The sequence below is a fragment of the Pedobacter sp. KBW01 genome (genome assembly GCF_003852395.1).
Lineage (GTDB): Bacteria > Bacteroidota > Bacteroidia > Sphingobacteriales > Sphingobacteriaceae > Pedobacter.
This window is the reverse complement of record NZ_QAJQ01000007.1, coordinates 57,672-173,014: the sequence shown is the minus strand read 5'-3', so window position 1 is coordinate 173,014 and position 115,343 is coordinate 57,672. Positions and strand designations below refer to the sequence as shown.

The window sequence follows — 115,343 nt, the reverse complement described above, 5'->3', positions numbered from 1 at the left end:
CCGAGTTTTTACCGGGATGCACCAGCGAGGGGCTATTGGGTAATACTGCAAGTGTGGCCATTTCGCCCCAGGAAAGGGTTTTGGCGTCGCGACCATAATAACGCCAGCTGGCAGCTTCCAAGCCTACTACGTTACTACCAAAGGGAGCATTGGCCGCATATAAGCCGATAATTTCTTCTTTGTTATATTTAATTTCCAGTCGTATGGCCAAAATTACCTCCAGCAGCTTTTGCCAGAGGGTTCGATCTTGTTTACGCGAAAGGCGAATCACCTGCATGCTGAGCGTACTACCACCACTAACCACACTTTTAGCTTTCAGATTCTGTTTCATGGCCCTGCCCATCGCAAAAAAGTCTACACCAATGTGATGATAAAAGCGTTTATCTTCAAAAGCAATAATGCAATCTTTAAATTTTACAGGAACTGAATCGGCAACCGGAAAACGCCATTGTCCGTCACTGGCTATAGCTGCACTTAGTAAATTGCCGTTGCTGGCTTCGATCACAAAAGAGGTTGGAGATTTAAAAAGCTTGGACGGTAAAGCAAGGAGAAATACCAAAAGCAGCACTACACATACGAAATCGGAAATCAGTAATGCTTTTGGTATTTTGTTCATTGGGGTTAGTTTATCTACTGGTTGGTGTCTTCACCAACCAGTTTAGTCTTGGTGTCGGCCGGTGCAGACACTAACCGATAGTTTAATATTATTATCAAATAAGCTAAGGCTTATGTGTGGTTCAGAGTCACAAAGGGGCCTCATTCGCTTTTAAATTTATTTATCAAGGCTTTTATTTAATATCGTTTCAAAAACTGGTTGGAAATACATTAAAACGCTATCGTTTATTAGTCTGTAATTTTCTTTATCAAGAACCACATCATCGAATTTGTGATTTTTGTAGCTTGGCGACAGGAGTATTTTAAAATCATTGCTTCCTTTTAAATACTTGATCAGTGAAAAATTATAGAACAAAATTGGTCGTTTATCATACATACTCAATGTTGCGATGCCAAAATCGTGATCGAAACCATAAAACATCTGCATAGGATCTGTTAGGGTGTAAGTATTCTTTTTTCTGATGATTATAATTTGATCCAGGTTATTTTTAACGCAGAAATCTTCAGCATAAGCAACCATTTTTTTGTATTTATACCGTTCAGAAAAATATTCAAGCTCTTTAAAATCAAAGCTTTCAAATTCCTTATTCTCAATGTTTTTTTTATTTAAGTAAGTAGTTAAATAAGTTAACAGATTAAAATTTAGGTCGTTTTCGGCAAGTACTTTTGCTTTGAAGGCTCCTTTAAGATAAACGTAACCCATTTGGTAGTTAACGTCTGATACAATTCCGGTTTTTTGTGCAATAGAGCACAAGGGAATAAGAAAAACTAGAATTGTGAATATAATTTTCATTTGGTGTTATCTTTTTATCTACTGGTTGATGTTTTACCCGCCAGTTTTCGTATTATTTTCGGTCGGTGCGGAAACGAACCGATAACATGGCCTTAATCTACTGGTTGGTGTCCTCACCAACCAGCATTTACCATCTTTTTCGGCCGCTGATACACCGGCCGATAGTGTACGCTACTTCACCACCTGAACCCATTTACCCGGCTGTGTTGCCGAAATATCATTGTTGTACATGGCTTCGCACTGTACTGCCGATAGGTAATATTTACCCAGATACGAGGCGTTTAGCAATACTTTATAAACCAAACTTTCACCTTCTCTTACATTAAAATAAGTGAAAACGCGATCATCGCGCATATCCTGATAAGTAAAAGGAGAGGAGGCCAGCATACTTTGGTTATCATTTACGCGGGTATTGATAATTTCCCAACCCGAAGGGAAAATCTGTGTTAAGGCCATTTGCTCGTATAATCCCATTCTACCCGGGTTTTTAACGGTAACTTCTGCATAAAAATCAGTTCCCTGTTTTATCGTGCTTGGGTCTATCACCGTTCCGTTTAAGCGTTTGTAGATTACATTCATATCCAAAACATCAGGGCGGTTAGGCAGGAAGTTATTCTGTCCGGCAATAGGCTGTCCCGCTAAAACTAAACGAACAAACAGCACATTATTGCCATTATTGGCAACTGAGGCGGTGCTGCCTTTAAAGTTTACAGGCGTACTACTCATGTACTGGTTACTGTTAACCGGAGCCGATTTTCCATCCAAAACATATTGATATTGCAACTTGGCCGACGACTGGTTCGTTCCACAGAATTTGGCAATGGCCAATAAGCTGTATGCAGTGGTTTGGGTGCTGTACCAGGTGTTTTCGCCCAGTTTAGCCGCTAAAGGTTGCAATAGGCTTGCTGCTTTAGCTTTCTGTCCAAGTAGGGTAAGGGTTTCTAAAATCATGGCTTCATCGCGGATATCTGAACCATAGGTGCCGCCCAGTTGTTTATAGGCCTGCACGGAAGTATCTAATCCACGGATCATGTTTTGTGCCACCTCGTTTTGCCCGGCCAGTTTATAAGCTGCAGCCAAACGCCATTTGGCTGCTACCGATAAATATTCGAAAGCTTTTAAGCGGTTCATGGCTGCCATTTCAGGTTTTTTAGCCAGGGCAAGCATGTATAAACGATAAGCCTGCGATAAATCGCCACCGTAAAAATTATTGCTGTTAGGTGCCCAGTTTGCTGCTTTTGATTTTTGGTAGCGTAAAAGATCCTCGAGCAGGCCAACCGGAAGCGTGTAACCTGCGTTTTGTGCTTCAATAAGGAAGTGACCAGCATAGTTGCTTCCCCATTCGTCGGCACTACCTTCGCCAGGCCAGTATGAGAGTCCACCTTCGGTAGTCTGAAAACCTTTAAGCCTGTTAATACCTGCTTTAATGTTTTTTTCTGTAGTGGCTTTTTGCTGCTCATTAAGTGCGCTCAATCTGTCGAGGTATAATTGCGGGAAAATGCCTGAAGTAGTTTGCTCAATACAGCCGTGAGGATATTGAATGAGGTAACTTAACCGTTTGCTGAGACTAATGGCAGGGATCGATGACACTTCGAGCGCGCCGGAATTGGTTCCTGTCATGCCGATTGGCAGGTAGTTTACTGCCCATTTGGTGTGCGGCTGAACCGTTGCTGATACCACATTGGTTACATAAGGATTTGGATTTCTGATATCCATTTCCACATCGTAATCAGTACGTTCGCCACCACTTGTTGCAATAACCTTTACTTTAGCAATACCCACAGTATTCGGTGCTTTAACTTCAAAATAAGCCATTTGTTCGCCCGTTTGCTTGTAATACAGCTGCTGTTTATTGGTTCCCTGCACAATTAAGTTGCTGGCCTGCAACTGTACCGAAATATTTTTGAGGTTAGCTTCGGTAGCAAAAACAGTTACCGGAAGTGTAAAAGTTTCACCAGGACCAATTACCCGAGGTAAAGTGGCCAACACCATTAAAGGTTTTTTTACCTGAACAGCTTTCTCAGCAAAACCATAAGCGGCATCCTGTCCAGCTACTACCATCGCCCTTACCGAACCGATATATTGTGGCAATTTAAATTTATGGGCTTTGCTTTCGCCTTTGCCAATGGTAAATGGTCCCATAAACTTAACCACGGCTTTAAAGCGGTTTGCTTTGGCCGGATTGAGGTTTTTATTGATGCTTCCATCGCCGCCAATACTTAAAATCCGTTCTAAATTTCCTCCCCATGCCCCCAGTACATAATCAAATAAATCCCAGGTTTTAACGCCTAAACCTTCGCGGGCATAAAAGGCGCTGTGTGGATCGGGTGTTTTGAAACGGGTAAGATCGAGTAAACCTTCATCTACCAGAGCAATAGTATAAGTCATGGCTTTGCCGTTTTGCTCGCCTACGGTAATGGTATTTTCAGTCTCCGGCTTAATTTTATCGGCCATTTTGATGGTTGGCTTTAAAATGGTTTGCGGATCTTCAACCGAAAGCGGAATGGCCCCATACATGCGAATTGGTAAGTCGTTCACCGTTTGGGCATGCGGCTGCAGGAGTGTAATGTTAGCGAAAACATTTGGTGCCATTTCTTTCTCTGCTTTAAATTTGAACTGGGTTTGTCCGGCTTTGGTATCTACCCAGAAGGTTTTAAGCACGCGGCTACCATTTTCAATAGAAATTAATGCCCTTCCATCTTTTCCTGTAGGGATGGTGAGCGTAATATCTTCGCCCACTGTAAATTTCTCTTTGTTGGCGGTGAAAGAAAGCATAGAAGCTTCGGTTGGATTGCTTCCCTGTTCGCGTTGTGCCCAGCCCGGCCAATCTATATAAACAGATTTACCGGTAACATGGCCACCATTGATATCGCGTACCAAAATAAGGTAGCGGCCCCATTCAGGTTCATTAACGCGTAAATTCCAGCTTCCTTTACCGTTGGTAAGGTTAACCTGATGACTTTCTACCAGCTTATTGTATTGGTTTTGCGTAAAGTTGGCATATGTGTACTGATCATCTTGTTCCCACCACCAGCGCCACTGTGTTTTATACAGTTCTACCTGAACAGTTTTACTGCCGTTTAGCAGCCTGCCATCGGTATTTACATTTACAATTTCTATTTTATGATCCTGCCCGGTAACCAGCATGCCGCTTAAGCGGTCGCCTTTTGGCGGACGAACACCCAGATAGCTGCTATACACATGGTAGGGAATACTGAAATTATCGATACTGAAATTGCCTCCGGGTTCGAAAACCTTAGTGGTAAAGTTAGCCCTGAGTACGCCTGGCGCAGTGTTGTTTTCGTTTAGGTTGGTGTTAACCTGCGCTGAACCATTTTGATTTAAGGTGCCTTCGAATATCGTTTTAACCTGCGATTCGAAATTAACTGTAGGGTTATCGAAGCTAAAGCCCTCAAAGCCTTTAAATTTAGTTTCGGTAGTGTTTAAGTTAACGTCGACTTTGGCCTTCAGGTTTTGGGCAACAGCACCGAAAAGCCACTTGGCCGAGAGGGTAGCAGCGGAGGTACCGGCTGTTAAATAGGGGCGGTTACCTACGTTGAAATCAATTTTAAGCCGGTTAGGCATTACCGTCTCAATTTTGAGCGTTTTGGTAAAGGTAGCGCCACCAGCTTTTATTTTCGCCATCCAGTTACCGGTAGGTGCTGTATTATCGGTCGCCGTATTAAAAGTGTAGAAGCCGTTGAGCGGTTTGCCATTAATCAGCCGTTTATACAATTGACCTTTCGGGTTGTAAAATTCCATGGTTACGGGGTAGTTGGCCGGAAGTTTCTTTAGCTTATCTTCTAAAACAAAGGAAACAAACAGACTATCGCCGGGTCGCCAAACGCCACGTTCGCCATAAATAAAGCCTTTTAACCCACTTTGCACTACATCGCCACCAACATCGAAACGGCTTAGCGGTAGGGAACTACCATCATCAAGTTTTAAATAACCACGTTCTGAACCATTTTTGGCAATCAGTAAAAACGGCTGACGTTTTAAATCAAACTTCGCAAAGCCATCGCCATCAGTTTTTGTGGTGAAAATAATCTGTTTCTGGTAATCCATCAATTCCAGATTTACGCCGCTTAATGGTTTTGCCGTTAATAAATCGGTAGCCACCACTAACATCGAATTGTCGTTGCCACGTTTGGCCACCAAACCAATATTTGAAGCAATTAAGTTTCTGCTTGCCCAGCGTTGGTTGGTATAAAACGATGGGGTACATGGATTGTCCTTATCGTTCCATCTGTAGTTTGATGGATAATAGTTGTTGTAGCGTTGCCAGAAATCGTCGTCTTCATCAATTTTTTCGCCATAGCCTTCATAATCCCCATATTCGGCTCCGTCTTCACCTTCACTGGTTTTCTCTTCGCCAGCTTTGCAGTTGTAGGCATTGTATTCCTGCCTGAAAGCGATGGTAACGCGGTACATGGCCCCAGGCTCAGTGCGGATCATTTTATCCAGATCGAGTATAAAACGGTTCTTTTTGTGCAGATTGAGCGCTTTATCCTCATCTAAACGTACTGTTTTTTGTAAAATAGGCTTGGCCACCCTGCGCAGTTCGTTGCCATCTTTATAGCTGTTCGTCTGGAAGAATTGTGGGATATTATTTTCGTAAATCTTAATTACGGTTACGTCTACAGCTTTCAGGTTAATGGCTTCGAAAGGTAAAACCAGTTTACCCGAATTAGGTAAAATAGATCCGCCACCTGCAATGGTTACCGCAGGTAGCTTATCTTCGAAAACCAGGTTGGCCATTTTACCGGTTGCCAGTTTTTTGCCATTGATGTTTTCGATACCGGCGTTGGCATTCAACGCATAATTGCCTTTCAGTTCTTCAGCAGCGTAAACTTTAACCTGGCTGGCATCAATGGTATAGCGTAAATCGCTTAAATTACCCAGCGAGATCATACCGGTTAAATCTTGTCCCACGCCAATGGGCTCAGAAAACTGTACCAGGGCATAATCTTCTTCCCCTTGAATGGCTTTAATGTCAAGAACTTCAAACTTATTCAGCGTCGGAACCCTGATTTCTTCGCTGCCTTTTTGCTCTGCATCAATAGCATCACCATCCCAGTCTATTTTTAAAGTCTGGTCGCTGCCGGTTTTTTTAATGCTGTCGATCGTAAATTTTGAGGTGTTTTTAGCGGGGTCGTGCTGCCATTTCACCTTTAATTTCTGGTCGAAATCCAGTTCTATCGTTTTTTCTATCTTACTGGTTTCTTCTACATCGGCTGTAGCCACTTCACCAGTTAATTTCATGTAATCGAGTGCGGTATTGTTTTGCGAAACCAAGCCGTTTTGCGTGAGCATAATCCCTGGCGTGATTACTTTAAACTCAAAGTCGAAATCTTCGAGGCCCTTTTCCGTTGCCGAAACTTCGGATAGTTTAAAGGTAGCTTCGTAGTTTTTGCCTGGCTTAAGGTTTTCATCAGGCCTGAATTCTATGGTTTGGGGATCAATCCAATAAGCTTTTCCAGAAATGGAAGGCGAGAAATCGAACAGATCGCGCGAATCGGCTTTGCCCAGATCCTGCATACCTGTTGCTGCATTGGCCAGATGCACGCGGATAAAACTTTTTTTAGAGATCGTACCCGAGGTGTAGGCCTCAATGTATTTGGCATAAGCCTGGTTTTCTTCGTTGGTTTTTTTCTTCTTGTTAAAATACACAAAAAGGATAGCGGCAATTGAAACAAGGAGCAAGCCGCCGAAGATAAATTTCTTTTTTGTTGATGATCGGTAACTAGATGGATTTTCCATAGGTGATTTAGGTAATTTGAATGAAAAATAACTAAAATTCACGTTAAATAGCATAATGTGGAAAATTACCCTTGGGTAACTTGTTCCTTTCCATTCAATTGGATAAGTTTACGGCATCAATGAAATAGAACCAGATATGATAAAGAAACTTTTAATTTTTTCGGGCCTGTTATTTTCTGCTAGTTTTTGTTTTGCGCAAAAGGCGACTACAGAAAACGATGTTAATGCAGCCGTAAACAAGCTTATTGGCCTAATGATTAATCCTGATAGCATGGCTTTGGACAAATTGTTACTCAATAATTTGAGTTATGGTCACTCTAGTGGAAAAATACAAACTAAGCAGGAGTTTATGCATTCATTATTATCCGGCGAATCGGATTTTCTCGATGATATTATTCTGGGTGACCCGAAAACAATTATTCAAGGAAATACGGCTTTGGTAAGGCATAAATTAATGGCACAAACCAATGATAAGGGTGTAAGAGGGAGTGTAAATTTGTATATCCTTTTAATATGGAGTAAAGAAAAGGCAGGGTGGAAGTTACTGGGCAGACAAGCGGTTAAGGTACCTTAGTTTAGTTTGGAGCTTGGAGTTGGGAGTTTTCAGTTCTGGATGCAGAAATAGTGATATTGCGAAGGTTCTAAACTCCCTTTAGTTTAGAGTTTTCAGTTTTGGACGCAGCGTTAGCGATATGGCTAAAATTTCAAACTGAGTTTGCAGTTTGGAGTTTTCAGCTTTGGATGCAGAAATAGCGAGCTTGCTAAAGCTACATGCCTGGAAACTCCAAACTCACCACCCCAAACTCCCAACTTATCTGATCATCACCCCAGGCCGGTTTACCAGCGGGATTTTAATCAAATTAGAATCGATAATGCTTTCGGGCAGAAAAATAAATTTCTTGTCGTAAATGGTACCATCGATATAATAGCTAAGCCAGTATTCGTTGGTTAAGCCAAAAACCTCGGGGTCTATTGCTTCAACGCCCGAAAAAGATTGGGCTTCCATATCGCCAATAAAATGTCTTAAAACAGAGGTTTTAACCTGTTTTCCATCTTTTTCACCATAACCTTTCGAGCTGATTAATACATTGGTAATGGGCTCGTTTTTTAAGTTAACAAGGTAAACGGTCCAGTTTTTTACCTCCGGTGTTTCGCTCATCAGCACAACGGCCATGGCAATATCTTCAACTGTATTTTCTGGTAAGTCTGATTTCATAAAAGTACTTTGTCGTAATGCTGAACTTGGTTTAGCACCGCTCATAAAATAGAGACCCTGAAACAAGTTCAAGGTCTCTATGATTTATTTATTTCTTTTTAGCTGCAGCTTTTTTAGCAGGAGCCTTTTTCTTTGCAGGTGCTTTTTTCTTCGTTTCGAAGGCGTTTGGCACTTGCTCTACAATCATCTTTTTAACTACTTCCAGATCAATATCGGCCAGTTCTTCTGGTGTATATTTTTGTTTGGTAGCCTCGTTGTTTCTCAGTTTCAGCATCAGTTTGCCAAAACGGATAAACGGTCCCCAACGGCCATTTTCGATCGAGATTTTCTCAGCATCCCAGGTTTTAATGTACCTGTTAGCCTCTTTTTCTACTTTTTTACCAATTAAGGTTTCAATATCGGCTTGTGTAAGGTTGTCGAAATCGTAACCTTTAGCCGGGATATTGATAAATAAATCGTTCCATTTAATGAATGGACCAAAACGACCCTTTCCTTTGGTTACACCTAAACCTTCGTAATAGGCGATAGGGGCATCGTCATCCATTTTCTGACGGATAATTTCAACAGCCCTTTCGTAAGTAACCGACAGCGGCTCCTCGTTTTTAGGCAATGAAATGAAACTTTCGCCCCACTTTACATAAGGTCCGAAGCGGCCAACGCCAATTACCACTTCCTTACCCTCAAAATCAGGCAGCTGGAACGGTAATTTAAACAACTCTAAAGCATCAGCTAAAGTAATGGTGGCTACCGATTGGTTACGCATTAAGCTGGCATAACGTGGTTTTTCTTCCTCATCAAGCTCGCCAATTTGAACCAGCGGACCAAATTTACCTACTTTGGTATAAACGTTTTTACCAGTAGCCGGATCAAGCCCCAATAAACGTTCGCCAGTAGCGCGTTCAGCCGTTTCCAGTGTTGTTTCTACCTCAGTATGGAAAGGGTTATAGAAAGAATGGAGCATTTTGGTCCACTCTTGTAAGCCCTGTGCAATCTCATCAAATTCTTTTTCAACCTTGGCGGTAAAGTTAAAATCAACAATTCCTTTAAAATGTGCTACCAGGAAATCGTTTACCACCTCACCAATATCGGTAGGGAAAAGTTTAGACTTTTCGGCACCGGTTATTTCTGATTTGGTTTCTTTTTTAACTTCGCCATTGGCTAAAGTAATGGCTGTAAATTTACGTTGTTTACCATCGCGGTCTTCTTTAACTACGTAACCACGGTTTTGTACCGTAGAAATAGTAGGCGCATAAGTAGACGGACGACCAATACCCAGTTCTTCTAATTTTTTAACCAGACTGGCCTCTGTATATCTTGCCGGCGGACGTGAATAACGTTCAGTAGCCTGCATTTCTCTTAAAAATAATTCCTGGCCTTTAGCTAAAGGAGGTAAAATAGCACCGCCTTCTTTTTCTTCGCCCTCTTCATCATCTGTTGATTCGAGATAAACTTTTAAGAAACCGTCAAATTTCAATACTTCACCCTCAGCTACTAAATGCTCTTTACGGGTTGAAGCGGTAATTTGTGCAGTGGTTTTCTCAAACAAGGCCTCGCTCATTTGTGAGGCAATTGAACGTTTCCAGATCAAATCGTACAAACGTTTCTCTGAAATGTCGCCATCAACAGTATGTCTGTCGAAATAAGTTGGACGGATGGCTTCGTGAGCCTCCTGTGCACCAGCCGATTTGGTTTTATAAACCCTTGGCTGGTGGTATTTTTCGCCGTAGGCCGATTTTATTTCGGCTGCTGCAGCATTTATAGCAGTTTCAGATAAGTTTACCGAGTCAGTTCTCATGTAAGTAATCTTACCTGCCTCGTATAATCTTTGGGCAACCTGCATGGTTCTGGCTACCGAAAAACCTAATTTTCGGGAAGCTTCCTGTTGTAGTGTTGAAGTAGTAAAAGGTGCCGCCGGATTACGTTTTGCCGGTTTGGTTTCCAAACTGCTAATGGCGAATGTTGCTTTGGCACAATCCTGAAGGTATTTTTCAGCATCAGCCTCGCTTTCGAAACGTTGTGGCAATTCGGCTTTAACCAGTTCTTTTCCTTTGCCAGTAGTAAACTGGGCGGTTATTTTATAGGCTGCAGTAGCATTAAAGTTTAAAACTTCTCTTTCTCTATCTACAATTAAACGTACGGCAACAGATTGAACACGGCCTGCTGATAAAGATGGTTTTACCTTTTTCCATAAAACTGGTGAAAGCTCAAAACCAACCAGGCGATCTAAAACGCGGCGGGCTTGCTGCGCATTTACCAGGTTATAATCGATACCACGTGGGCTTTCGATGGCTTTTAAAATGGCAGGTTTGGTAATTTCATGAAAAACGATACGTTTGGTTTTTTCTACTTTAAGGCCTAAAGTTTCGAATAAGTGCCACGAAATGGCTTCTCCCTCGCGGTCCTCATCGGATGCTAGCCATACCATTTCGGCATCCTTAGCAAGCTTTTTCAGTTCGGCAACCACATTCTTCTTATCGGCGGGTACCTCGTAGGTTTGGGCAAAATTATTTTTAATATCAATTGCCATATCGCCCTTCACTAAATCACGGATATGGCCATAGCTAGACTTCACCAGGAAATCTTTGCCTAAATAGCCTTCAATAGTTTTAGCTTTTGCGGGTGACTCGACGATTAGTAAATTTTTTGCCATGAAATACGTTTTTGTGCAAATAAAGCTATAATTAAAGCATAAATCAAAACCTGATTAAAATTTAATACAAATTTTTTGCTGTTTTTTTAGTGATCGTGATCATTTTTTTAAAAAAAAACGGCTATAAATGAGTGGATTTAATCCTTTTTTAGATAGCAATGGCTTGGGATATTTAGATTATAGTTAGTCTGCTTATGGAGATAAAACCCCGGGCCTGTGTTCAGGCAAGCAGGCCGATGTTTTTGCATTCTCTCTCGTTTATAAACCCGATTGGACGGATGCTCCCGATTTTTCTATCGGAGCAGGAGGGAAAGCGGGCTGTTGCTGCCGAAATGTTGCTGGCTTTCATTTTGAAAATTTGCAGTTTATAGATGATTGGTAGGCTTTTTTAGCCATCCATCTTACATTTTACAAGAACTTTACCCGTGTCGAAACTATTTGTAACTATATTCGTATATAAAATAAAAAACGATGATAAGCACAATTTTAATTCTACTCAACTTTTTGGTGCCGAATCCACCAAAAAATGTTTACGATTTCAGCTTTAAAACCATTGATGGTAAAGAAATTAAACTATCGAAGTTTAAGGGCAAGAAAATAATGATCGTAAATACGGCTTCTAAATGTGGATATACCCCGCAATATGAAGACCTCGAAAAACTTCAGAAACAATATGGTAAAAAGATTGTATTAATCGGATTTCCGGCAGGTAACTTTGGTGGACAAGAATTTTCTACCAACGCCGAAATTAAAGAATTTTGTACCGGTAAGTACAATGTTTCGTTTTTGTTGGCCGAGAAAAGCAGCGTAAAAGGCGATGATATTAGTCCATTGTTTAAATACCTGACTTCGCAAACCAATACGGAGGAACAAGGCGACATTAAATGGAATTTTGAGAAATTTCTGATTAATGAAAAAGGAGAACTGGTACACCGTTTCCGTTCTAAAACAAAACCTACTGATGAGGTGATTACTAAGAACCTTTAAATGATGTAAGATGGATGATGTGAGATGGAATGATTTAACCTTACATTAAGATCGTAAAAAAAAGTAAAATGAAATTTGGGATTATGCCATCTTTCATTTTACCTTTTTCATTTATATTAGTTTCGTTCCAGAACGGTTTTCCAAACAATGCCGCTCAAAACTGCGCCTGCAATTGGTGCTACAATGAATAACCAAACCTGGCTTAGGGCTTGCCCGCCAACCAATATTGCTGGCCCGATACTACGCGCCGGATTTACCGATACGCCGGTTACTGGTATGCCTACAATGTGTATAAGCACCAGGCTTAAGCCAATAGCTAAGCCGGCAAAGCCACCATTGATGTTTTTGGTAGAGGTAGAACCAAAAATTACCAGCAAGAAGATAAAAGTCAATACCACTTCTGCAATTAAGCCCGCTTGTAAGCTATAGTGCTGGGGCGAAAGGGCATCGAAACCATTTTGGCCAAGGCCATTTGCCGATAGCGAATATTCGGGTTTGCCAGAGGCAATAAGCAAGAGGATAAAAGCACCCGCAATGCCACCCAGAATTTGTGCTACAATGTAATAAGCTGCTTCTGAAGCCTTCATGCGACCAGTTACAACCATACCTATGGATATGGCCGGATTAATGTGGCAGCCGGAAATATGACCAATAGCATAAGCCATAGCCACTACCGAAAGGCCGAAAGCAAACGAAATGCCCAACAAACCAACGCCTGTTGTACCATTGGCACCCGCTATTACAGCACTACCGCAACCCATTAAAACCAATACTAATGTGCCCAGAAACTCGGCACTGAATTTTGAGATTTTGCTTGTCTCCATATAATTATTATTTAAGGTTTACACATTATATTGGGGACGACAATGTATTCGAATATAGAAAAAAATAAACATATATGGAATAAAATTTTGTTGTGCTTTTTTTTCTTAATTGGATTTAAGGCAAAAAATAAGAGGCTTAAATCCTTAAGCCTCCTAATAAACCAAACAAACTATTTATGAAGTATAGATATAACCCCAATTTGGCTTAAATGTTTTATGGTAAAAATGAATTAAATAATATTTTACGCTGGTGTTTTCTGCTTTTATCTGGTATGTGTTTATATTACAGGTATCTATGATTTAACACTCAGAAAACGTCTTGTTATTTGTGACTTTAAGATGTTAAAATAAGTTTAACTGGTCGGGTTGATAAAGTTCGGGGCGAAAAACATATGCTTGTGCTGCATTTTGGTCGGCGCTTACATAATAAACTTCTGTTTCCTCGTATCTCGAAGCCACTTTAACAAAAGTATTGCCCGCTACATTTTTAAAAAGATTTTCTACCAGTTCAGGGTCGTTGTTGTCTTTTGATAAATGGCTCAATAATAAATGGCTCATATAAGCCGGTTTATGGTTTGTAAACAACTCCAGTGCCTGAGCATTGCTTAAGTGACCATGGCCGCCCATGATTCTTTGTTTCAAAAAATAAGGGTACCGACCATTTTGCAGCATTTGGGTGTCGTAGTTAGCTTCCAGGAATGCGGCATGGCAATCTTTAAAATGATGGATAAGACGATCGCAAACAGCGCCAATATCGGTAAAAACCCCAACTTTAACCGTGCTGCATTCAACCGTGAAGCTATAAGGATCAGCTGCATCGTGGAATTTAGAAAAGGCTGCGATTTTTAAGTCACCTATCTGGATGGTTTGCAGGTGGCTTAACGAAAAAGTATTGTTGGCATCAAGTAACAGTCGGCTACTTTTTAATGTTGGCGCACTAATGTATACCGGAAGTTTATGTTTTTTTGCAAAAACGGTTAGGCCTTTGATGTGGTCGCTGTGCTCGTGTGAAATGAAAATGGCTTTTACTTTATCTATAGCCAAACCTAAACGCGCCATTCGTCTTTCAACTTCCTTGCAGGTTAGACCTACATCAACCAAAACGGCTTCGTTATCGTTACCTATATAGTAACAATTACCGTTGCTGCCCGAATTTATGGAGGTGAAATATAGTGCCATTTGAAGGCTGCAAGGTACGGCTTATTTGGCTAAGGAAAAAAGAAAACTATACACGGCTACTGTTATGTTCTACTAAACGAGAAAGCAAGGGGAGGAAGGCTTGTATGAGGTTAATCTCTTCTGAAGAGAAAATTTTCTCCATGGTTTGCACCAGCCATTCTTCTTTTATTTTGCGGGTGGCGATGATGTGCTTTTCGCCCAGCCTGGTTAAACCGATAAATACCTTGCGTTTATCTTCCTCACTCGGAAAACGTTCTACACATTTGGCATCATGCAGCCGGTTAATGATTTGCGAAATGGCCTGCTTAGATACCCTTTCCATATCAGCCAGCTCAGTAGATAGCATTTTGCCGTGCTGCTCCAGTAGCGACATGGTAAGCAGTTCGGCGTTGCTAAACTCAGAGCTTACGTTCTGTTTGCGTAATTGCCGGGTTAAACGGGTAACTGTACTTCTTAAGCGGGCAGCAATATCTTGTGTTTGCGTGGGCATATTAATGGTAAATAAACTTTACAAATATAAGCTTTAAAATTTATAGATGAATGCATTGTTTTTGAAAAGAGCTTTATTTTATGATGTTATCGTGATAAAAAGAAGCAGATTTGATTTTATACTTTAGTCTAAAACTTCTATTTTTGTAAAGTTACTTTACTATTTTAGACATGAGTATTTTTCGTTCACTAAGGCATTATAATTACAGGTTATTTTTTACCGGACAGGCTATTTCGTTAATTGGTACATGGATGCAGCGTGTAGCCATTAGCTGGTTGGTTTATCGCTTAACAGGTTCGGCGTTTCTTTTAGGGTTGATTACTTTTTTAAGTCTGATTCCCTCATTGGTGCTGGCCCCTTATGCCGGTAGCTATGTAGACAGGCATAATAAATATAAAATTCTGATAATCACACAAGTGATTTTAATGCTCCAGGCAGGGGCATTGGCTTTAATGATCTGGTTTAAGGTGTACGATATGTTCTGGATTGCGGCACTCTCGCTGGTGCAGGGTTTGGTAAATGCTTTCGATGTAACGGCACGCCAATCGTTAATGGTAAATTTAATTGATGATAAAGAAGATTTACCAAATGCAATCGCTCTAAATTCTTCGATGTTTAACGCAGCAAGGTTAATTGGGCCAGCTTTGGCGGGGGTAATTTTAAGTACACTCGGTGAAGACATCTGTTTTCTGATCAATTTTGTAAGTTTTATAGCGGTTTTGGGATGTATGGTAATGATGAAACTGAAATTAACTGAGCATAAAAAATCGGCAGAAAATATATGGATCGATTTAAAAAAAGGTTACGATTATTTAAAAGCATCGCCTGATCTGGCTTCGATGGTTTTAATGATGGCCGCCTCGAGCTTGTTGGTTATTCCGTTTACCACCTTGTTACCCGTATTTGCAAAGGATATTTTTAATGGAAACGCCACCACTTTTGGTTGGTTTGAAAGTGCAGCGGGCTTTGGTGCTTTTTTCGGCGCTATCTATATGGCTACCTTAAGGGCAGGGCAAAATCTGCAAAAAATAGTAATGATGTCGGGAATTTTACTCGCCATATCGGTAGTCGCACTGGCTATTTCGCCATCACTCATTCTTGCTTTAATTTGTACCGGTTTAGCTGCTTTGGGTTTAATGGCGCAAACCTCATCTATAAACACTTACTTGCAAACCCATGCTGATGATTTAATGCGTGGCAGGACGCTCAGCTATTACATAATGGCTTATCAGGGCGTATTACCTATCGGGAGTCTGTTAATGGGCTATTTGGCGCACCTCTTCGGAACTCAGGTGGTGGTAGCCTTTGAGGGGATAGCTGGCTTGCTTATTGTCGCCGCTTTTTCTTATAATGAAAAGCACAGAAATCAAATTAATTTTTCACCATTAAAGGCACGTTAAAACATTTAGGCTGTTCTTTCTTAATGGTCTTAATGATGATTTTTTTACCATTAAGGTGTTAAAGACATTAAGTTTTGTATTGGCATGTTAGCGCATTTAAACTTTCATGACCTTTTATGTCTTATATGGTTAAAATTATAAGATTGACCTTAGGAAACGAGTCGCCCTATTCGTGCACAATCAATTTACAATCAACCATAACCTTCTGATAGTTTTCCATATCAATTTCCCTATTGATAAGCTGAAGCAGGAGTTTGATTGCATTTTCACCAACCGACTCAGGATTTTCTTCTACTGATGCAACAGGAGGCGAATCTAAATAGCTTATAAAAGAAGTATTGCCAAAACCGATGCACTCAATCTTATCTAAATTGGGATGGTTTATTGATCTCAGGTATTTAATGGCATCGAACAAAATGGGTTCCTTAAATGCAACCAGGGCAGTAGGTGTATCTTGTGGGTTGGCAAAAAGGTTCTGAATGGCCGAAATTGTATTTTCCTTATCGAAATCGGTATAGGCAACCAAATCAGCCGAAAAAGGAACACCGTTATCTTTCAGTGCATTGATATAGCCATTAAAACGATCGTGGGTGAAATTGATCATTTTTGGCCCACCCAGGTAAGCTATTTTTTTATGGCCACGGTCAATTAAAAATTGGGTAGCCTTATAACAGCCCTGAAAAGTGTTGCCTAAAACTTTATGACAGCTTAAATTAAAGCTCGGGTTGCGGGTGTAATAAACCACCGGTATACCCATGTTTTCGAACTGATCGAGGTGAGCGAAATCCTGTGTATGTTTAGAAATGGCTACGATAAGCCCGTCAACACGGCTGCGCAGTAACATGTTGGCCGATTGAATTTCCTTTTCCAGGTCATCATGCGATTGGCTGATGATTACATTGTATCCGTTCTGGGTAGCAAATTGCTCTACACCATAAATACTGCGGGTAAAAAAGTGGTCTAAAAGATTGGGTAAGATAATACCAATAATACGAGATTTCTTTTCCTTTAAATTGATGGCCGATTTATTGGGCGTAAAATGTAATTCGCGAGCCATCTCCTGAACACGTTTTTTAGTGTATTCATTTATTGTAGGATAGTTATTAAGGGCTTTTGATACTGTTGATACTGACATCTTTAACTTTTCAGCCAGGAACTTCAGGGTAACAGGGGTATTGTTCGTCATCTTTTCCAATCTCAATGCATAGTTAAGAAAAAAAATGCAATTATTTCAAACGTTTGAAATGAGTTTCAATTGATTTTATGGCCTTTTAGGCTATTTTAAAAGACTTTTATCATTTTACCTTTTCTACATTCGTTACCACTAACACAAACTAACCAAGTAAATATGATGAAATCATCCCACATTTATTTTTGTATGGTAAGGGCAGGCACCAAAGCCCCGAATTTAGCGGAACAAGTTCATGCTGATTTATCTCAAAAATGTTACGATTTGAAGATAAGATTGTACCATCCGCAAGACGCATAGTATTTAATAGAACTCAAGTGATTTCCTGACTGCTAACCCGATCTTATTTGGTTGTGTAAAATATTAACTGGTTGTTTCCATGCAGGTTGTAAGCATGAAAATTTAACCGGCAGGGACTTGCTATGCATTAAATTTTAACCAAACAGATTTAATATTTATAATAATTATGGATAGACTTTACAATTTAAAAAGGACTTTTGCCGCAATTGGAATGGAGCGTTTCCAATGGGCTAAAGTGCTATATACATTAACCTTCCTGTTGCTGATGAGTGCATCGTTTACGGCATTTGCACAAAGCACAGTAAATGGTACCGTAAAAGATATAAAGGGAGTTACCTTACCCGGCGTAAGCGTTAGGGTTAAAGGCACTACCCAGGGCGCTGTTACCGATAACGATGGTAAATTTTCGATTAAGGCAGCTGCCAATGCTACCTTAACTTTTACTTATGTGGGTTACACCATTAAGGATGTGGCCATAAACAACAAAACGGTACTAAACGTAGTTTTAGAAGACGATACGCAGGGGCTTGATGAGGTGATTGTTGTAGGTTATGGCGTGCAGAAAAAATCTACTTTAACAGGTGCCGTAGCGCAGATTGGTGCCGAAGAGGTAATGAAATCGCCAACACCAAGCCCAACCAATGCTTTGATTGGCCGTTTGCCGGGTTTACTGGCGGTACAAACCAGCGGTCAGCCCGGGGCCGATGGTGCCCAGTTAAAAGTAAGAGGTGTAGCTACTTATGGCTCAAACAACGCAGCAATTGTTGTGGTGGATGGGGTAGAGCGCCCGAGTTTCTCAGATGTGGATGCCAGCGAAATAGAATCAGTAACGGTTTTAAAAGATGCGGCTTCAACAGCGATTTACGGGATCAGGGGAGCGAATGGTATTATCGTTATTACCACCAAACAGGGGAAAATCGGTAAACCCAAAGTAACTTATACCGGTAATTTCGCTTTGCAAACTTATACTGGTTTAGCTGTTGGTTTACCCGCATTTGAAAATGCTTCCTTGTTAAACCAGTCGTATGTAAACGATGGTAAAGCACCTTTTTTCTCAGATGCAGAGTTGCAAAAGTTTAAAGACGGATCAGACCCGATCGGTTATCCGGATGTGCAGTGGTTCGATTATTTAACCAAAAAATATTACGCACAAACCCAGCATAACATCAATATTAATGGTGGTACTAAAATTGCAAAATATTTTGTTTCTGCAGGTTATGCCTTTCAGGATGGTATTTTTAAGAAATTCGATTCGCCTTATGGCATCAATACTGTACCCAACTACAACCGTTATAACTTCCGTTCGAACGTAGATTTAACGCTGAACAAAGATTTTACGGTAGGAATTAAACTGGGAGGTCGTTTTGCCAACCGTTATCAGCCAGCTGGATTATTATCTTCTTCAGCCTTCTCTTACGATACCATTGAAGGGATGATTTCGCGTATTTTGCAGGTGCCGGCTTATGCTTATCCGGTAACCCTCCCTGATGGCAGGATAACCGCTAACCCAAATATTGGTACCAACATCTGGAATCCTTTTGCGGTATTAACCCGTTTCGGAACCCGTAACGATGATAACAATACCATCGAGAGTACCTTTAACCTCAACTATAAACTGGGTTTTATTACCAAAGGTTTAGGCTTTAAAACAGTATTTGGATACGATTCATATTACAATAATACCGAAAGAAGAAACGCCAACTGGGCGGCTTATGTTTACAATCCCGCAACCGGTCAGGCTACTTTATCAACCGATACGCGTAACCGTGATGAGCCTTTAGGAGCCGTACAAGATGGCGGTGTAACCGGTGGAAGTACCAATATGAACCTGCAAACCGGTTTTGATTATAACCGCGATTTTGGCAAGCACAATGTTGGCGGATTGTTACTGGCTACCCGTCAGCTTATCCGTACTACCGGGGGATCGCCTTTTACCGCGCCGCCAAGAGCATCGCAAGGTATTGTTGGTCGTGTTACCTATAATTATGGCGAAAGGTATTTTGCCGAATTTAATGGTTCGTACAACGGATCGGAAAACTTTGCAGAAGGTTTGCGTTACGGTTTCTTCCCGGCAGTATCCGCTGGCTGGACGCTTACCAACGAGCCTTTCTGGAAAAAGAACAATGTGCTCACTTATTTAAAAATCAGGGGAAGTTACGGACAGGTAGGTAACGACAGGATTTCAGATAACCGTTTCTTGTTCTTAACTACTTATACAGCCAATTCAGGTGCTCCATTTGGGAACCCGCTGGCCTTGGTTAACTATCCAACCCTTTATATTGGCGATACTGCTTTAGGAAATGATAAAGTAACCTGGGAAACCGGCACAAAAAGAAATATTGGTGTGGAAGCACGTTTCCTTAGCGATAACCTGAAATTAACGGTCGATCTTTTTGACGAAACCCGTAAAGATATTTTAACACCTACATTAAGTGGTTCGGCATTATTTGGCCATGCATACCCTAACTTAAATAGAGGTATTGTATACAACAAAGGTTACGAAGTTGAGCTCGACTATCAACGTGTGATTGGAGCTGTAACTGTAGGCCTTAATGCGCAATTGAGTTACAATAAAAACAAAATCCTTGAGAACGACGAACCAGATGGCATGCCTTTTTCTCTGGCCAGAAAAGGAACAAGTGTTGGTCAGTTTTTTGGATATAAAACCGATGGTTTTTTCCAGTCGGCGGCAGACATTGCTGCTTCGCCCAAATTAGCAGGTTACAACCCAATTCCGGGCGACTTGAAATTTAAAGACCTGGATGGCGATGGCGTAATAACCAATTTAGATCAGGATGCGATTGGATACACCAATACACCACAATACATTTACAGTTTTAGCCCACGGGTTAGCTACAAAGGATTTTCACTTTCGGCCCTGTTTCAGGGAGTAGCGAATGTAAGCTCGAATGTGATCTTGAACGAGCAGAACAATGGTCAGCAGATGTATCCGTTCATGCTAGATGCCTGGACACCGGCAACTGCTGCAACGGCAACCTGGCCGGCTTTACACGCCCGCGGTACGGCATCATTAAACTATGCCTTAAACGATTTTACCTTACAAAACTCGGCTTATTTAAAAATCAGGAACATTGAACTGGCCTGGACACTTCCAAAATCGTGGATGAGTACTTTAAAGCTGAGCAATGTGCGGGTTTTCTTACAGGGACAGAATATTTACACCTGGACCAAGTATAAGTTCTACATCGATCCGGAGAATGTAAACACCATTAACACGGCTTTCCCTTTACAGGCGCTTTATCCAACATCGAGGATTTACAATTTTGGTTTAAACGTTCAATTTTAAGCTCATGAAAAACTACAAAATATATACAGCTATTCTTTTATTAACGCTGTTTGCTGTTTCCTGCAAAAAAGACTACCTGGAAAGAACACCTGGTGTGGCTTTGAGCGAGGATGAGATTTTTGCAGATCCGGCACAGGCGGCCAGATTTGCCGATAACGCTTATAATTATGTAATCAACAAATACGTACGCTTTAACGATCACCGCGGCTGTGTGGCCCAGGCATCAGATGAAGCCGTTTCGGGTAACTCGGAAGGTACCGTAACCACTTTAAACCGTGGATTGTACCACGATCACAGTAACGGAGCTTCGTTAAACGATATTTACGATATCTGGAAAAGAATGTATGCTGGTATCGCCATCGAAACCAAAATGCTTTCGCGCCTGGCCGATGTACCACCTGCACCACCTGCAACTGTACCGATTTTTCAACCGGTTAGGGTAGAAGGCGAGATGCGCTTTTTACGTGCCATGTCTTATTTCGAGTTAACCAAAAGATTTGGCGGTGTGCCCATAGTAGATAAAGTTTATACTGTAAACGATGAACTGAACCTGCCACGCAACTCGTTTGATGAGGTAACCAAATACATTTTAGCAGATCTGGCTATTGCCGAAAATAAACTGGGCAATGATGCCGATTATACTACTGCAGATTATGGCCGCCCAACCAAAGGCGCAGTACAGGCTTTAAGAACCCGTGTGCTTTTATATGCTGCAAGTCCGCTTAACAACCCAACAGGCGATAAAAGCAAGTGGGCTGCTGCAGCCGCTGCTGCGCAAAGATTAATGAACGGCGAGTTTGGAGCATATGCTTTACAGGCTAGTTACGGCGATATCTTAAACGTGCCCACCTCATCAGAGTACATCATGATCCGAATTAAAGGCAATACACCTTTGGCAGGAGAGATGATGCAGGATTTTTCAATGTCGCCAGGATCTGGTGGTGCCCAGGGACAAATGAACCCTACCCAAAACCATGTAGATATGTACGAAATGGCCAATGGAAAAGCGATTAGTGATCCAACTTCAGGTTACGATCCGCAGAAACCTTACGCCAACCGCGAGCCTCGTTTTTACGACAACATTATTTACAACGATCGCCCATGGCAGGGAAGGGCCATACAAATGTGGTCTTCGCCAGCAGGTGCACTCGATTACAGCACCACCATTACCTATACTGCTACGCGCTATTATTGCAAAAAATACTGGCCAGAGGTTTACCGTACCGTTGGTGGTAGCACAACCCTGCTAAACTACATCTATTTCCGCTATGCAGAAGTGTTGCTAAACTATGCCGAAGCACAAAATGAGGCGGTAGGCCCGGGCGACATCAACGGTTCGGTTTACGCACAGTTAATTGCCATCCGCAAACGTGGCGGAATACTGGCTGGAGCTGATAATCTTTATGGACTAAAAGCCAACATGACCCAGGATGAAATGCGTACAGTGATCAGACACGAGCGTGCAATAGAACTGGCTTTCGAAGACCACCGCTGGTACGATATTATGCGCTGGAAAATTGGCGCTACCACCATTGGCGTTCCAATGAAAGGCATGGATGTGATTAAACAGGCCAACGGAAGTTTCACTTATACCCCGTTTGTACTGAGCCAGACTTTCCAGAAAACCTGGACTGAGAAACAAAATCTGTATCCGATTCCAAGGGCAGAAATTTATAAAAGCAAAGGTGTATTAACACAAAATCCAGGTTGGGAATAGTGAGTTAATCAATGTAACGCTAAAAGATTATTGAAAATGAAATTATTAAGATCAAAATATAAATATATAGCCTGCCTACTCTTTTTATGGGCCTGCCTGCTAAACGTTTACAGCCAAACGCCTGATGAACAGCTTACGGTTTCGGGGAGGGTAGTAGATCAGGATAAAAAGCCAATGGCCGGAGTGACCATCTCGATCCAGGAAGATAAAACCAATAAATCGGTAACCACAAGTGCCGACGGAAGTTTTACCCTTTCAACCTCTACCAGCGATGTAATTGTTTTTAAATACGTAGGTTACCTGATGGTGCTCAAACCCGCTTCGGAAGTAAGCAAGAGCGATATTGTTTTAACCAAAGCACTTATCGATGCCGGCGATAACGACAATGTGTACATTCCGTTTGGCGTTAGGAAGAAAAGAGAAGTTACGGCCACCATTAGTACCATCACTACTGATAACCTACCTCAGATCCCATCGTCATCTTTAACCAATGTATTTACCGGCAGGCTACCCGGATTAGCCATTTATCCAAGTGGTTCGCAACAGCCTGGTTACGATGTATCGAGTTTTTTAATCCGTGGCCGCTCATCTTATAACAGCAACCAGGAGCCTCTGGTGTTGGTAGATGGTATTGAGCGCGACTTCAGATCGATGGATTTGGCCGAAATTGAAAGTGTAAGCGTATTAAAAGATGCCGCAACACTGGCCTGGTACGGCATGTATTCTGCCAATGGTGTAGTTTATGTAAAAACCAAAAGAGGCAGCGCAACTTCCACCAGCGTTACTTTCGATGCGCAGGCAGGCTTGCAGGCGCCTTTGCAGATTGCTGCACCCTTAGATGCTTACAATTATGCAAGTTTATACAACGAAGCTTCCATTAACAGTGGCGGAGCGGCGGTTTACAGCCCTGCTGCTTTACAGGCCTATCAGGATGGTTCCGATCCCATTAAATATCCGAACAACAACTTTGTACGCGATTTCACCAAGCGTGTAGCGCCAACCCAGCGTTATGTAGCTACTGTTACCGGTGGTAATGCTTTTATTAAGTATTATACTTTATTAAGTGCTTACCAGCAGGGAGGTTTTTACAAAGGTGGTAATAACGATACTTACGATGCCAATACCGATTTTAACCGCTATAATTTAAGAACCAACATCGATTTACACGTAAACAAGAACCTGGATGTAGCTTTAGATATCGGCGGACGGATTACCAACCTTACTTTCCCGAATGCAGGTACACCTACTTTTTTATCAACGGTTTATTCAACGCCAGCCAATGCTTTCCCGGTTATTAACCCTAACGGATCGTATGGCGGAACTTCGATATTTTCCCAAAATAACCCTCAGGCCATGCTCGAGGCTAGGGGAGCCAGTACCGACCTGGTGCGTAATATGATGGCTACTTTAAGTGCCCGCCAAAAAATGGATGGCATATTAAAAGGCTTAACTGGCGAAGTTTTTTATGCTTATGATATCGCCGGATTATACCGCTCGGGTTTTAGCCAGCAGTATGCAACTTCTGAATTAAAAGCCGATGGAACTTATACCACCTATGGCACACCCGCTAAGGTAGATTATCAGGCCAATGCATTTTCGGGTAACATACGCAAAAGCGAATTTTGGGCAGGTTTCGATTATAACAGGACCTTCGGAAAGCACGATATTAAATTCAGTACCCGCGTTTCGAGGGCCAATTATGCCTCATTCGGCAGTTTGGATGTACGCCGCGAAGGATGGTCTAACCGCTTATCATACAATTATATTCAGCGCTATTTTATTGATTTAACCGCTTCTTACGCCGGTTCAGAAAATTTTGCACCAGATTCGCGGTATGGGTTTTTCCCGGCTGCATCGGCAGGATGGATCATTTCTGACGAGGATTTTATGAAAAGCTCAACAAGCTTTCTCGATTTCTTAAAAATCAGGGGATCTTACGGATTGGTGGGTAACGATGCTATCGGATCGGCCAGAAGATTTGCCTATAACGATTTCTTTACCAGAAGTGCTGCAGGTTACACCTTTGGTACAGGTTTCGCCGGAGTAAGTGGTTCGGGGCAGCTGGCTTTGGCCAACCCTTTTTTAACCTGGGAGAAAGCCTATAAAACCAGTGTAGGTTTTGATGCCAAATTGTTTAAACAAGCTTTATCTATCAGTGCCGATTACTTTTACGAAGACCGGAAAGATTTAACCACGGCATCACTATTGCCAAGTTTGCTGGGGCAATCGCTAATTTATGTTAACGAGGGTGAGGCATCATACAAAGGCTTTGAAACCGGTATAAACTACAATAAAAAACTGGGTGGTGTAAACCTGAATGTGTTCGGCAATTTTACCTACAACACGAGTAAAATTCTGGCCATTAACGAAGGAGCAGGTTTGCCCGACTATCAGAAACAATTAGGGCACCCCATTTCGAGCGTAATTTCTCCGGCGGCTACTGCTAACTCTGGTGCAGGTTATGTAAGCATGATGCTTATCTCGGATGGTATTTTCCAAAGCCAGGCGCAGATTGATGCTTCTGCCAAACAGATTTTATCCAAAGATGTGAAACCCGGCGATATTAAATATGTAGATCAGAATGGCGATGGCGTAATTAACGACCTCGACCGTGTGAGAACCGATTTCAATTTTGTACCTAAAGCTTATTTTGGCTTTGGTGCCTCAGTTTCTTACGCCAATTTTGATGCAAACTTCTTGTTTCAGGGCACCAGTGGCCGTTCAATTACCATACAGCAACTGGTAAATGCAGGTAATACCAATAATGGCTTTTTAAACCAGTTCAGTGCAGACCGCTGGACACCCGATAATCCGGGCGCTCCTTATCCGAGGTTACTGCTAACCGATCGTGGCAACAATACTGCTACTTCCGATTTCTGGATCAGATCAGGCGATTACATTAGGTTAAAAAATGTAGAGATCGGCTATTCGCTTTCGCCTTCATTTATCAAAAAGTTAAAAATCAGACAACTGCGTTTTTATGCAAGCGGTTTAAACCTGCTCACTTTCGATAAACTGGGCGATCTGCCAATCGATCCTGAATTGCCTGAATCGGGTTACAATTCATCTTATCCATACATGAAAATATATTCGTTCGGTGTGAATTTGAAATTTTAAACGATAAGACCGTGAAGTTTGCCGGGATGCAAATGCCGTTAAGCTTCACCTTTAAAAACTAAAAGAGATGAAAAAAAATATATTTTATTCAATCCTGACCCTTGCAGTAATCTGCGTGGCGGGGTGTAAAAAAAGCGGGTTTCTTCAGGATGGCGAATTTAGCGGCGGTAACGACATTACACAGGCGCAGTTGTGGGCCAATCCCGATTATGCTCGTAATTTCCTGAACAATGTTTATGCATCACTTTCCGATCGCTACGATCTGGATGATGGAGCGCTACTGGCTTCGGCATCTGATGAGGCCGTTAACTCTAACCTAAACTCATCAGTAAACATTTTGAATAATGGTACCTGGAGTCCGGTTAAAACCTTTGATGATGTGTATTTTGCCATGTATTCGGGTATTCGCAAGGCCAATATGTTTCTCGAAAATATAGATGGCGCAGTAATCGTACCGGCCGACGAAACTTTTCCGTTAAACAATGCAGCAAACCAGGGAATGGTACCACAAATTGCCCGCTTAAAAGGTCAGGCTTATTTTTTACGTGCATTTTTCCAGTTCGAATTACTTAAACGTTATGGCAGTTTTGCTATCGTAACCCGTACACTAACGGTAACCGATGATCTGGACTTACCGCGAAACTCTTTTGACGATTGTGTGAAACAGATTTCTGCCGATTGCGAAGAAGCCATTACGCGGCTGCCGCTATCTCCAACAGAATGGAATACACCTTTGCGTGGCAGGGCTACCCAAACCGCTGCAATGGCACTTAAAGCCAGGTTACTGCTGTATGCGGCAAGTCCCTTGTACAATCCGGGTGGCGATGTAGCCAAATGGCAGGCTGCTGCCGATGCCGCAAAGCGGATTATAGATACCGGTAAACATGGTATTTATACGTCTTACCCCAATATCTGGTTATGGAACAATGGTGCTTTTAATATCGAAACCATTTTTGCAACTGCAACCTTAAACACCAATACCATCGAACAAAATAATGCGCCAGTGAGCTACGATGCAGCTAATGGCCGTACAAACCCGACACAGGAATTGGTAGATGCCTTTGAAATGAAAACCACAGGCCGGATGATTACCGATGCGGCTTCCGGCTATTCGGCAACTGCGCCTTATACCAACCGCGATCCGCGTTTAAATTTTGCCATTATGTACAATGGCTCAACTTTTAAAAGTAAACCAGTAGAAACTTTTGTAGGTGGTAAAGATGGTTTGGGTTTAAATGTAAATGCAACCAAAACCGGTTATTACCTGCGTAAGTACTTAAGTGAGAGTGCATCTTGGGCAGGAAATAGTGCTACCGTACGTCGCCCGTGGATTTTCTTCAGGTACGCAGAAGTGCTTTTAAATTATGCCGAAGCATTAAATGAAGCGCAGGGTACCGGTGCATTAACACAGATTTTAACAAGCTTAAATGCAATCAGAAGCAGAACTGGTGTAGCTATGCCTGCTTTGCAAACTACCAACCCGGCTGCAAACGGTTATGTGGCGCCAACCAAAGAAGAGTTGCGTAAACGCATCCGTAACGAGCGTAGGGTAGAGCTTTGCTTCGAAGAACAACGTTTTTACGATGTACGCAGGTGGAAAGAAGGCGAAACCACATTTAACAAAGCTGTTACAGGAATGCGGATTACACAGGTAGGGCCAAGCACCTTTACCTACACATCATTTACGGTAGAAAACAGGGTTTTTATGGCTAAGAACTACTTATATCCGCTTTCACAGAACGAATTAAACAAAGCACCAAAGCTGGGACAGAACCCCGGTTATTAAAAAAAAACTAGATTTTGCTCAAATTTAGGCGGACGGTGGAAACACCGTCCGTTAATTAATTGTTAGTTTTGGGACAATCAATTAATTAATAAAAACTTAAGTTATGCTAAAAAGAACCTATAGCGTATTTTTAATTTGCTTTTCACTTCTTTCATCAGTCAGTTACGGTCAGGTTACGGCTATACAGAATATTCAGGCACGTAAAATCCAGAGCCTGAATGGTAAATGGAATTATATTGTCGATCCTTACGAAAACGGTTACTATGATTACCGCCACGAACCGTTCGATCAGTCTAAGACCGGAACCGGAGGCTATTTTGATGATAAAGTACAGAAAGATAAGTCAGAACTGATTGAGTATGATTTCGACCATTCGCCACAAATGAATGTTCCCGGCGACTGGAATTCGCAGTCAGAAAAATTAGAGCTTTATGAGGGCAATGTTTGGTTACGCAAAAAGTTTGATGCAAAACCCGAAAAAGGAAAAAGATATTTTGTGTATTTCGGTGCGGTTAACTACGAGGCGCATGTGTACCTGAACGGTAAAAAGCTGGGCGTGCACAAAGGTGGTTTTACCCCTTTTCAGTTCGATGTAACCAGCAATTTAAAAGCGGGCGAAAATTCTATCGTACTTAAAGTAGATAATATCCGCAAGCAAGACGAAATCCCAACCGTAAATACCGACTGGTGGAATTATGGCGGCATTACCCGCGATGTTTTCCTGGCCGAATTTCCGGAGCATTTCATCAGCGATTATAAACTTCAGCTCGTTAAAGGCAATAATAACCTGTTAAATTTTACGGTGAAACTGGCCGATGCGACTTCAGGTCAGGAAATTACATTGTCTATTCCGGAGCTTAAGCTAGAGAAGAAATACAAAACTGATGGAGAAGGAAAAATTGCAGATGAGTTTATCTGGAATAACCTGAACCTTTGGTCGCCCGAAAACCCTAAGCTTTACGCGGTAAATATTAAAACCGATAAAGAAGATATCAACGATAAAATTGGTTTCAGAACCATACAGGCAGATGGCGACAGCATTTTGTTAAATGGCAAATCTGTGTTTTTAAGAGGCATTTCGCTGCATGATGAAAACCCGCTTCTGGCTGGCCGTTTACGCTCGGAAGGCGATATGCGTATGATGTTACAGTGGGCAAAAGATATGAATTGTAACTATGTGCGTTTGGCACATTATCCGCATAACGAAGAAATGATCCATTTGGCTGATGAGATGGGGCTATTGGTTTGGGCCGAGGTTCCGGTTTACTGGACCATCAGTTGGACTAATCCTGCCACTTATGCCAATGCGAAGCAACAATTAACCGATTTAATTGTACGCGATAAAAACCGCGCCAGTGTAATTGTTTGGTCGATAGGGAACGAAACACCGTTGAGTAGCGCCCGTTTGAGCTTTATGAGCAACCTGGCCGAAACTGCCCGCAATTTAGACGATACACGTTTGGTAGCTGCAGCCCTCGAGGTACACCGCGAAGGAAATAACATTATTTTAAACGATCCGCTTGGCGAAAAAATAGACCTGGTGAGTTTTAACGAGTACGCCGGCTGGTACTGGGGAGGCAATCCTTCCGAAATTATCAAATACAATTTCGATATCAAGTACAAAAAACCTGTGGTGATTACCGAGTTTGGCGGCGATGCCTTAGGTGGTTTCCACGCCGATGAAAATACACGCTGGAGTGAAGAATACCAGGAAGCTTTATACAAAAACCAGATTACCCTGTTGAGCAAAATTGGCGCACTGCGTGGCATGACTCCCTGGATTTTAACTGACTTCCGCTCACCAAGAAGACAACACCCGATTTACCAGAATTTCTGGAACCGCAAAGGCTTAATTAGTGAAACCGGTAAGAAGAAGAAAGCCTTTTATGTACTAAAAGATTTTTACGGCCAAATGCAGGTCAAATACAAATAAAAAGATGAACAGATTTACGACAATTGGTTTTGCTACGAAAATGATGCTATCAGCATCTTTGTTAACCATTTCTTGTGCCAAGAGTACCAGTATCGATATTCCGGTAATAAAGGCAGAAGAAAGCTTGCAAAAAAAGATGCCCTTCCCAATAGGCGCAGCTTTAAATGTAAGTTTGTTAAAAAGCAATGCCAGTTATCGTAACCTGGTAATAAAAGAATTTAACAGCGTTACCGCCGAAAACGCAATGAAATTTGCTTCGGTTCATCCTGCTAAAGATACCTACACCTGGAGTGATGCCGATTACCTGGTTGATTTTGCCAGGGCCAATGGCAAGCGCGTGCATGGGCATACCTTAAACTGGTACCAGTCGTTGCCCGATTGGGTAAAGAATTTTCAGGGCAGCACGGCCGATTGGGAAAATTTACTGAAAACCCATATTCAAACCGTTGTGGGGCATTTTAAGGGCAAGATAGTTTCGTGGGATGTGGTGAACGAAGCGGTAAACGAAGATGGCACTTTGCGCAACACAATCTGGCTACAGAAACTGGGCGCCGACTATATCAGCAGGGCATTTCAATATGCACACGAGGCAGATCCCGATGCCCTGCTATTTTACAATGATTACGGGCATGAGTACAGTTCAACTAAACGTACCGCCATATTAAATCTGGTTAACGGGTTAAAAAGCAAAGGCATCCCAATTGATGGAATTGGCCTGCAAATGCATACCAACGTAACCCAAACCGATGCTAATTTAACTGCCGCAATTACAACTGCTGCGGCAACCGGGCTAAAAGTCCATATTTCTGAAATTGATATCTCCCTTAATTCAGGTGATACACCTGGTGCAAGTTATACTGCCGCTTTAGGCGAGCAACAGGCAGCCAAATATAAAACCATTGTTAAAGCTTATAATGCCATACCCAAAAATCAGCAGTTTGGCATTACCCAATGGAATGTTACTGATGGCGATAGCTGGATTCCACTGTTTTATAAACGTGCTGACTGGCCTTTGCCCTTCGATGCACAATACCAGCGGAAAGCAGCTTACCAGGGGATTTTAGACGGCGTTAAATAGCAAATTACATCCATGAGAAAGTATCTTTCACTGGCCTTAATTTTAGGCCTTTCCGTAACCACTACGGGCGCACAGGACAAAAAAATCGAAAAGAAAATCGATTCGGTTTTAAAACTGATGACTTTAAACGAGAAAATCGGGCAGTTGAACCAGTACACAAACCAGTAGTGATGAGTTACTTGGTGTGCCTTGTGCCTTTGTGGTTAAATGAAAATGGTTCGGATGAACACCGACAGTTGATTATTCCGTGGATTCAGTGTCTCTGTGGCAAGAAAAAAGTATGGGCCACGGATGCACGGAGAAATACGGAAGAGGTTGTGTGAATTAGGATAGAACTCAGCTGGTCGGTGGTGACACCAACCAGTAGGAAATGAAAACGGTTCGTGTGGACACGAACCATGGCATTTTGAACAGTAACGGTGGTGTTTTGAATAGCAACGGCGGTATTTTGAACAGTAACGACGGCAGTTTGAACAGCAACGGTGGCATTTTGAACAGCAACGATGGCTTTTGGAACAGTAACGACGGTGTTTGGAACAGTAACGACGGTGTTAGGAACAGTAAGAATGGAGCTTAGTTGGTCGGTGAGGACACCAACCAGTAGGGAAGAGGTTGTTTGAATTATGATAGAACTCAGCTGGTCGGTGGTGACACCAACCAGTAGGGAAGAGGTATACGGGGATCGTCATCTCGACTGGAGCGCAGCGAAATGGAGAGATCTATAAACAGATTTCTCGACTGCGTTGCACTTCGCTCGAAAGGACGGATGCTATTAAAACGATGGCAAGGTTAAGAGCCTATCAATTAAATTATTGAAAATTAAACAAATGTTAAAAGCGAAATCACTTTTATTACTTATTGCCCTTATAACTGGCTTCCAGTGCCTGGCGCAGGATACTGGCCGTAATATTATTAGCCTGAACGATCAATGGGAATTCCATAAAGAAAACGGACCGGCTGAAGCCATTACGCTTCCACATACCTGGAACGATAAAGATGTTTTAGACGATGCTCCCGGTTATTACCGTGGCGTAGGCACTTACAAACGCAAGTTAAAACTCGATGAAAGTGCAAAAAACAAAGCAGTGTATCTTGTTTTTAATGGTGTAGCGCAAGAAGTCGAAGTATTGGTTAACGGACAATCTGCAGCTAAACACATCGGTAGCTATACCCGTTTCATTGTGCCCATAAATAGGTTTTTAAACTATAAAGATGATGTGATTGAAGTTAGGGCGACTAACCGCTTCAACGAAGATATTCCACCATTAACTGCCGATTTTACCTTTTTCGGAGGTTTATACCGCAATGTTAACCTCTTAATTACCAATCCGGTTCATTTTTCACAAAAGGAAAATGGAAGTGCCGGGGTTTTTATTACCACGCCGCAGGTTTCGGCAGCTACAGCGAGTGTGCAGGTTAAAAGCTCTATCGATAACAGCTCAATTGCAGCCAAAAAAGTACAGGTCGAAACGGTTGTTTTTGATGCGAAAGGAAATGCCGTAGCCAATCAAACTACTGAGGTTAACATCAATAATGGTGGTAACATGATGGTCGTACAGCACATCAAGGCCATTCAAAAACCACAACTATGGTCGCCTGAAAACCCTTACCTATACCGCGTAATCACTAAAATTATCGATACCAAAACGAAAGCTGTTATCGATCAGGTATCCAATCCGCTGGGTTTTCGCTGGTTTAAATTCGATGCCGAGAAAGGATTTTTCTTAAACGATAAAGCAGTTAAAATTATTGGGGCCAGCCGCCACCAGGATTACGAAAACAGGGGCAATGCTACGCCAGATGCTTTGCAGATCAGGGATATAGAACTGCTTAAAGCCATGGGCGGTAACTTTTTGCGTGTAGCCCATTATCCGCAAGATCCACAGATTTTAGAAGCCTGCGATAGGTTGGGTATATTGGCCTCGGTTGAAATTCCTGTAGTAAATACCATTACCGAAAGCGAAGCTTTTACCCAGAACTGTTTGAACATGCAGACCGAAATGATTAAACAGAATTTTAATCACCCAAGCATTATCATTTGGGCTTATATGAATGAGATTCTGTTGCGTTTAAAATTCTCAAGTGATAAACCCCGCCAGCAGGTGTATTTCAATCATGTGCGTGTGCTGGCACAAAAACTGGATAGCCTAACCCGTAAACTCGACCCCTCGCGCCATACCATGTTGGTTAACCACGGGGCCTGGGACATTTACAATAAGGTTGGTCTGACCAAAATCCCGATGATAGTTGGCTGGAATCTGTATTCGGGCTGGTACTCTGGCGTTCCCGAAGATTTTGGTAAATTTTTAGATCGTCACCACAAAGAACTACCCAATACACCTTTTATGGTTACAGAATATGGGGCCGATGCCGATCCTCGGATTCGCTCATTTTCGCCCATCCGCTTCGATAAAAGTGTAGAATATGCAGTTAAGTTTAATCAGGTTTACCTCAATGCAATGCTAAGCCGTCCATTTGTAGCAGGTGGAATAGCCTGGAACCTGGCCGATTTCAATTCCGAAACCCGCGAGGAAACCATGCCGCACATCAATAATAAAGGATTGCTCACTATTGGTCGCGAGGCAAAAGATACCTATTTTCTCTACCAGGCCTATTTATCAGCTCAACCTTACCTTAAAATTACTTCCGCGCAATGGAAGGAGCGGACCGGTACAGCCGATTCAGCCAGCTTAACCACCAGTACGCAGTCTGTACAGGTAGCTACAAACCTTAAATCGGCCGAACTTTTTTTAAATGGCAAAAGCTTAGGCTTAAAAGCAGCAGTCGATCACATTATCGATTGGCAGGTGCCTTTTATTAACGGTATCAACCAATTGCGGGTTGTTTCTGCTGACCAGAGCGATGAGTCCGAAATATATTTCCAACTGCAACCTTTTAAATTTAATGCAGCCAATATTCCCTTTAAAAATATCAACGTGCTGCTAGGGGCCAAACGCTTTTACATCGATGAGAAGGAACATCAGCTTTGGATGCCCGATCAGCCTTATCGAGCCGGTGCATGGGGTTATGTAGGGGGCGAACCTTATAAAGGCACCAATAACCGCATTACTTATGGCAGCGACAAAAATATTTTAGGCAGCGATAACGACCCTGTTTACCAAACACAACAGGTAGGTATCAGGCAGTTTAAGTTCGATGTTCCTGACGGCGAATACGAAATAGCACTGCATTTTGCCGAACTGGTGGGCGGAGAAGCCAAAGAAGCCCTGGCCTATAACCTGGATAACAACCACAAAAAAGAAATAGAAGAGCAACGCATTTTCGGGGTTTCCATCAACGGCACACCTTTTATGCCAAAATTAAATCTGGCGCTCGATTTTGGTTACACCACTGCCGTAAAGAAAACCACCAGAATTACCGTACAAAATGGTAAGGGAATCTCGGTTGATTTCAGTGCCATTCAGGGTAAACCGGTTTTAAATGCCATACAGCTTAGAAAAATTTATTAATCGCTACATAAAATGAATCAGCTACCGCTCCGTATTTTATCGATCGACGTTTTAAGGGCCATCACCATGTTGCTGATGATCTTTGTAAACGATGTGGCCGGTGTATCGCATATCCCCGAATGGATAAAACATACTGATGCCAATGTAGATGGTATGGGTTTTTCTGACCTGATTTTTCCTGCCTTTCTGTTTATCGTTGGACTCTCGTTGCCTTTTGCTTTGGCAAACCGAAAGAAAAAGGGCGATAGTATCTGGCAACTGATTGGTTACATCGGATTAAGATCGCTCGCGCTAATTGTGATGGGGTTTTTCCATGTTAACTTAGAGAATTACGATCAGGCATCGGCTTTGTTGCCTTATCCGGTATATTCATTATTGATTACCTTAGCCTTTTTTCTCATCTGGTTAGATTATTCGGCTGATGTTTCAAAACCAAAAAAGTACACCTTTATAGCTTTAGGTATTGTTTTGCTGGCGGCTATGGCCTGGTTTTACAAAGGAGGTAATGCCGAAGAACCACAAGGCTTAAAGCCACATTGGTGGGGTATTTTGGGGATTATTGGCTGGGCCTACCTGGTTTCGGTCCTGGTGTTTTTATGGTGCGGCTCCAGCTTGCTGACTTTACTGTTCGCCTTCACCGTTTTTGCAGGTATTAATTTAACTACGCACTTGGGCCTGATACAGCCGCATATTCCAATCGTGGGCGATGCTTCTTCCATAACCTTAATGCTCGCCGGTGCTTTAGTATCGGCACTGTACAAGAGAACGACCAGCAAGGATAAACCATCCGATTTTTGGTTTTTAGCCGCATTTTATGGCCTGTTAGCCTTCTGTTTCGGCATGTTTATCAGACCTTACGCCGGTGGTATTTCTAAAATTTATGCCACACCGGCCTGGGTATTCGTATGTCTAGGTATCTCTATCCTCGTTTTTGAGCTGTTAATTTTTGTGGTAGATGTGAAAAGGAAGAAGGATTGGTTTAAATGGATTAAGCCCGCCGGAACCAGCACTTTAACCTGTTACCTCATTCCTTATGCCTTGTATGCAATGATGGGAATAATGCATTTCCATTATCCTCATTTCTTAAATGCTGGTGTTGGTGGCCTCATCAGGTCGGTTTTGATCTCCTTTTTGGTAATCGGTATCGTTGCATTTTTAGAAAAGAAAAAGTTGCGTTTAAAAGTTTAATTTTTAAAATAGATGTTAAAACAAATTAAGTATATAAGCCTGTTCATACTCTTGTTATCCAGTAACTTATTGTCTGCACAGCAATCGGTTAGGTTAAACAATAACTGGGAGTTTTTAAAGCAAGATTTAGGTGGTGTTTGGGAAGCTGTGCGCCCGGTGGGTGCGGGTAACCCTGAGTCGGTTCCCTTGTGGCAGAAAGTAAGCCTGCCACATTGTGTAAATGCTGAGGATGGAGTAGACCCAGATGTGAATTATTATCAGGGGCCTGCCTGGTACCGCACCAACCTAAAAATCGAAAACCCTTACCAAAACGGAAGGACCATATTGCATTTCGAAGGTGCCGGACAGAAAACCGAAGTATATGTGTATACCACAAAAGTAGCTGCGCATGTAGGGGGCTACGATGAATGGACGGTTGATATTACCGATGCAGTTGCGGCTTTCCAAAAAACAGCAGTTTACCAAAAGCAGTTTAAAGGTAAGGTGCCGGTTTCGGTACGGACCGATAATTCGAGAGATTTGGAAATGATTCCTTCCAATTTATCTGACTTTAACGTTTACGGCGGCATTTACCGCTACCTTAATCTGGTTTACATGCCCTCCTTATCGGTTGATAAAATGTTTGCCAAAGCCGAGGTTGATGCACAGGGCAAATTGGGTAAACTGAGTGTTAAAGCGAGGTTTTATAATACTGCTCATGCAGGAGGCGCAAGTATAAAATTTAGATTGGTTGCCCCGAATGGAAAAAATGTAACTGAAACCTATAAAAAGCTCGAAATTTCGAATGATCTAAGACTTTGGGATATAGAAATTAAAAAACCTGTTTTATGGAATACCGATAAACCCGCACAATATACCCTGCAATACGAAGTCATTTCAACTACCGGAAATTACAAGGGAGAAGAGAAAATCGGATTCCGCAATATCGAATTTGTAGAAAAAGGCCCCTTTAAGTTAAATGGGCAACGGTTGCTGTTACGCGGTACCCACCGTCACGAAGATCATGCTGGTGTAGCTGCAGCTATGACAGAAGGCATGATCCGTCAGGAAATGCAAATGATGAAAGATATGGGCGTTAATTTTATTCGCCTGGGGCATTACCAGCAGTCGCGCATTGTTTTAAACCTCTGCGATAGTTTGGGCATCATGGTTTGGGAAGAAATTCCCTGGTGCCGTGGTGGCTTGGGCGGCGAAATTTACCAGCAACAAGCCAAAAGAATGCTCACCAATATGGTAGAGCAGCATTACAACCATCCGGCCATAATTATCTGGGGCATGGGTAACGAAAACGATTGGCCCGGCGATTTCCCCGAGTTTGACAAAGAAAAAATCAGGACTTTTATGAAAGAATTGAATGATTTATCGCACAAACTGGATAAATCGCGTTATACCGCCATTCGCCGTTGCGATTTTTGCAGCGACATTGTAGATGTGTATTCGCCTTCTATCTGGGCGGGCTGGTATCGTGGTGCCTATACCGATTATAAAAAAGCTTCGGAAGATGAATTTGCCAAAGTTAAGCGCTTTTTACACGTAGAATGGGGCGGCGATAGCCATGCATTACGCCATTCGGAAAACCCCGATAAAGCTTTAAGTAAAATTAAAACAGGTGGTGCAACCGATGAAAGGGCAGGCGATGCCTCGTTGTACGGTGGTGCAGCCCGTATTTCTAAAGATGGCGACTGGAGCGAATCGTACATCACCAATTTAATTGACTGGCATTTAAAAGAGCAGGAAAATATGCCCTGGTTAAGTGGTACTGCTTACTGGCCTTTTAAAGATTTTTCTACCCCAGTTCGTCCCGATAATCCGGTGCCTTACATGAACCAGAAAGGGGTGGTAGAACGCGATTTTACCAAAAAAGAAGCTTACTATGTTTTTCAATCTTATTGGACAAGTCAACCCATGGCGCACATTTATGGGCATAGCTGGCCGGTACGATGGGGCGATGCAGGCGAAGAAAAAATGGTAAAAGTGTATTCGAACTGCACCGAAGCCGAAATTTTTCTGAATGGCAAAAGCTTTGGAAGCAAAAAACGGAACAGTCAGGATTACCCTGCAGCCGGTCTGCGCTGGAACCTGCCATTTGTAAAAGGCGAGAACACCGTTAAAGTGATTGCTAAAAAAGGAAAGGAAACGGTAACTGACGAAATTAAGTTTAACTACCAAACCGAAAAGTGGACAAAGCCTGCTCTGCTCGAACTGAAAAAAATCGATCAGCAGGGCGATACCGCTACGGTAGAAGTGAAGCTTTTAGATAGCGGGAACATACTTTGTTTAGATGCCATAAACTGGATTAGTTTTGGTTTAACCGGAGATGGTAAATTGATTGACAATCAGGGAACTTCATCGGGCTCGCGTAAGGTGCAGGCCTACAACGGCAGGGCCATCATTAAGGTAAAGTTAAACAAAGGACAAAGCGTTGTTTCTGTTGCAGCTGAAGGTTTAAAAACAGTATTCACTACATTATAATTTACCATGAAAAGAATTATTTCCACTGTATTGCTGGCGGTTTGTTGCCTGGTGGTAACAGCCGCTAATCCGGCTGCTTGGCCAGTCTCACCAAAGGCCGGTAATTTAGAAAAAGAAGCTACGGTTTTACTCAGGAAGCAGATTCTGGCCGAAGCAGCCTGGGCGATGAAACAAGCGCCGGTCACCATTACCGACGCTTCATCGCCGCGAAGTGCGGGTGGTAAGCACGATTTTTTCTCCGAAGCCGATTATTTCTGGCCCGATCCGAAAAACCCGGATGGACCATATGTTAACCGCGATGGAATGACCAATCCCGATAATTTTGTAGCACACCGTAAGGCCATGATTCGCTTTAGCAAGGTAATTGGTGCCCTGGCCTCGGCCTATAAAATTACCGGCGACGAAAAGTACGTACAACAGGCTGTTAAACATTTTCAGGCCTGGTTTATCAATTCAGCCACGCTGATGAATCCAAACCTGCTATTTGCACAAGCGGTAAAAGGCAAATTTACCGGCCGTAACTACGGCATTATCGATACCATTCATTTAATGGAAGTGGCGCAGGGTGCCCTCGTAATGGAAAAGGCCAAAGCATTTGATAAAGAAACCGCAAAGGGAGTGAAAAAATGGTTTAGCGCGTATACGTTGTGGCTAAACACCAGTAAGCCCGGTATTCAGGAGAAAACAGTAAAAAATAACCATGCCACTTGCTGGGCCATGCAGGTAGCCTCATTCGCAAAGCTATGCGGTGATGAAAATATGCTCGATTCGTTGCGCAACAGCTACAAAACCATACTATTGCCAAACCAAATGGGAAACGATGGTAGCTTTCCACTCGAAACCGTCCGTACCAAACCTTATGGTTATTCTATCTTTAACCTCGATGCCATGACCATGCTTTGTCAGATCTTATCAACTCCGAAAGATAATCTCTGGGATTTTGAAACTGCAGATGGTAAATCCATTAAGAAAGGGATCGCTTATTTATATCCGTTTATTGCCGATAAAAGCAAATGGACGCTAACACCTGATGTAATGTATTGGGAGAACTGGCCTGTAGCACAGCCCTTTCTATTATTTGGCGCAGTACAGTACAAACAGGCAAACTGGTATGCAGCCTGGGCAAAATTAGACCACCAACCTCAAGTAGAAGAAGTAATTAGAAATTTACCTATCCGTAACCCTTTAATCTGGTTATAATATGAACATGAAAATAACACTAACGGCATTAAGTATGCTGCTTGTCACCGCAGTAAAGGCACAAAAAACTGATGTGAAAAAAGCATTTGCAGCGGCAGCAAAACAAACCGATGTACTGGTTAAAAACGTAGATTCGGTACGAAAAATAAGGCCCAATCTGGTTTCGCCGCGTACGGTAGAAAATGGTCAGTTTAAAATGGTGATTTCAAAAGACTGGACCAGTGGCTTCTTTCCGGCAGAGTTATGGTATTTTTACCAGTACACCAATGATAAGAAATGGCTCGATCTGGCCCGAAAATATACAGCAGACATTAAAAAAGAACAGTTTAATACAAGTACGCACGATTTGGGTTTCATGGTGTATTGCCCCTTTGGCAATGGCTACCGTTTAACCAACGATACCGCTTACCGTTCAGTAATTATCCAGGCGGCAAAATCGCTTGCTACCCGCTTTAATGTTAAATCAGGGGTGTTAAAGTCATGGGATCATAGCGGCAGTAAATGGAAATTTCCGGTAATTATCGATAACATGATGAACCTGGAACTGCTGTTCGAAACCACCAGGTTAACAGGCGATTCGTCTTTCTATAAAATTGCGGTTTCGCATGCCAATACTACGATCAAAAATCATTTCCGTCCCGATTTTAGCTCTTATCATGTGATCGATTACGATACCTTAACCGGTAATGTACGCCAAAAGGTAACTGCACAAGGCTATGCAAACGAATCGGCATGGGCCCGCGGACAGGCCTGGGCGTTGTACGGCTATACCATGTGCTACCGCGAAACTAAAAATAAGGCATATTTGGCTCAGGCTGATGGTGTTGCAGGATTTATCTTAAACAGTAAAATTACCCCGGCTGATGGTATTCCTTACTGGGATTACAACGATCCTAAAATTCCGGAGGTATCCAGAGATGCTTCTGCTGCTGCCATTACGGCTTCGGCGCTTTACGAACTGGCCAAATACAGTAACAGTGGTAAAAAATACAAAGCTGCTGCCGATAAAATTTTATACTCCTTAAGTACAAAATACACCAGTAAGATTGGCGATAACTATGGCTTTATTTTAGAGCACAGCACAGGCCACCGTCCGGCCAAATCAGAAATAGATGTGCCGATTAATTACGCCGATTATTATTACCTGGAAGCTTTATTAAGAAGTAAAAACTAAAAAGATGAGAACCTTAGAGCTATTCGTTTTTGCAATTGCGGTAACAGGCATATTATTGGCCATGCGTATCGATCGTGCACCTAAAAATAAGGTAGTTATTGGTTACGTGGGTGGTTATAAGGGTCTGGTTAATATCAGTAAAATATCGGCTGAGAAGCTCACGCACATTAATTATGCTTTTGTTGATGTAAAAAATAACCGCGCTTACTTGCACCGCGAAGCAACCGATACCACCAATCTGCAACAACTTAACCTGCTTAAACGTAAAAATCCGGCGCTTAAAATCCTGATTTCGATTGGAGGCTGGGCCTGGAGTGAAAATTTTTCGGATGCTGCCCTTAGCGATACTTCGCGCAAGGCTTTTGCGGCCAGTGCAGTTAAAATTATCGAAAAATATAAACTGGACGGGGTAGATGTTGATTGGGAATATCCGGCTATTGCAGGCGAAGAAGGTAATGTTTTCAGACCGGAAGACAAACAGAATTTTACCTTATTGCTTAAAGAGTTGCGTTTGGAGCTGGATACCTTAGAAAAACAGGAACATACCAAAAAGCTTTTAACCATAGCTGTTGGTGGCTTTACCAATTTCATCAACCATACCGAAATGGATAAAGCACAGCAGTATCTTGATTTTGTGAACCTGATGACCTACGATTTTTACCACGGTCAACTGGCTGGTCACCACACCAATCTCTATAACTCTAAAACCCATCCGGCCGATAATTATGCTGATAAAACCTTTCGCGAATTTGTAGCAGCAGGTGTTCCGCCAGCAAAGCTGGTGATGGGTGTGGCATTTTACAGCCGGGCATTTACGCTTAAAAACAGCGCTACAAAAGGTTTAGGTGATAGTGTGTTAAGTAGCAGATATGGAAAGGGTTATACTTTTATAAAAGATAGCCTTGTTAACCAAAAAGGTTTTACCAAATATTATGATAAAGAGGCCAAAGCGCCTTATATCTATAATGCAGCAACGCAAGAATACATGACTTTTGATGATGAGCAATCGGTTAAAGAGAAGTGTGCCTATGTGTTGAAAAATGGCATGGGTGGTGTAATGTTCTGGGAGTACGATTCAGACCTGAATGGCTATTTGCTAAACCAAATCAATAAAAGTTTAAAATAAAAAGAGGATTTAGAGCTATTTGGTATAACCTAAAATCACTAAATAACGATGAAGATGAAACAAAATTTAAGCATCCTGTTAATTTTGGCCACTGCATTTAATGTTGCAGCCCAAAACAAAAAAACAGTTAAACCGGCTGCCGTTTACAGTGTTGCAAATAAAAAGGTAACGGTTTACACCACTGCCGAAAAATCTGAATACAGGATCAGTAAAACTGAAACTTTAAGTTTTACCACCAATAAGCAACCCTTTGAAACAGAGCCTTGTATTTTTGTCGATCCAACGGTGAAATATCAGTCACTGGTAGGCATTGGTGGTGCCTTAACCGATGCATCAGCCGAAACATTTGCCAAACTTTCAAAAAAGAATCAGCAGGAATTACTCACCGCCTATTATAGCCTGGAGAAAGGGATTGGCTATACTTTGGCGCGTACCAATATTGCCAGCTGCGATTTTTCGAGCGGAAGTTATACCTACGTGCAGGATAATGATAAAGAGCTAAAAACCTTTAGTGTGGCGCACGATCAGGATTATAAAATCCCTTTGATTAAACAGGCTATCGCCGCCTCAGGTGGTAAACTGCCTTTGTTTGTAAGTCCATGGTCGCCACCAGCTTGGATGAAAGACAATAATAGCTTAATTCAGGGCGGGCATTTACTGCCGGCTTACTGCCAAAGCTGGGCCAATCATTATGTAAAGTTTATTAAAACCTACGAGTCAATGGGTATTCCAATTTGGGGTTTAAGCGTACAAAACGAGCCTATGGCCAAACAACGCTGGGAGTCGTGTGTGTTTACTGCCGAAGAAGAACGCGATTTTATCAGGAACTTTTTAGGTCCAACGCTTCAAAAATCGGGTTTGGCCTCAAAAAAACTTATTGCCTGGGATCATAACCGCGATCAGATTTTTCAACGTGCCAGCACCATTTTAAACGATAAAGATGCGGCTAAATATGTGTGGGGTATTGGCTTTCACTGGTACGAAACCTGGACAGGCAGCGGCATGCAGTTTGGCAATGTAAAACAAACCCATGAAGCCTATCCCGATAAAGCCTTGATTTTTACCGAGGGCTGCAAAGAAAAATACGATGTAAACAAATTAGACGACTGGATGTTGGGCGAACGTTACGGTTACTCCATGATTAACGATTTTAATGCCGGAACAGCCGCCTGGACGGATTGGAATATTCTCTTAGACGAAAAGGGAGGGCCAAATCATGTGGGCAACTTCTGTTTTGCTCCTGTACATGCCGATACCAAAAATGATAAATTGATTTACACAAATGCCTACTATTATATGGGACATTTTTCTAAATTTATCCGCCCGGGAGCTAAACGAATTGGATCGGCATCAAGCCGCGATAAACTGCAAACCACTGCTTTCTTAAATACCGATGGAAAGCTGGTTGTAGTGGTTATGAATCAAACGGACGACAAATTAAAATACAGTTTATGGATTAAAGGCGAGGCTGCAACCACAACAAGTCTGCCGCACTCCATAATCACATTGGTAGTAGAATAAACTAAAAAACTAAACAAATGATGAAAGTAGTGGAAAGCCCCTTTTCCCTAAAAAACAAGGTTGTAGTCGTTACAGGTGCCACAGGTGTTTTAGGAGAGGCTTTTGTTAATGGATTGAACAATGCTGGTGCAAGCATTGTGGTGCTGGGCAGAAACGAAGAAATGGCCAAACTCAGGGCCGAAGAAGTAGTTAAGGCTGGCGGAAAGGCAATTTATATCATTGCCGATGTATTGAATGAGCAGGATTTGGCATCAGCCAATACCCGGATTATCGAAACTTATGGCCGTATAGATGGCCTGGTAAATGCAGCTGGTGGCAATGTAGCCGAGGCTGTTATTCAGCCGGGCAGCGATGTTTTCGATCTGAATGTTACCGCTTTAAAACAAGCTTTCGATTTAAATTTGTTTGGCACCATTCTGCCAACCCAGGTTTTTGGTAAAGAAATTGCCAAAAACGGAGGGAGCATTGTTAATATTTCTTCGGTATCGGCCAACCAGGCACTTACCCGTGTTTTGGGCTATTCGCTGGCTAAATCATCAATAGAAAGTTATACCAAATGGATGGCTGTAGAACTGGCCAACCGCTACGAAGATAAAATCAGGATGAATGCCATTGTACCCGGCTTTTTTATCACCCACCAAAACAGGGCTTTATTAACCAATCCCGATGGATCGTTAACAGCAAGAGGGCAGGCCATTATTGCTAAAACACCTTTTAAGCGATTTGGTGCCCCCGAAGAACTCATTGGCGCGCTGGTATATTTGCTTAGCGATGCTTCGAAATTTGTTAACGGCGAAAATATTAAGGTAGACGGTGGTTTCAGTGCGTTTTCAGGTGTATAAAACCAGCGCAATCCCCATCAGTGTAATCCCTCAATCAGTGTAATTATTTAGTGTAATCATATATAATGAAAAAATTAGAACAAACCTGGCGTTGGTACGGACCAAACGATCCGGTTAGCTTACAGGATGTTAAACAGGCAGGTGCAACAGGTATAGTATCTGCGTTACATCACATTGCCCACGGAGAAGTATGGCCGTTGGAAGATATTAAAGCAAGAAAAGCCATTATTGAAGCGGCTGGCCTAACCTGGTCGGTAGTAGAAAGTGTACCCGTACACGAAGCCATTAAAACCCGCAGGGCAGATGCAGCGCAGTACATCGAAAATTATAAAACCTCATTACGCAATTTATCAGCCTGCGGAATTAAAACCGTATGCTATAACTTTATGCCGGTACTCGATTGGACCCGCACACAGTTAGATCTCGAAATGACCGATGGATCTAAAGCCTTGTATTTTAACTGGATCGACCTCGCTATCTTCGACCTTTATATTTTAAAGCGCGAAGGTGCAGAAACCGATTATTCAGCATCGATTTTAAAAAAGGCTGAGGATAGATATGCTACACTAAATGAGCAGGAATTAGTTGATCTGCGCATCAATGTGTTAATGGGCATCCCGAACGAAAAGGAAATCGAACTCGAAACCTTACGCGATAGCATTAACGAATATAAAGCGATTGGAACACAGGGATTAAAAGAAAATTTAAAGTTTTTCTTATCGTCAATTGCTGAGGTATGTACCGAAGAAGGGATTAAAATGACGATCCATCCCGATGATCCGCCGTACCCGATTCTAGGTTTACCACGCATTGCCAGCACTTTAGCCGATTTTAATTACATTATAAAAGAAGTCGATCAGCCTTTTAACGGGGTTTGTTTCTGTACAGGTTCCTTAGGTGCCGGTGTGGAAAATAATGCCCTCGAAATCTTTAATGCAGTTAAAGAACGTGTTTATTTTGCGCATTTACGTAACGTTACCAAAGATGAAGATGGTAGTTTCTACGAAGCCGATCATTTAGGGGGCGATGTAAACATGTACGAAATTATGAAAGCCCTGACGGCAGAAAATGCTACACGCGAGAAGGTTATTCCCTTCCGTCCCGATCATGGGCACCAGATGCTTGATGATTTAGCGAAGGTTACCAATCCCGGTTATTCTGCCATAGGCAGGTTAAGAGGGCTGGCAGAGCTGAGAGGTTTGGAAATAGGAGTAACAGGTAATTATTAATCAGCATAAAATAAAACAAATGCGCACAGAGTTAATGGTGCGCATTTTTTGTTCTAATACAGTTGTTGCTTGTTATCCTGAGCGGAGTTGAAGGACTCTTGCCAAACAGTAGTACTAAAACAAACTCAGCAAGACTGTTTAGTGTTATGGCCTGAAATTTGACTAACTTTGACTATGGAAAATAGCAACCCCCCCTTAAAACCATCTTAAAGCCCTCAGTCATTCACGATGATCTACCAGAGGTTAAAAAGCCTGAGCATTTGCGTAAGGTGCCTTTAGCACACGATAATGGCTTACCCGAAAACCCTGAAAGGAATTACCACCATGATGATGCGGGTAGTTCATCGTATAGCCACGACGAATTGAGACAGGCTGATGACGATATCTGGAACGGGGAAGATGCTTAAAAAGTTTTTTTTGCCGAAATAATTGTATAAAAATACTGTTTAAGGTAGGTGTATGATATTTTTTAAGCGCTGAAGCTAAATTTAATTGCTTCTCTCTTAAATACTTATTTGAAAACTGAAAACCGCCTTCTAAATAGTTTAAAATATATTTTTACTTATTCAATAGAACTTCTATATTTGCAGCTCATTAAAAAATGAGCCTCGGTAGCTCAGTTGGATAGAGCAACGGTTTTCTAAACCGTGGGTCAGGGGTTCGAATCCCTTCCGGGGTACTTAAAGGCAATTTTGCCAAAAAATCTAAGGGTTGTTCAATTTCGAGCAGCCCTTTTTTGTTGATATCCAGTAGGTTATCTTCAAACGCTGGGTTGATATAGGGTGTTCTAAATTTACCGTCAAAGTAATATAGTTCATCTTTGAACACCCCCCTTACAATGGTGTGCTTTTGGAATATGTTGCCTTTGTCATAAATATTGAAAAGATTTTTGAGCTCAGGTAAAATGTTGGTTAAAGTATCATCATTTTTCTGCGAACTTGATTTTGGATTGAGTTTGGCCTCTAGTTCTGATTTTTCCGTTTTAAGTTTTTTAAACCAGGTCTGGTATGTCGATGCTTCAATCTGGTTACTTAAAAAACGCCCCTCCAGGTCTTCAATCTTATTGTTTAACTGTTTTAGTTCAGCAGAAAGCCTTGTTATTTTATCTTTTTTTGTTTGTAACGGCTCGGTTAGCATGGCTTGGATACCTGATTTGAGAACCGCCAGCTGATCTGTATCAAAATTTAGAGATGCTATTAGCTTATTAAACTGATCATGGAGGGGTTCGCCGGGCAAATTCACATTGGTGTGTTCAAGGCATCGATAATAAAGGTAATAGCGTCGTTTTCCCTTTGACCAGCCGGCAGTCATACTTTTGCCGCACCAACATTTCAGTATGCCCCGTAAAGGAAATTCCTCATCGGTGCGTATTTTAGTTTTTCGTTTATTGGCTAGCATCCTCTGTGCCATCCAATATTCACTTTCCGAAATAATCGGATCATGCTTTCCCGTAACAAACTTTTCCGGTAAATCCTTAAATGCGGGAATCCTGATCAGGCCGGCATAGGTGCAATTGTTGAGGATTTTGTGAATCGCACTGTTGCCAGTTAATTTAAATCCCATCGATTTTACGCTTTTGTAAATAATGTATGGGGCTACACCTAGCAAATAGTCCTGGAAAATCCGCTTAATCATCGGCGATTTCTGCGGATCGACCTCTATCAGATTCTTTTTCGATGCGTCTGGGATGTTCCTGTAACCTATCGGAGCTCTGCCCAAATAACGTCCTTGCTCCCTGGCATTTCTTATTCCCTGCCTTGTCCTTCCGCGTATGGTGAAGAGCTCTTTGTTTGCAATCATGTAATCAAACGCACGCTTCATGAATACATCAGGGTCTGAAGTGTCCAGATCGATCCGCTCATTGGTGGATAAAACCTTTACCCCGAAATTTTTCTCGAGTTCAGCTATCTTCATAAGTGCTTCCGGTAGGTTTCTGCTAAACCTATCGTGATCCAGGACGATCAAATAGTCACACTCGCCTTTAAACTTTTTGAGAAATCGCTCCAATGCAAGATAATCTGGTCTGTCGAAAGTGTAGCTGGACTCTCCGTTGTCCTTAAAGAGTTCAACCAGATCTAGTCTGTTTCTTTCGCAATAATAACGAATGGTAGATTCCTGATATTCCAAAGATTTGGACTGGTCTTTAGAACTTAATCTCATATAGCCAATGGCCTTCATAGTTCCTCCCTTATGGTGATTTCAACAATAATCTGTACTAATAAAGATAGCAAAATTTGCTCATTTTTGCTAAAATTTCTCGGTGCTTTTTCGAATATTTTCTTCATTTCAGCGGGTATGACTGATGTTTGTTGATGATCTGTGTCACAGCATGCATTTAGTGATTTTGATCTGGTCTTGCTCTTTTTTTTGTTTTGCATAACGACCTTTTTTATAAAAATCTTCTATTGGGCAATAAGTGCCAGGTAATAGTAGGGTAGTAACCCATTTTTTTCTTAGGATAATTACGGGTCATTGCAAAAGTAGCCTGCGCTGACGACCTCAAATAAGAGTGGCCATCCCTTGTTTTATTTTTATTTAGAGATTTGGCCTGGGGAAATCTGACTTCATAAGCGGCATCGACCATACATTAATTTGGGGTAATTACCCGAGGTTACCTATCCTTTAATTCTGGTTATGTCATCTTTACTACTGTGTAGTTTAAATAGGTCTAAATACGTAAAAAGAGTGAAAGTATTATGGGACAAGGAAAAATGACAATAACGGAGGCTCATCAATGTTACCAGCCTAAAGGTAAGCAAAAGTGGAATAAGAATGCGATGCGGCTTAGGATCCGAAAGCTATTGAATTCCTTCACGAAGCTTGTAAAAAGACAATAACAAACATATAACACTGATTTCAATGGATGGATTCTGCCCACGTGTGTGCGCAGCAAGATGTACGTTTGTAGACAAACGAATCTTGCCATCCTTACGGCTGGGGAACCGCGGCGGGACTTGCGGTTCCAAAATCATTCATATTTAAAGATGGCGGGTAAGAAAAGAGAAGACAGGACCAAGCTGCTGAGTCACGTGTTACGCATTAGGATAGATCAGCAGACCTACGAAAAACTCCACAGACTGGTGGATATCAGCGATTGTCGGAGCCCCTGTGCTGCTGCGAGAAAAATCATCACTGGTGGCAGGATCAATGTGTTTCATCATGACAATTCAATGGGGCCATTTATGGAGGAACTATCCAGGATCAGGAAAGAAATCCGTGCGATCGGAATCAATATCAATCAACAGACCCACTATTTTCATCAGGTGCAAAGCAGTAGTGAAAAATGGTTCTATGTGAACCGTACACTTGAGGAACATAAAAAAACGGATCAAAAAATTGAGCTGTTATTACAGATTGTGGGTGAACTCGCTAAAAAATGGTTGTCAAAATCAGAACCGGAAAAAAGATAGCAGGCGTGGTGTATTACAACGAGGATAAGGTGCTGGAAGGAAAGACCGTATTGCTTGCAGCCAACTGTTTTGCCGCGGATCCGCAGGAGCTGACCGTTCAAATGAAGATCAACCGTTTTCAGCACCTCACTAAGCTTAATGAAAGGGCAAAGACCAATGCGCTGCACATTAGCCTCAATTTTCATAAAAAGGACTGTTTGAACGAAGAAAAGATGATTCAGATCGCTCATCAATACATGGAGGGTATTGGGTTTGGCCAACAACCTTATCTCATTTATGCTCATCAAGATGCCCATCACCCACATCTGCATATTGCAACGACCAATATCCAAGCTGACGGATCTAGGATCAGCTTGCACGATATTGGCAAAAACGTATCGGAACCCTTAAGAAAGGAGCTGGAACAAAGGTATGGCCTTATCGTTGCAGAAGGGCGGGAGCCAGCGCATCAAATTGAAAAACCATCACTGAAACAGTTGGAGTATGGTGAAAAAGCCCTCAAAAAATCACTGTCAAACCTGACCAGAGCAGTAAGAGCGCAATATATCTACTCCGGTTTAAACGAATTCAATGCGATTTTAAAAAGGTATAACGCAATTGCTATACCTGGAACAACCGGGTCAAGAATGGAGGCAAACAGGGGCCTGCTTTATGCTGTACTGGATAATAATGGCAAACCAGTAGGCGTACCGATAAAAGCGAGTGCCCTGAACGGAAAACCCATCTTAAGGAATCTGGAGCAGGATTTCCTTCAAAAAGCCACATTAAAAACCAAACTGAAGCCAGGCATCAGACATAAACTGGATATGCTACTGGCGGGAGGTGTTAAGTCCATGGCAGATTTCCAGCATAGACTTTCTAAAACAAATATTGACCTGATCCTAAGTCGTACAGCAGAGGGAAGGGTTTTTGGCATGACCTATATCGACCATGATAGTAAAGCGGTAATGAAAGGCAGTGAACTGGGCAAAGCCTACAGCGCACTAGGAATCGCTTCGAGACTGCAACCCAGTGGGATGCCAAGTCAAAAAATGACTACGACATTGGAAACGATAAATCAACAGAACCATGAATCTGCATTAGAGCAAACCGGACTTGATATCAGTGCTTTATACCAAACCGACTACGCTCAGCCGGTTAGCCCGCTACTGAAACGCAAAAAGAAGAAGAAACGTTTTATGGGAAGGGAAGCGCAACGATGAATACTGGTGAAGATACCACGGGCCTGCGCAAGATCATGGATCTTACGCGCTGGATCAGCCTATTCGTCCTGGGAATACATTTTTACCTTTGTTGTTATGGCTTTTTCAGACACCTGGGGTTTCATGCCGATCTCAGCGACAGGATCTTGAAAGGTATTGCAAAAACAGCTTTATTTCGCAGCATCTATTATCCCAAAATCGCCAGCCTGCTCTTCCTGCTGATATCCCTGCTTGGAGTAAAGGGCGGCAAAAATGAGCATATCAGGCTCCGGCCACTGATTGTGCAGTTTTTGATGGGGATCGTTCTGTTCTTTGCCAGTGTTATCCTATTGTACCTGGAGGCTAACCTGGTTATGAAATCGGTTTTTTATATGGTCGTGGCACTTACCGGATACCTGTTTATGATGGCCAGTGGCGCAAAACTTTCCCGGATTGTGAAGGAAAGTCTTCAGGGAGATATTTTTAACCGGGACAACGAAACCTTTCCGCAGGAAGAACGGCTGCTGGAGAACGAATTTTCCGTCAACCTTCCGGCCCAATACCGCCATAAAGGGGAATTGAAGCGTAGCTGGATCAATCTGGTCAATATGTTCCGCGGTCTGCTGGTGGTTGGAACGCCCGGTGCCGGAAAGAGTTATTTTGTGATCCGGCACATTATCGCCCAGCACATTAAAAAAGGCTTTAGCATGTTCATCTACGATTTCAAGTACGATGACCTCAGCCGTATTGCCTGGAATATGCTAAGGAAATTTGCCGCAAATTATGCGGTCAGGCCAAAGTTTTTTGTGATCAATTTCGATGATCCCCTTCACCGTTGTAATCCGCTGGATCCGGAGGGGATGGAAGATATAACGGATGCTACAGAGGCCAGCCGTACAATCATGCTCGGACTGAACCGGGACTGGATCAAAAAGCAGGGGGATTTTTTTGTGGAGAGTCCGATCAATTTTTTAACCGCGATGATCTGGTACCTGAGAAAATATATGGATGGCGTCTATTGCACTTTGCCTCATGTGATCGAGTTGATGCAAGCGGATTACGACCAGCTTTTTACTTTACTGGAAAAACAGGAAGAAATCAAGGTGCTCATCAATCCCTTCATCACCGCCTGGAAAAACGATGCCCTGCCACAGCTGGAGGGACAGATAGCTTCGGCCAAAATCGGCCTTGCGCGGCTTTCCAGCCCACAACTGTACTATGTGCTGAGCGGGAACGATTTTACGCTGGACCTCAACAACCCCAAAGCGCCCAAAATCATCTGTGTGGGCAATAACCCGCAGAAGATCCAAATCTATGGCGCAGTGCTTTCCCTGTATGTGTCCAGGATGATTAAACTGGTCAATCAGAAAAACAAACTTAAAAGCAGCCTCATCTTTGATGAATTCCCTACCATTTATTTCAACAATATGGATAGCCTGATTGCCACGGCAAGGAGCAACAAAGTGGCCACGACACTTGCTATACAGGATTTCAGCCAATTAAGGAAAGATTATGGGCAGGAGCAGGCCGATGTGATTACCGGCATTGTGGGCAACATCATCAGTGGACAGGTAACCGGCGACACGGCAAAGAAGCTCAGTGAAACCTTTGGCAAGATCATGCAGGACCGACAGAGCAAGAGCGTCAACAGTTCGGATGTGTCAATCAGTAAGTCCACGCAGCTCGAAATGGCCATCCCGGCCTCCAAAATTGCCTCACTGTCTTCCGGGGAATTTGTCGGTATGGTGGCCGATAATCCGCAGGAAAAAATTGCCCTAAAAATGTTTCACTGCGAGATCCTGAACGATCATGCAAAAATAGCCGAAGAAGAGGCTGGCTTTGAGGATATCCCAAATGTTGCCAGGGTCAGTGAAGCCGATATTCGGATCAACTATGAGCGGATCAAGGCAGAAGTAGCGAAGATCATTGCTACTGAAGGTATCATTAACGGATCAGAAGATACACCCGTTAAAAAGAAGAAAAAGAAGAAGGGCAATGCAAAGGGAAAGCCCTCCCAAGACATATCCCAGCGCCTATCTACCTGAATATCTGACCACATTTTGATCTGCCAGGTATGTTACAGGGATCCCCATACAGAATATCATTTTATTGCCATGGAGGTTTACAGCCAGATTTACTTTTCTATGTGCTTTACTATTGGGCTTGAACAGAACTTTTCAACTTTACAGCGACCAAACAGCTGCCTGTAAGGGCAATGATAACATCTATGAGCAAAAAACCGGGCATGAAGTTCCTGCGCATCGAAATTTCCTATACTACCCGTGAATACCATTCACTCAATCTGTATTTCAATGACCTGGCCAGGATCGGATTGCTTGATGAGGAAGAAGAGGCACTGCTCTGTAAACGGATCCGGGAGGGAGATGAGTCTGCGATAGACCGCCTGGTTAAGGGAAACCTGCGCTTTGTCATATCCTGTGCAAAGAAGTATGAGCGCATGGGCCTTCCTATTGGAGATCTGATCAATGAGGGAAATCTGGGATTGATCGCTGCGGCGAGAAAATTTGATGTCACACTGGGATTTAAGTTTATCTCCTATGCGGTGTACTGGATCCGTCAGTCTATGATGTTAGCGCTAGGAGAACATGCCAGGATGGTGAGGTTGCCGATGAACCAGGTACGCAATATTACCGTTGCCCATCAACTGATGGGAGAGCTCGAGCAGAAACTTGAAAGGTCAGCGACGATTGAAGAGCTTGCAAAAGGCATGGGTGTACCCGTGCATCAGTTGAGCGAACAGTTGCTCGCCGACCGGATCCCGCTTTCAATCTATCAGCCCCAGGGAGATGAGGATGGTGGACGGGAAGTTGGCGACAGCATAGCGGATGAACTCCTGCCGCCTTCGGATTACCTTACCGAACTTTCAGATCAGCGAAATCTCACCGAACTCCTGCTTTCGGGTTTAAATCACAAAGAACGTACAGTTATTGAGGGACTTTATGGTATTGGCCAGCCTATGTACTGCAGCCACGAGGTGATGGCCGGAAGAGTAAACCTGACTACCGAAAGGATCAAGCAGATTGAAAAGTCGGCCATCCATAAACTTAAGGTTATTGCCTTGGAAAGGGGACTTTCCGGTGTTTGAGGAAACCACTCAGGTGGCATTTAGTTTGTTGCAGGTCATTGTCCCTGCCATCGCCTGGACGCTTTTGCTGTATCGTAAAGGACCTTTTTTCTGGCGCGAGATGTCCTTTTCTATAACGCCTTCGTCCTTGCTGTCTGCCTTGAAAGGTGTATGGTGCCGGATGGCAGCTGGTTTGCAGATTCTGCAACTTAAATTGATCTATATGTTTTTAAGATCGGTTTACCCCTTCAGGAAATTCAAATATTAACCACTATACCATGAACAACGATCTGATCATACATTTAAGCTTAATCCTGCTACTGATTGTCTGTGGAGGGCTGATAATGCGTAACAGTCAACCCTTTAACAGGCCGCTAAAAGACAATAAGGATAAGAGCACCCACTATAGCATGAAAAAATGAAAAAGACAAAGATACTTGTAATCGGTGCCTGCGGACAGATCGGAATAGAACTTACCCAGGCTCTGCGGACAAAATATGGGCGTGATCAGGTTTTGGCAACCGACATCCGGGATAAAGGCCATGCCGGGAGCGACAGTTATCCTTACGCAAAGCTGGACGTGATGAACAAAGCGCAGCTGTTGATGCTCTGTCGAGAGGAAATGGTCACCGAAGTTTATTTATTGGCTGCTATACTTTCCGCAAATGGCGAGCAGGATCCGGCAAAGGCCTGGCAGCTGAATATGGACGGGCTGCTCAATGTGCTGGATGTGGCGGTCAAATGCAATATGGAAAAAGTATTCTGGCCCAGCAGTATTGCCGTTTTCGGCCCTGATGCGCCAAAACGGGATGCCCCACAGGCCAATGCGAGTATTCCCTCAACGGTATATGGGATCAGTAAGGCCGCAGGAGAATATTGGTGCCAGTATTACCATGAGAAATTTGGACTGGACGTGCGGAGTTTGCGTTATCCCGGACTGATCAGCTACCAGTCCCCTCCAGGGGGCGGGACGACAGATTATGCGGTTGATATTTTTCATCAGGCGCTCTCGCTTGGCGATTACCTGTGTTTTTTAAAGCCGGATACCTGCCTGCCAATGATGTACATGCCAGATGCGATCAGGGCTACATTGGAACTGATGGAAGCTCCTGCTAAGGATATCTCGATCAGGACAGCTTATAATATTTCGGCTATGAGCTTTACGCCCGAGCAGATTGCCTCGGAAATCGGGCTGCATCTAGAAGGGTTCCGTATGGGCTACGTACCTGATTTCAGACAAAAGATCGCTGATAGCTGGCCGGATTCGATCTATGACCTGCACGCCAGGGAAGATTGGGGATGGAAAGCGCAATTTGGATTGAAGGAAATGGTTGTGGATATGCTCGGAAATCTAAGCAGGAAGAATTTACTTGCTACCAGTTAATATGGTTTGCTTTTTGTTGCCCGGTTTTTTGCTGGGAAGGTGGGGATTTTATTACGCTTGAAAAGATCAGCTTTAAACCGGCACTGGAGATATTATAGTCATCATGAGAATTTTGTTACCTTTGTGCCGCCCCTGATGGGGCACACTTTTTATCAAATTAGCCTGCTCAGGATTGAGGGGCTTTTTTTGTTTTATGGTTTTGTGATCACTTGTGCTTGGTAATATGATATTACGATTTCGGGGTCGTTTGTCTTGCTATTTGTTAAATTCGTTCCCTATATTTTGCATGGCTCGCACCTGGTTCAAGTAAGCATGAAGTGTATTTTAATCCATTTCACTGCTCATCCCATCATAATCTAACTGGATTGATTAACTTACCCTCATGAAACACTTTGATAGCGAAAAAGAAATGCAGCAGTGGCTCAGCAGCCGTTTTGCAAAAGGGGAGGCACTTGCCGATATGATCAGCAATTATGAGGATTTCAAGGAGCAAGACTTTTCCAGTGCGGTTAAAGATGCCGGGCAAAGGAAGATCTGTAACAGCTTTCAATATTGCCTGAAGTCTTTTGAGAACAACGATGTGGTTTCTGAAAACATCGATATATCCATGAATGCAAAGGATGTATTAAAGCCTGATTTCATTGTTTATGCGCCTGAAACGCAGAGCATATTGATTATTGAACTAAAGAATATCAAGGGCCCCACACGGCAGGCAGGTACAGAGATCAGTGCCTATGCAGCCGAGATCAGGACCTACCTGCCTTATTTAGCTGAAGGGGATATTGTCAATGTCATCATATCAAATGACTGGCCAACCTTATTGAAACATTATATCTATAACGAAATCGTTTGGCTCAATAAGTGGCTGATCTGTTTGGAGCCTGAGATGGCGTCCGATGGAATAGGGTTAAAGATTATTGATCCCTTACAGATTTGTGACCCGGCATTTAAGCCCAGGATCTGGGCAAAGCAGCTTGGCGGATATCAGCTGTGTTTATATGACGATGAGTTGTACCGTGGTGGGGACTATTTTCGGATGGGGGAATTTCAGGATTCCATGTTTGCTGCCCTGCACGCGATGTCCGCAAAAGGAAATGCTTTAAAGGCCCATGGTTTTGCTTTCCTATGGAGGCACTGCCATGAAGTTGGGCTGGCCCCCTATAACATTACCATCATGAATTTTGCCTCGTTCCAGACACCTGAGCTCGTTTTCAGGGATAGAAAAGTGAGCGCTACAGAAATGGGGAAAAGGATCAGAAGGATCATCCGTGATCATGCGCCTGAAGGGCATAGTGAGACGCTCGATACTATTACCACCTACGGCGAAACCTTCCTAAAAGATTTTTGTAGCCCCATGCCTGAAGGATTTGAAAGCTGGGATTATTTGAGACCTAAGATATTCGAAGGAACAGATGCCATTGCCTTTGTCGGCTGGGGCCTGTTTCAGGATCTGTTTTTTGAGCGCATGGCGACGGAACCCGTCCATCCTGAAAGCGGACATCGCTACAGCGCAACATGCCCTTTGTTCGCCATAGAGATGTTGGATCAGCTAATCTATGATGATTATCAGTATGTGAAATGACAGGAGGGGGGGTGGGTCATAAGCCAGCCTTATTGTGAAAGTAGATCAATAGATTTTATAGGGGTAATAGGTCAAGACGTGACAAAAACAAGGCCGGAAAACCGGCCCTGTCAATCATTAACTAAACTAAAAAATGGAGACCTTCTACAATCCACCATATCCCACGCCTTGCTAAAGGGCATATTTCATTCGTGGATAGCAAATATCGGCGATGAGGGTGTTAATAAAACGTGCGGATGTTATTTCGGTAGATCGGGCTGTTATCTAACAGCTTTTCAGAATAATGTTTTATCTAAGGGGCGGATTGTGGTCTATTTTGGTATTATATTCTACACCATTATTTTTTTCGTTTTTGTGCCTGGTTATCAGCTGGAATGGTAGGTCAGTCGTGAAACTGTGCATTTGAATGCTTAGGATCGATACTTGTGATTGCTGGAGTGCTTTTTTTAATGTGCTAAAAAAACAAATAGACCATGTTATTTGACCAGGTGAAAGCCAGGTAGCACAGCAGGGGCTGCGATGAAGGAGCTGGAAGGGTTCAGGCGAGCCTTTATCCACTAATAACTTTCATCCATTTCCAGATCGTAATCGGCTTTAAGCTCCTGGACAAATTTGCTTGGCGAGCGTTTGTTGTACAGCAAAAATACTTTATGCCTTGCTCTGGTCAATGCCACATAGAAAAGCCTGCGCTCTTCGGCGTTATCGTAACTACCGCTATCCTGCAGTAAATTGTCCAGTACCGGATCATCGGCAATTTCGGACGGAAATCCAAAGACACCTGAATCCAGGTTGAGCAGGATCGTATAATCACAGGTGAGCCCCTTGCTGCCGTGGGCGGTATGGAAACTCAGGCGCAGGTAGGGGTATTTTTTTTGCAATACCGGCAGGTCTATAGGGCAGTTGTGCTGATATCTGCCGATCAAAAATACACTGGCACGGGCGGTTATCCTGCTGACTTCCTTCAGTATCTTACCGATCGCATCCAGCCGGTAAAGATCAGCATCCGCCTTTTTCATCCCTTTATAGCTCATCGGTACGAGCTGAAAAGCGGGCAGTTCAGCATCGAATGGGGAAAATAGTTTTTTGCTCAGCTGTAATGGATTTTTCTGGATAAAGCTGCTGCTCACGCCAAGGATTTCTGTGTTGAAACGGTAGGTCTGCAAAATCTGATTGATGGCTGTAACCCCAAAATATTCGCTGAAACGAGTGATAATCGAAACATCACTGCCGTTGAAGCGGTAAACTGACTGCCAGTCATCACCTACTGCATAAAGCTTGGCTGAGGGATTGTTTTTTTTCAGTGCATCCAGCAGAGCGTACCTTCCCTGGGACATGTCCTGAAATTCATCAACCAGGATATATTTATAGCTTTTTTGATATCTTCCCTCATTGATGTAGAAAGCAGCATGGTTGACCATATCATTGAAGTCGATAGACTTCGTCGCTTTCAGTGTTTGCTCGTAAGCATGGTATAAGGGCGTAAATACGCCCAAGAATACTGAAAAACGCAGTTCCATCTCCTGCGTCCTTAAGTCCTTAGGAGACATACCGCTGGACTTCATCAGGCCTAAAAAAGTATAGATCAGTCCGATAAAGCCGTCAAAGTCTTCAGTTTTTTTGAGCTGGCCGATAATTTCCTCCGCATTCCGCTTTCTAAGTATTACGCCAAATGACAGGAGCTGTTGCTTCAATGATTTTAACATCCCGCCTTCGCGGCTTTGATAGGAATAAGTTTTGATGAGCCTGGTTCCATATTTTTGATGGATCTGTTCCTTCCAGTTCATGCCATGGTGGTAATATTCCCTGGCGGTTTTAAAGGGCGGTTTGGCAGCAAACCAGTGAGGAACATCACCATTCCTGTCTATACCATAGTGTTCGTGATAGATATCGTAACCCGGCAGGTAAAAGTCAGGTGCATAGGCCTGAAAATCAGCATTGCGGTCTTCGCGTTCCAGTGGAAACAGCGATTCGTATTCGAAATCCACCTGATGGAGATAGAGGAAATTGGCGATCTGCAGCTCCTCCATACTTTTGACCTCAATACCGTTCAGGCTGATGCAGCGCTGGGACTGCTGGTGTCTTTTAAATTCTTCGGCCGAATTGAATTCCATTTCATCCTTTACCGGACGGTTAAAGAAAGCGAGGAAATTAATGGCTTTGCTTTGGAAATCCTCATCGCTTTTGAACAGGGAATCAAAGCGCTGTTGCAGAAATGCCTTCGCTTTATAATCCTTGCCCTCAAAGGCAATCTGTTTGGGATGTGGATTGCAGTGGCGCACGACCTGGTTGCCGAAAGAGTTGAAAGTACGGAAAGTGATCTGCTCAACGCCACTTGTTTCGCCGCAGAAGCGGAGCGTGCGCTCGAACATCTCTTCAACGGCGGCATTGGTGAAAGAGATCACCAGCAGCTCGTCCGGCCGTGCTAGTTTTTTATCCAACAGGTAGGCGATCTTGGCACTGATCGTAGTGGTTTTTCCCGTGCCGGCACCGGCAATGATGAGGTTATTGTCTTCCTCACTGACCACCGCATGCATCTGCTCATCGGATAGCGGATATTTTTCCAGCCTGGAAAAAAATGAGCAGTAGCGGTCTGTTTCAGCCCTGGTAAAAGCCTGGTTGTATGCTGACCGGTGTTTTTGAGAGTCCCGGTGAAGGCCGGCGAAGCGGTCAATTGTTTCGAATTCCTGCGCCGAGAGGTTATAGCTGTGATAGTTTTTGGGGATGCGGGATAGTAAGTCAGCATGCTCGGACCTGATCTGAAGGTAATCATAATGGGCAAAGTAGCGTGAACCGTCAAAGTAGGGACCGAAATCCAGGACTGCTTTTTCGATGGCAGGCAGCAGCGCGATTAGTTCCTGTTTATCCTCCAGGCGTTTCCGCCAGCGGTAGTAGATGTACCACGCGCCCAGGGTGAGGATAAAGAGCAGGATCTTGACTGCATCGCTTGGGCCGCGTTGTTTGTTCATTGATGTTACTGTCTGGCAATAAAATAAAGCTACAATGATACGCAAAATCAGCAGCAGGATACAAATCGCTTTTGTATTTGTGCTATTATATTTATACTGAATATCAGATCAGTTAGTTAGTCTAGGATTACCTCACATCGCGTGATGGTGTTTAGGCTTGTTTTTTTTTCATTTTTATTTTTTTGCCCTGTGTAATCCTGGTCCTAAAGCAACAAGATAAATAGCTTTTCATCGGTTTTGTCCGTGCAAATATCAGAGTAATGATCTTGATCTGCTATTGTTCGTTGGAATACAGCCAGTTGATGGTTTAAGGGATAATTATTTTTGGTACAAATGGAATTGCGGATTGCAGGCAATTGTTATTTGCGCTACTTTTACCATTATGCTCGAAACCAAAACAGACCAACAGCGGCCAGACCTGGACCGATTGATCGATTCCTTTGTTGATATCATCAGATCCATGTTATCGAATTCTAAAACGCCTTACCTGCTGCACAAGGAGATGCTGAAAAGCTTTGAGCTTCCAGGCGCTGAGGAGGCGATAGGTTCAGTACGGAGATTGCTTAGGATGACCGACAGTACTTTTCACGCACATTGGGATTTTTTGGAGGAGTTTAGGAAAACTGATTTGACAGCTGATGAAAAGGCCTTGTTTCAGACGCGTATCCATAACATCCTCATCGAGCAGCAGGAGCCGTTGACCGAACATTCCTATCAATATTGGGAAAAGCTGAAGCCAGGGGACCAGGATGAGCTCTATCAGGGGTTGATTGCTGAGCACGGTGATATCCTTCGGGTAGCTATAGATGGAGAGTGGGAACTGTTTGACCTGACTTCGTTCTCGCACAAGATCAGTAGCGGTTATGAAATATTTTTGGAGCTTTACCTATTGCAGCACTATCAGGTGGTGTATGGCAACAGGCAGTTTACTGCACTTTTCGGCGATGATTTTCATCCCAGTGATTTTGGCAACATGCGCATTGTGCAGATGAAATATGCCTCGCCCGGGCATTTTGACCTGTTGGGTATTGGCAAAGTGATCGAACAGTTTGTGCTGCTGATCAATAAGATTGTGCACTGGAAAAGGGAACATAAACTGGCCAAACTGGAGAATACCAAAAAGCAGCTGGACCTGCTGAAAGAGATGAAAATAGACCTGGATGAACTTGGTCTGGACAGTCATACCAGGGAGAAACTGCAATTACGGCTGAGTGGGGCAGCGCAAGAGCTGTTTAACTGGTTGGAGCCTGAGCAGATTACAGGAGCTGAGCACAGGCTTTCCGGGCAGGACCGGGATAGCCATCCCCAGGAGCTTAACTGATCTGGATTTTTGGTAAATGATGAGCTAAGTGATTTATTTTCAAACAAAAGCGATGGGCTTTGGGTTGTTCCTGCAACAAACCCAGAAAACATGAACGATAATTCAAAAACAGTAGTTGCCCTGCTGGCAGGTCTTGCAGCAGGAGCGGCATTAGGTATATTATTTGCACCCGATAAGGGAGAGGAAACGGTAGATAAACTTTCACGGTCTTTAAGGGATTTAAAGGACAAGGTGTTGGACAGGGCGGGTGAAGAGATTGCAAACCTGACCAAACTCGGCAATGAAATGACAGATAAGGCCAAAGACAGGTTATCATCTGTTAAGCAGGAGGCTAAAGATGAGCTCATCGAGCAGGTTGAACAAGTTTAAGATAAGACCGGCGGTTAAATTTTTCGTTTAACTTATGATTTGCCCGGAAGGACTGGGGAAGGGGAAACCCTTCCTTTTTTTATGCGCTTCGCTAACCCGGATACCTGTTCACACATATTACTAACAATAAGACCCGTTTTTTACCAGGCCGCACCCGGTACTGACCCATAACATCATTTTAGGGCAATTGAAACCGGGAGCAGATTCCATTTGCAGATAACATGCCCATTGTGCTATATTTGCAGCGCTCCCATTATAACGTAACAATAGTTTTTTTAATTACGGACTAGCAAAAACGCTATAATGGAATCCTATTATCCCGACCAGACTGATCTGGCTATATTAAAACTCCTGCAAAGGGAGGCCCGTTTGACCTACAACGAGATAGGCAGAAGGCTGCATAAAAGTAAATCACCGATTATCGATAGAATCAGAAGGCTGGAAAAGCTCGGGTATATCCGGGGCTATGTGGCGCTGCTGGATTACGAACTTTTAAGAGAGTGTATGATGGCCTATGTGCACATCCAGCTCAAGGACCATTCAGGGGAAGCACTGGAGCTTTTTCAGCATACTGTCGAGGGTTATCCTGAAGTGCTGGAATGTTGTCATACGACCGGAGCGAATGATTTTATACTGAAAGTCGTGACCAGTAGCCTGCAGAGCTATAATGCTTTTTTGAGGCAGAAGATAGACCGTTTGCCCAATATCGGGCAGGTGAGTTCGTCTATGGTACTGGCGCAGTGCAAGCATTCGACGGCTGTGCCTTTTTGATATTGGCGATAATTTTAAGTGTGTTTACTGTGTTATTATATTGTTTTTGTACCGGGAAAGGACTGGGATCCTGACGGATGAAAAACATGTTGCAAAACATCATTTACCGACTATGGAATCGTTTGAACATAAAAGGCAATAATAATTTGGCTTGCCAAAAAAATAAGGCTACAAGTTTAGCTGATGCCATAATGAGCCGGATCTGCTATTGATGCAGGACCGGCTTTTTTTATTTGCTAACAGGTATTGAGTGCCAATATTTTATTGAACACTCTCTGTTTGGTTTGTGAATTCAGTCTCCAACTCTGGCTGCTGATAAAGAATACCGTCCCTGATCGCAGCACAGATGTCTTCATTTGAAAATAGGATCTGTTCCATTTCAGCAGGCGTTAGGCTCAGGCCGTGGATCTTGGATACCATGAAGCCCAGCATGTCTGCTCCACGTTTGCTGATGGTTTCGCGGTTCCAGACCGGATTAATGGCAATATCGATCTCATTGTAAGATCCGCTCTGAAACCGTTTACGTTTTTCATCCCAGCTTTTGTTGCCAAGGGAGGCGTTTTTTCCACCCTTTAAAATAGTAAGATTACCCAGTGTATTCAACATCACTTTCGTGCCATGGTAGGCATGTTGCTCAGTCAGGTTTTGCGTGACCTCTTCCATTTCTGTGCTCCAGTTATCCTGGTAGTGCTGGGGTATGATATGTTCTATGGTAGTTTCATCATAATCGCTCAGGTCTACCTTATTGCCGGTTTCCTTAAATCTTTTCTTTAGATACGCTTCATATTCGAAAAGAAAGTATTTTAGTGTTGACCACCGATGGAAGCCTTTGGCACCACGCTCGTAACCATAGGCATAATTAAAGAAATGCACCATGTTGACAGCAGGCACTTCAACATTGATCAGATTGATTAACCGGTCCTGTATTTCTGAAATCTCAACTTCGCCGTTATAAAGTTCTCTGGCCCAGGTGGCAAATGTACGTTCGTCAATCAATCCGATCCCCTGGATCCGGTTACGGAACATAATGCGTTCGATCTTGTCGAGCATATCCAACAACTGTTCATCAGATTCATGCAATGCAATTAACTGCGTAAGAAATATTCTCATTTCCTTGCTGCCATTGAGCAACAGGATCTTATTGATTTCTATGAGTTTAGCGTTATAGATTTCGTGCCAACGAGGTGCAAACTGGGCAAGTTTTTGGATATAATCCTGAATTTTAATATAGCTGACCGGTGCTTCTTTGGTGCCGTTTTCCTTCATTTCATATTGCTCCGAGCGGTTACAGAACATCTGAAATACTTTGTCCTCTGCCAGTTTTTCAGAAAATACGGCATCCTTGGGTGTTCTGAACAAGGAAAGGTGTGCAGAAAGGAAAACGTCTTCATCCAGGATCTGGTCAGGGTTTTTGGCCAACCAGGTATAAATAATGCCCCAGGAAGTATTGATTGCCTGACGTAGGCTTTTGCAGTCTTCTTTGGGAGAAGAAAGTTTCTCGGTAAGGTGCATGAGCCGGTTTTTCAATTTTTCCAGCGTGGAAAGTGATTTCCCCCTGTTGTTCATGGTTTCAAATACAGCTTGCACATCCAGGTCTTTTTCAATGGCCCTAAAGTCAAACTTTAGTGCCGTAGTTACTTTTGTAAACAGGATTTCCCTGGTCGCGTGATCCATATCGACTATCTTTTCTTCAAAGAAATCCTTAGCCACCTTAAGGTTTTTACTGTAAGAATTATAATGGGATTCATCGTAAACAGCTTTTGGATACTCAAAGATCCTGTTGAGCAGAAACGGCTGGTTTTTATCTTCCGGGAAATAACAGAAACGGTAGACGCGGCTTTCTCCGCTGATATTGGATTTGTATAGATAGGCTTTTTCAAGGTCCGCCTTGCTTTCATTGCAATAACCCAGACCGGCATGTTTGATCAGTACGTGCAACAATATACTGATTGTCGTCAGCCGTTGTTGGCCGTCTACTACACTGAAAAAGGACACGCCAGTTAGCCAGTTTTCCGATTCGGTCGGCTTACAATCTTCGACATAGATGGTACCGGTATAATGCGAACGGTACTCATTTTCACCCAAAGGGATATCAGTGATATCATCCCATAGTTCGCCCAATTGTTTATCCTCCCATGCATAACCACGCTGGTAATCCGGGATCCTAAATATCTTCTGTCCAAATAGTTCTGAGAGGTTAATGGCTTTCATTTTTTTGTTTTAGTTTTTAGTAATTGTAAAACGTGAAAGTAGTTTTTTGACCTCGTTTTGGCAATGGGAAATGGTGAAAATAATGCATGCGGTTGTTTTTTTATACTGACATTTATCACGATGTAGAATTTAGTTCGGAATAGCGATCAGGTTTGATGTCAGGGCAAAATAAAGTAGATGTAATATCGTGCCTAAACAGTAATTCTTACTGAAATCATTAGGGTTGTATTTTGATAATGATCGATTGCCGAATATTGCTTCCGGTCTCCAAAATTAGGTTCAATTATTATAAGCGAGATGAACTGGCAGGCTGACGTTTTTTTTGCGACGGGCGCGATGCCCGTCATTTTGGTATTCCCCTGCTGGTGCCTTAGTGCACCGGCAGGGGGAAAATGGTTATTCTCCGGCTGGTATTGTCCGGGGATGCATGCCCGTAAGGGAGAAAGTTTACTTGAATAGGTTTAGCATGGGCTGCTTCCGGATGGAGGTAGCCTTTTTTAATCAACGTCCTTTTTTGCCTGAAAATATGGTTGTTTGCTCCGAAAGCTGCCCAGTAAGCTTTGCTGATTTGAATTCTAGCTTTTAGCTTGCCTGCAGATGTTTGTTTGGTGATATGTGCAGGCGAATGCCCCTATTGTGGAGTTGAGGTAACTAGTGGGGTATTGCTGTATCTTTCCAGATCAATTTGTTCGTTTTTCGTGTGCCTACCTGTAAAATGTTGCCGCTGGCATAACGTAGTCTCTGAGTTGTTCGAGACTTAGCTCATCAATAAGTGAGTCATCGATCAGCTGTAGCATGTAGGTTTTATCTGCAGCAATGGAAATAAATATCAAAATGAGTTTACGCAGTGCATCGATGACGGCCTTTGCGAAGGTGTCCAATTCGCCAAAGTCACGGGTGATCTTGCCTTTGGCTTTGTTGTCCAAAAAACCACCATGCGCGTAGTTGCTCCTTACCGAATAAGCAGTGGCCAATATCCTCCGGATTTCCAATGCCGGCACCTCATCCAGCAGGGATAACAGGCGTGCTGTGCGGGTCTGTATCCTGAAACTGAGCTCCTGTTTTTCAGCTGATAACAGGGCTTCAATCCCCATCACGGCATTGGTAATCCGCCTTTCAAGCGCCACTTTCTCCAACAATGATTCATTGTAACGGTCAAATGCCGAGGTCAGAAAATCCTGGTGCTGGTACCTGGGAGTGGTTAACTGGGCAGGGAGCGAAAGATCCTGAATAAAATCTTTCAATTTTCGCTCGTCTGCAGACTTCAGGGTCACAGCGGAAAAAACGAAATTAAAGCGGTTCTGCCCGCGATGGGATGTTCTGTTCTGGTTGAGGCTTTTCTGCTCGAGCACATACGATATTTCGTGTATGCTGCAGGTGCAAAATAGCTGTAATTTACAAACTATCTGTTCTGCAAGCTTATCTAGCGCGGAAGTATCGTCCTTTTTGGATGCCCCTTTTATTTCCAGTATAGCCGTAACATCCAGTGTGTGGGAAAAGTCTGACTTTAGCGGGTCAATTATCTGTTCGAAATCTGATTGGACCGGCTGTCTTAAGGTTATGCCATCCGCAAGGCCAATGGCCCGAGATTCCAGCAAAAGCCCCTGCAACTGTATTGTAATGGTGATTGGCAGTTCATTTCCATACAGACTGGCGATCAGCCTGTTGTCAAGTTCGTCTGCCATGCCATTTTCTTTCGCATCTGAGTATTCGCAAAGCAGGGCTACGAGCTGGAAAAGATAGTTTTTAAACCAGGTAGGGGTATATTGGTGCTTGTACTGATCGGCAAGGTAAGCTTCCGCTGAGGTGTACTCCGGGCATTGCATGATGGGCTCTGATAAGATAAGTCCGGCCTGTAACCAGGTGCGTTTGATCCTTGACTGATAGGTAGCACGGGCGTAGCGTGGTCCGTCTGCAGCATAGGTATAACCCTCGAGTTCCCTGTACTGTACGGTCTGTGATTCCGAACCATTCTGCACCAGATCTGGTCTTGCAGCAAGTACGCCAATTATTAAATCGGCCAAAGGGCCGCTATATGTTTTGAATGCCAACAGGCGCTCATTTGTATTCATTTTGTTGTCAATGGAGAGGTTAAAAAATCAATGCTGCCAAAACTGGTAAATAGGTGGGCCGCTTGGTTCAAATGTATAAAATTCTGGCATTATTACGGGAACGTATTGATCAGATATAGCTGGATGATAGGTCCGGAAATGGCGTGAGGGCTTTGCGGATGTGGCTTGCCTGGAAACGCTGGAATGGACCTTAGTTAAATTGCAAAATGGTGAATATTTTAAGCAGGAAATTTAAAACGGAATGAGAGCAGTGTATTTAGATTGTCCCCTGAGAAATTATTGTTTATTTATTAACCGATTCTTTCCAGCTTTCGTTCTTTCCTCCGGGGTAACCGGGATACAGAAAAGGGGACTGGATGTTCCCTTTTTGTTTGAAGACGGTAGCTGGTGGGATTATAATGGGTTCAGGAGGACCTCATCTACCGATTTATGCTCTCCGATCTACAATTCGACCACCTGCTGGGCCGGATGCTCGGCTTCCATGCGGTATCGCCCGGCTTTATCCAGGCCATGCGGCCATTACTTGATATAATACAGCTTCCCAAAGGAAGATGCCTGCTTACTTCTGGGCAGCGGCCCAGCAAAGTCTGGTATATCATCAAAGGATTTGCTAAAGAAGTCAGTTACGACTCAGGCCTGGGACGCGCCAGCTGGTTCTGGTCGGAAGGCGATTTTGTATATGCCTATCCCGGCTTTTTCTCGCAGGCGATTGCAGTAAACGATATTGAGGTAATTGTGGATTCAATCCTAATCGAGATCAGTTATGAAAAGTTTATAGAACTGAAGAACGGTTTTTCAGAGATACCATTGCTGGTGGAAAAGATCAGGGATTATTATGACAGTTTGCGGCAGGCCCATGCGGCCGATTTGTTAACCTTAAAAGCTGGTGAACGCTTCAGGAAATTCGTTACTGAGAATAAAAGCCTTTTTCAGATGGCAAAACGGGGGGATATTGCCAGTTTCTTAGGGATAAAAGACAATAGTTTGAGAAGGTACGGCTAAGTTTTGTTTGGACGTGGTGTAGGGTGTGGTAGGACGATTTGATAGTAAGCAAAATTGCGGTTATATTATGCCCAGATAAAACGCTATTGCCGCATGGTTAAATATGATTATACAGCTCTGAATGATAAAGAGTTCGAAGAGCTTGTTGGGGACCTCATGAACCGGGAGTATAACCTAGGTTTGCAGAGTTTTAAAAAAGGAAAGGATAAGGGGATTGACCTCCGTTACGCTTCAGAGAGTAATAAAAATGCAATAATTGTCCAGGTAAAACAGTATACAACGACCTTTAAAGTACTTTTAGCAAACTTAAAATCCAAAGAACTTAAAAAGGTAAAAAAGCTTTCACCCGCGCAATATTGGGTCGTAACCTGTTTGCCTTTAAGTGCGCAGGAAAAGGATCTAATTGCAACGCTTTTTGATGGGTACATGACAAGCGCAGACTGCGTGCTGGGTTATGACGATCTCAACCGGCTGTTGCGAAAGTATAAAGATATTGAAAAGAGCTGGATCAAACTTTGGCTGACCAATACCACGGTGTTAAACAGGGTACTCAACAACGCCATTGCGGGCAGATCCGAGTTTTATCGGGAAAGGATTATTTCACGGATCAAACTTTATGTCAAGAGCCGCTCGCTGGCTGATGCAGGAGAGATGCTGAAAAAGAACAGGTTTTTGCTTATTTCCGGGCAGCCGGGAGTTGGAAAAACTACGCTTGCCGACATATTGACCTATGAGTTTTTGGCGCAGAAATTCCAGCTGGTTTATGTTGATAAAAATATTGAAGAGGCCGGGGATCTATTCGAGGGAGAAAACCGGGACTTAAAACAGCTGATCTATTTTGATGACTTTCTCGGGGCAAACCGATTGGAAATCGAGACCCTTCAGAGCAGTGAGAGTGCAATAGTGCGTTTTATAGAACGTGTGCAGGCATCAAAGAACAAATACATGATTTTAACCACCCGTACAACAGTGCTTCGGGATGCCCGGGAAAATTATGAAAAATTAAACAGGTCCAATATTGATTTGAGTAACCGTCAGCTTGTGCTTACCGATTATAGCACAGAAGATAAGGGACGGATACTCTACAATCACCTGTTTCATAGTTCAATTGAGGCGAACAGAAAAAAAGAAATCTTCCGCAATAAAAATTACTGGAAGATTATTGATCATAAAAATTATACCCCTCGTCTCATTGAGTTTTTTACTACGCGGTACAACCTGGAGGGAATCCCGGATGGGGCATATCTGGATTTCGTTATGCGAAACCTTCACAATCCCAAAGAAATCTGGCGGCATTCCTATACCAAGCAGCTACACGCTGAGGACAGGTTCCTAGTAGGCACGCTGTACAGTTTTGGCAATATGTTTCGCTATGAACATTACCATTTTGACCCATCGGTTGACCTGATTCCCCTCCGGCAAGGCTATGAAAGCCGCCTTCGTTACGAGGTAAAGGAAAACGGGTTTATCAGATCCAACGATTCTTTTAACGCCAGTTTGAAACGGCTACTTGATGGTTATGTTCACAGCACTGTCGACAGGGACAAAAATACCCGGCTCAGTTTTATCAATCCATCCATCAATGATTTTTTAACGCACTATTTTAAAGGTAGCAGGGAAGAAGCCTGGAGGGTTATATATGGATGCTACTTTATACACCAGATCAAGTACTGTTACGAACAATTTATCAATTACCTTGATGGAGATCAGTATGACAGCGAATCGTTAAGCCTGGTTCAATATGCTACTGCGCGTGGAAACACCTTGCTGCCAACGGTACATATTGGGGCTTACAATGAAATGCCGGAAGAGAGCGCATATCACTGTGAAATGGCAGTGCTGCTTTTTAAGATCCGATATTCAGATGAGGTTTTGATTCACAATGCGCCTTTGATTGTTGAACATCTTGGCCAGATCATCTATGAACAGATTAACGGTACCTGCTATGATATGCTAGTGGAAATTTTTGATGAAGCCGATGAAGATAGTTTGGTCTATCAATTCATCTTGAACAATTGGGAGAGAATTATTATAAATCTTTGGCCACATACCCGCCATGAGGATGAACTGGAAAAGATTGAAAGATTGTTCGCTAAATATGGTAAAAGTATGGCTGTGTTTATGTTTAGTGCCAAAAATCAAGAAATAGTAAAAGAGGTGCTCGCTGAATTTGTGCATGATGAAACCTCCACCTGGATATCACAGGATGAGGACGAACTGGAAGATGAGGGTGATATTGGCGACCTGAAAGAAACGGTTAGAAAACGTCGAGCTGATATTTATGGGCGGTTTCACCTGAAGGATACCGATTATGATGAATATCATTATTTTGCTGATGTGAGTCTGGAGAGAAGTGCCGAAAGGCGCGCCTCCAGGGGCGCAGTTGTGAATCTGCCTGATAAAGTGAAGGATCAGCCGAAGCCTGCAGCGGATGAAGAGGCCAAAAGAATAGTTGATGAGTTATTTGTAACATAGCTCAGGCCAAAAAGTCGGAAAGATGATCTAGTAACAACCTATTGTATTCGGCCAACAATTTTTTTACGTGTTATAACTTTATTTATAGTATAGCGCTAGTTTTTAAGCGACAAGCCTAAAATGTAGCGTATTTGGTTTGAATGTCGATTTCGATAACATATGCTTTTTTTAGTATAACTATAAGCTTTGATCCTGAATGTTCAGCGTAAAATGCCTGTTCATATTGATCCGGATTGTTTTGTGCTGTAGCCTGGCCATAGCATCTTTATTTTCCGCGATCACGCTGGCAAGGTCTCTGGCAACAGCACTGCCGGAAATATCATTTACAGCCTGGCCGCCCACAAGCACAAGATTGAATGAGTAATCCTTGCGGTTTCCTGCTTCATTGAAAAGGCTTTCATGGAGCTGGATAGAACAAGCGGTAGTGCAGTGTTCACTTAAATCGAGTGTGTCTGCAAGTCGTTTTTTCCAGATCGGAAAATATAGTTGTTCGCCCATATGGTATTTTCTATTTTTTGCTAATTTACATTTATCTGTTTATCAAACAAATAGTTATATTTTCTTTGAATGCTGTAATTCAGTCAGTACTGTAAAGTTTTGATCGTTTCAATATACCTGACTTTGGTATTGTTGGTTTGCCCAGGTTTAGAAAAGGCATCGTTATATTTGTGGAAATGGGCAATCTAAAACAGCCTTATAACTATGAATTGTACTTTTAACGATAACAATGGTCATCAGATCAGCGCAAGCGTTTACTTTGATTTCGAGGGAGAAGATACCCTAGCGGTTTTTGAGTGTGAGGTTAACCTGGAGATTAATTGGGATATTGATCTCATTGTGCTGCGGTACCATCGTACAGGAATCACCATTAATACTGGCAGGGGAAACGACATTCCTTTGGATAATGTCATCGGCAAACAGCTTTTGGAGCTGGCAACTCCGGGGCTGAAGATAGCGCTTTATAAACATCTGCCGGAGGCACAAAAGCAGCAGATTATTAATCTTGGCAAAGCCCAGTTCGACAAAGTAATGCCGATTACTTTACAGGAAAAAACTGAATTTGAACTTACAGTGTTGTACTTGGAAGATAGTTATCTTGTCCGGTTTATTAAGAGCAGCGGTTCGACACCAAACGATATGGAATGGGAGATAGGCCATATTGAACGGAGATCGCTGTAGTGACAGTGTAGCAACAGTATAATTCTGGCAGGAAGATTAAATAAGCCTGCAATTATCAACCTGTTCTGTGACGCTCGCGGTTCTCCAGTCCTAAGTTGGGATCATGGGTAATCATTTTCCTGGCCAGTTCAAAATCAGTATTTTTTGAAAACAGGCGACGATAAGAACCTTTGACCTGGAAGGAATTATAGTGGATGATGTGTTGTGGGGCTGTGAGCACTAGAACTTCATTTTCGTACTGTTCCAGGTCTTTGAAATGGGTTCGTTCCAGGAAAGAAATCAAATATCCGGGGGATAAGGGGAACATGATTTCTATGCCTTTTGAGCGAAAACCTGAATTCGAACGCGCCTCATTATTGAGATTGCTTTTTTTAGCAACGGGATTATCCGAGGTGATTAAGGGCATATCGGTGATGTTTTTAAAAATCAAACAGATGTGGGACATCAAGATACCAGTAAGCTCCGCCGCGAATTTATTATAGGGTAAAAGCTGACTATTATGGATAAACCTGGTTTCAGCCGGTCCGATATTGAATCCCATTTGATCAATCTGTTCATCACTAAGCCAACCGCTGTGCTGAAATTTTTGCTTCATCATCTCAAATAGCTGTTCCATGCTTTGGCGCTGTTCCTTGGTGCGTATTGCCTGTAATGCTACGTACCTGCAGATCTGAAGTTTGGTATCTTCATTGATCGCCCGGATTTTTCTGCTTTCTATCCCCTCAATAAGGTTTTGGAGAAGGATGGAAAAGCTGGTCTCCGTGTCTCCAAGGGTCTTTTCAATAAACTGTTTCCCGAATTTGTGGTCAATCTGCTCCTGATCGTAAAACTGGCCCTCGACACCAATGTTTATTGGATTGGTGCAGTAGGTGTGAAAATCGGTCTTATCAAATACGCAGACCTGTGACTGCTCATTACTGAAGCCCTTCAAATAAAACAGGGGCACATAATGCTGTCTTTTAACTCTGGACATGATCAATCATTATTTGCTGAATTTGCGGAAAGCACTCACCATCTGGAAGATAAAATAAGAAACAACAATCCTACTCAGGAGGTCAAAAACATAAACAACAGAAGGAAAATCATCGATATTATCGCTTAAGTCTTTGATGCGATGGGTAGGGTTTAACAATACGACCCACATCACTATATTGTCCCATAATACTTTTAGGTTAACGGGCAGGTCGTTCCATGACGTCGCAAAATGATGGTAATCTAGCTTAGAGGAGGCGTAAAATCCCACTGGAATATAACTGAGCGCGGAAAAAAACAACAGTCCGGTCAGTGCGCGCAACCAGCTCTGCCCATAATTATTGCTGCCACTGCTCCAAAGGATTAAGTACTCACTCCATTGCCTCGGCCGTAGTACGGCAACAGCCTGTTTATAATAATGCATTTCATGGCGTTGGAATTCAAGGGAGAGGGGCACGTCACCCTGTTTTTGGGAGGCGAATTTCAACTGACGGTAGACTTCCCGCACCGAGCTGAGTGCCCGGTAAAGGTTATTGCGTGCATACTCGATTTCATAATGTTTACGCTGCTTTTTTGCTTTTTTAAGTTCTAGTCTATTGGTTATTATCCGGCGGTTCTCCAGCTGAAGCGGACTGAACCAGGTGACGTTCGAACTTGAGATATCTGTCAGTATCACATTATGCAGATCGATGAGATCAAAGCTGCTGAAATTACACTGAAAAAACAAGGCCTTACCCAGGTTGGTGTTGGACATCACAATCGCTGAACTTCTGGTGAGGATAGGTTCCTGGTCATCCTGCCATTGCAAACGGGATGCCCTCAGTCCTGAAAAAATTATCCCGCCCTGATTGGTTGTCTCGCAGATGGTCAGTTCGTTTACGGCTACATTGGTAAAACTGATATTGGCGCTGTTGTTATAACCCTGCATGAATACTTTGCCCACATCCAGGTCGCTGAAATTGATATTGCCAGAAAGATTGGGGGTCAGTTCAATGATGATCATCCTGACTGGTGAAATTCGTCGTTTATCACTCTGGGTACCTTTGATAAAAAGTCCTGAGAAAAATTTACAGCTGTCAATGGAATATTGACAGATCCCTTTTTGGAAAGCAGCCCCTCTGGTGCTGTAATCAATGAAAAAGCCTTTCTCAAATTGGCTACCGAATAGGCGTAAACCTCCTTTGGTAGTTTCCACTGCCGTGAAATGAACCTCGCCACGAATCAGGCCGTCCAGAAAGATGATATTCATCCTGGCAACATTATAATCCAGTTCCAGCCCCATAGCGAAAATATTTGAACCACTGAACATCAGGTTTTCTGCGCTACAGTATTCAATTACCACAGCACGTTGCAAGTTTGACGAGATCAGATGTATATCTCCCTGGCTCTGGCATTCAGAAATCCTGAGGTGATCTTCCATGGTACATTTTTCAAGCCGGATTCCTTCATGGCTGGTATGGCTTTTTTTGACCGTCAGCTCTTTTGTAAATCTACAGCCGTAAAATACCAGTGCCTGCCGTAAACTACAGCCGTCTATTTCCACCCGTCCGTGAAACGTGCAATTCTTGAACAGGATACTGGTATTCTCCGGCCAGATGGTATCATCGAAGTGTTTGACAACAACGGCTTCCAGATGTACGCCCTCCACAAAGTTGCAGTCCTCGAATAGTATGCCTATGCCGAGATCTGCCCTGCTAAAATGGAGCAGGCTGGTGAATTCCCCTCGCCTGATGTGGGCGTATTTAGCCTTGTAGTCACCTGGATTGATTTCTAAAAAATCAACACGGATGTCCTCGATCAGTGGGCTAGTGCCGGATTGTAAGAATTGTGCTTTTAAGTCAAAAAAAGTATCAGCAGGCATGAGCGTTGGTTATGATGCTAAGTTATTCAAAATTGAGCTGAAGTTGAAACAGGTAGCGGCTCGATTTGTGACAGTAGCAATTTGATAGCTGGCTATATGTTAAAAATAATGCGATACCGTTTGATCTGGAATTGCATTAAAGATAATGGCATCCCCTAAATCCAAAATCTATTCCAATGAGCGGAACATATTCTCGATCTGATCGGACTCGCTCATGCCCCTTACAGGGGATGCTGAAACATCTCTGCGAGCTGCGTAGGTTTTGAAATCAGCATAATTATATTTATAGTCAAATCCCTCCGGATAATCATCATAATATTCATCATCCTTTCTCCGCTCTTGCTCATACTGCAGTTTTTCAATCCGCTTTTCCAGCTCGTATACCGCCTCGCCAACATAGATCTCATAGGAATTTGCCAGTTCCTGGAGTTCAGCTATCTTATCTTTCAAAAACTCGATATCCTCTGATGAGGTATCTGTTTTTTCTTCAATAATGGGTTCAAAAATCTGCTGATAGGCATCCTCATCCGCCTCGCGGTATTTGGCGAATGCATCTGGAAATGCATCTTCCAGGTTTTTCAGCACGGCCAGATCCTCTTCATAGCCGATCAATGGGGTGAGGTTATCCAGAATGAGCGCAAGATCAATTGCATCATGCTCATCAAAGACATCACTGATTACCCTTGCAAATTCATTCAGGGAATCGTTATGAATGTGTTCTGAATACAAAAGAGGCCTGATCGTTTCCCTAATAAAGTGGTAAACCCGGTCTCCCTTTTCATACTTCAGGTGGAGGTTCATCCAGTTGAGTTTGGACGCTACAAAATTGTCTGCATGGATTTCCTTGTCAAAATAAAACGTCCTTGGCGCGAGCAGCACATCGAAATCACGAATGATACGCGTTTCCAGTACAGCTTTAACATTGTCAGATACATTGAGCCTGTTTTTGGAAAAACTACCTTTCGTCGAAAAGAATTCTACCATTGCCCTAAGCTGTTGCCCGGCACTGATCAGTTGGATCTGAATATGTTCATCAGCCTGGAGGTAGGCTACCAGAAAGTCATTGATAGATGGGTTATGGAAGCGCAGGAAGACCGTTTCTTTGTTCCTGTGAACCATGATAAATGAATTATCGAGTTCCTTGATTGCGCGTTTAAATTCCGAACGGCTCATCTTTCCGTTTTTGGAAAACTTTTCCGTGTAAATTTGTACCTGGGAGAAAACCTGTTCATATTCGGGACTGGTATCAGCGATGAGCAGACACAAAAGCACAGCCCGGCATTCTTCGCTGATCTGATATTCAAATGCGTGTTCCCAGACTTTGAACGGGCTTTCAAAAACCTCGAGCATAGCTGTAGGGAACTCTTTTGGCGAATACTTTTCCCAAAGCCGGCTATTAGCGACGTACTCGATGATCCGGGGATTATAATTGTCGTGGTTAATAAAACTCATCAGATAATCCTGGCGTATGATCTCTGAAATATACGCGTAAGGAATCTGATGAAAGAACAGGTGGTTATACAGGATCCGTGCCCTGACCATTGTGGTATATTTGGAAAGGTCCAGTATGGTTTTGACAAAGGCCACCTGGTCAAACTTTTCGAAGATCACGCTTGCCTGCATGAGGATATATTCTCTGGTGGTAAAAATCAGCAGTTTATCCGGTGCCTGCTGGATACGGGCAATGAACTTCAGGATCTGCTTTTCCTCATTGGTGCCGATATTTCGCTCCAGAAAGTTGCTCCCCAAAAAGTCGTCAAAGAGAAAGATCTGTTTACGGCCTTCCCGGTAGCTGCGGAAGCCTTCAGCGATCCCTTCCGAGAGATAAATAAACTCTTCATAACCCCTGGCCAATGCATCAAATACTAATACTTCTGCCAGGGTGGTTTTTCCGATCCCCGGTATGCCCGAGATGATCACATACCGGTTTTCGGCAAGGATTTTACTGGCTTCCGGAAAACTATCGTTCTGCACATAGATATTGACTTTTGAGCGGATATCCTCCAGCGCAAAGCTGGATTGGTTGATGATCTGGCTACCCAGGATCTTTTCAAGCACAGTGGTGCTGGAAAGCCAGAGTTTGAAGTTGGCTTTTTCGACCTGTGGATATTGTGTTAACAGGTTGTTGAGGTCTTCACGGCCAAAGATATCTTCAGGTCCCAGGATGTAGGGAGAAAAAAGCTCGGCGATCTTCCGCTTTCTTTCCGGCAACATCGAGACAGAGGTTACCAGTATATATCGTTTGGGAGCAAGTTTTTCTACTGTTTTGATTTCCTTTTTCAGCGCCTGCAAAAGCACGGAAAAATCAGTGTATCGCTTGCACTGAATGACAAGTCCGCTTCCTTTAGCGTACCTAAGATCAATCCCACTATCTTTTCCCTGTCCGAATGATTCCAGCTGTACCCCAAGGTGGAGTTGCAGGACATCTCTGGTAAGTACTTCAAATTCAATAGGGGATAAATTAAGGAAATCGTAGTCGAGCATTATTAATTTTTTTTATCTCTGGAAACTGTCTTTGGTTAAGCCACTAATCTAAGCATTTTAGATTGTTTACCAGTAGAAGGGAATGATGTTTAAACCCTTTGGATAGACCTTTATGTTTTTTAATTATCTTAGGGAACTAAATTTTAGATGTATCCCGGAATGGGAAACTAATCCACAAACGCTCTATATGTCTATCAATACAACAAGGATATGCCTCCTGCGTGAGAATACGCTCAACGGAAACCTCGCGGTACAATTTGTGCCTATTCCAAATCCACTGGAACAGGCCTGGAAGGAATTTGAACCATTATTTAAGTCTGCTATTAAGGGACCTGAACTTTTTAAAAAGATTGCTGAGCACCAGGAACTTAAAGTGATTTTCAACAATGTAAACTATTGCCGTTATATGAACGCTCCGGAGGGAAACCTCCATTATGGCCTTGATGGGATAAAAACATACTATGAACACCAGCCCAACAGCGTGCTCGAGAGTTATACCAAAGAACGGATTACGGCCTATTGCCTGAGCCTAAAGCAGAATGAGCTAAAGCAGGATCCGGCTATCCTTGCTATATCTCACCGCAGGATGGGATGGGAGTATCCAGTGCATAAGTTGAATGATAACTTTACTGTGTTTTTTAAAACCAATTTTGGTTACGGAAACTCCAGTTATTTTTATACCATTATACAATACAAGGGAGTATTGGTTGTTCCTTATTCCGATTGGGTAAAATACCGCTTTGTGAATAAATATGAAATCATAAGGTACTCTGCCCATCATTTTGTTAGCAATGAAAGCTGGGAGTGGGCAATGGAATATGCAAAAGATGCCTGGAACCTGGCCAATCTGAGTGAAAGTGCTTTCGTGAACAGGTATCTTTTGGGGCAATGTGAGGAAATGGTCAGTGGACTGGCCAGTATCCTGAGCGGAAATAAATTTAAGGTTTTTACCAAAAGCTGGGGCATTTTAGCTGGCCCAAGCCAGGTTAAGGAAGAAATACAGCTCTTGGGACATAGCCTGATGATATACAGGGCAGAAAAGATCTCCGGGGCGTTAACCTTTATCGAATCCATAAATGCCCTTTCGGGAACGGTGGCAATCGGAGGCATCATTGAAAAGATTGAAAGCTTCAATCTCCGCATGAGGCCGATCCTGGAAGCAGAGATCCCAAAAATAGAAGAAAACATATCCAGGGAAACTGCTGCAATGAAAAGCCGTAAACAGGAGTATGATATTGCCTCTGAAGAAAAGAACACCTATGTGGTGCGCTATAGGGAACTGCGGGAAGAATTCCCGGATGAGGGCTTGGCAGACTTCGATCAGCGGTTTGATCAGGCATATCCTGGATATATGAATGCTATGAAGAAATGTGATGATGCTTATAAACAGTATTGTGATGCTTCGGATAAACTATCCGAATCTGAGCGTGTTGTGGGTGAACTCAAGAAATCGCTCAATGATATTCGGGTTTATTTCGATCGGAAAGCTGAAATTACGGGTGATCTAGTGGGGTGATGAGGTGTTTCTATTGCTGAAAATCTTGATTTACGTTTAGGTTACTTTACCGGTACTAATGTGTCTTTAATACTTTTATTAACAGAAATTCTAAATTTATCTTTTTTATTAACGCTCCGATTCGCTAATGATATTAAGCCAGGAAATTATCTACCAAAACCTTTCAGCTGCCAAATACACTGAAATTATAACATTGCTCCATCAAAATGGAAACTCACTCGACCTTGATCCCAGCGTAGCGCTTGCCATAAGGGTTTTTATGGATGAGTTTTTCAAGGCCATAGCCAATGCGGATCTGCTGGCTTCCAATGAGCTGAACCAGGACCTGGATATTCTCTATATTAGTCACCGGCAGGGCAACTATGTGCTGCAGGATGAGCATGCAGTCCATCTGATCAATCTGCTCCATCCACGGGTAAGTGATAAGGATCTTTATCCTGTCGCCAAAGAGCACTTGTCCGATCCAGTATGTTTGGAAATTACGAAGCGTTATGAAGAGAGGATACTCAAGGCAAAACAGATCGCAGCACAGCCATACAGACCAGATTTTAATGCTTTATCCAGCAAAAACCTGGTTGGGCAGAAGTTTGAGGTTGAGAGCAGGACCAGAGATGGAAATTCCTGGGTAAAGGTCTTTTTGCGGACTGAAGAACTGCTTGATACTGTAGCCGAACATCTGAGAAAGCTCACCTCAGTGGACGGCGTTAATATTACCACTAAAAGTAATGGGAAAAAAGACCTTACGGTATACCCGAAGCGGCTTTACGGGATAGAAGAGGTTGAAGATGAGGTTAAACTAAACCTCAATAACTATTTTTCCCGCAATGAGGCAGATCCGATATTCCGGGAAGAAATACTCTCCGGGATCAGCGATGTGGCATATTTTCAGATCCTGGATTATATGCTTAAACTTGGAATGGGGTTGGAGGGGTTCAAAGGCCTGTCCGAAAAGATGGATGAAGAGCGTTATAGGGATTATTTTGTTAATTACCTTGATTCACTTTCCAATAGCCATACAGCAACCGGCGAGACTTTCCATGGTTCAGGCAAAAGTGACATTTTGATCAGAAATGCGGAAAAGGAGGTGCTTCTTGTGGCAGAATGTAAACTGTGGAACGGAGCTGGCTATTTGGGAGAGGCAGTCGACCAGCTTTTCGAACGCTATGTGACCTGGAGGGATGGGAAAGCGGCACTGCTGATTTTTAATACCAAGATCATAGGCTTTACAAGGATCATCGACATTGCCGTTGAAGTATTAATAACACACCCGTTATGCATCAGTTATGATGGACAGCGGAAAGAGACCTCGTTCTCCTTTACTTTTAGGAACTTAAAGGATCCATTGAGGTCGATCAAATTAGAACTGGTAATGTTCAATTTCGTTTAGTTTTATCAATCAGTCAATTTTGTGTGGTTGGGAATAGCGCTAAAAGAAGAACCAATAATGTTTACGCTAGGAGCCGGTTGTTGAAATAATACTAAGATATACCAGGATCCTGACCATTAACCAAGAGCTCATATGCGCCTGAAGCATATTCCTGGGAGCTAGCATCTTTGGGTTACCAAGGCTTAAGCTATCAGCCGAAAAGGGCTTCTGGTCGTGACACCTTTGCCAGCTACTAATTTCTAGATTGCAGGCGAAGATTCTATTTTAATTTCGGAATATACACCAGTATATGTTATCAAAGGTTTTGCGATTACAGCGGGAAAAGGGAATAAAAAAGGCCCGTATTCAGGGCCTCAAGTATGTTATTTTAATGTTTTTTGATCAGTTGCGGAAGACCTGTCTTTTCAATGAAAGCTTTAGCTTGTGCTACTTTTTTTACCACATACTCATCATTTCCATGACTTTGTTTCGCATTTACAGCTGCTTTGCTTGCCGGACTGTTAGCAGTTCTTTCTATTCTGTTAGGCATAATATGCTCTAAGTTAATTAATTTCATGCTAAACTTGAAATTTCCAAAGGCTTATGGTGCAATAAAAGGTTATTGCCGATAGGTTTACCCATTAAGGGTTTTCGATATTCGGTATGCTGGACATTTATGTGATATACCGGTATTCCCCCACGCGCTTGCGGCCTATCGGCTTCGCCCGAAATTGCTTTTGTTGCATCTATCCGTGGGGGAATTTGTGGGAGACCGCAGGCCTGTACTTCAAGTGGTGGGGACTGTGCTATGCCGATCTGTTTCCATTGTTTCGTGCGACCAAATACCCCGGTAAATAATGTTTTTAGGTGCCTGTTTCTTTTTCGACCTTGGCTGAAAAATATCCAGTGATACCCTTGATTGGAAAATATCCGCTGACGCCTTCGCCAACTGTTAATAGAGGTAGGTCAATAAAACAAGCTGACTTTTAATGAGGCGGGTTAGTCTGTTTTCGCGAAAGCAATATAGTTCATAAATCGGATTGTAACCTTAACTGTCCATTCCTCCAATGGGAAAACAGACCATAAATGTGACACTTAGTGCCCCGTACAAGGGAAATGTTCACTGTGATGTGCCTAATAGCCACTTCCCGCTATAAGATTCAAAAACTAAAATGTAAGGCTCCAGCTCTGGATCATATCGCCACCTTTGTATTTTTCAAAAAGACAGGTTCTTTTGTTTTTATCGATCTCCATGTATATCCCGATAATGTAACCACATACGTGCTCAGGATAGGTAGTTCCGTCGGTAGGATAAACATCCTGTTTCTTGGTCATCGCGCGCAGGCGTTTGCGGTCTGCTGCCTTGTGGAAAGCTGGCCTGCTGGATTTTTTCATTTCGACAGTGATCAGGTTGTCGGGAATCTCTTCACCACGGCTGTGGAGGAGGAGGTCACATTTGATCCTGATGACCTGCATCTGATCATCAATTATCGTTTTAACCTTACCGTTCTGCTTCCGGTTAAATTCGGTGTCCGCATAATAATTACCTTCTATTTTGTAGTCCAGGAAAAGATTTTCCATGTAAATAGCCATACGGCTGCATAACATCGGTTCACTTACGCCGTCTAAAATACTGTTTACGTCTTTTTGAAACAATTTGGAGGCCGAGGCTTTAAATAGCTCGGTTAATTGGTTTTGTGTGAATCTGACCTGCATGTTTGGTTTGGGGTTAATATTATGTAAGGTTGCCAGGGTTATGTAACTCATGTCTGGCGCAGAGGATTTGGATTTAATGCCTGCACCATTAAGATGGAAGCCCAAGATCTGTCTTGAAGGACTCCATCAGGTTGATCTTGTTGATCAAATGGTCAATCGAAACGCTAAATGAACCTTTACGCCTGAGGGTTTCCAGTACACCCAGGAAATGGCTTCCTCCCAATGTGGCGTCAACGCAGGATTTGACCAATAAGGTATCCTTGTTCTGCTCATTCTTTTCGGTTAACTGCTGCAGTTTCCCTTTCCTGAGCAGACTATTCTGATACATCAACAGCAAAGTAACCTCAGGAACCAGAAAGGTCATTTCATCATCATGATCAATGTTTTTTGGAAATACCTGTGCCAGTTCGTCAATGATATTTTGGTAGGGTGTATCCTTTGCCATGAGCATACTGTAAAAATCCGGCCGGAAATCCTTGATATAGATCAGCAGGATAAATATCGATGGAAAGAGATAATTGTTGATGGTAAAGGTGTTGAGTATGGTTCTGGCGGCAGAGAAGACTTTTTCCTGCTGCCTTAGTGTAAGCCCGGTAACGGAGAACAGCCGGATTGCAAAATGTATAAATGCTTCGGAATCCTCCTGAAGTTCACGGTAAGCACTGCGCTCAGGGGCTTTGAAATAAGTGTCAAAATCAAAGTATTCAAACAGATACCTGGCAAAAACTCCACTCTCAGGAGGAGGCAGCGAAAATTCCAGGTCAATAAACCGTCTCAGGTATTCATTGCTCTCAATCCGTTCACTGCCATAGAATCCCCTCACAGCATTTCCCAGTTGCACTTTGTCAATGGAAAGCACAAAGACAATGCCTGGCACATTAAAAAAATGCTTGATCTGCTCGAGGACCTCGACTGCATAATCCGGTCTGCAGCGGTCGAGTTCGTCGATGATGAATACCAGAGGCTTCCCGTCATTGTGGGCCTTGATATATTTTTCGAGGTCTTCCCGGAATTCGATAAGCCCTTTCTTCTTTTTGGCATAATTGTCGATCTCTTCCTTAAAAATCTCCGTGGCACTTTCTGTAGTCCCTTTTATCGCATCTAGGAGTATCTCGGAATCAAGGTGTTTGCCTATAATTGCCTTCACCAGCCCTGGTGCAATGTTCTTGCTGATAACGGCTGCTTTTTGGATGACGCTGGTAAAAAGCTTTTCATTTTTTTTATTGCGCAGCGTATTGAGCTCGGACATGATGGCAACCAACGGATCCCGGTCAAAATCATTCTCCCAGGCATTGAAATAAAGGGTGCGGAAAGTAAGCTGGGTCAATTGGGCCTGCCACATCTTAATGAATGTGGTCTTGCCTGTGCCCCAGGGATTATTAATGGAGAGTACAAATCCGTTCTTATATCCGGCAACTACGCTTGTCAGCGCATCTGCGTATTTTTTGCGGTCCAGTTTGCAGTGCTCGAATGGATTGTCCGCTGGGATGGTGATATCGTTATGTTTGATCTTCATAATTAGGTTAGGCGAAGGATTCTGGTCAAAATCTAAAAATATAAATTGAGGGGAGATAATCGGTATGGGAAACCGTAAAATACCCATAATTGAGTACTTGGATAATTATGATAAATTGTACAGCTCCTGAATTGGCTCTATCTTTCAACACTGGTAGCGCATTGAGATGACTTATAGATCATTTTATTTCTGATTTCCGTAATAATTGGGGATTTATTGGATTTGCTGTTGCATAGTCCAGCCACTTTGCTGCTTATCGGCTTCGACCGATTTTTTTGCTGCTAGCCGTTAGCTACTGTTGTGTTCAACCACAGGACTATGCTACAAGTGGGGCGGGTTGTGCTTAGCTGTACTGTTCTCTTTTCTGAATCTTTACCGATAATACCGATTTTTAGGTAGCAGCCTTTTTCATTTTCCGACATTTGTCGGAAAATTTCCCAGCTCGCATTCTCAGATTTGTACAAGGAGACAGCAAAGATCTCCCTGACCAAATCTGAACCCATGAAAAACACAATTCTAATCTTTGGGGAACAAACGGGTATGATTGCCCAAACGCCCTCCCGAAAAGAATCCTTAAAAGCAGCGCTGTTGGATGTCATCACCACCGTTCTCATACTGTTATGGGCTTTTGCCGCGCTGACCAAACTTTTGGATTACGGCCATTACCGTTCGGATATGCATTTGCAGTTTTTTGATGGTAAAGTCCTGCATGTACTTGTTCCTGCCTTGCCTTATACCCAGATCTGTGCCGCGCTGTTCCTGCTAAGCGGTAGACACAGGATTTACGGGCTCTGGCTATCGATGTTATTGATGATGGGTTTTACCGTTTATGTGGCTACTGTCTACTATGGTTATTTATCGAGTCATCCAAAAACCTGTAATGGACTATTTGAAAACAGCAGCTGGGGTGGTCAGCTGGTGATCAATTTGGGACTGCTGCTCGTATCGGTTTTTGGGATAATCCTTTATCAGCTGAAATGCAATCCATGGAAAACCAGGCCATAAAAGACTTTGCTTCTGTAAGGGATGATTATGCTGCACTGCTGGAGGAGCATAGCTTAAAATACACGATAGATAATCATTACCTGATCTGTAAGCAGGCGGTCGTTGAAGATTATATAAAGGTTTACCTATCTGTTGTGATCAGTCAGTTACCGACATTATTACAACTTATGACCCCGGAATTCGTCCAGTTAGGCTTGGGCTTTGGAATGGTAAAAAATCAATCTTCAGCTAAGCTTGTGCTAAACGGTTATCTCGGCGCGGAGCATGTGGGTAAGGTAGTGATTGTGTTCGTGCCGAATGGGATGGAGGGGCTATTGCAGCGGCTTGTCCGGCTGACTGCGGATTTTTATGGGCCGAGAGTACCAGGGATGGTGCAATTGAATGACTGCGTTTTTATTGACCGGTCAGAAAAGGGGGAAGGGATTAATTGCCAAATGGATCATATTCAGGTACCTATTGACGCCGCTGATCCCGCTGTTAGTTTTATTGCCCCTGCAGATACAGGGAAGGAGATCCTGAGGCAAATAAATGATGCTCACGAAGATATTGGTGCCGATACCGTTATTCCAGTCAGTTTTATTGACCAGATAGATACCAGACAAAATACTAGTGGACAATGTAATCCTGTCAATAGAGGCAGCGATAATAACAGTGTTTTGACAGATCAGGCAAAAACTGGGTCAAAAATAAAAACCAAATACAGGGATGTGTCGCCAGCTGAGCGGAATAAAAAGCCGAGGATACAGGTATTAGCAGATAAGTACATCGTGCTGTCCGAACTGAAATCCGATCCCAAAGGCGATGTACTTAAAGCACTATACCTCAACAAATACCTGCTACCAGTCTGGTGCATTATCAAGGAGGGGAAAAAATACATGGTTTCAGATAGCGCAGGAAGGGATATGGATGACCGGCTGAACTGGCAGCAGCATATCTATTATCAATTAGCATCAGTGGTCCATATCCCAAAGGTGTTTGAGCTGTTCCAGCAGGATGGGAACACCTATTTGGTGATGGAATGGATCAGGGGGATTTCATTAAGGAAAGTTATTGACCGGGTGTATAAGGGCAGGAGTTGGAAGGAAATCACCCGGCAGGATAAAATCAAGTTATTGGAACTGCTGCTGGAAATGATCCAGATGATTGACCGGATACATACAAAGGGTTTCCTGCACCGTGATATCAGTACAGCGAATTTTTTGGTGGGCAGAAAGGGAAAAATATACCTCATCGACTGGGAACTGGCCTTTGACCTGAACGCGCAGTATCCATTGCCGCCATTTGGATTTGGAACACCGGGTTTTATGTCGCCCGAACAGAACCTGGGAAGGCTGCCAAGTGTAAAGGAAGATATTTATGGGCTATCCGCATTGATGTTGGTATTTTTTACGGGGATCAGGGTGAAAAATTTGAGTAAGGAAGTTAAGGAGGATATGACAGGCTTTGTTTATGGGCATACGGGAATGGAGAATATTACGGGGCTGATCGGGAGGGGCTTGGACAAGGAGGCAGCCAATAGACCAGGGCTGGAGGAGATCAGGGAGCAGGTCCGGAGCCTAATAGGAGACCTAGTCAGGTAAAATTATAGTTAACAATATTTTGTCTGGTGTAAGACTGAGCTCATGTATGGCGCACATCCGGAACCCAGCTTGAAACCTGGTCAATAGAAATAATAGTTAACAACTTTGCCAGGCGTAAGACTTGGTTTCTGTATAGCGCATATCAGGAACCCAGTTTGAAACCGGGTGTGAAACCCAGTCAATGAAAAATGATAGTCAGCATAATGATCGCTAAAAATATAACATACAATAAAATAACGGCCTATCAGCCCTGTAGCTTATGAAAACAATTACACAACGAAATATATTTACCAGAACCAAAGCCTGGGAAACCGCCCTGGACCTGATCACTTATCTGTATGTGCTGCTGTTTTTTTACACCGCCTGCAGTAAGATGATTACCTACAGCTCCTTCAACAAAATATTAAGTGAACTGCCCTATCTGGCGAGCCTGCATGCAATACTAGCACCGGCATTTATTGGACTGGAAGTCGTGCTGGGCATACTATTGATCATCCCTAGAACAAGGATAAAAGGCTTGTGGGGAGCCATGTTGCTTATGATGGTATTCACTGTGTATTTGGGGTACAATATTATCGAACGCACCAAACTGCCCTGCAGCTGTGGCGGGGTGATATCGGGTATGACCTGGCCGCACCACCTGCTGTTTAACAGTGCATTCATTGCCATGGCCATTGCAGGGCTTTACATCAATAACAGGTTGAAACAAACAAAGATATCCACGCGCGGACACAGGTAAATTCCCTGGCCTGTTAAAAGAAACAGGGGAGATCTTAAACTATAATACCAAAAATCAAAAACATGAAAAAATTATTTTTCGGAATGCTGGTAGCCGTAGCGGCTTTAGGCGGAAGCGTAGCCACTTACGCTAAAACATTTAAGTACGCGGGCGATAAAACCGAAAGGCAATGGTTCCGCTACAATGGCGGTCCTGAAGACGAAGGCGACAGTTATACCATTACTGAAAGCCTGCCAGAGGAATGTGGTGGTGACGATGAGTTATGTGCCATTTTTGCACTGGAGGATACGGGTAACCCAGGCCATCCGGTTGTAGATTCTCAGACCGATTCTGAGGACAAAGACCTAAACTAAAAAAAAAAGCACGCCGGGTTCTCCGGCGTGCTTTTTTGCTATTTATCCCGGATCACCAGCATTTCGGTGCTGAGTGTTTTTTCCACCAGATCGAGCCCTAAGGCCTGCAGGTCCTTCCGGACCTGTATAATGTCACGATAGTCGGATAGATCTAAGCTGATGTTACCAGAATATCCCGTGTCGTCAACTATCGGTCTGCTTTGCTTTTTGTCCAAATAGGCAAGCCCATTGCTGATGAGCTTGTCGATGGTTGCATTACGCATGGTAAACGTATTGTTTTTTAGACGGGTTTGGGTGGCTTCATTGCCTTTGGCCTCAAACTCCCGGCCGTTCCCGAACCTGATAAGCGCAAGGCAGGGCACTATTCGTTTTTCGATTTTTATGGTATAGGGCAGGAACTTATTGAGGTCTGCCATCATCAAGCTGTCCAACTGTGCCTTTTGGGTAAGTGGAATGGCGGTATCGTAACACCAGTGGTTTTCGCTTCGCCATTTGGACCGGGCGTTCCTGTCATTTGGGCTATAAAACCTGCTGCTGTCTTTGACCTCAAGCACGAGCCGGTTATTCCTTAAAAATTTCAGTTGATTTTTGCTCAGCGTAGGATCACGGAAAAGGTCGAGCAGTTTAAAGTTGAGACAGCGGTATCTGAAAACCCCGGCGAGGGTATCGGTTTCCTCGGCCTTGAGCCTGTTCTGCCATTCACCCGCTTCGGTATAGATCATCGAATAATATTTCAGGTTTTTGAGCTGACGCCCGTTGCCGTCCAGGTAAAGGGGCAGGTTGCGGTTAAAGGCCCCGGTGTCTTTTTTTAATGCCAGGTCTACAGGTCGGTCATTGAGCATCCGCCTGACGTTTTCAGGTGTGGCATCGTCCGATCGAGCAATGAACCTGACCCTGCCGTCCCTGCCGATCCAGACATGGTGTGGGACAGAGCGGTGGGGGAAAAGCTGGTGGAGTACGGTGTCGGCAATAACAGACCTGAGTCCAGGAGGTATCCCGGGGACAGCCTCACCGGCCTTGGTCCTGGCTCGGACCGCATTGAAATGGTCACCGACCTGTTTGGCGCTGTTGTTGGTTACCAGCAGTACCTGAAAGTCCGGTCCGGACTGGTGTTCGAGCTTCAGCATCCGTGGCATGCCCGCAATACAGGCACTGCACCAGATGTTCCAAAAGTCCAGCAGTATCAGTTTGCCCCGCAGTTCAGTGCTGCGCATGGTAGCGGTTTTGCCGTTGAGGGTATAGGCGAGTTCGATATCCGGCAACAGGTCACCGGTTTCCAGGCGTTTATAGGTTTTGCTTTGTGCCTGTACCATATTGCTGCCCAGCAGCAACAGGATCAATAACTGGATTATGTTTTTCATGGTCTATAGATTATATCCGGGGTTTTGAATGAGGAAAGGGTTTAAAAGCAATTGTTCCGCAGGGATGGGCCAGAGGATGCCGCTCGGGATCCAGGTGGCGGGTTTGAGCGCTGCAAGGACTGCAGGGGCGCGTCCGGTGCGCTGCAGGTCAAACCAGCGATGCCCATTTTCGCAGAAAAGTTCGCGCCGCCGCTCCGTTTCAACAGCCAGAAGGGCATCGGCCTTGCCCATCGCAGGGTTCAGATCCGGCAGTGGGTTGGGCAGTGCCGTAGTGGCTTCAGGCCTTGCCCGTTTGCGGATCAGGTTCAAATCGGCGATGCCCTTAGCGGTTTCCCCGAGCTGGATCCTCGCTTCGGCGCGGATCAGGTACTGTTCGGATAGGCGCAGCACCATCAGGTATTCGCTGAGGGTAGCGGTGTTGAGTACTTTATATTTGGCCGGATAGCTGACCTGCTGACCGAGGTAGGTCCGTGTAGCCGTCCAGGCGCTTTTGCGCAGGTCACCCGGCTCAAAGGCATCCAATAAGGTGGCCGTCAGGGTATATTTGGGCTGTTCATTTGCACTTGCAGGCAGGAAGGTCAGTCCGTCCGGTGTATTCTGACCGCTCTGGGTAGGGTAGAGCTGGAGGATCGCTTCTGTACTGTTTTTGAGGAAAACCTTGGAAAGGTCTGTAGCCAGCAGGTACTTTTTACTTTCGATCACCGCATCCGATAGGCGCTCGGCGTTTGCCCAGTCCCCGCCGTAGAGGGCGGCACGTGCAGAGAGGGCCATGGCCGCATAACGGTTGGCGCGGATTTTTTCGGACTCAACGACTTCGGGCAGCAAGGCTACCGCCTCCTTCAGGTCAGCATTCACCTGGTCAAGGATGAGCGGTTTAGGGCTACGGGGCAGGCTGGCATTTTGCGCAAAATCGGTGGAGGTGACCAGCGGCACATCACCGAACAGACTGGCCAGCTGCAGGTAAAGGTAGGCCCTTAAAAATTTGGCCTCTCCGCTAAGCGAATTTTTGAGTGCAGGGGAAACGCCGTTGCTTTCAGGGAGTTGTTCCATTGCCGAATTGCAGAAGTAGATGTACTGGTAGCCCAGGTTCCAGAAATTGCTGTTAAGGGTGCCTGAGCTGCTGCGGGTGATCAGGCTCTGCGAGAAGTCACTGGCTGTACCGTAATTCAACAGTTCATCGGCGTACATCCCGGCAGATGGCGTAATGGACTGTACCATGCCGCCCTGGCTCATGCGGCTGTAGATCCCCACGATGGCCGAGCTGGCGGTCGCATCGCTGGAAAAGGTGCTTTCAGCCGTGAGCTGATTGATGGGGGCTGGAATTTCGACGAATTTTTTGCAGCCGTTAGTGGTCATCAGCGCTAAGAATACTGGTAACACCAGCCGCCTATAAATTGCTTTTTTTGAATTTTTCATATTGTTTATCCATTTGGTGAACTAAAGGGTTAACTGCAGTCCGAAGCTGATCATGCGCAGCGGCGGAAGGGTGGATGCACTTTGGCTTTCGGGATCAATGCCCTCATAAGGCGTTAGTGTCCAGAGGTTCTGTCCCTGCAGTGATAGCCTGGCCGAGCGCAGGCGGAGCCGGGAAGCGAGTGCTGAAGGGATTTCGTAGGCAAAGGCCATGTTTTTCAGCCTGATAAAGGAAGCGTCCACTAGTGCCGCATCCGAAAGGCGGATCAGAGACCTGGCTGCGCCGAGTGCCCCGCTGGTCATCTGCGTATAGGCCTGGTAGCGGGCATTGGGGTTTTCGGGTGTCCAGCGGTCCAGCAGCAGGGCTGGGACATTGTTGCGCGAGCCTATCAGTGTGGCTGAGCCATAGACCATATCGGTGCCCAGCTGCCGTGCGAACTGGAAGAATACGTCCAGCGAAAAGCCCTGCCAGCGGACGGTATTGGATATCCCACCATAAAAACGGGGTTCGCGCGTGCCCAACTGATAGTAGTCCTGCGTGTTGTAAAGCCCGTCGCCGTTTTTGTCCTCGAAGGTATAGGCCCCGGTGACCTGGCTGATGCCGGTATAGTGGTAGCCGAGTACCATGCCCAGCGGCTGTCCGATGAAATAGGATGAAGCATAGCTGGAGGATGCAAGGCCCGGGAATTCCAGCAGCCTGTTGCGGGTGAAGGTGAGGTTGGCAGACGTGGACCAGCTGAAGCGGCCTTTCAAGTTGACCGTATTCAACTCAAGCTCTAGCCCGCGATTTTCGATCCGGGCGTCAAGGTTGCGCAGTACCGAACCAAAACCGGTCTGTCCGGGCAGTGAATAGGCAACCAGCTGGTTGCCCGAGATGTTGCGGAACAGTCCTGCACTGATGCGGATGCGGTCCTTCAAAAAGCCCAGTTCCAGGTTGGCTTCAAGCTTGCGGCTGGTTTCCCAGCCATAGCTGTCATTGAAGAGCCTGTTGGGATAAAGCCCGGTCTGCCCCCCGTAGACGGGTGAGGAAATATAACTGTCCAGGAACTGGTAATTGCTGATCTGGTCATTGCCGGTGATACCGTAACTGCCGCGTAATTTTCCAAAGCTTAAAAACGGCAGCCCCTGCTGCAGCCAGTCTTCCTGCGAGAATACCCAGGCCGCGCCGACGGCACCAAAGCTGGCGAAACGCCTTTCCGGACCGAAGCGGGATGAACCGTCCCGTCGTCCGGTGAGGTTGAGCAGGTATTTTCCCGCAAGGTTGTAATTGATCCGCGCAAAAAGGGCCTGATAGCGGTAATCCGCGTAAGTATTGCTGCCCTCGCGCGTAACTGCCGAGCCGGCCGAGCCGATCAGCAGGTCATTGGTATAGCCTGAGGCCTGGATGATGCTCCCGCGGTTAAAGCTGCCCTGCCAGGTGGCACCGGCCAGCATGCTGAGCTGGCCATAGCTTTTCAGGTCAAGCGCGTAATTCAGCTGAGGCTCCGCGCTCCAGGTCTGGCTGGTGTTGTCCCCAAAGTTGGCACTGCCCGTTGGCGCGCCTGAAGGGTTTTGCGCAATGATCGGCGTGGCGGCATATTGGTTGACGCTGACCGCGTTCAGGCCTGAGGAAAGTTTAAGTTCCAGACCGGGCAGGATGCGGTAGCCGGCCACGGCATTGCCGTTGAAGCGGTAGGTCCGGAAATCGTTGGGCTCATAGACTTTGGCCATGGGATTGCTGAAACTGATGCCGTTATCCAGCCAGGTCAGCCTGCCGTTGCTGTCATAAAGGGCCGGCGAATTGGGCACTGCCGTGATCGATCCGGATAGATCGTCCCGGTAAAGCCTGTTGAGCGAGCTGCCATAACCTGCCGAAACGTTCAGTGTGAAGCGGTTGCCCATAGAACGGTGTGTCAGGCTCAGCTGCGCATCCTTTTTGGACAGGCCCGTTTCACCCGGAAATACAGTGGTTTCGCGGTAGTAGCCTGCACTCAAGGCATAGGTGGTGGAACTGTTCCCGCCCGACAACCGGAGCTGGCCCTGCGTGGTACGGGCGGCACCGCCTATAAAAATATCCGCAAAATCCTGATAGCGGTTATTGTCCCAGCCTAAAAGGTCCGGTGCGTTGGCCAGCGTTGGGGTTACTTTGTCATTGGCAAAAGCTTCCCGCCGCATCTGCAGGTACTGTTCTGTGCCCATCATCTCAGGCTGCCGCGTCACCCTTCCAAAACCTGTGGAAAGGCTGAATTCGGCCTTGGTATCCCCGGACCGGCCTTTTTTGGTGGTGATCAAAATTACCCCGTTCGCCCCGCGTGAACCGTAGATGGCTGTGGCATCGGCATCCTTTAAGACCTCGATGGATTCGATGTCAGAGGGATTGATGCTGTTCAGGGGGCTGTTGGCAAAAATAGTGCTGGACTGGGCCACCGTTTCCGAAGGGAAGGGCACCCCGTCGACGAGGTAGAGCGGGGATGTGCCCGACTGGATGGAACTCCGGCCGCGGAGCTGAACGGCAAAATCGGATCCGGGCAGGCCGTTGCGCTGGGTGACGACCAGTCCGGCCACGCGGCCCTGTAGGGCGGCGAGGGGATTTGATACAGGCTGGTTAGCGATGGTCTGGGCACTTATTTTGGTGATGGTACCGGTACGTTCGCGGTCTTTTACGGTGTAGTAGCCGGCATTGATCTGGACATCGGCAAGTGTGTTCGGGTCTTCCACGAGCTGGATCAAAAGGAAATAACCTTTTGCTTTATTAGCTAGATTTTCAAGATCTTTTTTTGCTTTGTCTTGACCAGATATTGCGCCTGGGGCCTCACGGCCATTAGATTCAGTGCTATTAGAATTGTTGAGGTCAAAGGGAATGGTTTTGGAACGGTAGCCGGTAAAGCTCACGGTGAGGCTGCCTTGTGATAGGCGTGGAGCCGGGTTTGATGGTGCACTACTGGTATTGGCGTTGTTCAGGGTGAAGCTGAAATAGCCGGAGGCATCCGTTTGGGTAAACTGGGCCGTACCATTGATTTTTAAGGTAGCGCCGCTCAAAGGCTTGCCGTCACTGGCGGAGCTAACCCTGCCCGAAAGCAGGGTTTTAGGGCTTTGGGCTTTGGCTTTGGAAAAAAGGCAAAGCGCGGCCAGGACAATCAAAAAGATTGAATTTTTCATGATGTTGTGATTGGTTAGAAATGTTGTTTATGGGAGGAGGAAAGAGCCGGGACGGGCAACGGTTTTTGAGAAATTACTGTCCGTTATTAACTGTTTTTAATGATTACGCTATGGTTTACTGGTAACAGTTATGTTAACTATTGTTAACTGTTTATAGCGATATCAATTCAGGTTAAATAGGATAGGCTGCCCACCCGGCTTGGGTGGTGAGGTCATTCTGGGGCGCAGATGACAAGGGAGTTAAGGATTTGTATGCGGCTTTCCATTATAACGTCGTTTTTGAGGGGCAATAGGCTGTTGTTAAAGTGAAAGTCTGCTGCCTGTATTTATCGGTTTTGTGCAGATCCTGTTGGTCTGATGCATTTTATTTTGATGCTTTATCTGCTTTTCAGTTTTTCCGTTTCTCAGGAAACAAGCTGGTGCTTAAGTGCTTATATTTGTTGCCTGTAATAGTAATTTAGCAACACTTTCCGCCTTTGCTAGGTAATTTTTGGGTTGTACCCCGGTTTTACTTTTCAGTATGGTTTAGTATGGGGAAGCGTTGGCATAGTGAAGTTGTGGTCATTCAGGGGCTGAGATGATCAGGGAGTTGAGGATTTGTATGTGGTTTTCCATTACAACTTAGTGGTTTGGGGGAGGAAGAAAGAGGAGATTCTGTTTAAGATCTTACCCTCGTATTATTTTTGTGCCTGGTGGTATTGGGCTTTTCCCTGTTAGAAAGCACTAGGCTCATCGAAAACAATTATTTTAAGCAGATTAATTCTTTTTGGATGTGATAATTGCTAGAAATTTAGAGGCAAATAGAATAAAACCATATGTGGTAAATGCACTTATGTATATTTCGCAGTAAGTAGAGGATAAGTTTTAATTCAGTTTTCAAAGCCCGTTATCGTAACGAGTCAATAACGATATCTTGGAGGGTAAAACTATAGCGGGCTCCATCAACCGTATCGCAAGGTTCCGACGCCTCATAAAACGGAATCACGATAGAGCCCATAGGTGCTATAGCTGTGCAAATGTACACAAATATCACCTAGGGCATTAAACTACCGTCTCGTTTATGATGCTAATTTGTCGGAATTTGCGATCGAGACTCTTTGTTAATACCTTATTTATAAACGCGCAATCGCGTTTAACTTTCTATTCAAATATAACTAAATAAATTCAAATAAAGAAATTAATTGCACTTTTTGTAATCGTTTTTGTTATGAGATTGGCCCCATGGCTAACTTAAATAAAGAAAATATCAAACACAATATTTTTAAGCTTTTGCACTTTTCAGGTTTGACAGATTTGAATTTTGCAGATTTGTTGGATATTTCTCCGAGACAGCTTAAATACATCAAAAATGGGAATGCCGAATTTAGCATCGACAGCATAAATAAAGCTTGCGATTTTTTCAAAAGGTCATTGTTAGCAATAAACTCTAATGATATTGAGTTAGATATTACTTTTAGAAGTAAATTGATAAATATTCATAAAAATAATCCTGAATATTTTAAATTTCTAAGTGAAACTCCTTCTATTACTTATGCAATAAATTTTGAGTTATTGTATAATGAAGAATTTATAAAGGATGGACTTGAAATTAAAGATATTAGACGAATCTTTAAAGCAAAAGGATGGGATTTCACCAGTTCATATACCTCACTAGGAATTAATAGAAATCAAGATAAAATTCTAATTAAAGCACATCCTGCTAAACTTAGAACCAATATTTACAAGAAAAGATAGTTAGATTAAAGGATTTTTTTCCAATTCAGTAATCCACTTATGGAACCTTGGGCATTTTTGACGGATTTTTACTAGTCCAATACTTTCAGCGATGATTGATCCATATACAATTTTATCGTAACCTTTAATGAGCTTTTTCAACCTGTACGATGGCGCGTTTTCCGGAGTTTCGTTGATCAGTTCAGGGTTGGGGAATAATTTCAGTATTTGCTCAAGCTCATCTTTATCGGTAAATTCGTTTTCCGGTATGTTTTCCTCAAATGAGGTAATGTTGTTAAAAAGAAGTGCTTCAAATTCGTGGAGTTGGATATAGGGGATATATCGGCTCCGAAGAAGTTCATCGATGTCTGCCTTCATCGCATTTTCAAGAAAATCCATCCGTTGGTTTTTATCGGCAATGACAAGTGAATCTTCCCACCCCGGAAACAGGTGTTTTTTCTGCATACCATAATAATCGACCAATGTAGTCACATAGGCAGCGGAGTCGCCCTTGAGATGAGCAGTTATTTCATTGACTAGTGCAGGCCATTTGACTATTCCGCCATGCGACTTTTTGATCTTTGGTGTTTGCAGATATATGGCTTTGGCATTGAAATGTGGTTGCAGGACATCCTTGCAAAACTCTAGTTCAGTTGGGCCTTCACAGATAATAATGATGCGCTTCATAATTTAAGGCTGCCCTCCTTCGATTACATTCCTTTCCCACAAGTCACCCAATTCATAGTCTTCAAGCCACAATTTAAGATCCTCTTGGTTAAGTCGCTTGAATTTACTTTCTCCATCTACCTGATCCACTGTAATTACGTCTTGCGGGTCAAAGTAATTTACGAGATCACCCGACTGGGTAGCTAATATGATTTGCGTTCCTTTGGAAGCAGCACTTTTGATCATGCCGGATAGTTTGGAAACTGCTGTCGGGTGAAGCCCTAGCTCTGGTTCGTCTATAATGATCGATGTAGGCAAGTTGGGTTGCATAAAGAGCACTGTCAGTGCAATAAACCTGATCGTACCATCAGAGAGATCCGATGCACCATACACTACAGATGAAAATTTGTCCCTCCACTGTAACCTGATGTTGCCATTTTCATTGGGTGAAAAGAAAAAGTCCAGAAAATAAGGAGCAATTGATTGGATGGTTTTTACAATCCTGTTATATACCACAGGATGGTCATTTTGGATTCCGAACAAAAAAGAAGAAAGATTTTCTCCTTTTTCATAAAGGTAAAAACTATCATTTTCTACATTGCTGGTATTGTTGAATGGCGAGTTTTTACCCGTATCATGGAAATGGTATTTTTTTAAGCCATTTAAATGTTGACGTATAAACTTTCCCCTAAACCATGTATTTATCCTGATTTGTGCTTCACTTTTATAACTGGCTATATCTAGATTTTTGCCATTGTACCAAAGTCCCTCTTGCATAAAGATAAAACCGTCCTCCCCGCGTTCGAGCGTGAATGAATAAGCATTTGTCTCGTTACCAAATGAAATATAGCATTTTATGGCATTAGTGATTTTGGTACCTTTATGTAGTATTTTTTCGGTGCCACCATTTAGGGCAACATATTGCGCCAATGCCTGATTATAGATTTGATTGAGGAATTCGAAAAATGAGAGAAAGTTACTTTTCCCTGCTCCATTGGCACCGATAAGAATATTGATCGGTCTGATTTCGATCTTAGCATTCTGGATAGATTTGAAACCTTCAATTTTTACGTAATCCATTCACAAATTTATAATTTAAAATAACATTAATAGTCAAAGACTTGTTTTTCGCTCCGATTGGCCAATAAAAAGTAATGATTATTTAATCGCTAGAAAAGAACTTGAACTTTTGGCTTCGGATTTTTGCATTTTGTTGTTGATTCCTCAGCCGAACAAAGAACTTGAATGTCTTGCAATTATCTTCACTGTTTTAAATACTCTAAGTGGTGTCTATAGTGTCCTTAACATAAAGTTAATGCAGGCATATTGCCGAAGTGCAAAATATTTATCAGATTTGGCGAAATATTCCAGACCAAACAAACCGGAACACGAACTGATTTCATGGAAAGCTACAAGTCCTATACGGATGATGCACTGCTGCTTCTACTAAGGGAAGGGAACGGGGATGCTTTTTCCGAACTTTATGATCGTAACTGGAAATTTCTGTATAATTCAGCCTTTAACATATTGCGCCATCATGAGGATACTATGGATGTCTGCCAGGGCATATTCCTTTGGATATGGGAACACCATGAAAAGTTAGAGATAAAGACCAATTTCAAGTCATACCTATTTGTTTCCGCGAAATATAAGATTGCCAATATGATCCGTGATGGAAAGGTGAGGGAGAACCTTTTCGATGGAACAGAATTGGATGCGGTGAGCTGTGATGATTTTAACCTTTTAGAGGTTAAAGAACTCAAAAACCTGATCCAGCAGCTGATTTCCGAGCTGCCGCCCAAGTGCAGGGAGATTTTCGTGATGAGCAGGGAAGAGGCAATGAGCCATAGGGAGATTGCTCAAAAGCTGGGTATTTCTGAAAAGACGGTGGACGAGCAGATCAGTCGAGCCTTGAAGAAACTGCGTGTGCCGCTGGGCAAGCTTGCCTCATTGGTGCTATTATTTTAAATATTTTTTATTGCTGTTTTACAGATAGTTGCGAATTATCTTAAAAAATATTTAATGCGCCTGTAGGTGTTACCTTCCGTTTTTGTGCCATACAATCAAATCCCGCATTCCATGGATAAACAAACATTAGATTCATTAACACAAAAGATCAACCTCGGAGCTGCTACAGATCAGGAAATTGGGCTATTCAATGCCTATATGAACCTTTTGGCAATTGGCAATCAGGATTGGGCACACATGAATGCTGGTGGTGAGGAATCAGTGAAAATGGCATTGTGGTCTATGGTTTACAAAGGAATGGATAGCAAGCCGAAAACCGTAAAATTATTTCCTTGGCGAAAAGTGGCAGCTGTCGCCGCGATGTTTGCTGTAATCATTACGGCTACAATAATACTGTTTTTAGGGACACAGCATGAAAATAGGCTGGTAGTGGTGAATGATGTGTCACCTGGTAGGGAAGGAGCAATTTTAACTTTATCAAATGGTAAAAAAATCAGGCTTTCAGATGCTGTTAATGGTGAAATTTCAAAAGAAACTGGTGTTACGGTGACCAAGACGGAAGATGGCCAGTTGGTATATACCATAGGGGATAGCAATATTCCATCAACCAATGCCATGAATACTTTAACTACAGGTATGGGTGAAACGTATCGAGTGGCGTTGCCGGACGGTACGAAAGTATGGTTGAATGCTGCATCTAGTTTGAGTTATTCTGCAAGCCTGTTAGATAAAGGTAAACGTAAGGTTAAGCTTTCAGGAGAGGGGTATTTTGAGGTAGCAAAAGATAAGCAGCATCCGTTTATTGTGTCAACAGACAGAGAAGAGGTAGAGGTATTGGGTACGCATTTCAATATAGAAAGTTACAGGGATAATGATAAGATGACCACCACTTTACTGGAAGGCAGTGTGCGGGTAACTGGAGCTAGGGATATGGAAGTATTAAAGCCTGGCTTTGAGGCAGTGGATCATGGTGGTACCATAAAGCTGAACAAAGTAAATGCGGAGGATGCGATAGACTGGAAGAACGGGATGTTCATTTTTCAGGATGAGGAATTACAGAGTATCATGAAAAGGGTTTCACGTTGGTACAACGTGGAGATCATTTACGATAAAGGTGTGGACAGGTCGGAAAGGTTTGGTGGCGGGGTATCCCGTTACGATAAGGTGTCGAAAGTACTGGAAACGCTGCAGTTCACCGGGGATTTAAAATTTAAGGTAGAAGGAAGGAGAATCACAATCATGAAATAGCTTTACCCTACAGCGGACAACCAGTCATGTATTGAATAACCACCTTTGCTGAAAAGCAAAAACCGGAAGTGCAGCGAACACCTCCGGTTGTATGTCACTGGTATATCAACCCTTAACGGATTTTATTGTAAACAATGTCGCGGGCCAAGATTTTTCGAGGATCCAAAGGCCAGCGGCGCAACCAAGACAGTGTAAAAGTATGAAATTTATTCATCTATTTGGATGCAATACTTACTATGTCGCATCTAAAAAAATGTGGCGTATTATGAAATTGATCATCGTCATCATGACGGCCTTTATGGTGCAGGTCTCTGCATCAACTTTAGCCCAGAACATTACCCTAAAGGCAGATAACATCTCCCTAAGGGAAGCTTTCAGGGAAATCAAAAAACAGACCGGTTATTTGGTCGTGTACAAAACAAACGTAATCAATGGCAAACCCAAGGTAGATGTGGACCTTTCTAATGTGCCATTGGAAAAAGCCATGGGGGAGATCTTGAAGGATCAGGACCTGGAGTTTTCCATCAGGTACAATTCGGTAATGATCAAGGAGAAGGAAAAGCCCAGCTTTCTGGACAGGGTGGTGGACGCCCTCACTCCTCCCATTGATGTGCGGGGTGTGGTATTGGATGAGAAGGGGCAGCCGCTGCCGGGGGCAACCGTGAACATCAAAGGTTCGAGGCTGTCGATAGTATCAGATAAAAATGGCAAATTTCATATGCCGAATGTGGATGACAAAGCGGTATTGGTTATTTCTTACGTGGGATATGAGGAAAGGGAAGTTGTCGTGAAAGAGGAATTGACTATACAACTGAAATTCAAGCCAGCAGATCTTCAGGAGGTAAACGTTGCTTATGGAAGACAGGAACAAAGAACGTTAACTGGAGCGGTTACTGTAATTAGTGGCGATCAGATCAGGGATTTACCGAACAGAAGTTTTGATAAGAGTTTACAGGGATTGGTTCCTGGATTAGCGGTGACTAGCGGATCAGGACAGCCAGGGGGATTTACCAGTAACTTTATGCTTAGAGGAATCGCTACTGGAGGTGATGTAAGTGAAAGTGGGTTGAGTAGAAGTCCGTTGATAGTGATAGATGGTGTGCCGATCTTACAAGAACTAAGTGTTAGAAATGGCTTTGATGGTAACATTAGCTCAAACCCTTTGGCCCATTTCAACCCTTCAGATATCGAAACCATTACAGTACTCAAAGATGCATCTGCTATTGCTTTATATGGTTCAAGAGCGAGTAATGGTGTAATCTTAGTGACCACAAAAAAAGGTAAAAACGGTAAAACGCAATTTAACTTTAGATCTCAAGCATCAATTGCGTCAAGATTAGAAGGCAAAATTGACATGCTAAATCAGAATGAGTACCTGGAACTTTTATTTGAATCCTATCGTAATTCAACACCAGGTATTACGGATGCAGAAATCTTATCCGATCTTACCGAAATTGCTACTCCCAATACTAAACCGAAATTTCCCTCCTTTAACGATCAGTCTGGGAAGCTAACATTTTATCCTGCAGATGACTGGGGCAAAACGTATTACAAAAACAATTCGGTTACTTTAGTTAATGAATTATCAGCATCAGGGGGGAATGGCAATTCGAATTTTTATTTTGGTCTCGAATATAGTAGCCAAAATGGTGTGGTCAAAAATACCGGATTTGACAGGTATAGCGCTAGGTTGAATTTTGAGAATAGGGTTGCGAAGTGGGCGAAATTTGGTATTAATACATCAGTATCCTACAATGTCCAGTCTTCTAGCGGGCAAACAGGTGATTCTGAAATATTGTCAATATCCCCTTTAAATCCCATATACTTACCAAATGGCGACTTTAGGTATACATATGATTGGGGAACAAGTTTACTCGGGGTACCAAGTGCTAATCCTATTGCTGCATCGGAACTTAATTTTAATCGTAACCTTTCATATAGGGGATTGAGTAAGTTATATGGAGAGGTAAAATTGTTAAATGATTTTACAATTCTATCAAACGTTGGTATAGATTTTCTCCTCATGGAGAACACCCAAAAATTTCATCCGATGTTACCATTTTTCCAGACCTTGGACTTCGGTGGTGGAATAGACTTCAGGAACACGAGAAATACGAATTTAATAAATACAAATCTTTTAAAATATAATAAACAATTTGGTCTCTACCATAATATTGACATTCTTCTAGGACAAGAAGCACAGGTTCAGACTGAAATGTCCTCTGGGATATTCAGATATGGAATAAAGGATTTTCCCTTAACGGAACAGGCTAATGTCGGTACCTTGGCTGACGGGACAAGTGGTAAATTAAAGCAAACGATGCTGTCGTACTTTTCTCAACTTAACTATACGTACCGCAAAAAATATTTCTTATCTGGATCTATACGCACGGATGGGTCTTCCAGATTTGGTTCGAATGAAAGATTTGGCTCTTACTGGTCAGTTGGAGGAGGTTGGCTATTTTCTGATGAGAATTGGTTTGATGAAGTCAAAAATGTATTAAATTACATGAAACTGCGAGGAAGCTTTGGACCAGCTGGAAACTCTGCAGCAATTGCTGATGCTTACCGGTACGATAGACTTGCACGTGTTGATTATTTAGATGGAATCGCGTTATATCCCGATATCTTTAGCTTTCCGGGAAATCCGAATATCCAATGGGAAAAAACATTTTCAGTGAATCTCGGACTAGACCTTCGAATGATTAACAACAGATTGTCTCTCGGACTGGATTTATACCAAAGAAAAACGGTTGGCCTTATTTCACAGCAGATTAAACTTCCCCTTGCAACTGGCTTTACTTCATATAATGATAACATAGGAGACGTAAAAAATCGCGGGATAGAATTGACCTGCTCAGCTGATTTGATCCAGGGAAACATGTTTTCTTGGAATCTAATGGTAAATTGGAGCCGAAATAAGAATATACTGACAAAAGCCTATCTCCCCTTAGCTCGAATGCGCTCGGCAAACATGGCCAATGAGGTAGGTCGGGAGTATAATTCATTTTACCTTCCTGTATGGGCCGGGGTAAATCCTGAAAACGGTAGGCCCACGTGGTTTGATAAGAACGGCTCCAAAACTGAAAACTATTCCCTTGCCGAATTTTCGTTTGTTGGAAAAGCTCAGGCGGATGGTTTTGGCTCTGTTAATAATAGTTTCCGGTTTAAAAATTGGAACCTATCTGCAATGATTTACTATTCTTATGGCTCATCTATTTATTTCAATAATGAAATTCTTGTGAATGATGGAACAAATCCATTCATTAACCAGAGTAAAGGTGCACTGGACAGGTGGAGAAAACCTGGTGACATAGCATCTAATCCACGGCGTTTGTTATACGGGATTGCTGGAGATGTTTCTGACAATGGTTCAAGGCCATCAACAAGATATCTTTTTGATGGTGATTTTATTAGGCTTTCTAATGTTACATTGAGCTATAACTTGCCAAAGGATCTGATCAAGCGTTTCGGCCTGTCCGACTTACGTCTCTCTGCCCAGGGGAATAATCTGGCGACATGGACAAAATATTCAGGACAGGATCCGGAAAATATAAACGCTTATGGTAGCGGCGGATACCTTTACCCTCAACAGACAACATATTCATTTACATTGAATGCCAGTTTTTAATCTACTGGATAAAAAATAATTGACATGAAAATTAAAAAATCTATAGTTCTCATTTGTTTTTTACTAGGGCTAATGGGATGTAAAAAGGACTTCCTGGAAGTCACAAACGACAGCCGGTTAATTCGCCAGTCCTACGTTAATGATCTGAAAGGTCTTGAATCTTTTCAGAACGGCATCTATGTAATGCTCAATCAGCGTTTCGCAGATGGAATAGAAGAAGCCTATCCGGAATTGGCAGCTGACAACCTTAAACCTAGAGAATTTCCAGGATTGACCTTGATGTACAATTGGGCACAGGAAAAGGACGATTCAAGTGTTTTAAACCTGTCCAACACTGCGAAAAACTTAAATGCAGTTTGGGGCAATGGATATCTGATTATTAGGGCATGTAATTTCGTAATTGAGCAGTCAGGGAAATATCATAACGAAAATCCTACGAAAGCGAACAACCTAAAAGGACAAGCTTTGGCAATTCGAGCAATGGTTTTCTTTCGGCTTGTCAACTTTTTTGCCCAACCATTTAGTTTTACCAACGCTGCCACACATCCTGGAGTGCCTTATATCACGACAAGTGATATTACGAAGCCTTTTGTGCGGGAAAGTGTTGGCGAAGTTTATGATAAAATTATAGAAGACTTCAAAAGTTCGATTAATCTTTTACCAGAGCAAACTAGCGATGTAAGGTATATGAATCGTCAGGCTGCTGAAGCTTTGCTCGCAAGAGCATACCTTTTCAAAGGAGATTTTAAGAACGCAGCAGATCTTTCAGAAAAAGTGGGCTTGGCTGTACCAATGATGTCGATTGCTGCAGGCTATCCTGATGCCATGTTTGCAAAAAAAATAGGCGCAGGCATTGAGGTGTTATTTCAGGCAACACCAAGTGATGCATACTTCAGCCATTTTCTGGGTGAGTATTTTCGAGGCACTGAACCTAATTTTGATGCCAGTCAGGATATTGTTGAGATCTTAAAGGAAGACTCTGGGGATGCGCGATCCAGTTGGATTGGAAATGATATGACTATCACAAAATTCCCACTGTCAATAGCTGGCCTTAGAAGTACCCCGTCGGCAGATTATTATCAACCATTTATACGCTCATCCGAGTGTTTTCTAACAGCGGCAGAATCTTTCGCAAAACTCGGAAATGAAGATAAGGCAAGGGATTATATTAACGCGGTAAGACTTAGGGCTAATCCGACAGCTAGAAGAACGATGCTTTCAGGTGGACAACTTATCGATCTGATTGAAAGGGAACGAAGAAAAGAGTTATGCTTCGAAGGGTTACGTCTATTTGACCTCCGCCGGATAAAAAAGATTGTGACAAGAATTGATGCTTTACCTGGATCTCCTAAAACACTTCCATACCCAAGTGATAAAGCGATAGCGCCAATTCCTGTTCAAGACACTGAGATCGCGGGAATTCAACAGAATAATGGATATTAAATGCAATCTCTCATGAAAAAAATAATCTGTTATTTAATCACTTTTTTCGCTTTCAGTTTATCTATTGCTTGCGCACAGCAAAAAAATGGGTTAAGAGACAAAGCAATTACCATACAAGGAGCAATCACTTCTGGTACTGAAAGCTTAAAAAAGAGTAATTTGTATATTTATTCGGTCGACACAACAGCTTACGTTTACGAACCAAGAAGGATTTTGGCCACTGTAAACCGAACCATTTTTAAGTATGCATTTTCCTCCTCACATCCTGTTTTTATTGAAGGTGAATATCTGCCTACCGAAGCAAATACTATAATGTATCTAGCTGAACCTGGTGACTCTGTTATACTTAAAAGAAGCAACGCGGAGCTCGTTTTTATAGGGGAAGGTGCTGAGAAATACAATCTTATCCGAAATCTTACGAGTAAAAGATTTGCCAGCAAATCCCTTTATAAATCGCTTCCTGCTATATATAAGCCATTCACTTCTGTCGAAGATTTTAAGATATGGAATGATAGCTTAAACGTAAAAATGAACGGCGGTCTAGATTTGATAGAGTCTTATAAGTTCAAAATATCGCCACTTGCTTATGATGTCATCAAAAGTAGTTTTTTACAGGATATAGAGAAGCGTCGACTTGACTCCTTCTCACCTTTGTTGTCATGGGCATATACAGATAACGACAATAAGCGGCTAGAAAAAGGTATATCGCATGCCGAAATAAGCAAGCTTTATGACATAGCCTTCGTTAATCCGGCAACGAAGTGGCTTGAGTTTGAGAGTAATTATTTAGGAGATCCATATTTCATTTACCGTAAGTCAGAGTTTGATGCATTAAGGGAGAAAGAGCGTTGGTTTAAGTCAAATGAGAGGGATAGCAGCATTTTTGGAAATGAAAAAGCTGACGGTTATGTGTACCGGTATAATATGATCAAACGAAAATACAAAGGAATACAGCGAGAAAAAGCCCTTGCTTTCTTTTTCTATTACAATCGTGGAGCTATTTATCGTTTGGGATTTATTCCAAAGCTAGAATTGATGCTTGCAGACTATTATCAATCTTCGGCAGGCTTGAAATATAAAAAAGTAGTTAGCGCTTATGAACATGAAAGAAGAAGGGTTCTGGCAAGAACGGGACTAATGGATTTTGAACTAAACGACCGCAACGAAAAAATAGTGACAAAAAACGATTTTTTGGGCAAAGTGGTCGTCCTTGATTTCTGGTTTACTGGCTGTACCGGCTGTGTCCAGATGGCACCTGCAATTTCGATTGTGGAAGACTACTTTAGAGGAAATAAGGATGTTGTTTTCGTGAGTGTGTCAATTGATAAAGATAAAGATACTTGGCTAACAAGTGTGAATCAGGGGAAATATACTTCGAAAAACAGTTTACAGCTTTTTACGAAGGGGCTTGGCACACAGCACCCATTAATAAAATATTACGACATTACGGCCTACCCAAGTCTCCTGTTTTTTGACGCATTTGGCAATCTGTTAAGCCCAGAGGAAAAAGTTGATCCAAGAAGGGATAATGGTAAAGGATTAATTAATCTGATCAACAAACAATTAGCGGAAATTAACGATGGCCCTTATGTATTTGATGAGAATGGCCAAAAAACTGCATTTACTCTCAAAGGTCTAAAAAAAGATGGTAGCGATGTCAGTCAGCTAAGTATACAAAGTGATGAATTCCTCAAAAGATTCAATATAACTCTACAGAATAAAATCAACGTGCAGCCGTTTTCGTTCAAAAAAGCTGACAAGCTAGTCGCTTTATCGGATATAGAAGGCAATATGGAAAAGTTGAAGTTATTACTAATCAATAATGGTATTGTAGATGAAAATTGTAACTGGACTTTTGGCAACGGCCATTTAGTATTCTGTGGAGATATGTTTGACAGGGGCAACCAGGTTACAGAATGTTTATGGCTTATCTATTCGCTAGAAGATAAGGCTAAAAAAATGGGTGGTTATGTTCATTTCATTCTTGGGAACCATGAGATTATGAATTTGCAAGGTGACGTGTCCTATAATACAAGAAAATATGCAAATACAGCTAAAGTACTGGGAAAGTCAATTGCTGAGCTTTATAGTGAAAACAGTGAGCTGGGCAAATGGTTGCGCAGTAAGAACGTGGTGGAGCAGATCGGGGATCTGGTGTTTGCACATGGGGGTATTTCATCCAAAATCAATATTGCAGGATTGGGGATTGAGGAGATCAATAAATTAGCAAGACCAAATTATGCACTAAAGAGAGCAGATTATGGTGATGCCAATACCAATTTGGTAATGGACACCAATTATGGGCCGTTTTGGTATAGGGGATATTATGGAGAGAAACGGACGGCTGAAGCTTTGGTGGACAGTGTACTGGCACAATACAAGGCCAGACACATCATTACCGGTCACACCATTATTGCAGATACCATCAGTACACTTTACCACAACAAGGTGATCAATACCGATGTGCCGCATGCTAAGGGTAAAAGTGAGGCCTTGTTGATTTTGGGTAACAGCTTTTACAGGGTGAATGATAAGGGGCAGCGTTGGCTGTTGTTTAGGGATGAGGACAAAGTGCCTGTGGAAGGGAAATAGATTACTATGGCCTTACAGGGGATTTCAGGTGCTGAGCATAATCGGCTGATAGTAAAGCTGAGGTGTTTGGTTGTTACGAAATCTGCGGTGATGGAAGCGGAACTAGCCAGGGAGTTTGGGGTTTACCAGGAGCTGCTTGAAGGATTGAGGGTGCAGATTGAACGCTATGAGGAGGTGGCGGCGGTGGTGCGGGTTCCGGCGAAAACAAGATAATTTTTTTAGGAGTTAAGTTTGGTAGTGCAGCATCTGCTGCACTGCTTTTTTTCCTATGCGCTTGTTTTTGGATTGCTGTAAGGCTGTTAAGATATACCGCTTATTGCGGTTATTGTTAAGTTAGGTGAGGAGTGCTGGGGCCGGATGTGCTCCAGCATTTTCGTGTTTTTTATCGGATTAATTGCGCTTGATTATGGATAAGGTTGGACATTTTAGCCTGGATGGCAGGCTGTTTTATATTTATGAGGTACCGTTGAAGGTATTTGAGAAGGCTGAAGAGATCGGCGCGGAAGGTGATATTGCTAGGTTTGCGGAATTGCTGGAGGTGCATTACAAGGATCACCGGGAGACCGCTTTTTATGCAAAGCTGCTGGGGATGCGGCCAAGGAACCTGAACGGGATCATTAAGATGACTTTTGGGAAGCGGGTATACGGTGTGGTGATGGACAGGATGATGATGGAAGCTGAATTTTTGCTATTGGAGACTGATATGGCACTGAAGCTGGTAGCCTATGAACTGGGCTTTTCGGAGCTGAGTTATTTTTCGACCTATTTTAAGCGGGTTAGTGGAATGAGCCCGGGTGAATATAGGGAGAAGAAGAGAGCCGGGGCTTAATTGGGTTTGGCCTTTGAATTTGATTGGGTTGACAAATATAATTCGGTTTTTTACTTGTTGATCAGCCCGTTTTACTGAAAGATAAGGTTGATAGTGATGAAAAAGTTAATTGTGTGATTTTTGTTTTCCATCCCATTGCTGTTTTCGGGTTTTTGGGACTTTGAGTCTATTTATTTTGATCGGTAAATTTGGTATATTTAAGTGATATTCAGTACAAAGGCATTAGCAAACCGGTCCAAATGAAGGTCAGATCCCTGGAGAATGAGTCCGAACTGTTGGCAGCACTTGCCGGTGGTAGTGAGCGTGCCTTTGAGAAGATCTACTGGCACTATGTAGGGAGGATCCATCCCTATGTGCTTAAAATGGTTAAGGATGAGCTGGTAGCCGAGGAGATCGTGCAGGAAATTTTTGTACAGTTGTGGGAAAAGCGGGCTTTGCTTTCCTCGGTTCAGCATCCTACATCCTATATTTTTCACATGGCCAGTTCACGGACACTGAATTACTTAAAAAAACAGAGCAACCATTCCAGGATTTTGATGAATTATGCGCGCTTGGGTTCAGAGCTGGTGAATGCTACAGCGGATGATTTTGATCTGAAAGAAAGCGCTGCCATCATTGAGGAGGCTGTTGCACAGTTGCCAGAACAGCGCAGGCTGATTTTTGAAATGAGCCGCAAGCAGGGCATGAGCAATGAACAGATTGCAGATGAACTGTCCCTGTCACGCCAGACGGTAAAGAACCAGCTGGTGCATGCGCTAAAGTTTATCCGAAGCTTTATGGAGAAACGGCAGAAGCTGTTTTCGTTCGCCATATATTTCCTGTTAACAGGAAAATAACAATACTTTAAAATTTATTTTATATCCGGATAGTACGCTAGTACTTGTGGATTGTCTCATCGTTAAAACCGCAGAAATATGGACGATCAATCTACGCGTATCAAAGAACTGTTTTTGGCTTATCAGGATAACATAGCCACTGAGACGGAGGTGCAAGAGCTGCTGGAACTGTTGTCATCAGGAACTTCCGAGGAGGATGTGCTACTGTTGATGCAGCAGCAACTGACCCATTCAGAGGAACTTGGTGTAGATCAGGGACGTTACGAGCAGATCCTGCTTAAGATCAGAGCTGAGAGTGGTATGGGAAGAGGAAGGATTGTCCGCTTATTGCCAAGGATCGGCATTGCGGCGGCGGTAACGGTGGTGCTTTTTGGGGCGGGACTGATGGTCTATCAAATGAATAACGGGGATAAGGTGGTCAATGTAGCACAGGTTAACGATGTTGCCCCAGGGAGGCAATCCGCAACATTGACTTTGGCTGATGGCCGGAAGATCAGGCTGGCAGATGCATCAAATGGCAAACTGGCGCAGGAAGGTGGAGTAGTCATTAGTAAAGATGCTGCTGGTCGGATTGTGTATGAGATCAAGGAAAAAGATAACAGTAATAAAGTTAATACGATATCCACTGCAAATGGGGAGACTTACCAGTTAAGGCTCCCTGACGGTTCCCATGTATGGCTGAATGCCGCATCGACTTTAAGTTATTCGGCGGCATTGATAAAAGATGGGATGCGAAGGGTAGCGCTGAAAGGGGAAGGGTATTTTGAGGTAGCTAAAGACAAATTGCACCCATTTATAGTTTCAACTGCAGGACAGGAAGTGGAGGTACTGGGGACACAGTTCAATGTGAACAGTTATGCCGATGAAGCTGGTACAGCAACGACCCTGATCGAGGGTTCTGTAAAGGTGAGGGCTGGGGGCGAAAACAGGGTGATCAAGCCCGGGCAGCAGAGTTTGAATGTCAATGGAGGGTTAAAGGTAGCTACTGTAAATACCGAAAGCATAACCGACTGGAAGGATGGGGACTTTAACCTGGATGATGTTGACTTTAGGGAGGCGATGAGAAAGGTGTCCAGGTGGTACGATGTCGAAATGGTGTGTGATGCGGCTGTTCCCCTGCATTTCAAGGCCGGGGGGCTGGTATCCAGGAACCAGAAGCTTTCCGCAGTGCTGGACATGATCCAGCGGCTGGGCATAGTGGAATTCAAGATCAGCGGCAGAAAGGTATATGTGTATAAAACCGTAGTAAAATCATAAAAAAACATCATCTCCCTATAGAAAAACAGCAATTATTTATCAACCAAACCAAGCAGACAAAGAGATGAAAAGAAAGCAATTAGGATCAGGTTAACGAAGAATTAGACCGGCAGTGCCGGGCACCGCAGGTCTAAAGGTTCGGACAATCAATTATTATCAACTGTTTTACCGCAGGCTGCCCAAAGTTTTCTCAGGACCGTGGCAGGTCTGCAAACCAAACTAACCGTAAATGTACCAATATTATACCAAAAAAACGGGTATGGCGCATGCGTTGTACCGTAAAATCTGGCTCATCATGCGACTAACCACCGTATTATTGATCGTAAGCCTGATGCAGCTCAGTGCGGCTTCCTATAGCCAGCTGATCAGCATCAATGAAAAGAATGTGCCGCTGCGTTCGGTCCTGAAAGAGATCAGGAAACAGAGCGGCTATGATTTTGTCTATGACAGCCAGCTGTTAAGTACAGGGGTCAAGACCAGTATCAGTGTGAAGAATGCCACTATTGAGGTGGCATTAAAGGATGCCCTTTCAGGGCTGCCACTGGAATATGAGATTTCGGGGAACCGGGTGACCATTAGAAAAGCAAAGGAGAAAACTGTTATAGCGGATTTAACTGCCCGATTTCAGGCGGTGGATGTCAGGGGTAAAGTGGTAGATGAGGCGGGGAATGGCTTGGCTGGGGCCACTGTGAGTGTAAAAGGGGGAAAGGGGTCGGTCATAACCGGTTCTGGCGGAGAATTCCTATTAAAAAACATAAATGAAGATGCTGTCCTAACCATCTCCTACCTTGGATTTGTGACCAGGGAGGTTAAGGTGGGGAGGGAAGAGCTACTCATCCGTTTAGTGGTCAGCAATTCCAAGCTAGATGAAGTTCAGGTTCAGGCCTATGGTACGACATCAAGGAGGGTAGCGACGGGTAATATCTCTACAGTTAAGGCAGATGATATTGTGAAGCAGCCTGTAAACAATCCTTTATTGGCGCTTCAGGGAAGGATCCCGGGAATGACTATTGATCAACAGAGTGGCGTGCCGGGAGCAGCATTGAAGATAAAGGTCCGTGGACAGAACAGCCTGAATTATTCGGAGCCGTTGTACGTTGTTGACGGGGTGCCTATTGATCCCAATGTACAGAGTGTACTGGGTGCAATGCCTTTAGCTGTTGATAACAATGGGTTCGGGAGACAGGCAATATCTGCCTTTAGCTTGATCAATTCTGCAGATATCGCCTCTATCGATGTGCTCAAGGATGCCGACGCAACCTCTATCTACGGATCAAGAGGTGCAAATGGCGTAGTGCTGATCACCACAAAGCGAGGAGAAGCAGGAACCACCAAAGTGAATTTCAACCTCTCCCATGGAGCATCGGAAGTCTCGAGGAGGTTAGCTCTTTTAAATACCAGGCAATATCTGGATATGCGTTATCAGGCCTTCAGGAACAATAACCTCCCTGTCCCAACTACCCCTATATTCAATAACTATGACCTCACTGCTTTCGATACCACCAGATACACAGACTGGCAAAAAGAACTCCTGGGAGGTGTTGCTTCGTTAACTAATCTGCAGATGAGTGTTACCGGAGGCTCTAAAACTGTACAGTATATCATCAATGGCGGTTATCAGAAAGAGACCAATCCTACTGTTGGCGATTATGGCGATCAGAAGGGCAACCTTCACGTTGGCCTGAATGGAAGCTCATTGGACAACAAACTAAAGACACAACTTAACCTCAGTTATCTGATCAACAACAATACCGCTCCACCCACTGATTTTACGGCAGCGGCAATGACATTGGCCCCGAATGCGCCGGCATTGCGCGATTCAAATGGAGATATCAATTGGCAGACACTGCCGAATGGAAACTCTGCCTGGACAAATCCTTTGGCCGCGTTGAACAACCTGTATACTGCACGTAATCATAACCTGATCTCAAGTGGACTTGTCTCTTACAGTTTCGGATACGGCATAGGAGCGAAGATCAGCGGGGGATATAATCTGACGCAGGGAGAGACCTTTCAAGGAACGCCCTTTTCAGCTATTGCGCCGGAACGGCGTCCAGATGGTTTGCGGAATGCTTTAAGGTTTAACTCGACTGCCAGCTCCTGGGTAGTGGAGCCTCAGCTCACCATTGAGCGCATCATCGGGCCTGGAAAATTTTCTGCCTTATTGGGCGGGACACTGCAGGAAAACAGCAACGGTTCTATCAAGACTGATGCAGAAGGGTTTCCAGATGACCAGAGCCTTGGTAACTTTGCCGCTGCAACAATGTTCCGTAGTGAGACATCGGAAAACCTTTATAAATACAGTGCGGTATTTGCACGCCTAAATTATAATATCGGTGACAGGTATATTGTGAATATCAGTGGACGCCGTGATGGAAGTTCGAGATTTGGGCCTGGTAACCAGTTCGGTAATTTTGGTTCTGTGGGAGCTGCCTGGATATTCGGAGACGAAAAGTGGATCAAAGAAAATATCGGCGTATTGAGTTTTGGAAAACTTCGTGCGAGTTATGGTTCTTCCGGGAATGACCAGATTCCCGACTATAAATACATGAAACTTTACTCCTATACACAGGAAAATTATCAGGATAAAAAAGCACTGTCAATAGATGGGCTTTATGACGGGTATTTTCATTGGGAAGTGACCAGAAAAATGGAGCTTGGATTAGATCTTGGGTTGTTTAACAACAGGATACTGATCAATGTGGCCTATTACAGGAACAGGTCGGGCAATCAGCTCGTCGAAGTAGCACTGCCTTCATTTGTCGGTACCGGAACGATCCGTGTAAACCGTGATGCTTTGGTACAGAATAGTGGAGTAGAATTTTCACTCAGCACGGTGAATATCAGGACTAAAAACTTTACCTGGACTACCTCCTTCAATATTTCTGCAAACAATAATAAGTTATTAAGGTATCCAGACTTAGCGGGATCAGTGGATGATGCTGTGCTGGATATTGGACAGCCGTTGAACCGTAACATCGTTTACAAATATGCAGGTGTGGACCCTCAGACTGGTTTATATCAGTTTTATGATAAAAATGGTAATGTTACCTCATCGCCCGTTGGCGAAGATGCTGCTTATTTTGTCAGTACAATGCCGAAATATTTCGGGGGATTGATGAATGGTTTTAGCTATAAGGGGCTTTCACTTGAGTTCCTATTGCAGTTTTCAAAACGTATTGGCAAGAATTACATCACAGGTCCCCGCCCGGGAGGTTTCAATGGTGGGCTTATCGGAAATCAACCAATAACGGTATTGGATAACTGGAAAAAACCGGGAGACCAGGCCACTATACAGAAATTTAGCCAGAACAGCAGTCTGAATAACCTCAATTCCATTTTCCAATCCAGTGATGCAGTATATACCGATGCCTCCTACATCAGATTGAAAAATGTTTCTGTTTCCTATGACCTGTTGACATTATTGCCGAAGCAGCGAATTTTCAAAAGCTTCAGACTGGTTGCAAGCGGGCAGAACCTGTTCACCATTACGCGGTACAAGGGACTGGATCCAGAGACCATGAGCACGGTTTTTATGCCTCCCCTCCGTACCCTCACCGCAGGACTTCAGATTGGACTTTAATTCATAAAAAAATGAAAACGAAACTTAAAATCATTATATTATTTACGGCCCTTGTGTACAGCTCGTGCAAAAAATTTGTAGAGATAGAAGGGCCGATTAATAAGGTCAACGAGACACAGGTATTTACCAGAAACGATCTGGCTATTTCGGCCATGACCAGCATTTATTATTCCATTTCGGTATTGAATTCCCAAAGGGCAACTTTTGTCGGCCTGTTCGGGGGACTGTCTGCAGATGAGTTCCAATCCTTCGGAGTAGAACCGGATGACCAGTACAGCAATTCACTTAATGCGAATTCAAGTCTTGTACCTTTTGCTTACTGGACTGCGGCCTACGAAAATATATTCAGGGCCAATGTGATGCTCGAAGGTCTTGAAGCCTCACCAATGATCAGCGATAAAATCCGTTCCCAATTGATCGGAGAAGCAAAGTTTGCCCGTGCCTTCCAATATTTTTACCTGGTAAATTTGTATGGCGCAGTTCCTTTGGTTCAATCATCTGATTACAAAAAAACAGTGAGTCTACCACGCTCAGCTCCTGAAGAGGTATACGCTTCGATCATCGGCGATCTGACTCAGGCACGGGAACTACTGGGCAAGGATTACTTGAACAATGAACTTCAGTTGACCTCACAAAGTAAACTCAGGCCCAATTACTGGGCAGCAACTGCACTCTTGGCCAGGGTCTACCTCTATAGAAAGGACTGGACCAAAGCAGAGCAGCTCTCGACGGAGATTATTGGTTCGGGGAAATTCAGTTTAAAGGATAACCTTGATGAGGTATTTTTAAAGAACAGTACGGAGACCATATGGGAACTTGAACCTGTGGGGCAGCGGGCGAAGACAGTGGAGGCCAAAACATTTTTGCTGACCACGCCACCCAACTTTGAGAAGCCCTACGCACTTTCACCATCACTGGTTAGTTCCTTTGATCAGGTAGATGAGAGAAGGACACACTGGATTGGTACTTTTACGGACACGGACCCAAATCCTGCAATAGATTATCACTTCGCGAGGAAATATAAACTGGAAGATCCTGATGCCGAGATTATGGAATTCTCCGTTGTTTTGCGGCTTGCCGAACAGTACCTGATACGTGCGGAGGCCAGAGCACAGTTAGGGAAACTGACTGGTACAGGGAGCTCCCAGGCCGATATCAATGCAGTCAGAACACGCGCGGGTCTTACTGGCACACCAGCTGAAGATTTAGCGGAAATGCTGCTGGCCATAGAGAATGAAAGGAAATTTGAACTGTTTACCGAATGGGGTGACCGCTGGCTTGACCTTAAAAGAACAGGTAGGGTTGATGCGATCATGCCCTCTGCTGCTATTGCAAAAGGGGGAAGCTGGGAGCAGACAGACAAACTTTTTCCGATACCCTTTTCGGAAATCAATAGGAATCCGAATCTAAAACCGCAAAACCCCGGCTACTAAAAATGATGATTGGCCGGTTATCTTCCGGCCAGTCACTTAAAGTGAAACTAAAAAAAATGAGAAAGAAACTAATCCTGCCAATGGCCTGGATGCTAATGTTATGCACCAGTGCCGTGGCCCAGGGCAATTTGGGGAAACCTGCCCTTGACCTGGACACAAGATATGTCTCCTGGGAAAAGGTGGTGGACCGGAACATCGTGCTCAGTCATAACGGCAAGTATTGTGTGTACCGGATAGACGGTGGTACGCAGGGTACCAGTAAGGCTATCGTTCAGGGAACAGCTGAACAATGGGAAGTGACAATTGAGGGCGGAGAGGAGTATAAGGTTAGCGATGACGATAAGTTTGTCTATTTATTGACTGGAAAACGGTTGTGCATTTTTGAAGTGGCGACGCGAAGGAAATCCTATCTGGAAAACATTGTCTCATTCCATGTCGGAAAGGTAGTGGGGAAAAATGGTCTGATCTGTCTTCAGGCCGGTAATAAAATGCTTGTGGGGGTTCCTGGAGACTTAAGAGCCGTAACTGGAGTAGAACGTTATTATTATACAGATAACAACCGGCATTTACTGTACAGTATGGGGGATAAATGTTTTGTTGTTGACCTTGAAAAGAATGTGCCAGTTCAGTTGAAGTCCATAACTAATATTGATACCTATTGTGAATATGGGGATAGGATCGTTTTCTCCTATGCAGACGATGAAGGCAGGAACAGACTGGGTTTCTACAATGGGGGATCGGAAGTCATACCATTGGTTGATCAACAGAAATTATTTCCGCTCGGGAATGTAAAATTTACCGGTTCAAGATTCCAGTTCAGCAGGGACGGAGAAAGGGTATTTTTCTTTTATGACACAGCAGACACGGCTAAACATGTGGAGGCTAACCCGTCAGATGCCAAAGTATATGCATCGCTTACCTACGCAGAAACACAAGATCCCGATCAGCTTAAAATTGCAACCGTTGAGCTAAAAACAGGAAAGATAATCCCATTATGCAGCAATTTTGTAATGGAAGGTTTTTCGTCCAAAGTGGTATCAGACTCCTTACTGCTTTTCTACAAACGGAAATATAACAATCGTTTGCCCTGGTGGGATGAAAAAGCCAATGAACATAACATCTCGCTTATTTCATTAAAAAACGGAGTGAGCCATCAGATTGCCAATGTTAACCTTGGCTTGGTCTGCAGATTTTCCCCCGACGGAAAATATGTGATCTATTATGACAGAGGAAAGCGCTCGTATATGTCTTACAGCATAAATGACCATAGGACTGTTAATCTTTCGGCATTGGTTGCCTATCCAACTTTTGAGGAGGCGTGGTCGAATGCAGATGCTCCTTCTGATGGGTATGGTATACAGGGATTCACCGGGTCAGACGAGATACTTTTGGCAGACCGGTATGATATCTGGAAGGTTAAACTCAATGGAACAAAAGTGGGTACAGCCCTTACGGGAGGTGAGGGCAGGAGGAAAAAGATAAGTTTGCGCATCGTTAATTTTGATAGGGAACAAACAGGAATGTTTAGGCCCGATCAGACCATGTTACTCTCTGCATTGGATGAAAATACCAAGGATCAAGGCTTTTACAAGTGCCAGCTTAAGGACGTTCCCTCACTTATCAAATTGACTATGGGACCTGATTTTCTGTTAAGTGGAGATTCATACAGACAATCCTTCGTTGGACCAATACCATCCGCTTTTAGTATCGGTCCCATCAAAGCAAAAAAGGACAACGCTTATCTTATTCTCAAATCTGAAAAAAACGCCAGTCCCAATCTTTTCTTTACCCGGGATTTTAAAGCGTTTCGCCGGCTTACCTCGGTTTACCCCGAGCGCCGGTATAGCTGGTTTAACTCATCATTACTTAACTATACAGTAAATGGGAAGCCTTCGAAGGCTATTGTATATAAGCCGGAAAACTTCGATCCAAACCTCAAGTACCCGGTCATATTCTATTATTATGAACATATAAGTGATTTTAAGAACCAGTTTCTTTTCCCTGACCTCAGTGGAGGTCCGCTTGCCATACCCTATTTTGTGAGTAATGGTTATATCGTTTGCGTACCAGATATACAGTATAAAATCGGGTATCCGGGAAAATCTGCACTGGCCTGCATTCTTGGGGCCGCCAGTGAATTAAAAAAGCTTGATTGTGTTGATTCTACACGTTTGGGGCTACAGGGGCACAGCTTTGGCGGGTATGAAACTAATTATGTCATCTCACATAGTAATCAGTTCAAGGCCGCAGTTTCTGCTGCAGGGGTGAGCGATCTGATAGCTAAAACATATGGTTTCAATAATGCGAACGGCACTTTTCATACTGAACAGGGGCAGGGTAGGATCGGGGTTCCACTATGGGAAAATCCAGCGTTATATATCCAAAATTCACCGATTTACGCAGCGGATTCAATTCGTACCCCAGTGCTGATACAGGTTGGGAGCTTAGATTCCTCAGTACCATCCACACAGGGCCGGGAGCTTTTTTCAGTGCTGAAGAGACTTGGACGGCAGGCATGGCTGATCGATTACCCAAGAGCCGGACATATTTTGACCAATGAGTCAAGCAATGATTATACGGTCAGGATCAAACAGTTTTTTGACCACTATTTAAAAGATAAGCCGCTCCCAAAATGGATGAGCCTGGGAATTTCCGGGCAAGAGGGGCTACAACTTGAAGCCAAAGAAATCAATAAACAAAATAAATAAACACGAATGAATAACTTGAAATTTTATGCACTGTTGCTTTTCACTTGTTTAAGCACAATGAGGCTATCGGCTCAACAGGAGGGCTGGACTGCAAAGGAAAATGTATTGCCTACAAGATGGGCAAAGGAAGTATCCCCCGCACGTACCCATAATCTTTATCCCAGACCACAGATGGAAAGGAATAAGTGGGAAAATCTAAACGGATTATGGCAATATACCATTACGGATCGAAAGGCAGCCAAGCCTGTTTTTGGGAACGACAAAATTCTTGTACCATATCCGATTGAATCTGCACTTTCGGGTGTTAAGAAGGCATTACAGCCCGATGAGTTCCTGTGGTATCAGCGAAAAATCGTAAAGCCAAAGATTGGGGCCGGCGAACGGGTTATCCTTCATTTTGGGGCAGTCGATTACCAGGCTGTAGTTTACCTCAACGGGGAGAAGTTAGGGGCACATATTGGTGGCTACACAGCATTTGATTTCGATATTACCGATCGTTTAAGAGAAGGTGAGAATACACTTATGGTCAGGGTTTTTGATCCCAGCGATAAAGGGAACGGGCCTCACGGTAAGCAGGTACTCAAACCGGAAAGTATATACTACACGCCCAGCTCCGGGATATGGCAAACGGTATGGATGGAAACCGTTCCTGCGGAGCATATTGAGGGTTTAACGATAACACCTGATATTGACAGGTCGTTGGTCAATGTTACCGTTAATGCGGCGTCAAATAAAGAAGTTACTTTAGTAGCAGCTGGAAAGGCTATAAAGGGGAGGAGCAATAAGACGATCAGTATTCCGATATCAAACACCAGATTATGGAGCCCGGATGATCCATATCT

At 43.4% G+C, this 115,343-nt stretch carries 77 protein-coding genes, 1 tRNA gene and 1 pseudogene (2 of these 79 cut by a window edge); 54 read left to right on the top strand and 25 right to left on the bottom strand.

Annotated elements, in window-relative coordinates; all coding sequences use genetic code 11:
- The 3 genes from pbpC to DBR40_RS07545 all read right to left on the bottom strand — a co-directional run.
- Positions 1-616, bottom strand: the start of a protein-coding gene (gene pbpC, locus DBR40_RS07555) for a penicillin-binding protein 1C (RefSeq protein WP_124559143.1). The gene continues 1,757 nt to the left of window position 1, outside the view; only the first 616 of its 2,373 coding nucleotides appear in the window; it begins with the start codon at positions 614-616; its stop codon lies beyond the left edge, outside the window.
- A gap of 156 nt (positions 617-772) precedes the next feature.
- Entirely contained in the window at positions 773-1,408 is a 636-nt protein-coding gene (locus tag DBR40_RS07550; RefSeq protein ID WP_124559142.1) for a hypothetical protein, read from the bottom strand.
- 171 nt (positions 1,409-1,579) lie between these two features.
- On the bottom strand, positions 1,580-7,171 hold the full coding sequence (locus DBR40_RS07545; RefSeq protein WP_124559141.1) for an alpha-2-macroglobulin family protein: 5,592 nt from the start codon (positions 7,169-7,171) through the stop codon (positions 1,580-1,582).
- Between the two features lie 136 nt (positions 7,172-7,307).
- Here DBR40_RS07545 and DBR40_RS07540 point away from each other — a divergent pair, with 136 nt between their 5' ends.
- Positions 7,308-7,745, top strand: a complete 438-nt coding sequence (locus DBR40_RS07540) for a nuclear transport factor 2 family protein (RefSeq protein WP_124559140.1) — start codon at positions 7,308-7,310, stop codon at positions 7,743-7,745.
- A gap of 237 nt (positions 7,746-7,982) precedes the next feature.
- Here DBR40_RS07540 and DBR40_RS07535 read toward each other — a convergent pair whose 3' ends face one another.
- Both DBR40_RS07535 and topA read right to left on the bottom strand, forming a co-directional pair.
- The gene (locus tag DBR40_RS07535) at positions 7,983-8,387 is read right to left on the bottom strand and encodes a hypothetical protein (protein ID WP_124559139.1); all 405 of its coding nucleotides are present in this window, start codon (positions 8,385-8,387) and stop codon (positions 7,983-7,985) included.
- Between the two features lie 88 nt (positions 8,388-8,475).
- Entirely contained in the window at positions 8,476-11,037 is a 2,562-nt protein-coding gene (gene topA / locus DBR40_RS07530; protein ID WP_124559138.1) for a type I DNA topoisomerase, read from the bottom strand.
- A 471-nt stretch (positions 11,038-11,508) separates the two neighbouring features.
- Here topA and DBR40_RS07525 point away from each other — a divergent pair, with 471 nt between their 5' ends.
- Positions 11,509-12,024, top strand: coding sequence for a glutathione peroxidase (locus DBR40_RS07525; protein WP_124559137.1), 516 nt, complete (start codon positions 11,509-11,511; stop codon positions 12,022-12,024).
- 116 nt (positions 12,025-12,140) lie between these two features.
- Here DBR40_RS07525 and aqpZ read toward each other — a convergent pair whose 3' ends face one another.
- The 3 genes from aqpZ to DBR40_RS07510 form a co-directional block, all read right to left on the bottom strand.
- Positions 12,141-12,848 (bottom strand): aquaporin Z, encoded by a 708-nt coding sequence (gene aqpZ, locus DBR40_RS07520; RefSeq protein ID WP_199748298.1) that lies wholly within the window; start codon positions 12,846-12,848, stop codon positions 12,141-12,143.
- Between the two features lie 342 nt (positions 12,849-13,190).
- A complete protein-coding gene (locus DBR40_RS07515; protein WP_124559136.1) occupies positions 13,191-14,027 on the bottom strand; it encodes an MBL fold metallo-hydrolase in 837 nt (278 codons plus the stop codon).
- A gap of 46 nt (positions 14,028-14,073) precedes the next feature.
- Positions 14,074-14,517, bottom strand: coding sequence for a MarR family winged helix-turn-helix transcriptional regulator (locus DBR40_RS07510; protein WP_124559135.1), 444 nt, complete (start codon positions 14,515-14,517; stop codon positions 14,074-14,076).
- Between the two features lie 170 nt (positions 14,518-14,687).
- Between DBR40_RS07510 and DBR40_RS07505 the strand changes: the two genes are divergently transcribed.
- Positions 14,688-15,917: an MFS transporter gene (locus DBR40_RS07505; RefSeq protein ID WP_124559134.1), complete on the top strand. Its 1,230-nt coding sequence runs from the start codon at positions 14,688-14,690 to the stop codon at positions 15,915-15,917.
- A gap of 166 nt (positions 15,918-16,083) precedes the next feature.
- On the opposite strand, the gene DBR40_RS07500 is transcribed toward DBR40_RS07505, so the two are convergent.
- Positions 16,084-17,103: a LacI family DNA-binding transcriptional regulator gene (locus DBR40_RS07500; RefSeq protein WP_124559133.1), complete on the bottom strand. Its 1,020-nt coding sequence runs from the start codon at positions 17,101-17,103 to the stop codon at positions 16,084-16,086.
- A 469-nt stretch (positions 17,104-17,572) separates the two neighbouring features.
- Here DBR40_RS07500 and DBR40_RS07495 point away from each other — a divergent pair, with 469 nt between their 5' ends.
- The 19 genes from DBR40_RS07495 to DBR40_RS07415 all read left to right on the top strand — a co-directional run bounded on the left by DBR40_RS07495 (position 17,573) and on the right by DBR40_RS07415 (position 45,245).
- Positions 17,573-20,713, top strand: coding sequence for a SusC/RagA family TonB-linked outer membrane protein (locus tag DBR40_RS07495; protein ID WP_124559132.1), 3,141 nt, complete (start codon positions 17,573-17,575; stop codon positions 20,711-20,713).
- Positions 20,714-20,717: 4 nt separating this feature from the next.
- Positions 20,718-22,430, top strand: a complete 1,713-nt coding sequence (locus DBR40_RS07490) for a RagB/SusD family nutrient uptake outer membrane protein (protein ID WP_124559131.1) — start codon at positions 20,718-20,720, stop codon at positions 22,428-22,430.
- 36 nt (positions 22,431-22,466) lie between these two features.
- Entirely contained in the window at positions 22,467-25,547 is a 3,081-nt protein-coding gene (locus DBR40_RS07485; protein ID WP_124559130.1) for a SusC/RagA family TonB-linked outer membrane protein, read from the top strand.
- 67 nt (positions 25,548-25,614) lie between these two features.
- A complete protein-coding gene (locus DBR40_RS07480; RefSeq protein WP_124559129.1) occupies positions 25,615-27,333 on the top strand; it encodes a RagB/SusD family nutrient uptake outer membrane protein in 1,719 nt (572 codons plus the stop codon).
- 103 nt (positions 27,334-27,436) lie between these two features.
- Positions 27,437-29,266 (top strand): glycoside hydrolase family 2 protein, encoded by a 1,830-nt coding sequence (locus DBR40_RS07475; RefSeq protein WP_124559128.1) that lies wholly within the window; start codon positions 27,437-27,439, stop codon positions 29,264-29,266.
- Positions 29,267-29,270: 4 nt separating this feature from the next.
- On the top strand, positions 29,271-30,344 hold the full coding sequence (locus DBR40_RS07470) for an endo-1,4-beta-xylanase (protein ID WP_124559127.1): 1,074 nt from the start codon (positions 29,271-29,273) through the stop codon (positions 30,342-30,344).
- Between the two features lie 12 nt (positions 30,345-30,356).
- The gene (locus DBR40_RS26660; RefSeq protein ID WP_158674005.1) at positions 30,357-30,512 is read left to right on the top strand and encodes a hypothetical protein; all 156 of its coding nucleotides are present in this window, start codon (positions 30,357-30,359) and stop codon (positions 30,510-30,512) included.
- Between the two features lie 202 nt (positions 30,513-30,714).
- Positions 30,715-30,921, top strand: a complete 207-nt coding sequence (locus tag DBR40_RS07465) for a hypothetical protein (RefSeq protein ID WP_124559126.1) — start codon at positions 30,715-30,717, stop codon at positions 30,919-30,921.
- Between the two features lie 250 nt (positions 30,922-31,171).
- Positions 31,172-33,814 (top strand): glycoside hydrolase family 2 TIM barrel-domain containing protein, encoded by a 2,643-nt coding sequence (locus tag DBR40_RS07460; RefSeq protein WP_124559125.1) that lies wholly within the window; start codon positions 31,172-31,174, stop codon positions 33,812-33,814.
- A gap of 12 nt (positions 33,815-33,826) precedes the next feature.
- The gene (locus DBR40_RS07455) at positions 33,827-35,002 is read left to right on the top strand and encodes a DUF5009 domain-containing protein (RefSeq protein ID WP_124559124.1); all 1,176 of its coding nucleotides are present in this window, start codon (positions 33,827-33,829) and stop codon (positions 35,000-35,002) included.
- A 12-nt stretch (positions 35,003-35,014) separates the two neighbouring features.
- Positions 35,015-37,474 carry a glycoside hydrolase family 2 TIM barrel-domain containing protein gene (locus DBR40_RS07450; RefSeq protein WP_124559123.1) on the top strand — a complete coding sequence of 820 codons (2,460 nt, stop codon included), beginning with the start codon at positions 35,015-35,017 and terminating at the stop codon, positions 37,472-37,474.
- A gap of 6 nt (positions 37,475-37,480) precedes the next feature.
- The gene (locus DBR40_RS07445; RefSeq protein ID WP_124559122.1) at positions 37,481-38,674 is read left to right on the top strand and encodes an alginate lyase family protein; all 1,194 of its coding nucleotides are present in this window, start codon (positions 37,481-37,483) and stop codon (positions 38,672-38,674) included.
- Between the two features lie 7 nt (positions 38,675-38,681).
- Positions 38,682-39,848, top strand: coding sequence for a glycoside hydrolase family 88 protein (locus DBR40_RS07440; RefSeq protein ID WP_124559121.1), 1,167 nt, complete (start codon positions 38,682-38,684; stop codon positions 39,846-39,848).
- 4 nt (positions 39,849-39,852) lie between these two features.
- On the top strand, positions 39,853-40,974 hold the full coding sequence (locus DBR40_RS07435) for a glycoside hydrolase family 18 protein (RefSeq protein ID WP_233603828.1): 1,122 nt from the start codon (positions 39,853-39,855) through the stop codon (positions 40,972-40,974).
- Between the two features lie 54 nt (positions 40,975-41,028).
- Complete coding sequence (locus tag DBR40_RS07430; RefSeq protein ID WP_124559120.1) at positions 41,029-42,495, top strand: glycoside hydrolase family 30 protein; 1,467 nt, start codon at positions 41,029-41,031, stop codon at positions 42,493-42,495.
- A 17-nt stretch (positions 42,496-42,512) separates the two neighbouring features.
- Positions 42,513-43,337: an SDR family oxidoreductase gene (locus DBR40_RS07425; protein WP_124559119.1), complete on the top strand. Its 825-nt coding sequence runs from the start codon at positions 42,513-42,515 to the stop codon at positions 43,335-43,337.
- 65 nt (positions 43,338-43,402) lie between these two features.
- The gene (gene uxuA, locus DBR40_RS07420; protein WP_124559118.1) at positions 43,403-44,566 is read left to right on the top strand and encodes a mannonate dehydratase; all 1,164 of its coding nucleotides are present in this window, start codon (positions 43,403-43,405) and stop codon (positions 44,564-44,566) included.
- A gap of 260 nt (positions 44,567-44,826) precedes the next feature.
- Entirely contained in the window at positions 44,827-44,973 is a 147-nt protein-coding gene (locus tag DBR40_RS26655) for a hypothetical protein (RefSeq protein ID WP_158674004.1), read from the top strand.
- Between the two features lie 198 nt (positions 44,974-45,171).
- Positions 45,172-45,245: transfer RNA gene (locus DBR40_RS07415), tRNA-Arg, on the top strand.
- Between the two features lie 719 nt (positions 45,246-45,964).
- Here the strand turns inward: DBR40_RS07415 and DBR40_RS27255 are convergent.
- Positions 45,965-46,726 (bottom strand): annotated as a pseudogene (locus DBR40_RS27255) (recombinase family protein); the annotation flags it as partial.
- An 824-nt stretch (positions 46,727-47,550) separates the two neighbouring features.
- On the opposite strand from DBR40_RS27255, the gene DBR40_RS07405 reads away from it, so the two are divergent.
- The 6 genes from DBR40_RS07405 (at position 47,551) to DBR40_RS07380 (ending at position 55,208) form a co-directional block, all read left to right on the top strand.
- Positions 47,551-47,976, top strand: a complete 426-nt coding sequence (locus DBR40_RS07405) for a mobilization protein (RefSeq protein WP_124559117.1) — start codon at positions 47,551-47,553, stop codon at positions 47,974-47,976.
- Positions 47,943-49,178 carry a relaxase/mobilization nuclease domain-containing protein gene (locus DBR40_RS07400; RefSeq protein ID WP_124559116.1) on the top strand — a complete coding sequence of 412 codons (1,236 nt, stop codon included), beginning with the start codon at positions 47,943-47,945 and terminating at the stop codon, positions 49,176-49,178. The genes DBR40_RS07405 and DBR40_RS07400 overlap by 34 nt, the downstream gene beginning before the upstream one ends.
- Positions 49,175-51,202 carry a conjugal transfer protein MobC gene (gene mobC / locus DBR40_RS07395; protein ID WP_124559115.1) on the top strand — a complete coding sequence of 676 codons (2,028 nt, stop codon included), beginning with the start codon at positions 49,175-49,177 and terminating at the stop codon, positions 51,200-51,202. The genes DBR40_RS07400 and mobC overlap by 4 nt, the downstream gene beginning before the upstream one ends.
- A gap of 182 nt (positions 51,203-51,384) precedes the next feature.
- Positions 51,385-52,263: an RNA polymerase sigma factor RpoD/SigA gene (locus DBR40_RS07390; RefSeq protein ID WP_158674003.1), complete on the top strand. Its 879-nt coding sequence runs from the start codon at positions 51,385-51,387 to the stop codon at positions 52,261-52,263.
- Positions 52,264-52,660: 397 nt separating this feature from the next.
- Positions 52,661-53,626 (top strand): NAD-dependent epimerase/dehydratase family protein, encoded by a 966-nt coding sequence (locus DBR40_RS07385; protein ID WP_124559113.1) that lies wholly within the window; start codon positions 52,661-52,663, stop codon positions 53,624-53,626.
- Between the two features lie 382 nt (positions 53,627-54,008).
- Positions 54,009-55,208 (top strand): hypothetical protein, encoded by a 1,200-nt coding sequence (locus tag DBR40_RS07380; protein ID WP_124559112.1) that lies wholly within the window; start codon positions 54,009-54,011, stop codon positions 55,206-55,208.
- A gap of 557 nt (positions 55,209-55,765) precedes the next feature.
- Here DBR40_RS07380 and DBR40_RS07375 read toward each other — a convergent pair.
- Positions 55,766-58,174: a UvrD-helicase domain-containing protein gene (locus DBR40_RS07375; protein WP_124559111.1), complete on the bottom strand. Its 2,409-nt coding sequence runs from the start codon at positions 58,172-58,174 to the stop codon at positions 55,766-55,768.
- 277 nt (positions 58,175-58,451) lie between these two features.
- Between DBR40_RS07375 and DBR40_RS07370 the strand changes: the two genes are divergently transcribed.
- The 3 genes from DBR40_RS07370 to DBR40_RS07360 all read left to right on the top strand — a co-directional run bounded on the left by DBR40_RS07370 (position 58,452) and on the right by DBR40_RS07360 (position 60,635).
- A complete protein-coding gene (locus tag DBR40_RS07370; protein ID WP_124559110.1) occupies positions 58,452-59,495 on the top strand; it encodes a hypothetical protein in 1,044 nt (347 codons plus the stop codon).
- Positions 59,496-59,585: 90 nt separating this feature from the next.
- A complete protein-coding gene (locus DBR40_RS07365) occupies positions 59,586-59,864 on the top strand; it encodes a YtxH domain-containing protein (protein WP_124559109.1) in 279 nt (92 codons plus the stop codon).
- Between the two features lie 303 nt (positions 59,865-60,167).
- The gene (locus DBR40_RS07360) at positions 60,168-60,635 is read left to right on the top strand and encodes an Lrp/AsnC family transcriptional regulator (protein WP_124559108.1); all 468 of its coding nucleotides are present in this window, start codon (positions 60,168-60,170) and stop codon (positions 60,633-60,635) included.
- A gap of 261 nt (positions 60,636-60,896) precedes the next feature.
- On the opposite strand, the gene DBR40_RS07355 is transcribed toward DBR40_RS07360, so the two are convergent.
- Both DBR40_RS07355 and DBR40_RS07350 read right to left on the bottom strand, forming a co-directional pair.
- Complete coding sequence (locus DBR40_RS07355; RefSeq protein ID WP_124559107.1) at positions 60,897-62,846, bottom strand: DUF262 domain-containing protein; 1,950 nt, start codon at positions 62,844-62,846, stop codon at positions 60,897-60,899.
- A 704-nt stretch (positions 62,847-63,550) separates the two neighbouring features.
- A complete protein-coding gene (locus tag DBR40_RS07350; protein WP_124559106.1) occupies positions 63,551-64,897 on the bottom strand; it encodes a HEPN domain-containing protein in 1,347 nt (448 codons plus the stop codon).
- Between the two features lie 450 nt (positions 64,898-65,347).
- Between DBR40_RS07350 and DBR40_RS07345 the strand changes: the two genes are divergently transcribed.
- Together DBR40_RS07345 and DBR40_RS07340 are read left to right on the top strand one after the other, a co-directional pair.
- Positions 65,348-65,920: a Crp/Fnr family transcriptional regulator gene (locus DBR40_RS07345; RefSeq protein ID WP_124559105.1), complete on the top strand. Its 573-nt coding sequence runs from the start codon at positions 65,348-65,350 to the stop codon at positions 65,918-65,920.
- A gap of 93 nt (positions 65,921-66,013) precedes the next feature.
- Positions 66,014-68,395, top strand: coding sequence for a restriction endonuclease (locus tag DBR40_RS07340; protein ID WP_124559104.1), 2,382 nt, complete (start codon positions 66,014-66,016; stop codon positions 68,393-68,395).
- 177 nt (positions 68,396-68,572) lie between these two features.
- On the opposite strand, the gene DBR40_RS07335 is transcribed toward DBR40_RS07340, so the two are convergent.
- On the bottom strand, positions 68,573-68,893 hold the full coding sequence (locus DBR40_RS07335) for a hypothetical protein (RefSeq protein ID WP_124559103.1): 321 nt from the start codon (positions 68,891-68,893) through the stop codon (positions 68,573-68,575).
- A gap of 204 nt (positions 68,894-69,097) precedes the next feature.
- Here DBR40_RS07335 and DBR40_RS07330 point away from each other — a divergent pair, with 204 nt between their 5' ends.
- Entirely contained in the window at positions 69,098-69,574 is a 477-nt protein-coding gene (locus DBR40_RS07330) for a hypothetical protein (RefSeq protein WP_124559102.1), read from the top strand.
- A gap of 55 nt (positions 69,575-69,629) precedes the next feature.
- On the opposite strand, the gene DBR40_RS07325 is transcribed toward DBR40_RS07330, so the two are convergent.
- The 3 genes from DBR40_RS07325 to DBR40_RS07315 form a co-directional block, all read right to left on the bottom strand.
- Positions 69,630-70,547, bottom strand: coding sequence for a DUF4238 domain-containing protein (locus DBR40_RS07325; protein ID WP_124559101.1), 918 nt, complete (start codon positions 70,545-70,547; stop codon positions 69,630-69,632).
- A 9-nt stretch (positions 70,548-70,556) separates the two neighbouring features.
- Positions 70,557-72,407, bottom strand: coding sequence for a pentapeptide repeat-containing protein (locus DBR40_RS07320; protein ID WP_124559100.1), 1,851 nt, complete (start codon positions 72,405-72,407; stop codon positions 70,557-70,559).
- Between the two features lie 168 nt (positions 72,408-72,575).
- On the bottom strand, positions 72,576-74,891 hold the full coding sequence (locus DBR40_RS07315) for a restriction endonuclease (protein ID WP_124559099.1): 2,316 nt from the start codon (positions 74,889-74,891) through the stop codon (positions 72,576-72,578).
- A 187-nt stretch (positions 74,892-75,078) separates the two neighbouring features.
- Between DBR40_RS07315 and DBR40_RS07310 the strand changes: the two genes are divergently transcribed.
- Both DBR40_RS07310 and DBR40_RS07305 read left to right on the top strand, forming a co-directional pair.
- Entirely contained in the window at positions 75,079-76,407 is a 1,329-nt protein-coding gene (locus DBR40_RS07310; protein ID WP_124559098.1) for a hypothetical protein, read from the top strand.
- A gap of 127 nt (positions 76,408-76,534) precedes the next feature.
- A complete protein-coding gene (locus DBR40_RS07305; protein WP_124559097.1) occupies positions 76,535-77,794 on the top strand; it encodes a hypothetical protein in 1,260 nt (419 codons plus the stop codon).
- A 367-nt stretch (positions 77,795-78,161) separates the two neighbouring features.
- Here the strand turns inward: DBR40_RS07305 and DBR40_RS07300 are convergent, their stop codons facing one another.
- From DBR40_RS07300 to DBR40_RS07290, 3 genes are all read right to left on the bottom strand, one after another.
- Positions 78,162-78,350 (bottom strand): hypothetical protein, encoded by a 189-nt coding sequence (locus DBR40_RS07300; protein WP_124559096.1) that lies wholly within the window; start codon positions 78,348-78,350, stop codon positions 78,162-78,164.
- A gap of 590 nt (positions 78,351-78,940) precedes the next feature.
- Positions 78,941-79,540: a hypothetical protein gene (locus tag DBR40_RS07295; RefSeq protein WP_233603827.1), complete on the bottom strand. Its 600-nt coding sequence runs from the start codon at positions 79,538-79,540 to the stop codon at positions 78,941-78,943.
- 37 nt (positions 79,541-79,577) lie between these two features.
- Entirely contained in the window at positions 79,578-81,005 is a 1,428-nt protein-coding gene (locus DBR40_RS07290) for a P-loop NTPase fold protein (protein ID WP_158674002.1), read from the bottom strand.
- Positions 81,006-81,506: 501 nt separating this feature from the next.
- On the opposite strand from DBR40_RS07290, the gene DBR40_RS07285 reads away from it, so the two are divergent.
- From DBR40_RS07285 to DBR40_RS07270, 4 genes are all read left to right on the top strand, one after another.
- Positions 81,507-82,010 carry a MauE/DoxX family redox-associated membrane protein gene (locus tag DBR40_RS07285; protein WP_124559094.1) on the top strand — a complete coding sequence of 168 codons (504 nt, stop codon included), beginning with the start codon at positions 81,507-81,509 and terminating at the stop codon, positions 82,008-82,010.
- Complete coding sequence (locus DBR40_RS07280) at positions 81,992-83,590, top strand: serine/threonine protein kinase (RefSeq protein WP_158674001.1); 1,599 nt, start codon at positions 81,992-81,994, stop codon at positions 83,588-83,590. The genes DBR40_RS07285 and DBR40_RS07280 overlap by 19 nt, the downstream gene beginning before the upstream one ends.
- 259 nt (positions 83,591-83,849) lie before the next feature.
- On the top strand, positions 83,850-84,329 hold the full coding sequence (locus tag DBR40_RS07275; protein ID WP_124559092.1) for a MauE/DoxX family redox-associated membrane protein: 480 nt from the start codon (positions 83,850-83,852) through the stop codon (positions 84,327-84,329).
- 62 nt (positions 84,330-84,391) lie between these two features.
- Entirely contained in the window at positions 84,392-84,682 is a 291-nt protein-coding gene (locus DBR40_RS07270; RefSeq protein ID WP_124559091.1) for a hypothetical protein, read from the top strand.
- A gap of 38 nt (positions 84,683-84,720) precedes the next feature.
- Here the strand turns inward: DBR40_RS07270 and DBR40_RS07265 are convergent, their stop codons facing one another.
- The 3 genes from DBR40_RS07265 to DBR40_RS07255 are packed head-to-tail and all read right to left on the bottom strand — an operon-like array spanning position 84,721 to position 90,594.
- Entirely contained in the window at positions 84,721-86,043 is a 1,323-nt protein-coding gene (locus DBR40_RS07265) for a TlpA family protein disulfide reductase (RefSeq protein WP_124559090.1), read from the bottom strand.
- A gap of 3 nt (positions 86,044-86,046) precedes the next feature.
- The gene (locus DBR40_RS07260; protein ID WP_124559089.1) at positions 86,047-87,459 is read right to left on the bottom strand and encodes a RagB/SusD family nutrient uptake outer membrane protein; all 1,413 of its coding nucleotides are present in this window, start codon (positions 87,457-87,459) and stop codon (positions 86,047-86,049) included.
- 21 nt (positions 87,460-87,480) lie between these two features.
- A complete protein-coding gene (locus DBR40_RS07255) occupies positions 87,481-90,594 on the bottom strand; it encodes a SusC/RagA family TonB-linked outer membrane protein (RefSeq protein ID WP_124559088.1) in 3,114 nt (1,037 codons plus the stop codon).
- A gap of 1,221 nt (positions 90,595-91,815) precedes the next feature.
- Between DBR40_RS07255 and DBR40_RS07250 the strand changes: the two genes are divergently transcribed.
- Positions 91,816-92,328 (top strand): hypothetical protein, encoded by a 513-nt coding sequence (locus DBR40_RS07250; protein ID WP_124559087.1) that lies wholly within the window; start codon positions 91,816-91,818, stop codon positions 92,326-92,328.
- Here DBR40_RS07250 and DBR40_RS07245 read toward each other — a convergent pair whose 3' ends face one another.
- Complete coding sequence (locus DBR40_RS07245) at positions 92,329-92,994, bottom strand: DUF4276 family protein (protein ID WP_124559086.1); 666 nt, start codon at positions 92,992-92,994, stop codon at positions 92,329-92,331. It lies immediately after the preceding gene.
- A gap of 3 nt (positions 92,995-92,997) precedes the next feature.
- On the bottom strand, positions 92,998-94,053 hold the full coding sequence (locus tag DBR40_RS07240) for an AAA family ATPase (RefSeq protein WP_124559085.1): 1,056 nt from the start codon (positions 94,051-94,053) through the stop codon (positions 92,998-93,000).
- Between the two features lie 321 nt (positions 94,054-94,374).
- Here DBR40_RS07240 and DBR40_RS07235 point away from each other — a divergent pair, with 321 nt between their 5' ends.
- The 13 genes from DBR40_RS07235 to DBR40_RS07180 all read left to right on the top strand — a co-directional run.
- Positions 94,375-94,941 carry an RNA polymerase sigma-70 factor gene (locus tag DBR40_RS07235; RefSeq protein ID WP_124559084.1) on the top strand — a complete coding sequence of 189 codons (567 nt, stop codon included), beginning with the start codon at positions 94,375-94,377 and terminating at the stop codon, positions 94,939-94,941.
- Positions 94,942-95,052: 111 nt separating this feature from the next.
- Complete coding sequence (locus tag DBR40_RS07230) at positions 95,053-96,189, top strand: FecR family protein (RefSeq protein ID WP_124559083.1); 1,137 nt, start codon at positions 95,053-95,055, stop codon at positions 96,187-96,189.
- A gap of 265 nt (positions 96,190-96,454) precedes the next feature.
- On the top strand, positions 96,455-99,820 hold the full coding sequence (locus DBR40_RS07225) for a SusC/RagA family TonB-linked outer membrane protein (RefSeq protein ID WP_158674000.1): 3,366 nt from the start codon (positions 96,455-96,457) through the stop codon (positions 99,818-99,820).
- A 24-nt stretch (positions 99,821-99,844) separates the two neighbouring features.
- Positions 99,845-101,263 carry a RagB/SusD family nutrient uptake outer membrane protein gene (locus DBR40_RS07220; RefSeq protein ID WP_124559081.1) on the top strand — a complete coding sequence of 473 codons (1,419 nt, stop codon included), beginning with the start codon at positions 99,845-99,847 and terminating at the stop codon, positions 101,261-101,263.
- Between the two features lie 12 nt (positions 101,264-101,275).
- On the top strand, positions 101,276-103,855 hold the full coding sequence (locus DBR40_RS07215) for a metallophosphoesterase (protein ID WP_158673999.1): 2,580 nt from the start codon (positions 101,276-101,278) through the stop codon (positions 103,853-103,855).
- Positions 103,856-103,945: 90 nt separating this feature from the next.
- Positions 103,946-104,068, top strand: coding sequence for a hypothetical protein (locus DBR40_RS27115; RefSeq protein ID WP_255420095.1), 123 nt, complete (start codon positions 103,946-103,948; stop codon positions 104,066-104,068).
- A 193-nt stretch (positions 104,069-104,261) separates the two neighbouring features.
- Positions 104,262-104,684 (top strand): helix-turn-helix domain-containing protein, encoded by a 423-nt coding sequence (locus tag DBR40_RS07210; RefSeq protein ID WP_124559079.1) that lies wholly within the window; start codon positions 104,262-104,264, stop codon positions 104,682-104,684.
- A 239-nt stretch (positions 104,685-104,923) separates the two neighbouring features.
- On the top strand, positions 104,924-105,520 hold the full coding sequence (locus tag DBR40_RS07205) for an RNA polymerase sigma-70 factor (protein ID WP_124559078.1): 597 nt from the start codon (positions 104,924-104,926) through the stop codon (positions 105,518-105,520).
- 78 nt (positions 105,521-105,598) lie between these two features.
- Positions 105,599-106,777 carry a FecR family protein gene (locus DBR40_RS07200; protein WP_124559077.1) on the top strand — a complete coding sequence of 393 codons (1,179 nt, stop codon included), beginning with the start codon at positions 105,599-105,601 and terminating at the stop codon, positions 106,775-106,777.
- Between the two features lie 229 nt (positions 106,778-107,006).
- The gene (locus tag DBR40_RS07195; RefSeq protein ID WP_124559076.1) at positions 107,007-110,360 is read left to right on the top strand and encodes a SusC/RagA family TonB-linked outer membrane protein; all 3,354 of its coding nucleotides are present in this window, start codon (positions 107,007-107,009) and stop codon (positions 110,358-110,360) included.
- 11 nt (positions 110,361-110,371) lie between these two features.
- Positions 110,372-111,793, top strand: a complete 1,422-nt coding sequence (locus tag DBR40_RS07190) for a RagB/SusD family nutrient uptake outer membrane protein (protein ID WP_124559075.1) — start codon at positions 110,372-110,374, stop codon at positions 111,791-111,793.
- Between the two features lie 56 nt (positions 111,794-111,849).
- Positions 111,850-114,501 (top strand): alpha/beta hydrolase family protein, encoded by a 2,652-nt coding sequence (locus DBR40_RS07185; protein ID WP_158673997.1) that lies wholly within the window; start codon positions 111,850-111,852, stop codon positions 114,499-114,501.
- Between the two features lie 6 nt (positions 114,502-114,507).
- Positions 114,508-115,343: the start of a sugar-binding domain-containing protein gene (locus tag DBR40_RS07180; RefSeq protein ID WP_124559073.1), read on the top strand. Its footprint extends 1,777 nt past the window's final position; the window shows 836 of its 2,613 coding nt (coding positions 1-836); it begins with the start codon at positions 114,508-114,510; its stop codon lies off the right edge, out of view.

Bases quoted from the DNA above. Each gene is read 5' to 3' on its own strand.
- DBR40_RS07550 (WP_124559142.1), bottom strand. From the start codon at position 1,408: ATGAAAATTATATTCACAATTCTAGTTTTTCTTATTCCCTTGTGCTCT.
- DBR40_RS07545 (WP_124559141.1), bottom strand. From the start codon at position 7,171: ATGGAAAATCCATCTAGTTACCGATCATCAACAAAAAAGAAATTTATC.
- DBR40_RS07540 (WP_124559140.1), top strand. From the start codon at position 7,308: ATGATAAAGAAACTTTTAATTTTTTCGGGCCTGTTATTTTCTGCTAGT.
- DBR40_RS07535 (WP_124559139.1), bottom strand. From the start codon at position 8,387: ATGAAATCAGACTTACCAGAAAATACAGTTGAAGATATTGCCATGGCC.
- topA (WP_124559138.1), bottom strand. From the start codon at position 11,037: ATGGCAAAAAATTTACTAATCGTCGAGTCACCCGCAAAAGCTAAAACT.
- DBR40_RS07525 (WP_124559137.1), top strand. From the start codon at position 11,509: ATGATAAGCACAATTTTAATTCTACTCAACTTTTTGGTGCCGAATCCA.
- aqpZ (WP_199748298.1), bottom strand. From the start codon at position 12,848: ATGGAGACAAGCAAAATCTCAAAATTCAGTGCCGAGTTTCTGGGCACA.
- DBR40_RS07515 (WP_124559136.1), bottom strand. From the start codon at position 14,027: ATGGCACTATATTTCACCTCCATAAATTCGGGCAGCAACGGTAATTGT.
- DBR40_RS07510 (WP_124559135.1), bottom strand. From the start codon at position 14,517: ATGCCCACGCAAACACAAGATATTGCTGCCCGCTTAAGAAGTACAGTT.
- DBR40_RS07505 (WP_124559134.1), top strand. From the start codon at position 14,688: ATGAGTATTTTTCGTTCACTAAGGCATTATAATTACAGGTTATTTTTT.
- DBR40_RS07500 (WP_124559133.1), bottom strand. From the start codon at position 17,103: ATGACGAACAATACCCCTGTTACCCTGAAGTTCCTGGCTGAAAAGTTA.
- DBR40_RS07495 (WP_124559132.1), top strand. From the start codon at position 17,573: ATGGATAGACTTTACAATTTAAAAAGGACTTTTGCCGCAATTGGAATG.
- DBR40_RS07490 (WP_124559131.1), top strand. From the start codon at position 20,718: ATGAAAAACTACAAAATATATACAGCTATTCTTTTATTAACGCTGTTT.
- DBR40_RS07485 (WP_124559130.1), top strand. From the start codon at position 22,467: ATGAAATTATTAAGATCAAAATATAAATATATAGCCTGCCTACTCTTT.
- DBR40_RS07480 (WP_124559129.1), top strand. From the start codon at position 25,615: ATGAAAAAAAATATATTTTATTCAATCCTGACCCTTGCAGTAATCTGC.
- DBR40_RS07475 (WP_124559128.1), top strand. From the start codon at position 27,437: ATGCTAAAAAGAACCTATAGCGTATTTTTAATTTGCTTTTCACTTCTT.
- DBR40_RS07470 (WP_124559127.1), top strand. From the start codon at position 29,271: ATGAACAGATTTACGACAATTGGTTTTGCTACGAAAATGATGCTATCA.
- DBR40_RS26660 (WP_158674005.1), top strand. From the start codon at position 30,357: ATGAGAAAGTATCTTTCACTGGCCTTAATTTTAGGCCTTTCCGTAACC.
- DBR40_RS07465 (WP_124559126.1), top strand. From the start codon at position 30,715: ATGAAAACGGTTCGTGTGGACACGAACCATGGCATTTTGAACAGTAAC.
- DBR40_RS07460 (WP_124559125.1), top strand. From the start codon at position 31,172: ATGTTAAAAGCGAAATCACTTTTATTACTTATTGCCCTTATAACTGGC.
- DBR40_RS07455 (WP_124559124.1), top strand. From the start codon at position 33,827: ATGAATCAGCTACCGCTCCGTATTTTATCGATCGACGTTTTAAGGGCC.
- DBR40_RS07450 (WP_124559123.1), top strand. From the start codon at position 35,015: ATGTTAAAACAAATTAAGTATATAAGCCTGTTCATACTCTTGTTATCC.
- DBR40_RS07445 (WP_124559122.1), top strand. From the start codon at position 37,481: ATGAAAAGAATTATTTCCACTGTATTGCTGGCGGTTTGTTGCCTGGTG.
- DBR40_RS07440 (WP_124559121.1), top strand. From the start codon at position 38,682: ATGAAAATAACACTAACGGCATTAAGTATGCTGCTTGTCACCGCAGTA.
- DBR40_RS07435 (WP_233603828.1), top strand. From the start codon at position 39,853: ATGAGAACCTTAGAGCTATTCGTTTTTGCAATTGCGGTAACAGGCATA.
- DBR40_RS07430 (WP_124559120.1), top strand. From the start codon at position 41,029: ATGAAACAAAATTTAAGCATCCTGTTAATTTTGGCCACTGCATTTAAT.
- DBR40_RS07425 (WP_124559119.1), top strand. From the start codon at position 42,513: ATGATGAAAGTAGTGGAAAGCCCCTTTTCCCTAAAAAACAAGGTTGTA.
- uxuA (WP_124559118.1), top strand. From the start codon at position 43,403: ATGAAAAAATTAGAACAAACCTGGCGTTGGTACGGACCAAACGATCCG.
- DBR40_RS07405 (WP_124559117.1), top strand. From the start codon at position 47,551: ATGGCGGGTAAGAAAAGAGAAGACAGGACCAAGCTGCTGAGTCACGTG.
- DBR40_RS07400 (WP_124559116.1), top strand. From the start codon at position 47,943: ATGGTTGTCAAAATCAGAACCGGAAAAAAGATAGCAGGCGTGGTGTAT.
- mobC (WP_124559115.1), top strand. From the start codon at position 49,175: ATGAATACTGGTGAAGATACCACGGGCCTGCGCAAGATCATGGATCTT.
- DBR40_RS07390 (WP_158674003.1), top strand. From the start codon at position 51,385: ATGAGCAAAAAACCGGGCATGAAGTTCCTGCGCATCGAAATTTCCTAT.
- DBR40_RS07385 (WP_124559113.1), top strand. From the start codon at position 52,661: ATGAAAAAGACAAAGATACTTGTAATCGGTGCCTGCGGACAGATCGGA.
- DBR40_RS07380 (WP_124559112.1), top strand. From the start codon at position 54,009: ATGAAACACTTTGATAGCGAAAAAGAAATGCAGCAGTGGCTCAGCAGC.
- DBR40_RS07375 (WP_124559111.1), bottom strand. From the start codon at position 58,174: ATGAACAAACAACGCGGCCCAAGCGATGCAGTCAAGATCCTGCTCTTT.
- DBR40_RS07365 (WP_124559109.1), top strand. From the start codon at position 59,586: ATGAACGATAATTCAAAAACAGTAGTTGCCCTGCTGGCAGGTCTTGCA.
- DBR40_RS07360 (WP_124559108.1), top strand. From the start codon at position 60,168: ATGGAATCCTATTATCCCGACCAGACTGATCTGGCTATATTAAAACTC.
- DBR40_RS07355 (WP_124559107.1), bottom strand. From the start codon at position 62,846: ATGAAAGCCATTAACCTCTCAGAACTATTTGGACAGAAGATATTTAGG.
- DBR40_RS07345 (WP_124559105.1), top strand. From the start codon at position 65,348: ATGCTCTCCGATCTACAATTCGACCACCTGCTGGGCCGGATGCTCGGC.
- DBR40_RS07340 (WP_124559104.1), top strand. From the start codon at position 66,014: ATGGTTAAATATGATTATACAGCTCTGAATGATAAAGAGTTCGAAGAG.
- DBR40_RS07335 (WP_124559103.1), bottom strand. From the start codon at position 68,893: ATGGGCGAACAACTATATTTTCCGATCTGGAAAAAACGACTTGCAGAC.
- DBR40_RS07330 (WP_124559102.1), top strand. From the start codon at position 69,098: ATGAATTGTACTTTTAACGATAACAATGGTCATCAGATCAGCGCAAGC.
- DBR40_RS07325 (WP_124559101.1), bottom strand. From the start codon at position 70,547: ATGTCCAGAGTTAAAAGACAGCATTATGTGCCCCTGTTTTATTTGAAG.
- DBR40_RS07320 (WP_124559100.1), bottom strand. From the start codon at position 72,407: ATGCCTGCTGATACTTTTTTTGACTTAAAAGCACAATTCTTACAATCC.
- DBR40_RS07315 (WP_124559099.1), bottom strand. From the start codon at position 74,891: ATGCTCGACTACGATTTCCTTAATTTATCCCCTATTGAATTTGAAGTA.
- DBR40_RS07310 (WP_124559098.1), top strand. From the start codon at position 75,079: ATGTCTATCAATACAACAAGGATATGCCTCCTGCGTGAGAATACGCTC.
- DBR40_RS07305 (WP_124559097.1), top strand. From the start codon at position 76,535: ATGATATTAAGCCAGGAAATTATCTACCAAAACCTTTCAGCTGCCAAA.
- DBR40_RS07300 (WP_124559096.1), bottom strand. From the start codon at position 78,350: ATGAAATTAATTAACTTAGAGCATATTATGCCTAACAGAATAGAAAGA.
- DBR40_RS07295 (WP_233603827.1), bottom strand. From the start codon at position 79,540: ATGAGTTACATAACCCTGGCAACCTTACATAATATTAACCCCAAACCA.
- DBR40_RS07290 (WP_158674002.1), bottom strand. From the start codon at position 81,005: ATGAAGATCAAACATAACGATATCACCATCCCAGCGGACAATCCATTC.
- DBR40_RS07285 (WP_124559094.1), top strand. From the start codon at position 81,507: ATGAAAAACACAATTCTAATCTTTGGGGAACAAACGGGTATGATTGCC.
- DBR40_RS07280 (WP_158674001.1), top strand. From the start codon at position 81,992: ATGGAAAACCAGGCCATAAAAGACTTTGCTTCTGTAAGGGATGATTAT.
- DBR40_RS07275 (WP_124559092.1), top strand. From the start codon at position 83,850: ATGAAAACAATTACACAACGAAATATATTTACCAGAACCAAAGCCTGG.
- DBR40_RS07270 (WP_124559091.1), top strand. From the start codon at position 84,392: ATGAAAAAATTATTTTTCGGAATGCTGGTAGCCGTAGCGGCTTTAGGC.
- DBR40_RS07265 (WP_124559090.1), bottom strand. From the start codon at position 86,043: ATGAAAAACATAATCCAGTTATTGATCCTGTTGCTGCTGGGCAGCAAT.
- DBR40_RS07260 (WP_124559089.1), bottom strand. From the start codon at position 87,459: ATGAAAAATTCAAAAAAAGCAATTTATAGGCGGCTGGTGTTACCAGTA.
- DBR40_RS07255 (WP_124559088.1), bottom strand. From the start codon at position 90,594: ATGAAAAATTCAATCTTTTTGATTGTCCTGGCCGCGCTTTGCCTTTTT.
- DBR40_RS07250 (WP_124559087.1), top strand. From the start codon at position 91,816: ATGGCTAACTTAAATAAAGAAAATATCAAACACAATATTTTTAAGCTT.
- DBR40_RS07245 (WP_124559086.1), bottom strand. From the start codon at position 92,994: ATGAAGCGCATCATTATTATCTGTGAAGGCCCAACTGAACTAGAGTTT.
- DBR40_RS07240 (WP_124559085.1), bottom strand. From the start codon at position 94,053: ATGGATTACGTAAAAATTGAAGGTTTCAAATCTATCCAGAATGCTAAG.
- DBR40_RS07235 (WP_124559084.1), top strand. From the start codon at position 94,375: ATGGAAAGCTACAAGTCCTATACGGATGATGCACTGCTGCTTCTACTA.
- DBR40_RS07230 (WP_124559083.1), top strand. From the start codon at position 95,053: ATGGATAAACAAACATTAGATTCATTAACACAAAAGATCAACCTCGGA.
- DBR40_RS07225 (WP_158674000.1), top strand. From the start codon at position 96,455: ATGAAATTGATCATCGTCATCATGACGGCCTTTATGGTGCAGGTCTCT.
- DBR40_RS07220 (WP_124559081.1), top strand. From the start codon at position 99,845: ATGAAAATTAAAAAATCTATAGTTCTCATTTGTTTTTTACTAGGGCTA.
- DBR40_RS07215 (WP_158673999.1), top strand. From the start codon at position 101,276: ATGAAAAAAATAATCTGTTATTTAATCACTTTTTTCGCTTTCAGTTTA.
- DBR40_RS27115 (WP_255420095.1), top strand. From the start codon at position 103,946: ATGGAAGCGGAACTAGCCAGGGAGTTTGGGGTTTACCAGGAGCTGCTT.
- DBR40_RS07210 (WP_124559079.1), top strand. From the start codon at position 104,262: ATGGATAAGGTTGGACATTTTAGCCTGGATGGCAGGCTGTTTTATATT.
- DBR40_RS07205 (WP_124559078.1), top strand. From the start codon at position 104,924: ATGAAGGTCAGATCCCTGGAGAATGAGTCCGAACTGTTGGCAGCACTT.
- DBR40_RS07200 (WP_124559077.1), top strand. From the start codon at position 105,599: ATGGACGATCAATCTACGCGTATCAAAGAACTGTTTTTGGCTTATCAG.
- DBR40_RS07195 (WP_124559076.1), top strand. From the start codon at position 107,007: ATGTACCAATATTATACCAAAAAAACGGGTATGGCGCATGCGTTGTAC.
- DBR40_RS07190 (WP_124559075.1), top strand. From the start codon at position 110,372: ATGAAAACGAAACTTAAAATCATTATATTATTTACGGCCCTTGTGTAC.
- DBR40_RS07185 (WP_158673997.1), top strand. From the start codon at position 111,850: ATGAGAAAGAAACTAATCCTGCCAATGGCCTGGATGCTAATGTTATGC.